Below are 102379 nucleotides of genomic sequence, written 5' to 3'. Positions count from 1 at the left end.
CCGAGCCGACGAAGACGCCCTTGCCGGTGCCGGTCGCGTTGGTGGTCTGCACCTGCTCGTGGGTGGAGAGGACCTCGCCGCTCGCGGCGTCGGTGACCAGCAGCTGGCGGCTCGGGGTGCCGTCGGCGCGCATGCCCTCGACGGTGGTCTGGTAGGCCAGGCGGGGCTTGCCCGCGGCGGCCCAGACGACCAGCTTGCCGCCCGCGGGCGCGGCGACCGAGGTCAGCGCGGCCTCGTCGGCGTCCTTCGCGACACCGACGGTGGCGGCGACGGCGCCGTGCGCCTTCGAGGCGGCCTGGGCGGCGGTGAGCTTCGGGGTGAGGGTGGCCGGGGCGACCGAGCCCTGGACGGCGCGGTCCACGGACTTCACGGAGCCCTTGGCGTCCTGGTGGACGACGAGGTCGCCGCCGAGGACGGGCAGGCCGGCGAAGGTGCGCTCGTAGCGCACGTGACGGGTGCCGTCGGCGTCGACGACCGCGTCCTTGACGACGAGCTGCTCCTGGCCGGAGAGGCCGAGGGTGCGGGCCGCGGAGGGGGCCTCGGCACCGGCCTGCGCGATGAGCGCGGCCCGCTGCTCGGCCGGGGCGGCCGGGGCGGGAGAGGCCTGCGCGATCCCGGCGCTGACCTGGATCGCACTGGCGAGGACCGCCGACGCAGACAGAACAGCTCCGACTGTCAGCTTTCGCTTCACGTACGGGTTCCTTCCGGATCAACCGCGTGTGCGCGGTGGCGCCGCGCTCCGGGGCACCGGGGTTAGTGCCTGCTGGGGCGGAACGGGCGCGGACGTGCTGCTCCGTGCGGTCTGACGACGTCCGCCGGAGGGGTGGGGGCCCGGCGGGTCGAACGAAGCTGGCCAGAAGCATGACAATGCAGTTCGTGAAATGACAGGTCTCGGCCGGGAGTTGGCCACCACTCGCCATCCGGACGCGAGCCCGCAAATGCCCGCGGAACGCCCAATTCGCCCGTCCGATCGGTCGTTTCTGTACGGAGGAAAGCCGTATGATCGCGTTCCGGCCTCAACTCCCGTGTCCGGGAGGAAGATTGCGGGCGTGTTTCGGCTGCTCGAAGCCCTGGTACGGACCAGAAATCGCTTGGCGTGATCCCGCCAGAACCGGCCCTTGTCCACCATCGTGGACACCTGCTACCCCGTTCCCCGTACGCCGGTACGGTGGAGGAGTGCCCAAGCCCCTCGCCCTCGACTTCGACCCGATCGCCCGCGCCGGCGAACTGTGGACCCGCCGCTGGGGCGCCGTCCCGTCCATGGCGGCGATCACCTCGGTGATGCGCGCCCACCAGATCCTGCTGTCCCGGGTGGACGCCGTGGTGAAGCCCTACGGCCTCACCTTCGCCCGCTACGAGGCGCTGGTGCTGCTCACCTTCAGCCGGGCCGGCCAGCTGCCGCTCTCCAAGATCGGCGAGCGCCTCATGGTGCACCCGACGAGCGTCACCAACACCGTCGACCGCCTGGAAAGGGACGGCCTGGTCGCCCGCCGCCCCAACCCCGCCGACGGCCGCGGCGTGCTCGCCGCGATCACCGACCGCGGCCGCGAGGTGGTCGAGCAGGCCACCCGCGAGCTGATGGCGATCGAGTTCGGCCTGGAGGGCTACGACGACGAGCAGTGCGTACAGGTCTTCGAGCTGCTCCGCCCGCTGCGGGTGGCGGCCGGCGACTTCTCCCCGGCCGCGGAGACCGGCGAGCACTGAGCCCCCGCCCGCCCCCGGTCGGCGGGGTCCGGTCCGGCCGGTGCGTCCGGCGGGGGCGCGGCCGGAGCGGCCGCCGCCTGCGGTTACCCTCGTCGGTATGAAGCAGAGCGTGCTGACCCGATACCGGGCGCTGGCGTACATCACCGGCGTCCTGCTGATCCTGCTGACCGCCGGCGTGATCGCCAAGTACGTGCTGGACGTCTCGGGGGCCAGCGGCTTCACCAGCGCCGTCGGCATCGCGCACGGCTGGCTGTACGTGGTCTACCTGGTGCTCGCCTTCGACCTGGGCACCAAGGCGAAGTGGCCGATGGGCCGGCTGGCCTGGGTGCTGCTGGCCGGCACGATCCCGACCGCCGTCTTCTTCGTGGAGCGCAAGGTCTCCCGCGACGTCGCCCCGCTGATCGAGACCCCGGAGCCGGTCTCCGTCTGAGCCCGCGCCCGCCTCTGCGACCGAGCCCCTCCCCGCACCCGGGGAGGGGCTCCGGCGTTCCCGGGGTGCTGTCCGGTTCTTCGTCCGCGGCGCCGCGCGCCCGGGCCGGCCGCGCGCAGGGCCGGTTCGCCCGGGCCGGGCCGGTTCAGGCGTCGAGGCCGACCAGGGCGCTGAGCATCAGGGTGGTGAAGCGGTCGAGCCAGCGGGGGGTGATGGGTTCGCCGGCGACGAGCAGCCGGTGCTCCACCGCGCCCGCGATCATGTCGAAGACGAGGTCGATCTCCTCGCAGGCGGCCGCCTCGTCCTGGTCCGAGCGGAGCTCCCCGCGGGCCTGGGCGTTGGCGCGGCCCGTCCGGACGAGGTGCTTCTGCGGGTCGACGATGCGCTCGCGGATGCGCAGCCGCAGCTGCGGGTCCCGGCTGCCCTCGGCGAAGAGCGCCATCAGGGCGGCCTGCGACTCGGGCCGGGCCAGCAGGTCGGCGAACTGGGCGACGGTGGCGGCGATGTCGGCCCGCAGGCTGCCGAGGTCGGCCATCTCCAGTTCGTCGAAGAGGCTGGCGACGGCGTCGACCACCAGTTCGTTCTTGGACGGCCAGCGCCGGTAGAGGGTGGTCTTGGCGACGCCGGCGCGGGTGGCGACGTCGCCCATGGTGAGGCCGCCCCAGCCGAGTTCGGCGAGGGCTTCACGGGTCGCGTCGAGGATCGCCCGGTCGGCGGCAGCGCTGCGTGGACGGCCCTTGCCGCGGGGGAGGGTGCCGTCCGGGGCAGCCGGCTGCTGGGTGGTGGGGGCCACCGAGCCTCCTAGCTGAAAATTTACCGGTTGGTAACTTGGTCGGTCCGGGTAACCGTAGCGACGGAGCCCCCCGTCGGCAGCCATCGAGGGCCGGAAAGTGGGGCAGGTCACGTCCCGCGGCACCGAGGGGGTCTTGCGGGACGGGCCCGGGGTGGAGATACGCTACGACTCGTAGCGAAAGAGCGGCAACCACGCGTCGTGCCCCATGGGATCGGGCCGGCGCGGGGCGCGGATGGGGATCCGCGCCGGCAGCGGCTACACCGGGAGGCAGCCCCCGCCGCACGGTCGGGTGGTGCAGGCGCGACGGCTCGGCGAGGTTTCCGGCCGGTTGGCGCCCGTCACCCGTGCGGACGGGGGAGGATGGTGCCATGCAGTCACGGAATTCGCGTCTCAACAGCGCCGCCCTTCGCGGAGCGGTCGACCTCGCCGCGGTCAAGGCGGCCGGCGAGGCCGCCCAGAAGGCCGAGCAGGCCCGGGCCGATCGGGCCCGGCAGGCCGCGGCCGGCGGCGACACCGCACCGGCGCCCTACCAGTTGGTCCTCGACGTCACCGAGGACACCTTCGAGGCCGAGGTCGTGCAGCGCTCGGCCGAGGTCCCGGTGGTGGTCGACTTCTGGGCCGAGTGGTGCGGCCCGTGCAAGCAGCTCAGTCCGATCCTGGAGCGCCTGGCCGAGGAGTATGCCGGCCGGATCGTGCTCGCCAAGATCGACGTCGACGCCAACCAGCTGATCGCCCAGCAGTTCGGCATCCAGGGCATCCCGGCCGTGATGGCGGTGGTGGCGGGTCAGCTCGTCCCGCTGTTCCAGGGCGCCGAGAACGAGGCCAACGTCCGCAAGATCCTGGACCAGCTGATCGCGGTCGCCGAGCAGCGCTTCGGCATCACCGGCCTGGCCGCGGGCGGGCCCGGCGGCGAGGACGCGGTGCAGGCACCGCGGGTGCCGTCCGACCCGGCGCTGGAGGCGGCGCACGACGCGCTGGACCGCGGCGATCTCGGCGGTGCCGTCCGGGCGTACCAGAACGTGCTGTCCGACCAGCCCGGCAACACCGAGGCCAAGCTCGGCCTCGCGCAGGCCCAACTGCTGCAGCGGGTCGAGGGCGTGGACCCGCAGCAGGTGCGGGCGGCGGCCGCCGCCGGCCCCGGGGACGTCGAGGCCCAGCTGAGGGCGGCCGACCTGGACCTGGTCGGCGGGCACGTCGAGGACGCCTTCGGCCGGCTGGTCGACACCGTCGGCCGGACGGCCGGCGAGGACCGCGACACCGCGCGGCTGCGGCTGCTGGAGCTGTTCGAGGTGATCGGCCCGGAGGATCCGCGGGTCGTCGCGGCGCGCAGCGCGCTCGCCCGGGTGCTGTTCTGACGGCTCCGGCCCGACGGCGGCGGCGCGGGTGCACCGGCCCGGTCCCGGGCGGGTGGCACGGCGTGTGACCTGCGGTGTCGCTGGGGATTTGGCGACATTCCAGGAGATTTCGTAGAGCTTAATCAAATCTTGACAACCACCCTCGGCCGGTCACGTTCAGTGGCCGGCCGAGGTGTTTCAGCGCCGTTTCCTGCGGATTGCGGAAGTGTCGCCTGCGGAGAATGTCACGCAGAGTGATTGACCCTTCGATTCCATGATCAACGGCCCTCACTGTTGGATTACCCGTCAGTAATCGACCCCTTGTGTTCGGCCCGGGATTCCAGCACGATCGGCCCACGCCCGGTCCCGTTCAGGGAATCCCCATCGGGTAACCGCCGGCCCCGGTCGGCGGTTGGAGGGCAGGGGGGTAGCCGCAGATCCCACACGCGGTTCCTGTCCTTCCTGCGACCGCGCAGCCGTGCGGTCGCCGGTTGTCGCTCGGGGGTGATCGCCATGCCCGTCGGCCCACGACGCGCTGGCGCTCTCCGCTACCGAGGACGTAGCTCTCTCCCATCCCAGGCCCGGGCCGGTGCGGGACGCACCGGACACGGCCGGAGATGTACGTCCTAGAAGGAGGACACACGCATGTCCCAGACTTTCGGCAAGACCAGCTGGAAGCGCTTCGGCATCGCCATGGTGCCGGGCATCGCCGCCACCGCGGCGATCGGTGTGGCGCTGGCCAACAACGCGCTCGCCGCCTCGTTCAACGTCTCCGGCCAGCGTTTCAAGGTCACCGCCGAAGACCTCACGGGTGAGAACTTCGCCCAGTTCGGCTCGTACGACTTCGAGACCAACGGCACCCCGCACGCGGTTGCGATCTCCGCGTTCGACAAGGCCACCATCAAGGGCATGTGCCAGTCCGTGGTCAGCGAGCCCGCGCTGCTCGGCCTGAAGCTGCCGAAGGTGACGCTGCGCCTGGAGGCCGGCAAGAGCGACGACCCGGCGAAGCAGGTGTCCGCCCAGAACCTGCTGATCGACCTGGACCAGCTGTCCGCCGATGCCGAGTTCACCGACATCAACATCGGCCAGGACGCCTCCACCCTCAAGGGTGAGGCCACCGCCAACTGGAAGAGCGCGATGGGCACCCCGAAGCCGTCCGGCGTGCTCGGCTTCTCGCAGGCCGCCCCCAAGGCGCACCTGACCAACGTGAAGCAGACCGCGTGGGCCACCTCGGCCGGCACGTTCAAGCTCAACGGCCTGGACCTCAAGCTGTACGTCGGTGACGACGGCAACGGCAAGGAGTGCTACTGATCCTCGTCTGACGGGGCGCCGACCGGCGCACCGCGATGACGGATCCCGCGGTCGGAGGCAGGCGCCTGCCCGCCTCCGACCGCAGCTCAGGCGTTTCCTCCCCCTCGCAGCGAACCATCGAGGAGTTGCATCGTGTCCAGCGCAACTGCCCAGGCGTGGCCCGAGAACGACGGCGGCATCAACCTGCGGCTGCGGTTCCGCAACTGGCGCCGCTCGCGGCCGTTCTGGGGCGGCCTGCTGGCCATGATCGCCGGCGTGCCCATCCTGTACTTCCCCTACGCCGAGCTGAACCTCGCCGGCATGACCGTGTCGATGGCCACCACCGCCGGTGCCGGTTCACTGATCATCGGCATCCTGATGATGTGCCTCGGCCTGACCGCGTGGTTCCAGCCGCTGGTGCGGATCTTCTGCGGCGTGGCGACCACGCTGCTCTCGCTCATCTCCATCCCGGTCTCCAACCTCGGCGGCTTCGGCTTCGGCCTGGTCCTCGGCCTGATGGCCGGCGGCCTGCTGATGGCCTGGGCACCGCTCAAGCCGGTCGCCCTCGTCGAGGACGCCCCCGCCGCGGCGGCCCCGGCGGAGTTCACCGGCGAAGCCCCGGTGGAGACCACCCAGCCCCTGCTGCCCGCCCAGCAGACGCCCGCCGAGGCCGCCGACAGCGCGGCACCGGCGGCCGACCCGGGGGAGCAGCGGTGACCGACCGGGACGAGTCCGCCGCGGCCTCGGAGCCCGGGCCCCGCCACGCGGCGCCGCGGGTGGGTGTCCGCCGCCGCATCCGCGGCCGGGTCATGGCGATCGCCGCCGTGCCCACCGCGATGCTGGTCGGTGCGGCCTACACCCCGACCACGCTCGCCGTGGCCGACACCCAGAGCGACAAGGCCTGCGCGAGCGCGCCGGACACCGTGCTGGAGGAGACGCCCGTCCCCAAGAGCGAGATCAAGGTGCTGCCGGCGCCGTCGAGCACGGTGAAGGCCGCGACCAAGAAGTCCGGTGCGACCGCCTCGCCGTCCACGGCGAAGGTGCCCGTCCCGACCGCCACGGCCACCGCCGCGCAGCCCGCTCCGTCGGCCGACACCGCGCCGCGGAACGTGATCGGCGACATCCTGACCGGCATCGACGGCATCTTCCACCCGCAGGCCGGCACCGCGTCGACGCCGGCCGCGGCGCCGACCACCGCCGCCAAGGCCGCCGCCGCCCCGGCCGCGAGTACCGCGCCGGCCGCCCCCGCGGCGCCGAAGGCGAGCGCGACGACCGCGCCCGCCGCGAAGCCGGCCGCGCAGTCGGCGAGCCCGTCGGCCTCCCCCTCGCCGTCCGCCACCGGCCCGAACTGCCTGGTGGACACCAGCAAGGAGAAGGCCCTGGCGGCGCCGACCGGCCACGTGGTGCCGGACCAGAACTGGGTGCTGCACTCCAGCAAGCTCGCGCTGCACGGCTCGGTGTTCAACGGCGTGTACGACGTGAAGACGCCGACCGGCTCCAAGCGCGTCCTGAAGTTCACCACCGCCTCGGTGGACATCGGCGATCTCGATATGTCGACGATCGAGGTGAAGGACAAGACCTTCCACGTGAAGGCCGCGCCCGGCACCACCTCCACCATGCGCAACGGCCCGATCACCATGTACGTGGAGAGCCTCTCCGGCCACCTCTCGGCGATCTACGGCCTGCCGATCCCGATCGACCTGGGCGAGATCACCCTCACCCCGGACACCCTGCCGAAGTGGCTGTGGGACCTGATCGGCTCCGTGCCGATCCCGCTCGACATCACCCTGGACAAGGCCAAGGCCGTCCAGGCCGGCCAGTTCGGCGGCACCCTGAAGATCCCGGGCATGCACCTCTTCAACGACGACCAGCCGTACGACGGCTGAGCCCACCCCGTCGCACCCCGCGGCCCGGCCGGACCTCCGGCCGGGCCGTCGGTGTTCCCGCCGCCGTGCGGACCCGGGGAACGCCGCGGGGCGGTCCCCCTCCTCGGAGGGGAACCGCCCCGCGGGCGTGCAGCGCCGGTGTCAGTGGTGGTCGCGGCTGCCCAGGTGGTGGACCTGGACCATGTTGGTGTTGCCGGGGACGCCGGGGGGCGAGCCGGCGGTGACGATCACGGTGTCGCCCCCGGCGAGGCGGTTCAGGCGCAGCAGCTCACGGTCGACCTGCTGCACCATCTCGTCGGTGGTCTCGACCTGCTCGGTCACGTACGCCTCGACGCCCCAGCTCAGCGAGAGCTGGTTGCGGGTGGAGGCGTCCGGGGTGAACGCGATCACCGGGATAGGCGAGCGGTAGCGGGACAGGCGGCGGGCGGTGTCGCCGGACTTCGTGAACGCGACCAGGGCCTGGCCGTTCAGGAAGTCGCCGAGCTCGCACGCGGCGCGGGCGATCGAACCGCCCTGGGTGCGCGGCTTGCGGCCCGGGTTCAGCGGCTGGAGGCCCTGCGAGAGCAGCTCCTCCTCGGCCTTCTCGGCGATCCGGCTCATCGTCCGGACCGTCTCGACCGGGTACTTGCCCACGCTGGACTCGGCGGAGAGCATGACCGCGTCCGTGCCGTCCAGGATGGCGTTGGCGACGTCGGAGACCTCGGCGCGGGTCGGGCGCGAGGCGTGGATCATCGACTCCATCATCTGGGTCGCCACGATCACCGGCTTGGCGTTGCGGCGGGCCAGGGTGATCAGCTGCTTCTGCACCAGCGGCACCCGCTCCAGCGGGTACTCGACGGCGAGGTCGCCGCGGGCCACCATGATCGCGTCGAAGGCGAGGACGATCTCCTCCATCGCCTCGACGGCCTGCGGCTTCTCGATCTTGGCGATCACCGGGACGCGGATGCCGACCTCGTCCATCACCTTGTGGACGTCGTCGATGTCGGCGGCGTTGCGGACGAAGGACAGCGCGACCATGTCGACGCCCAGCTGGAGGGCGAACCGCAGGTCCTCCTTGTCCTTCTCGGAGAGCGCGGGCACGTTGACGGCCGCGCCGGGCAGGTTGATGCCCTTGTTGTTCGAGAGCACGCCGCCCTCGACCACCACGGTCTTCACCCGCGGGCCGTCGACGCTGACGACCTCCAGGGCGATGACGCCGTCGTTGATCAGGATCGGGTCGCCGGGCTTCACGTCGCCGGGCAGGCCCTTGTAGGTGGTGCCGCAGATGTGCTGGTCCCCGGGCACATCCTCGGTGGTGATGGTGAAGGTGTCGCCGTTGTCGACGGTCACCGGTCCGTTGGCGAAGGTGGCCAGACGGATCTTGGGGCCCTGCAGGTCGGCCAGCACGCCGATGGTGCGGCCGGTGTCCTCGGACACCTGGCGGACCTTGCGGTACCGCTCCTCGTGCTCCGTGTGGGAGCCGTGGCTCATGTTGAGTCGGGCGACGTTCATGCCCGCTTCGACGATGGCCTTCAGCTGTTCGTAGGAGTCCGTCGCCGGACCCAGGGTGCAGACAATTTTCGCTCGGCGCATATCCGTCAGTCTATCCGTTCGAGTTATCGGTGCATGACGCCCGAACCGGGAGAAATCGCCAACGAACTATCCCGAAGGGTGGGACGCTGACGGGACGTCATCTCAAATGCCGTCGTGCACCAGCGCGAAGGCCTGGCGGGCGATCTCCAGCTCCTCGTCGGTGGGCACCACCGCGACCGCCACCCGGCCGTGCTCGGGCGAGATCACCCGGGCCGCACCGGAGCGCACCGCGTTCAGCGCCGGGTCCACCTCGATGCCCAGCGCCGACAGCCCCGCGCACGCCGCCTCCCGGACGGCCGCCGCGTTCTCGCCCACACCGGCCGTGAACACCACCGCGTCCACCCGGCCCAGCACCGCGTAGTACGCCCCGACGTACTTGCGCAACCGGTGCACGTACACGTCGAAGGCCAGCTGCGCGTCCTCGTCGCCCTCGCCGGCCCGGCGCAGCACCTCGCGCATGTCGTTGTCGCCGCACAGGCCGATCAGGCCGCTGCGCCGGTTCAACAGGTCGTCGATCTCATCGATCGTCAGCCCGCCCACCCGGTGCAGGTGGAAGACCAGCCCCGGATCGGCGTCCCCGGAACGGGTGCCCATGACCAGGCCCTCCAGCGGGGTCAGGCCCATGGACGTCTCCACGCACACCCCGCCCGACACCGCCGAGGCGGAGGCCCCGTTCCCCAGGTGCAGCACGATCATGTTCAGCTCGGCCGGGTCGCGGCCCAGCAGCCGGGCGGCCGCCCGCGACACGTACTGGTGCGAGGTGCCGTGGAAGCCGTAGCGGCGCACCCGGTGCCGCTCCGCGGTCCGCCGGTCGATCGCGTACGTGGCGGCGGCCGCCGGCACCGTGCTGTGGAAGGCCGTGTCGAAGACCGCGACCTGCGGCAGGTCCGGCCGCAGCGCGCGCGCCACCTCGATCCCGGTGATGTTCGCCGGGTTGTGCAGCGGCGCCACCGGGATCAGCCGGCGGATCTCCTCCACCACCTCGTCGTCGATCAGCGTCGGCGCGGTGAACCGCTGCCCGCCGTGCACCACCCGGTGGCCGATCGCCGCGAGACCGGGCGAGCCCAGCCCCAGGCCGTCCGCGGAGAGCTCCTCCGCGACGGCGGCGAGCGCCTCCGCGTGGTCGGCGAACACCCGCAGCCGCTCGCGCCGCTCGCCGGCCGGCGGGGTGTGCACCAGCCGCCCGTTCACCTCGCCGATCCGCTCGACCAGCCCGGCGGCCGCACGGGAGCCGTCCAGCATGTCGATGAGCTGGTACTTCACCGAGGACGACCCCGCGTTCAGCACGAGGACCAGCGTGGAATCGCTCACTGCTCGGCTCCTTCGGCGGGGCGCTGCGACTGGATGGCGGTGATCGCGACGGTGTTGACGATGTCCTCGACCAGCGCACCGCGGGAGAGGTCGTTCACCGGCTTGCGCAGGCCCTGCAGCACCGGGCCGACCGCCACCGCACCGGCCGAGCGCTGCACCGCCTTGTACGTGTTGTTGCCGGTGTTCAGGTCCGGGAAGACCAGCACCGTCGCCCGGCCGGCCACCGAGGAGCCGGGCAGCTTGGTCGCCGCCACGTACGGGTCCACCGCCGCGTCGTACTGGATCGGCCCCTCGACCAGGATGTCCGGACGCGCCCGGCGGACGAGCTCCGTCGCCTCCCGCACCTTGTCCACGTCCGCGCCCGAGCCGGAGGTGCCCGTCGAGTACGAGAGCATCGCGACCCGCGGCTCCACCCCGAACTGCGCCGCCGTCTCCGCGGACTGCACGGCGATGTCCGCCAGCTGCTGCGCGTCCGGGGCCGGGTTCACCGCGCAGTCGCCGTACACCAGCACCCGGTCGGCCAGGCACATGAAGAACACCGAGGACACGATCGCCGCACCCGGCGCCGTCTTGATCACCTCGAAGGCCGGCCGGATGGTCGCCGCCGTCGAGTGCACCGCACCGGACACCATGCCGTCGGCGATGCCCTCCTGCACCATCAGCGTCCCGAAGTACGAGACGTCGGTGACCACGTCCAGGGCCCGCTCCCGCGTCATGCCCTTGTGCGCCCGTGCCCGGGCGTACAGCTCGGCGAAGCTCTCGCGCAGCGGACTGGTGGCCGGATCGACGATCCGCAGCCGGGCCCGGTCCGCGGCCTCCTCGGGGTGCGGCAGCTCCAGGCCCAGCGACGCCGCCCGCCGCAGCACCGCCTCCCGCTCGCCCAGCAGCGTCAGGTCGCAGATGTTGCGGCGCAGCAGCACCTCCGCCGCCCGCAGCACCCGCTCCTCGACGCCCTCCGGCAGCACGATGTGCCGCCGCTGCGCCCGGGCCCGCTCCAGCAGCGCGTGCTCGAACATCATCGGGGTCACCCGCTCGGACGGCGACAGCTCGATCCGCTTCGTCAACTCCGCCGTGTCCACGTGGAGTTCGAACAGGCCGAGGGCGGTCTCGGCCTTCCGGTGGCTGTCCGGGCCGATCCGGCCCTCCAGGTGGGTCAGCGCGGCCGCGGTCAGCCAGCTGCCCTCCGGCACCACCGCGACCGGCGTCCCCGGTGCGAGCCGCGCCGCCAGCGCCATCACGTTCGGCCCCGGGTGCTGCCCGAGGGTGAGCAGCACACCGGCGATCGGCGGCGCTCCCGCGGCGTGCGCCGCCAGCGAGCCGATCAGCAGGTCGGCCCGGTCACCGGGGGTCACCACCAGCGCGCCCTCGGTCAGCGCGTTGAGGAAGGTCGGCAGCATCGCGCCGCCGAAGACGAACGAGCGCACGTCCCGGGCCAGGCCCGCGGCGTCGCCCAGCAGCACCTCGGCACCGGTCGCCTCGACCAGCTGCGCCACGGTCGGCGCCGACAGCGAGGGCTCCTCCGGGATCACGTACACCGGCACCGGGAGCTTCTCGGTCAGCGTCCGCTGGATCCGCTGCTTCGCGGCGGGGGCGACCCGGTTGGCGATCATCGCCAGGGCGGAGCAGCCGAGGTCGGTGTAGGCCCGGTGGGCGTTGCGGACCTCCGCGACCACCGCCTGCGGGTCCTCGTCCTGGCCGCCGACGACCGGCAGCACCCAGGCGCCGAACTCGTTGGCGAGGCGCGCGTTGAAGGCCAGCTCGTCCGGGATGTTGGTGCCGGCGAAGTCGGTGCCGAGCACCAGCACCGCCTGGCAGCGCCGCTCGACCGCCCGGAACCGGTCCACCAGCACCGACACCAGCTCGTCCTGGCCCTGCGCCGCCTGCAGCGCGGCGGCCTCCTCGTAGGAGAGGCCGTACAGGTCCTCCGCCGGCAGGTCGACCCGGTAGCGGGAGCGCAGCAGCTCGACCACGTGGTCGGTGCCCTTCTCGCCGGGGTCGTCCGCGTGCACCAGCGGCCGGAAGACGCCGACGGCGTCCACCTGGCGGGCCAGCAGCTCCATGACCCCGAGTTCGACGGCCTGTCGGCCGTCCCCCCGGTCGATGCCGGTCACGTACACGCTGCGCGCCACGCGGCTCACTCCGTCCTGCCGTCCGGGAAGCGGTCACTGTTGACCTTACCCGGGCAGGTGTTCCCGTGCGGACGGGGGCGGACGGGCGGAAGCGGCCGGGCCCCGGGGCGGTCGCCCCGGGGCCCGGCGTGGCGGAGCCGGCTGCGTCAGGCCGGCCGGAGCCAGAGCGTGGCGAGCGGCGGGAGGACCAGTTCGGCGCTGTGCTGCTGCCCGTTCCAGGCACCGGCCTCGGCCTTGACGGGGTGCGAGTTGCCGAGGCCGCTGCCGCCGAACTCCTCGGCGTCGGTGTTCAGCGCCTCCTCCCACAGCTGGTCGGCGCCGGGCAGCTCCGGCAGGCCGACCCGGAAGCCGTGCCGGACGACGGGCGAGAAGTTGCAGACCGCGACCAGCGGGGTGCCGTCGGCCGCGTACCGGACGAAGGACAGCACGTTGTCGTCGGCCGCACCGCCGTCCAGCCAGCGGAAGCCGGCCGGCACGGTGTCCTGCTCCCAGAGCGCCGGGGTGTCGAGGTACGCGTGGTTGAGCGCGCCGACCAGCCGGCGCACCCCCCGGTGGTCCTCCGCGGCCGGCCAGTCGTCGGCGAGCACCCACCACTGCGGCCCGTGCTCGTGGTCCCACTCGGCGCCCTGGGCGAACTCCTGCCCCATGAAAAGCAGTTGCTTGCCCGGGTGGGCCCACATGAAGCCCAGGTACGCCCGGTGGTTGGCCCGCTGCTGCCACCAGTCGCCGGGCATCTTGGAGACCAGCGACTGCTTGCCGTGCACCACCTCGTCGTGCGAGATCGGCAGCACGTAGTTCTCCGAGTACGCGTACACCATCGAGAAGGTCATCTCGTTGTGGTGGTACTTGCGGTGCACCGGCTCCTTGGCCATGTAGACCAGCGAGTCGTGCATCCAGCCCATGTTCCACTTCAGGCCGAAGCCGAGGCCGCCGCTGTCGGTGGGCCGGGTGACGCCGTCCCAGGCGGTCGACTCCTCGGCGATGGTGACCACGCCCGGGCAGCGACGGTAGACCGTCGCGTTCATTTCCTGAAGGAACGAGGCGGCGTCGAGGTTCTCCCGGCCGCCGAAGGCGTTCGGCGACCAGGCGCCGCCCTCGCGCGAGTAGTCGAGGTAGAGCATCGAGGCGACGGCGTCCACCCGCAGGCCGTCGACGTGGAACTCCTCGCACCAGTACACCGCGTTGGCGACCAGGAAGTTCCGCACCTCGGTGCGGCCGTAGTCGAACTCCAGGGTGCCCCAGTCCGGGTGCTCGGCCCGCAGCGGGTCGGCCGGCTCGTACAGCGGCTCGCCGTCGAACCGGGCCAGGCCGAAGCCGTCCTTCGGGAAGTGCGCGGGCACCCAGTCGACGATCACGCCGATGCCGGCCCGGTGCAGCGCGTCGACCAGGTACTTGAAGTCGTCGGGGCCGCCGAGCCGGGCGGTCGGTGCGAAGAAGCCGGTGACCTGGTAGCCCCAGGAACCGCCGAACGGGTGCTCCATCACCGGCATGAACTCGACGTGGGTGAACCCCAGGTCCACGAGGTAGCCGGGCAGCACCTCGGCGATCTCGCGGTAGCCCGTCAGGTCCGGCCGCCAGGACGCCAGGTGCAGCTCGTACACCGACATCGGCGACCGGTGGTGCACCGTCCGCGGCCGCCGGGCCATCCAGTCCCCGTCGCCCCAGGCGTACTGCGAGGTGTGCACCACGGAGGCGGTCTCGGGCGGGCACTGGGCGGCCCGGGCCAGCGGGTCGGCCTTCTGCAGCACCCCGCCGTGCCGGGTGCGGATCTCGTACTTGTAGGTGGCGCCCTCGGCGAGGGCCGGGACGAACAGCTCCCAGACGCCGGAGGAACCGAGCGAGCGCATCGGGTGCCCGGTGCCGTCCCAGTGGTTGAAGTCGCCGACCAGCCGGACGCCGACCGCGTTCGGCGCCCACACCGCGAACGACGTGCCCGCCATGCCGTCCACCTCGCGGACGTGGCTGCCGAGCACCTGCCAGAGCTGCTCGTGCCGGCCCTCGGAGATCAGGTGCAGGTCCAGTTCGCCGAGGGTGGGCGCCACCCGGTAGCCGTCCTCCTGCTCCACCGGCCCGCCACCGGGGTAGGTCACCTGCAGCCGGTACGCCGGGAACTCCCGGCCCGCCAGCAGCCCGGTGAACAGGCCCGACTGCTGGTGGGTCAGCTCCGCCGGGCCCTGGTCCGTCACCACCACGACCCGCTCGGCGAACGGGCGCAGCACCCGGATCGCGGTGCCCTCCAGGGTGGCGTGCGCACCGAGCAGGGCGTGCGGGTCGTGGTGCACGCCGGACACCAGCCGGTCCACCTCGGCCGGCGGCAGCGGTGCCTCCGGCAGCCGCAGCGGGGAGGACGCCGACGGGCCGGACCGCGGCGGCGCCACGGGCTCGCGCCGCTTGGCCGCCCGGGCCCGCCGGGCGGGCCCGGGCGCGGACGCGCCGGCGCCCGCCCGGAAGGCGGCGGGCACGGCGGTGGTGGAGCTGTCGTGCGTGGGGCCGGGGGGGTTCACGTCGGGTCCTCCAGGAGGCGGGTTCGGGCGTCAGACGGTCAGGGCCAGACGGTTGATGGCGGCCAGCGGGATCGGCAGCCAGCTCGGACGGTGCCGGGCCTCGTAGACGACCTCGTACACCGCCTTGTCGATCTCCAGGGCCCGCAGCAGCTCCGGCGCGGTGGCCGGGTCCATCCCGCCGCCGGCCGTGTAGCCCGCGCAGTACGCGGCCCGGTTGCGGGCCGCCCAGGCGTTGGCGAGGTGGGCCAGCTCCGGGTCCGGGCCGGGTGCCCCGGCGAGCAGGTGCGCGGCCGCGTAGTCGAAGCTGCGCAGCATCGCCGCCACGTCCCGCAGCGCCGGCTGCGGCAGCCGGCGCTCGGCCAGCGGCTTCGCGGGCTCGCCCTCGAAGTCCAGCAGCACCCAGCCGTGCGGGGTGCGCATCGCCTGGCCGAGGTGCAGGTCGCCGTGGATCCGCTGGACGGGCAGCCCCTCCAGGTGGTCCGCGGTGAGCTGCTGGAAGGCCGCGCGCAGTGCCGAGCGGTAGCGCAGCAGGCCGGGCACCGCGGCGACCGCGCTGTCCAGCCGGTCGGCCATCGCGCCGGCCAGCCGGCCGGTCTCGGCCCGGTCGAGGCGGGCGGTGGGCATCGAGCGGGCCAGCACCCGGTGCACCTCGGCGGTCGCCCGGCCGAGCCGGTGCGCCTCGACGGCGAAGTTGCCCGGCGACGGGTCGCCCTTGAGTCGGGCCACTTGGTCGAGGGCGAGCTCCCAGCCGTCCTCGGCGTCCGGCAGGTAGCGCTGGAGGAGTCCGAGAGTGGCCGGTTCCGATCGCTCCAGCCGGGACTCGAACCAGGCGGCGACCCGTGGGATCCGGGTGGACCCCGCCCGGGAGAGCGCCAGCGTCAGTTCGAGGTCCGGGTTGGTGCCGGGGCTGATCCGCCGGAACAGCTTGAGGATGAAGGAGGTCCCGTAGATCACCGAGCTGTTGGACTGCTCGGCCGTGGAGGCCCGGCCGGGCAGGTTGCTCGGCAGGCCCGGGCCCGGGGTGCGCCGGAAGGAGAGCGCGCCGAACCGGTCGCCGGTGGCCAGGTGCTCCAGCAGCCGGCCGGTCAGTTCCGGGTCGTGCACCGCGTCGTAGAGCACCGCGCCGTCGTGCGGGCCGCCGCCGGCCAGCCGGCCGAGGACGGCGCCGGGCCCCGTCCCGGACGGGTCCTTGGAGCGGATGCCCAGCAGGAGCTGGTAGATGTCTCCCTGCGCCGCCGCGCCGGTGCCGTGCTCCACCCGCAGCAGCAGGTGCAGCAGGGTCGGGTCGCCGACCTGCAGGGGGGTTCCCACCACCGGGGTGAGTCCGCTGATCGCGCGCCCCTTCCCGGCGTACCAGCGCTGGGTGGGGAGCCAGTCGGCGATCAGCGGCAGGGCGGCGCCCACGAGCTCGCTGACACCCGCGGTGGTTCTCCGCCCCGTGGTCCCGCGCGTGCCGACGGGCCCGGGGGCGCCGTCGGGTAGGTCGCGGTGCACGTGGGCTTGAGAACGGGAGGTTTCGGACATGACTCCCTTTCCCCGGAAGCGGGCCGGCTGCCCGAGGTCGTCACCGGGCCTGTCAGTCTTCCGGATTTCGGCGGCGCGGCGGCGGAGGCACGCGAGCGGGGCTCGGGTGTCACGCCATAGTGTGGGTGGCCGTTGGGCTGTTCTCCGTACGCGGTGGTGCGAAGACCCCTGCGGGGCGCGGGGGTCGTGACTCTCGCGCCCCGCAGGGTGGTCGCCTCGGACCTGGCTGGTGGATCGTTACTTCGGGCGCCGGACGGCCGCCGCTACTTGATTCCGGGCTTCCTGAGCTGGAACCAGTAGAAGCCGTGCCCGGCGAGGGTGAGCAGGTAGGGCCACTCACCGATGGAGGGGAAGCGCACGCCGCCGATCAGCTCGACCGGGTACCGCCCCCCGTACCGCCGCAGGTCCAGTTCGGTCGGCTGCGCGAACCGCGAGAAGTTGTTCACGCACATGACCAGGTCTCCCTCGTGCTCGCGCACGAAGGCCAGCACTGCGGGGTTGCTGGAGGGCAGCTCGGTGTAGCTGCCGAGGCCGAACGCAGGATTGAGCTTTCGGATCTCGATCATGCGACGCGTCCAGTGCAGCAGGGAACTCGAACTGCTTTGCTGCGCTTCGACGTTGGTCACCTGAAAGCCGTACACCGGGTCCATGATGGGCGGCAGACTGAGCCTGCCCGGGTCGGCGGAGGAGAAACCCGCGTTGCGGTCCGGCGTCCACTGCATCGGGGTGCGGACGCCGTCCCGGTCGCCGAGCCAGATGTTGTCGCCCATGCCGATCTCGTCGCCGTAGTAGAGCACCGGCGAACCGGGCAGCGAGAGCAGCAGGGCGGTGAAGAGTTCGATCTGGTTGCGGTCGTTCTCCAGCAGCGGCGCGAGCCGCCGGCGGATGCCCACGTTGGCCCGCATCCGCGGGTCCTTCGCGTACTCCGCGTACATGTAGTCGCGCTCCTCGTCGGTGACCATCTCCAGGGTCAGCTCGTCGTGGTTGCGCAGGAAGATGCCCCACTGACAGCCGGAGGGGATCTCCGGCGTCTTGGCGAGGATCTCCGAGACCGGGTAGCGCGACTCCCGGCGGACGGCCATGAAGATCCGCGGCATCACCGGGAAGTGGAACGCCATGTGGCACTCGTCGCCGCCGGAGGCGAAGTCCCCGAAGTAGTCGACGACGTCCTCGGGCCACTGGTTGGCCTCGGCCAGCAGCACCGTGTCCGGGTAGTCCGCGTCGATCTCCTTGCGGAGCCGCTTGAGGAACTCGTGGGTCTCCGGCAGGTTCTCGCAGTTGGTGCCCTCCCGGGCGTACAGGTAGGGGACCGCGTCCAGCCGGAACCCGTCGATGCCGAGGTCCAGCCAGAACCTCAGGGCCGCGATCACCTCCTCCTGCACCCGCGGGTTGTCGTAGTTGAGGTCCGGCTGGTGGGAGAAGAACCGGTGCCAGAAGTACTGCTTGCGCACCGGGTCGTACGTCCAGTTGGAGGTCTCGGTGTCGACGAAGATGATGCGGGCGTCGGGGTACTGCTTGTCGTCGTCCGCCCACATGTAGAAGTCGCCGTACGGCCCGTCCGGGTCGTTGCGGGACGCCTGGAACCACGGGTGCTGGTCGCTGGTGTGGTTGACCACGAAGTCGATGATCACCCGCATGCCCCGGGCGTGGGCGGCGTCGACGAACTCGACGAAGTCGGCGAGGTCGCCGAACTCCGGCAGCACCGACTTGTAGTCGGCCACGTCGTACCCGCCGTCCCGCAGCGGCGAGGCGAAGAAGGGCGGCAGCCAGAGGCAGTCCACCCCCAGCCACTGCAGGTAGTCGAGCTTCGAGGTGAGCCCCTTGAGGTCACCCACGCCGTCGCCGTTGCTGTCCTGGAAGGAACGGACCAGGACCTCGTAGAAGACCGCGCGTTTGAACCACTCCGGGTCGCGGTCCCTGGCCGGCGTTTCGGCGAAGGTGTCGGGAACGGGCTCGTTGACTGTCACTGAGGGTGCCTCCGGACGGTGAGGAGGTGGGCCGGCTCGGTGGATGGGTCGAGCCGGACGTAGTTGCGGCGGCCCCAGTCGTAGGTGGCGCCGGTGAGCTCGTCGTGCACCGTCAGCGGCAGGTCCGAGTCCAGCGTCACGGTGGCCTCCTGGACGTGGTGCGGGTCCAGGTTCACGACGGTGATCACGTGGTCCTCGACGCCGTCCTCGCTGGTCGCCCGCTTGGAGTACGCGATGACCTGGTCGTTGTCCGTGGGGTGGAAGCGCAGGTCGCGCAGCTGCTGCAGGGCGGGGTGCCGCCGGCGGAGCCGGTTGAGGGCGGTGAGGAGCGGGGCGAGGGAGTCCTGACGGCTCCAGTCGCGCGGGCGCAGCTCGTACTTCTCGGAGCGCGCGTACTCCTCCGACCCGGGGTGGACGGGCTCGTTCTCGTAGTGCTCGTAGCCCGCGTAGACGCCGTAGCTGGGGGCGAGGGTCGCGGCCAGGACGGCGCGGACGGCGAACGCGGCCGGGCCGCCCTGCTGCAGGTACTCGTGCAGGATGTCCGGGGTGTTGGCGAAGAAGTTGGGCCGCATGTACGAGGCCGCGTCACCGCTGAGTTCGGTGAGGTAATCGGTGAGTTCCTGCTTGGTGGTGCGCCAGGTGAAGTAGGTGTACGACTGGTGAAATCCGATCTTCCCCAGGGTGTGCATCATCGCCGGGCGGGTGAACGCCTCGGCCAGGAAGATCACGTCGGGGTCGGTCCGGGCGATGTCGCCGAGCACCTTCTCCCAGAACACCACCGGCTTGGTGTGCGGATTGTCGACGCGGAAGATCCGCACCCCGTGGCCCATCCAGAAGCGCAGGACACGAACCGTCTCCTTGACCAGGCCGTCGAAGTCCTGGTCGAAGTTGATCGGATAGATGTCCTGGTACTTCTTCGGCGGGTTCTCGGCGTACGCGATGGTGCCGTCGAGGCGGTGGCTGAACCACTCCGGGTGCTTGTTGACCCAGGGGTGGTCGGGGGAGCACTGCAGGGCGAAGTCGAGCGCGACCTCCAGGCCCAGCGACCCGGCCTCGGCGACGAAGCGGTCGAAGTCCTCGACGGTGCCGAGGTCCGGGTGGACGGCGTCGTGGCCGCCCTCCGGCGAGCCGATCGCCCAGGGCGAGCCGACGTCGTGCGGACCGGCCGTCAGACCGTTGTCCGGGCCCTTGCGGTAGGCGCGGCCGATCGGGTGGATCGGCGGCAGGTAGACCACCTCGAAGCCCATCGCGGCGACCGCGGGCAGCCGCTCGGCGGCGGTGCGCAGCGTCCCGGAGACCGGCGGCTGCACGCCGGAGGGGTCGACCACGGCGCCCTCGGAGCGCGGGAAGAACTCGTACCAGGCGCCGTACAGCGCCCGCTTGCGGTCGACCTGGAGCGGCAGCGGCCGGGTGGCGCTGACCAGTTCGCGCAGTGGGTGACGCTCCAGCAGGGTGAGCACCTCGGGCGCGAGCGCGGCCGCGTAGCGGCTCAGCGGGGGCAGGCCGGGGTCGCGCAGCGCGTCCACCGCGGCCAGCACGTGCGCCCGGCCGTCCTTCTTCGGCACCCCGGCGGCGGCCCGCTCCAGCAGTTGGGCGCCCTCCTCCAGGACGAGCGCGGTGTCGATGCCGGCCGGGAGCTTGACCGCGGCGGTCCTCCGCCAGGTGGCGACCGGGTCGCTCCACGCCTCCACCAGGTAGGACCAGCGCCCGGGCGCGGTCGGCGTGACGTGCGCGCCCCAGCGGTCGGTGCCGGGGGCGAGTTCGCGCATCGGCGTCCACGGGCCGCTGCGGCCGCGCGGGTCGCGGAGCACCACGTTGGCGTTCACCGCGTCGTGGCCCTCGCGGAAGACGGTGGCGGTGACCTGGAAACTCTCGCCCTCGACGGCCTTGGCCGGGCGCCGCCCGGAGTCGACGAGGGGGCTGACGTCCAGGACGGGGATGCGGCCGATCACGGTGTCGCTCTCTGTCTTGCGGGTGGCGCTCTTGCGGGCGGTGGTCTTCTTGGCGGTGGTCTTCTTCGCGGCGGTCTTCTTGGCGGCGGCCTTCTCGGCCGGGGCCTTCCCGGCGGCGGCCCCCTCGGCGGCGGCGGTCGTGGTACGGGTGGTCCTGGTGGTGGAACCGGCCGCCGTCCTGCCGGTGGTGGTCCTGCGGGCCGCCGTCCGCGCGGCCGCGGGGGCGGCCGGTGCGGTGCTGCGGGCGGCGCGCGGGGCCGGCAGCGGCGGCTCCGTGGTCGGCGGTGTGTCGGGGCCCTCCGTCGTTGCGGTGGACTGGTCCCGCGTGTCGCCCTGCATGCCAAACTCCTGCCCGAATCGGCGGTGGCTCCCGACGGCCTGCGTTGCCGGGGGAGTACCGGGAGGACTGTGGGGTGGGGTGGCCGTGCGTTCGGAACGGTGCCGTGCCGGCGGGCCCGGCGACCCGACCGCCGGCCGGCGCGACCCGTCCCCCGGGCGCGAGCGTCCCGGCGCGCGCCCCGAGGGACGCGCCCCGGAGCGACCCGACCCACCCGAAAAACGACCGGGTGAGGTGTGAGGACACGCCGAGAGGCGGCGGCAGCGGCCGAATGGGCGATGGAGGGTGAGGGTTCGTCAGCAGGGCATGTTCCGGACATGGAACAGCAGGGGGCGCCTTTCGGCCTGCACTCCCTGCCGCACCAACGACCTTTCTGCATCCTCGCACCACCGGCAAGACCTACGGGCCGGTAATCGCGCGATTTCGGACGGTATGCAGGGGCATATCGGCCAGTGGAAACGCAGCCGTTGCGGGATATTCACGCGCCAGGGGCGCGCCTTTTCGGCTACGTGCGCCCCGTGCGCCCCCCGTTCGCAGCACTGCGCCGATTGCGATCTCACCAATACGCCGAACGGGTGTGCAAAGCGTCCGCTGACACCCGTTCAGGCGGCTTGGAGGCTCTAGGCTTCACGTTGTGAAGGCAATCCGCAGATTCACCGTCCGCACCGTCCTGCCCGAACAACTCCAGCCGCTGCACGAGCTCGCGCTCAACCTGCGCTGGTCCTGGCACCCGGAGACGAGGGAGTTGTTCCGCTCGGTCGACCCGGAGGTCTGGGCGGCCGTGGGGGAGGACCCGGTCCGGCTGCTCGGCGAGGTGCCGGCCGCCCGGCTCGCCGCGCTCGCGGCCGACCGCCGCTTCCTGCGCCGACTGGGCGACCTCCACGACGACCTGAGGGACTACCTGGCCGGGCCGCGCTGGTACCAGTCGGCGCCGCCGGTCGGCGAGACCGGCAGCCCGCTGCCCGAGGCGATCGCCTACTTCTCCCCGGAGTACGGCATCGCCGCCGCGCTGCCGCAGTACTCCGGCGGCCTCGGCATCCTGGCGGGCGACCACCTCAAGGCCGCCAGCGACCTCGGCGTCCCGATCGTCGGCGTGGGCCTGTTCTACCGGCACGGGTACTTCCGGCAGTCGCTCGACCGGGACGGCTGGCAGCAGGAACGCTACCCGCTGCTCGACCCGGACGAACTCGCCGTCAGCCTGCTGCGCGAGGAGGACGGCAGCCCCTGCCGGGTCGACCTCGCCCTGCCGGCCGGCCGCACCCTCGGCGCGCGGATCTGGAAGGCCCAGGTCGGCCGCGTCCCGCTGCTGCTGCTGGACTCCGACATCGAGTCCAACGCCCCGGCCGACCGGGACGTGACGGACCGCCTGTACGGCGGCGGCAGCGAGCACCGGCTGCTCCAGGAGATGCTGCTCGGCATCGGCGGCGTGCGCGCGGTGCGCACCTACTGCCGGCTCACCGGCCACCGGCCGCCGGAGGTCTTCCACACCAACGAGGGCCACGCCGGCTTCCTCGGGGTGGAGCGGATCCGCGAGCTGGTCGCGCCGGTCGAGCAGGGCGGCCGCGGCCTGGACTTCGCCGCCGCGCTGGAGGCCGTCCGGGCCGGCACGGTGTTCACCACCCACACGCCCGTGCCCGCCGGCATCGACCGGTTCGACCGCGACCTGGTCGCCCGTCACTTCGGCGGCGACGCGGCGCTGGCCGGCGTCCCGGTCGACCGGGTGCTGGCCCTCGGCGCGGAGAGCTGGCACGGCGGCGACCCGAAGCTGTTCAACATGGCGGCCATGGGCCTGCGGCTGGCCCAGCGGGCCAACGGCGTCTCCACGCTGCACGGCGAGGTCAGCCGCTCGATGTTCAACGGGCTCTGGCCGGGCTTCGACTCGGCCGAGGTGCCGATCGGTTCGATCACCAACGGCGTCCACGCGCCGACCTGGATCGACCCGGCGGTCGTCCGGCTCGGTGCCGGGCAGATCGGCGCCGAGCGCGCCGACGAGGCCATCACCACCGGCGAGGCCCGCCGCTGGACGGGCATCGAGCGGATCGGCGACGAGGAGATCTGGGAGGTCCGCCGGATCCTGCGGGCCCAGCTGGTCGACGAGGCCCGCCGCCGGCTGCGCACCTCCTGGCGCCAGCGCGGCGCCGGCGACGCCGAGCTCGGCTGGACGGCCGGGGTGCTCGACCCGGACGTCCTGACCATCGGCTTCGCCCGCCGCGTCCCCTCGTACAAGCGGCTCACGCTGATGCTGCGGGACAAGGCCCGGCTGCGGGCGCTGCTGCTGGACCCGCAGCGGCCGGTGCAGATCGTCGTCGCGGGCAAGGCGCACCCGGCCGACGACGGCGGCAAGCGGCTCATCCAGCAGCTGGTCGCCTTCGCCGACGACCCTGCGGTCCGCCACCGGATCGTCTTCCTGCCCGACTACGACATGGCCATGGCCAAGCACCTCTACCCGGGCTGCGACGTCTGGCTGAACAACCCGCTCCGCCCGCTGGAGGCCTGCGGCACCTCCGGGATGAAGGCCGCCCTCAACGGCTGCCTCAACCTGTCGATCCTGGACGGCTGGTGGGACGAGTGGTTCGACGGCCGCAACGGCTGGGCGATCCCCACCGCGGACGTCTCCGGCCCCGAGCGGGTCGACCCGGACAGCCCCGAGGCCGAGCGGCGCGACGACATCGAGGCGGCGGCGCTCTACGACCTGATCGAGCACCAGGTCGCCGCCCGGTTCTACGACCGCGGCGCCGACGGCCTGCCGCACCGCTGGATCTCGATGGTCCGGCACACCCTGGTCACCCTCGGGCCCAAGGTGCTGGCCGGGCGGATGGTGCGCGACTACGTCGAGAAGCTGTACGCCCCCGCGGCGGCCGCGCAGCGCACGCTCGCCGCCGAGGCCGGCGGCACCGACCACGCCGGTGCCCGTGAGCTCGCCGAGTGGAAGGCCCGGGTTCGCGAGGCCTGGCCCGTCGTCCGGGTCGAGCACGTCGAGGCGGACGGCTGCCGGGAGGCCCAGGAGCTGGGCTCGGCGCTGGAGCTGCGGGTGCAGGTCTCGCTCGGCGCGCTGGAACCGGCCGACGTGGAGGTCCAGGTGGTCTCCGGCCGGGTGGACGAGTCCGACCGGATCTCGGACGCCGCGGTGCTCGCCCTGAAGCCGGCCGGCGGCCCGGACCTGGAGGGCCGCCACCGCTACGAGGGGCCGCTGGCGCTCGACCGCACCGGCCCGTTCGGCTACACCGTCCGGGTGCTGCCCACCCACCGGCTGCTGGCCTCGCCGGCCGAGCCCGGGCTGGTCGCCGCACCGGTCGAGTCGGGCGGGATGGACGCCGGCGTGCTGCGCTGAGCCGGTAGGACGCAGCGGCTGCCGGGCGGGCCGATGCGGCCCGCCCGGCAGCCGCGTGCACGGGGCCGGCCCCGTGGCGGGGTCAGCCCAGCGCGGAGGCGTCCAGGTCGCCCGGGGTGCGGTGCCCGGAGAGCGCCAGCGTCAGCTCGAACTCGGCGAGCAGCGAGCGGATCACGTGCGCCACCCCGGCCTGCCCGTCCAGGGCCAGTCCGTAGGCGTACGGGCGGCCGAGCATCACCGCGCGGGCGCCCAGGGCGAGCGCCTTGAACACATCGTCGCCCGTCCGGACGCCACTGTCGAACAGCACCGGGATCCGCTCGCCGACCGCGGCCGCCACGGCGGGGAGTGCCTCGGCGGCGCCGATCGAGCCGTTGACCTGGCGGCCGCCGTGGTTGGAGACCACGACGCCGTCCATGCCGGCCTCGACCGCGGCCCGGGCGTCGTCCGGGTGCAGGACGCCCTTGAGCACGATCGGGCCGTCCCAGTGCTCCCGCAGCCAGGCCAGGTCGGGCCAGGTCTTGCCCGGGTCGGCGAAGAGCGAGACGAAGTGCAGGACGGCCGCGTTCGGGTCCTCGTGCGGCGGCTTGGCCAGCCCGGCGAGGAAGGCCGGGTCGGTGAAGTAGTTGGCGGTGCCGACGCCGTGCAGGAAGGGCAGGTACGCCCGGTCCAGGTCGCGCGGGCGCCAGGCGAGCAGCGGGGTGTCCAGGGTGACGAACAGTGCGGTGAAGCCGGCCGCCCGCGCCCGGTCCAGGAACGAGCGGGTGACCTCGCGGTCCTTGGACCAGTAGAGCTGGAACCAGCGCTCGCCGTCGCCCATCGCCGCGGCGACCTCCTCCATCGGCGTGCTGGAGGCGGAGGACAGCACGAAGGGCACACCCTCCGCGGCCGCGGCCCGGGCCGCGGCCGGTTCGGCGTCCGGGTGCAGGATCGACAGCACCCCGACCGGTGCCAGCGCCAGCGGCGCCGGCAGCGTCCGGCCGAACAGCTCGGTCCGCAGGTCGCGCGCGGACACGTCGCGCAGCATCCGGGGCACGATCCGGTGCGCGTCGAGGGCGGCCCGGTTGGCCCGCTCGGTCGCGCCGCTGCCGGCGCTGCCCGCGACGTAGCCGAACGGGCCGGGGGCGAGCCGGTGCTCCGCCAGCTGCTCCAGCCGGGTGAGATCGGTCGGCAGCCGTGGCACGCTGCCGCTGATCAGGCCGTTCAGGTAGACCTCGTACTGGAAGGACGCCCAGTCGCGCGGGGGCGGCGCGGTCACACCAGTTCCAGCACGAGCTTGCCGACGTTCTCGCCGCGGAAGAGCATCTGCAGCGTCTCCGGGAAGTCCTCGACGGTGCCGCGCACGATGTGCTCCTTCACCTTCAGCCGGCCCTCGGCGATCCAGCCGGCCATCTCGGTGGCGGCCTCCTTGTAGCGGGCGGCGTGGTCGAAGACCACGAAGCCCTCCATCCGGGCCCGGCGGACCAGCAGCGACAGGTAGTTGGACGGGCCCTCGACCTTGGACTCGGCGTTGTACTGGCTGATCGCGCCGCAGATCACCACCCGGGCGTGCATCGCCAGCCGGGTCAGCGCGGCGTCCAGGATCGGGCCGCCGACGTTGTCGAAGTACACGTCGATGCCGTCCGGGCAGTGCTCGCGCAGCGCCTTGCGGACGTCCTCGGTGCGGTAGTCGATCGCCGCGTCGAAGCCGAGCTCCTCGGTGAGCAGCGCGCACTTCTCGGCGCCGCCGGCGATGCCGACCACCCGGCAGCCCTTCACCTTGGCGATCTGGCCGACGATGCTGCCGACGGCGCCCGCGGCACCGGAGACCACCACGGTCTCGCCGTCCTTGAGGGCGCCGACCTCCAGCAGGCCGAAGTAGGCGGTCATGCCCGGCATGCCGAGGGCGCCCAGGTAGGTGGAGAGCGGGGCGGCGGCCGGGTCGACCTTGAGGGTGCCGCGGCCGTCGGAGACCACGTGCTCCTGGACGCCGAAGGTGCCGACCACGTGGTCGCCCACCGCGTACTTCGGGTGGTTGGAGGCGGTCACCTCGATCACCGAGCCGGCCCGCATGACCTCGCCGATGCCGACCGGCGGCAGGTAGGAGGGGCGGTCGTCGAGCCAGCCGCGCATCGCCGGGTCCAGCGAGAGGAAGCGGGTACGGCCGGCGAACTCGCCCTCGCCGGGCTCGGCGGCCGGGGCGGTGGCGTGCTCCCAGTCGGTGGGCTTGACCGCGCCCTGCGGCCGGGCGGCGAGTCGGATCTGGCGGTTGGCTGCGGTCATGGCAGGCTCCTGTCGCTGGCGGCCGTGCCGCAGCGTCGCGGCACCCGAACCCGATTCTAAGCAAGCGCTTAGTCACCTGGCTAGACGAGGACCCACGGGGAACGAGTGAGGGCCACCACCGAGGGGCACTCGGGCGGATTCGGGGAAACCACTGGGGGAAACCACTGAGGTACCCCACGCGCCCCTCAGTGGCTGCCCCTTCGCGTTCGGGGGTCTGTCAGACCAGGCTGTCGCGCCAGGCTCGGTGGAGGTCGGCGAAGCGGCCGTGGCCGCCGATCAGGTCGGCCGGGCGGCCGTCCTCGACGATCCGGCCCTGGTCCATCACCAGGACCCGGTCGGCGATCTCGACGGTGGAGAGCCGGTGGGCGATGACCACCGCGGTGCGGCCCGCCAGGACCGTCCGCATGGCCCGCTGCACCGCCTGCTCACCCGGCACGTCCAGCGAACTGGTCGCCTCGTCGAGGATCAGCACCGCCGGGTCGGCCAGCAGCGCCCGGGCGAAGGCGACGAGCTGCCGCTGCCCGGCCGAGATCCGGCCGCCCCGCTTGCGGACGTCGGTGTCGAAGCCCTCCGGCAGCGCCGCGACGAACTCGTACGCGCCGATGTCCCGGGCGGCCTGCTCGACCTCCTCGCGGGTCGCGCCGGGCCGGCCGATCGCGATGTTCTCGGCGACCGTGCCGGAGAACAGGAACGACTCCTGGGTGACCATCACGACGTTGCGCCGCAGCTCCTCGCCGGACAGCTCGCGCAGGTCGACGCCGTCGAGCGCGACCCGCCCCTCGGTCGGGTCGTAGAACCGGGCGAGCAGCTTGGCCAGTGTGGACTTGCCGGCGCCGGTCGCGCCGACCACCGCGGTGGTGCGCCCGGCCGGGAGCACCAGGTCGAAGCGGGGCAGCACCTCCTTGCCGGTGCGGTAGGCGAAGCGGACGCCGTCGAAGGAGACGGTGCGGCCCTTCACCGGGTGCTCCGGCAGCGGGGCGGGGGCGGCCGGCTCGGGCACCGAGGGCTCGTGCGCCAGCAGGCCGGCGATCTTCTCCAGCGCCGCGGCCGCCGACTGGTAGCTGTTGAGGAACATCGCCAGCTGGTCGAGCGGCTCGTACAGCCGGCGCAGGTAGAGCACGAAGGCGGTGAGCACGCCGAGTTCGACCGAGCCGTCGGCGACCAGCAGGGCGCCGGCGACCACCACGCCGGTGATCCACACGTTGGCGATCGCCCGGGAGGTGGTGACGTACCGGGCCATCTCCAGCAGGCCGTCCGCGGTGGTGCCGGCGTACTGGTGGTTGACCGTGCCGAAGGCCTCGTCGTTGGCCCGCTCGCGGCGGAAGGCCTGGACCGGGCGGATGCCGTTCATGGTCTCGGTGAACCGGACGATCACCGCGGCGACCGCCGTCCGCGAGCGCCGGTACACCCGCTGGGAGCGCCGCCGGAACGAGCGGACGCTCAGGTACATGGGCAGGAAGGACAGCAGCGAGAGCAGGCCGAGCCGCCAGTCCATCACCATCAGGACCAGCGAGATCCAGAACACCGAGAGGACCACCGAGAGCAGCTCCTGCAGGCCCTCGGCGAGCAGTTCGCGCAGTGCGTCCACGTCGCTGGTGGCGCGGGAGATGATCCGGCCGGAGGTGTAGCGCTCGTGGAAGTCCAGGCTGAGCCGCTGGGCGTGCTGGAAGATCCGGCCGCGCAGCTCCAGCAGCACGTCCTGGTTGATCCGGGCGCTGAAGCGGATGAAGGCGCGCTGCAGCACGGTGCTGAGCACCCCGCACCCGAGGTAGGCGGCGATCACCGCGATCAGCGGGCCGCTGTCGTGCTCCCGCAGGGCCGGGATGCCGCGGTCCATGGCGAAGGCGACCAGCAGCGGCCCGGTCTGCAGGGCGGCCTGCTGGACGAGGATCACCAGCATGGCGGTGGCGATCCGGCCGCGGTGCGGGCCGAGCAGTTCGCCGAGCAGCCGGCGGGCGGCGCCCGGGGGGACGGGGATGTCCTCGTCCTCGGCGGGCGCCGGGAGTTCCTCGGCCAGCTCCTCGGCGGCGTCGACCGCGGTGGTGCTCATCGGGTGCTGATCCCTTCCGGTACGGGGGCGGCTTCGCCCGTCATCAGCTCGCGGTAGACGGCGGAGCTCTGCAGCAGTTCGTGGTGGGTGCCCACGGCGGCGATCCGGCCCTCGTGCAGCACGGCCACCCGGTCGGCCAGCATGACCGTGCTCGGCCGGTGCGCGACGACCAGCGCTGTGGTGCCGTCGAGGACGCGCCGCAGCGCCTGCTCGACGAGTGCCTCGGTGTGCACGTCGAGGGCGGAGAGCGGGTCGTCCAGCACCAGGAAGCGCGGGTCGCCGACGACCGCGCGGGCGAGCGCGAGGCGCTGGCGCTGGCCGCCGGAGAGGCTGAGGCCCTGTTCGCCGACCTGGGTCGCGGTGCCGGCCGGCAGCCGGTCGACGAAGGTCGCCTGTGCGGTGTCGAGGGCGGCGGCCAGCCGGTCGGGGCCAGCGGCCGGTGCGCCCATCAGCACGTTCTCGGCGACCGAGGCGGAGAACAGCGTGGGCTCCTCGAAGGCGACGGCGACCAGCTCGCGCAGCTCGGCCCGCGGAATCGTCCGGACGTCCCGGCCGTCCAGCGCGACGGTGCCGCCGGTGGCCTCGTACAGCCGCGGCAGCAGGGCGGTGAGCGTGGTCTTGCCGCTGCCGGTCGCGCCGACCAGCGCCATCGTCTCGCCGGGCGGGACGTGCAGGTCGATGCCGCACAGCAGGTCGGGGCTGCCCTCGGGCGCGTCCGGGTAGCGGAAGCGCACCCCGGTCAGCCGGATGCCCCGCTCGCCGGCGGTGGCGGGGCCGGACCCGGGCTGCTCGGTGTCGGCCGGCTCGGGCTCGTCCATCACCTCGTAGAAGCGGTCGGTGGCGGTGGCGGCCTCGTTGGCGTACGCGACCAGCCAGCCCAGCGACTCGACCGGCCAGCGCAGGGCCAGCGCGGTGGAGAGGAAGGCCACCAGGGTGCCCGCGGACATCTCGTCGTGGGCGACCCGGACGGCGCCGAGCGCCAGGGCCGCGCCGAGCGCGAGCTCCGGCAGGCCGACGATGACCGCCCAGAGGTTGGCCAGCATGCCGGCCTTGCCGAGCTCGGTCCGGCGCAGCGAGCGGGACTGCTCGGCGAAGCGGTCGGCCATCGTGCGGTGCCGGCCGAAGGCCTTGAGGATGCGGATGCCCAGCACCGACTCCTCGACCACGGTGGCGAGGTCGCCGTTCTGGTCCTGCGCCCGGCGGGCGGCGCCGGAGTAGCGCTGCTCGAAGTGGTGCGTCAGCCAGGTCAGCGGGCCCATCGGGATCAGCGCGATCAGTGCGAGCCGCCAGTCCAGGGTGAACATCAGGCCGGTGCCGATCAGGAAGACCGTGCAGTTGACGATCAGGAAGACCAGCGGGAAGGCCAGGAACAGCCGCATGGTGAACATGTCCGAGGTCGCCCGGCTGAGCAGCTGGCCGGAGGGCCACCGGTCGTGGAAGGAGACCGGCAGCCGCTGCAGCTTGGCGAACAGGTCGCCGCGCATGGCGGCCTCGACCCGGGCCAGCGGGCGCGCGACGACCACCCGGCGCACCCCGAACAGGCCCGCCTCGGCGAGGCCGAGCAGCAGGAGCAGGCCGGCGAGCGGCCAGAGCGCGGCCATGTCGTGGTCGGCGATCGGCCCGTCGACGATCCGGCGGAGCACCACCGGTACGGCGAGCACGCTGACGGAGGCGGTGAGCGCGGCGGCGACCGAGCCGGCGATCCGCCAGCGGGCGACCCGCGCGTACGGCCACAGGCGCAGCAGCGAGCGCACGGTGGAGCGTCGGGGGGCGGCGGGGGCTTGGTTCGTGGACATCGCGGCCGAGGGTAGGCGCTGTCCGGTCATTTCTCATCCGGTTTTTCGCCCCTGACGGCGGGTTCCGGCCGGACCGGCCGGGGTCGTGCGCAGCGCGGGAGGTGTACGGGGGGCTTGCGGCCATTCGAGTGCATCCGTGGCACCCGGGCGCCGCGCGCGCCTCGGCCGTCCGGGTGTCGCCGTGCGATGTGATCCGTGTGCGGAGAAAGGCCGCCGACCTGCCATGGCGGCCTCCCACGACGTTTCGAGAGGTGTCCCATGACGGTCGAGACACAGTCCGCGCCGCAGCCAGCCGGCGGACAGGACCGGATCCAGCTCAGCAGCCTCAGCACGGCGGCGGCGCGCAACCTGGCGACCACCACCAAGTCGCAGCCGCAGATGCAGGAGATCAGTTCGCGGTGGCTGCTCAAGGCGCTGCCGTGGGTCCAGGTGTCCGGCGGCACCTACCGGGTCAACCGGCGGCTCAGCTACGCGGTCGGCGACGGCCGGCTGACCTTCGTGAAGACCGGCTCCCGGGTCCAGGTCGTCCCCGCCGAGCTGGGCGAGCTGCCGCTGCTGCGCGGCTTCGACGAGCCGCTGGCGCTCGGCGCGCTGGCCGGCCGCTTCGTCCAGCAGGAGTTCGAGCCCGGCCAGGTGATCGTCGAGCGCGGCCGCCCGGCCGACCACGTCTACCTGATCGCGCACGGCAAGGTCGAGCAGATCGGCGCCGGCAAGTACGGCGAGGAGACCGTCCTCGGCGTGCTGGCCGACGGCGCCTCCTTCGGCGGCCACGTGCTCGGCGGGCTCGACGGCGACTGGGACTTCACGGCCAAGGCGGCCACCGCGGTCACCGTGCTGGCCCTGCCCCACCAGGCGTACCAGCTGGTCGCCGCCGAGTACCGGCAGCTGCGCGACCACGTCCGGGGCCTGTCCGGCAACGGGCACCGGCCGCAGAACAGCCACGGCGAGGCCGCCATCGAGATGTCCGCGGGCCACACCGGCGAGCACGAGCTGCCGGCAACCTTCGTCGACTACGAACTCGCCCCGCGCGAGTACGAGCTGAGCGTCGCGCAGACCGTGCTTCGGGTGCACACCCGGGTCGCCGACCTCTACAACAAGCCGATGGACCAGACCGAGCAGCAGCTGCGGCTGACGATCGAGGCGCTGCGCGAGCGCCAGGAGCACGAGCTGGTCAACAACCCCGAGTTCGGCCTGCTCGCCAACGCCGACTACGACCAGCGGATCCAGACGCACTCCGGCCCGCCCACCCCGGACGACCTGGACGAACTGCTCAGCCTGCGGCGGCAGACCACCCACCTGTTCGCCCACCCGCGGGCGATCGCCGCGTTCGGCCGCGAGTGCAACCGGCGCGGCCTGTACTTCGGCACCGTCGAGGTCGGCGGCCACCACCTGCCGGCCTGGCGCGGCGTGCCGATCCTGCCCTGCGGCAAGATCCCGGTCACCGAGGGCCACACCACCTCGATCGTCGCGATGCGCGTCGGCGAGGAGAACCAGGGCGTGATCGGCCTCAACCAGATCGGCCTGCCCGACGAGTACGAGCCCGGCCTCAACGTCCGCTTCATGGGCATCGACGACAAGGCCGTCATCTCGTACCTGGTCAGCACCTACTACTCGGCCGCCGTGCTCGTCCCGGACGCGCTCGGCCTGCTGGAGAACGTCGAGGTCAACCGCCCGCTCGGCTGAGTCGCGGTCAGGCCCTGGCGGGCGCCCGCAGCAGTTGCAGCGAGCGCCCGCCCAGCAGCACGCTGCCCGGCGCCGGGTGGTGCGGCCCCGGCCCGTCCGCCGGGGCCGCGGTGTCGACGACCGTCTCGTAGGAGTCGGCCCAGGGGTCGCCGGGCAGCGCGAAGGCGGTCGGCTCGGCCCCGGCGTTCACCAGCAGCAGGAAGCTGTCGTCGGCGAGCGGCCGGCCCTGCTGGTCGCGCTCGGACATCGCGCTGCCGGAGAGCAGCATGCCGAGCACGGCCGTCGGCGCGAACCAGTCCGCCTCGGTCATCTGCTCGCCGCGCGGGGTGAACCAGGCGAGGTCGCGCTGGCCGCCGGGCACCGTCTCCCGGCCGGAGAAGAACGCCCGCTGCCGCAGCACCGGGTGGGCGCGGCGCAGCCGGACGAGCCGGGAGACCAGGTCGGTGAGCGAGGCCCACTCCGGGTCGTCCAGCAGTGACCAGTCCATCCAGCCGGTCTCGTTGTCCTGGCAGTAGGCGTTGTTGTTGCCGTGCTGGGTGCGGCCGAGCTCGTCGCCTGCGGTGAGCATCGGCACGCCGCCGGAGAGCAGCAGGGTGGCGAGCAGGTTGCCCAGCTGGCGGCGGCGCAGGCTGCGCACGGCCGGGTCGTCGGTCTCGCCCTCCGCGCCGTGGTTCCAGGACCGGTTGTCGTCGGTGCCGTCGCGGTTCTGCTCGCCGTTGCCCTCGTTGTGCTTGCGGTTGTAGGAGACCAGGTCGCGCAGGGTGAAGCCGTCGTGCGCGGTGATGAAGTTGACGGAGGCGTACGGGCGGCGGCCGCCGCGCTGGTAGAGGTCGGAGGAGCCGGAGAGCCGGTAGCCGAGTTCCCGGACGTCGGGTCTGGCCCCGCGCCAGAAGTCGCGGACGGTGTCCCGGTACTTGTCGTTCCACTCGGCCCACAGCGGCGGGAACCCGCCGACCTGGTAGCCGCCCGGGCCGACGTCCCACGGTTCGGCGATCAGCTTGACCCGGCTGAGCACCGGGTCCTGGGAGACCGCGGCGAGGAAGGGGTGGTGCATCTCCACCCCGTCGTGCCCGCGGGCCAGCGCCGCGGCCAGGTCGAAGCGGAAGCCGTCGACGCCCATCTCGCCGACCCAGTACCGCAGCGAGTCGGTGATCAGCCGGACGACGTGCGGCTGCCGGGTGTCCAGGGTGTTGCCGCAGCCGGTGTAGTCGGCGTAGCCGCGGCGGCTGCGGTCGAGCCGGTAGTAGCCGCCGTTGTCGATGCCGCGCAGCGACAGCGCCGGGCCCATCACCCCGGCCTCGGCGGTGTGGTTGTAGACGACGTCGAGGATCACCTCGATGCCGGCCGCGTGCAGCGCCCGCACCATCCGCTTGAACTCGCCGACCTGGCCGCCGCGGCTGCCGGAGGCGGAGTAGCCGGCGTGCGGCGCGAAGTAGCCGAGCGTGTTGTAGCCCCAGTAGTTGGTCAGCCCGCGGGCCTGCAGGTGGTCCTCGCTGACGTGGTGGTGGACGGGCAGCAGCTCCACCGCGGTGACCCCGAGCCGGGTCAGGTGGGCGATCGCCGCCGGGTGGGCGAGGCCAGCGTAGGTGCCGCGCAGCTCCGGCGGTACCTCCGGGTGGCGCATGGTGAAGCCGCGCACGTGCACCTCGTACAGCACGGTCTCGGCCCACGGGGTCTTCGGCCGCTGGTCGTCGTACCAGTCGTCGTCGTCGTGGACGACCACCGCCCTGGGCACGTACGGCGCCGAGTCGCGGTTGTCGCGCACGGTGTCGGCGACGTCCGGCTCGGGCCAGCCGCGCACCGCGCTGCAGGTGGCGTCGTGGCTGGTGAAGTCGCCGTCGACCGCCCGGGCGTACGGGTCGAGCAGCAGCTTGGCCGGGTTCCAGCGGGCGCCCGTCCACGGGTCCCAGCGGCCGTGCACCCGGTAGCCGTAGCGCGTCCCGGGCAGCACGCCGGGCAGGTAGCCGTGCCAGGTCTGGAAGGTCTGCTCGGTGAGCCGGTGCCGGGTCTCGGTGCCGTCCTCGGCGAACAGGCACAGGTCGACGGCCTCCGCGCCGGCCGCCCAGAGCGCGAAGTTGGTGCCGCAGCTGCCGTCCGGGGCGGTGCGGAAGCGGGCGCCGAGCGGCTGCCAGCTGCCCGGCCAGGGATCGGCGGGCGGCGCCGGTCGCGCCGCGGCGGCTGGTTCGGGCCCGGACGCGGGTGGGCGGCCGGTCTCCCGGCGCGTGCTCCGTGCCAGCTCCTGCCACGCCGTCATCGCCGCACCCTCCCTGCGCGGGGGTCCCGTACCCGCCCTCCAGTTGTTCCCTGATCCCGTGCAGGTGTCACGTGGCCGATCGTGTTGTGACGCTGGGTGAACGGGACGGCGTCCGCCGGGTGGCGCGCCGGCTCGTGTCCGGCGCCCCGCGGCCTCGTTTGACCGGGTGCCGGGCGCCCGGGCGCGACGGCGCGGAGCGTCCGGCGGGAAGCGGCGGACGCGGAGGGGAACGGCATGCTCGCGGTGGTACGGCGCTGGACGGTGGTCGCGGCCGCGGTGCTCCTCGCACTGCCCGCCGGGTGCACCGGTGGTCCGGCCGCGGGCGGGGACGGCGGACCGGCCGGCCGGCCGCGGATCTCCCGCGCGGCGATCGCCGCCGTGCCCGCGGACGGCGCCCAGGAGGTGCACTCCGACGCCGAGGTGTCCGTCACCGTCACCGAGGGGCGGCTGCTGTCGGTGCGGATGCGGGACGACCGCGGGGTGGCCGTGCCCGGCCGGACGGCCCCCGACGGCACCCGCTGGACCCCGGAGGACCCGCTGGCCCCGGCCACCCCGTACACCGTCGACGCGGTCGCCCAGGACGCGGACGGGCTGCGCGCCGACCACCACTCCGCCTTCGTGACGGCCGGTCCGGCGCACACCGTGGCCGCCTTCGTCACCCCGGAGGACGGCGCCCTGGTCGGGGTGGGGATGCCGGTCTCGCTGCGGTTCACCCGGCCGGTCGCCGACCGTCCGGCGGCTGAGCGGGCCGTCGAGGTGTCCGCCGACCCGCCGGTGCCGCTCGCCGCGCACTGGTTCGGCGACCGCCGCCTGGACGTCAGGCCGCAGGCGTACTGGGCGCCGGGCACCCGGGTGACCGTCACCCTGCGGCTGAAGGACGTGGAGCTGGCCCCCGGCGAGTTCGGCACCCAGGCCAAGGAGGTGGCGTTCACCGTCGGCCGGGCCCGGGTGTCCACCGTCGACCTGGCGAGCAGCACGCTGACGGTGCGCGAGGACGGGGTGCCGGTGCGCACCCTGAAGATCACCGCGGGCGGCCCGCAGCACCCCACCTACCGGGGGGTCATGGTCGTCTCGGAGAAGTTCGAGGAGACCCGGATGAACGCCCGGACGGTCGGCCTCGGCGACGAGTACGACATCAAGGACGTCCCGCACGCGATGCGGCTGACCGACTCCGGCACCTTCGTGCACGGCAACTACTGGGCCGACGAGGAGGTGTTCGGGACGGCCAACACCAGCCACGGCTGCATCGGGATCCCCGATCGGCAGGGCGGCGACGCGGACTCGCCGGCCGGCTGGTTCTTCGAACAGACCCTGGTCGGCGACGTGCTGGAGGTGCGCGGCGACGGCGGCGAGGCCGTCCAGCCGTCCAACGGCCTGAACGGCTGGAACATGCCCTGGACGGCCTGGCTGAAGGGCAGCGCGCTGGGCCCCGCACCGCGCTGACCTGCGCCCGGTGATTCACCGAACCGGCACCCCCCACCTGCGGAAGATTCACTCATCCGGGGCAGTTATCCTGGCGTGCCGCGCGGGCCGGGGACCGTTCCGCGTCGGCGGTGTGGCGAAGAAGTCCGACCCCCGGTGAAACCGACCCGGGCGCGGATGCGTGTATCCAGCGTGGATACCGGGAGGGGAGCAACCGAGTGAAGCCGGTTCAGGCGGCCGAGGCCGCGATAGTCAGAGGTGCGGCCGGGACGGGCCGCACCGGTCGTACCGCGCGCACCGCGGCCGTCGCGCTGGCCATGGGCGGCGTGCTGCTGTTCACCGCCGCGTGCAACGACGGCGGCGGCTCCGGCGGTTCCGGGGGCTCGGGCGGGGCGAGCGCCAACGCGGCCGGATCGGCCGGCAGCGGCGGCTCCACCACGCAGGCCGCCCCCAAGGCGTCCGCCGCGGTGCTCACCGTCAGCGCCAAGGACGGCGCCACCGACGTCCAGCCGGGCGGCTTCGCCGTGACGGTCGCGAGCGGCAAGCTCACCTCCGTCGAGCTGAAGGACAAGAACGACAAGGCGGTCGCCGGCACCATCGCCGCCGACGGCCTCAGCTGGAAGCCGACCTCGCCGCTGGCGGTCGGCATGGCCTACACCGTCAACGCGCAGGCCAAGGACGACGCCGGCCTGCCCGCCGCGCTCTCGTCCGCCTTCACCACGCTGTCCCCGGCGAAGAAGGTCGCGACCAACGACAACATCGCCGACAACGGCACCTACGGTGTCGGCATGATCGTCTCGGTGGCGTTCAGCAAGCCGATCAAGAACAAGGACGCCGTCCTCAAGGGCATCACCGTCGAGGCCGGCGACGGCACCGTCGTGAAGGGCCACTGGTTCGGCTCGCAGCGCCTCGACCTCCGCCCGGCGGAGTACTGGAAGCCCGGCACCAAGGTGACGGTCAAGTACCGGCTGAAGAGCGTCGAGGTCTCGCCGGGCGTCTACGGCGACGTGGACCGCGACGAGCCGTTCACCATCGGCCGCTACCAGGTCAGCACCGTCGATGCCGCCAAGCACGTGATGACGGTGGCGAACGGCGGCGGCGCCACCAAGAGCATCCCGATCACCGCGGGCAACGACCAGAACCCGTCCTGGAACGGCACCATGGTCATCTCCGGCAAGGAGAAGGTGACCCGGATGAACTCGGCCACCGTGGCCAACGTCAAGGGCGACGAGTACGACGTCCCGGACGTGCCGCACGCGATGCGCCTCACCACCACCGGCACCTACGTGCACGGCAACTACTGGGGCAACGCCTTCGGCAAGTCCAACGCCAGCCACGGCTGCATCGGCCTGAAGGACGTCAAGGGCGGCAGCGAGTCCTCCTCGGCCGGCACCTTCTTCAACAGCTCGCTGATCGGCGACGTGGTGAAGATCGTCAACTCCAAGGGCCGCACGGTCTCCCCGGACAACGGCCTCAGCGGCTGGACGCTCCCCTGGAGCAACTGGTAGGCCGCACGCCCCGCCGGCACTTCGTCGACGGCCCGGCCGCTCCCCGCGAGCGGCCGGGCCGTTGCGGGTTCGTGACCGGATCGTCGCGCGGCGGGCCGCAACCCGGGACCTCCTCGGAGCGTGTATTCGGTGGGTGCCGCGACGGGGAGTGCGCGGCGGTACGGAGGGGGGCCGGCATGGGGTCCGTGCGCAGAGGTCTGACGGTGGGTCTGCTCGGGGGAGCGCTGGTGCTGACGGCCGCGGCCTGCGGTCCGTCCGGGTCGCCCGGAGGTACGGCCTCCGGCGCGGGGACGACGGCGGCCCGGCCGCGGCCCACCGCCCCGACGGCCGTGGTGGCCGTCGAGCCGAAGAACGGTGCCACCGACGTCAAGCCGTCCGGGGCGCTCAAGGTCACCGCCACCGGAGGGAAGCTGACGGCCGTCAAGGTGACCGGGCGGGACGGCCGGGAGGTGCCCGGCACGCTCACCGCGGACGGCCTCGGCTGGACGCCCTCCGCGGCCCTCGCCGTCGCCGAGCAGTACCGGGTGACGGCGCAGGCCACCGATCCGAACGGGCTGGTGACCACCGCCGAGAGCGCCTTCAGCACGCTCACCCCGGCGAAGAAGACCGGCTCCTACACCAACCTGGACGACGGGCAGACCTACGGCGTCGGCATGATCGTCTCGCTGCGCTTCCGCAAGGCGGTGCAGAACCGGGCCGAGGTGGAACGCGCGGTGGTCTTCGAGACCTCCGACGGCACCGTGGTGAAGCCGCACTGGTTCGGTGACGACCGGGTCGACTTCCGCCCCGCGGAGTACTGGAAGCCGGGGACCGAGGTGACGGTGAAGTACCGGCTGAAGAGCGCCGAACTCGCCCCCGGCGTCTACGGCGACAAGGACGGCGAGGAGCACTTCACCGTCGGCCGGTCCCGGGTGAGCACGGCGGACGTCGCCACCCACCGGATGGCCGTGGTGGAGAACGGGCAGACCGTGGACACCGTGAAGTTCACCGCCGGCAAGGCCGGGTTCGACAGCTTCAACGGCACCATGGTCATCGAGGAGATGGCCCGCAAGACGCGGATGTCCTCCAACGGCGTCAGCGGCATCCGGGCCGGCGACGAGTACGACCTCGACGACGTGCCGCACGCCATGCGGCTGACCGACACCGGCACCTACGTGCACGGCAACTCCTGGGCGATCGGTTCGATGGGCCGCTCCAACGCCAGCCACGGCTGCATCGGCATCGCCGACACCCGCTACGGCAGCGACGGTACCGACGCCGGCCGCTTCTACAACGCGTCAATGATCGGCGACGTCGTCACCGTGGTGAATTCCAAGGGCCCGCGGGTCTCCGGCGAGAACGGGCTGAGCGGCTGGAACGTGCCCTGGACTGCCTGGTAGGCCGCCAGGCGTGCCGCTGTCATATGTCCGCCCGCCGTGATCGTTTGTTCATTGTCCGTACGCACCCGCATGCGTTCCGCAATGATGGGCGCCATGGCGGGATGGCGTGAGGCGGACCAGGCGTCGAATCGGGTGCTCGGCACGGCCGGTGACGATGCGTCGGCCGACCGCGGCCTCGCGCTGGCGGCCCTGGAGCGGCTGACCGCGGACGAGCTGGAGCAGGCCGCCTTCGAGCTGCTGCGCGACCCGGCCGTCGAGGAGGAGGTGCGGCTGCCCTCCCGTCCCGAGTCGGCCGGGATCGCCCGCCGCCTGGTCGTCGCCGTGCTCCGCGCCTGGGAGCTGGTGCAGCAGCTGGACGCCGGCGAACTGCTGGTCGGCGAGCTGGTCGCGAACGCCGTCCGGCACGCCGGCGGGCGCACCGTCGGGCTGAGGATGGCCCGGCGCCCGGGCTGGGTGCGGATCGAGGTCCGGGACTCCTCCCGGGCGCTGCCCTGCCTGATCGTGGCGGCCGAGCGCGGCGGTGCGGAGAACGGCCACGGGCTGGTGCTGGTCGACGCGGTGTCGGACCGCTGGGGCGCGGACCTGCTGCCGCGCGGCAAGTCCGTCTGGTGCGAGATGCGGGTGCGCGAGCGCGCAGCCTGACCCGGCGGGCGCCCGGGCCCGGACGCGAGCAGGGCCCCCGTGTCCGCTCGGTGTGCGGTGTCGGGGGCCCGTGCGCGTCACCGCGCGGCCAAGGGGGTGCGCGCCGTGCGGTGGGAACGGCCGAACCGGGTCGGTGGAGGCCGTGGAGTGCCTCCACTGTCGCATGACCGGACCGGTCTGGACAAATCGATCCAAAGGTGCAGACCCCTCGCAACCTTCGAAGGCTGGCCAAATCTGGCGGAACGACCTGTGAATGCCTGCCGTCAGGCCGGGCTCCAGCCCGGCCCGGTCAGCACTCGATGACGTTCACGGCGAGGCCGCCGCGCGAGGTCTCCTTGTACTTGATCTTCATGTCGGCGCCGGTCTCCTTCATGGTCTTGATCGCCTTGTCGAGCGACACGTGGTGCCGGCCGTCGCCGCGCAGCGCCATCCGCGCCGCCGTGACGGCCTTCACCGAGGCCATGCCGTTCCGCTCGATGCAGGGGATCTGCACCAGACCGCCGACCGGGTCGCAGGTCAGGCCCAGGTTGTGCTCGATGCCGATCTCCGCGGCGTTCTCGACCTGCTCGGGGCTGCCGCCGAGCACCTCCGCGAGACCGCCGGCCGCCATCGAACAGGCCGAGCCGACCTCGCCCTGGCAGCCGACCTCGGCGCCGGAGATCGAGGCGTTCTCCTTGAAGAGCATGCCGATCGCGCCGGCCGCCAGCAGGAAGCGCACGATGCCCTCGTCGTCGGCACCGGGCACGAAGTTCAGGTAGTAGTGCAGCACGGCCGGGACGATGCCCGCGGCGCCGTTGGTCGGCGCGGTGACCACCCGGCGGCCGGAGGCGTTCTCCTCGTTGACCGCCATCGCGTAGAGGGTCACCCACTCCATCGCGTTGGCCGGGCCGATGCCCTCGGCGCGCAGCGCCCGGGCGGCCGAGGCGGCCCGGCGGCGGACCTTCAGCCCGCCCGGCAGGATGCCCTCGCGGCCGAGGCCGGCCGCGACGCACTCCTGCATGACGTGCCAGATCTCCAGCAGCCCGGCCCGGATCTCGGCCTCGCTGCGCCAGGCCTTCTCGTTCTCCAGCATCAGGCCGGAGATGGACAGGCCGGTCTCGCGGGTGAGCCGCAGCAGCTCCTCGCCGGTGCGGAAGGGGTAGCGCAGCGCGGTGTCGTCCGGCTTGACCCGGTCGGCGCCTATCGCGTCCTCGTCGACGACGAAGCCGCCGCCGACCGAGTAGTAGGTCTTCTCCAGGACGGGCGCGCCGGCCCCGTCGTACGCGGCCAGGGTCATGCCGTTGGCGTGGTACGGCAGCGAGCGGCGGCGGTGCAGGACCAGCTGGGTCGCCGGGTCGAAGGCGATCTCGTGCTGGACGTCCTTGTCCTGGGCGAGCAGCCGCAGCCGCTTGTCGCGCTGGATGCGCTCGACGTCCAGGTCGGCCTGGTCGACGTCGACCGTGCGCGGGGAGTTGCCCTCCAGGCCCAGCAGGACGGCCTTGGGGGTGCCGTGGCCGTGGCCGGTGGCGCCGAGCGAGCCGAACAGCTCGGCCCGGACGGAGGCGGTGCTCTCCAGCAGCCCCTCCGAGTGCAGGCGGCGGGCGAACATCCGGGCCGCACGCATCGGGCCCACGGTGTGGGAACTGGACGGCCCGATGCCGACGGAGAAGAGGTCGAAGACGCTGATGGCCACGGGGGGACGTCCTTGTCTGGTCTCGTGGAAGGACTTGCTGGGTGACACGGAACGGGGCACCGCGCGCACTGTCCAGTGTGCGCGGTGCCCCGGAATTCCTGGTGTCCGGCCGGGGTGAGGCCGGTCACCGCGGGGCGAACCGCCTACCGCGGGGTGCGGCTCACAGCTCGGGGTAGAGCGGGTACTTCGCGGCGAGCGCGGTCACCCGGGCCTTGAGCGCCGTCGCCCGGGCCTCGTCGAAGCCGGGCAGCAGGGTCTCGGCGATGACGTCGGCGACCTCGCGGAAGTCCTCCGCGCCGAAGCCGCGGGTGGCCAGCGCCGGGGTGCCGATGCGCAGGCCGGAGGTGACCATCGGCGGGCGGGGGTCGTTCGGCACCGCGTTGCGGTTCACGGTGATGCCGACCTCGTGCAGGCGGTCCTCGGCGTCCTGGCCGTTGAGCTCGCTGTTGCGCAGGTCGACCAGGACGAGGTGCACGTCGGTACCGCCGGAGAGCACCGAGACGCCGGCGTCCACGGTGTCCTGGCGCAGCAGGCGCTCGGCCAGGATCTTCGCGCCCTCCAGGGTGCGGCGCTGGCGGTCCTTGAACTCCTCCGAGGCGGCGACCTTGAAGGCCACGGCCTTGGCGGCGATCACGTGCTCCAGCGGGCCGCCCTGCTGACCGGGGAAGACCGCGGAGTTGATCTTCTTGGCCCACTGCTCCTTGCACAGGATGACGCCGCCGCGCGGGCCGCCCAGCGTCTTGTGGGTGGTGGTGGTGACCACGTCCGCGTAGGGCACCGGCGAGGGGTGCAGGCCCGCGGCGACCAGGCCGGCGAAGTGCGCCATGTCGACCATGAGCAGGGCGCCGACCTCGTCCGCGATGCGGCGGAACTCGGCGAAGTCCAGCTGGCGAGGGTAGGCGGACCAGCCGGCGATGATCAGCTTGGGCTGGTGCTCCTTGGCGAGGCGCTCGACCTCGGCCATGTCGACCTGGCCGGTCTTCTCGTCGACGTGGTACGCGGCCACGTTGTAGAGCTTGCCGGAGAAGTTGATCTTCATGCCGTGGGTCAGGTGGCCGCCGTGCGCCAGGCTCAGGCCCAGGATGGTGTCGCCCGGCTGGATCAGCGCGAACATCGCCGCGGCGTTCGCCTGCGCACCGGAGTGCGGCTGGACGTTGGCGTGCTCGGCGCCGAACAGCGCCTTCACCCGGTCGATCGCGATCTGCTCGGCGACGTCGACGTGCTCGCAGCCGCCGTAGTAGCGCTTGCCGGGGTAGCCCTCGGCGTACTTGTTGGTCAGGACCGAACCCTGGGCCTCCATGACCGCCACCGGGGCGAAGTTCTCGGAGGCGATCATTTCGAGGGTGGTCTGCTGGCGGTGCAGCTCGGCGTCGACCGCGGCCGCGATCTCCGGGTCGAGCGCGTGCAGGGACTGGTTCAGAACCGTCATGAGGTGGGGTCTCCCCGTGGAGCGAAGGGCTGGAGCGGGGCGGCCGCCGCACTGCGGCCGCCCCGGTGGGCGGGCGGTCAGCCGCCGATGAACGCGGTGTACGCCTCGGCGTCGAGCAGCTCGTCGGTCGCCTCGACGCGGACCTTGAACAGCCAGCCATCCTCGAACGGGGAGCTGTTCACCAGGGCGTTGTCGTCGAGGACGGCCTGGTTGACCTCCGTGACCTCGCCGGTGACGGGCGAGAACAGGTCGCTGACCGACTTGGTGGACTCGAGCTCGCCACAGGTCTCACCGGCGGTGACGCTGTCACCGACCTCCGGGAGCTGGACGTAGACGATGTCGCCGAGGGCGTCGGCCGCGTGCGCGGTGATGCCGATCGTCGACACCCCGTCCACGGCGGCGGTCAGCCACTCGTGCTCCTTGGTGTACTGCAGGTGCGTGGGGTTGCTCATGGCGTCATTCTCCAGGATCGCAAGAGGGAGGGGCGTGGCCGTCCGCTGAGCGGACCGCCCCGGGCAGGACGGTTCAGGACGGTGCTGGGAGCGGCGTGGGCGCTCAGCGGGCGCGCTTGTAGAACGGCAGCGCCACGACCTCGACCGGCTCGGCCTTGCCGCGCACGTCGACCGCGACGGCGGTGCCGGGCGCGGCGTGCGCGGCGTCCACGTAGGCGATGGCGATCGGCTTGCCGAGGGTGGGGGAGGGCGCGCCCGAGGTGATCCGGCCGATCGGGTTGCCGTCGGCGTCGACGACCGCGTACTCGGCGCGCGGCACCCGCTTGCCCTCGGAGACCAGGCCGACCAGCTTGCGCGGCGGCGCGGACTCGGCCTCGGCGGCCGCCTGCTCCAGGGCCTTGCGGCCGACGAAGGAGCCCTCGTTGGTGGTCTTGTCGAAGCGCACCACGCGGCCGAGGCCGGCGTCGAAGGGGGTCAGGTCGGTGGACAGCTCGTGGCCGTACAGCGGCATGCCGGCCTCCAGGCGCAGCGTGTCGCGGCAGGACAGGCCGCACGGCACCAGGCCCTTGTCGGCACCGGCCGCGGTCAGCGCCGACCACAGGTGCTCGGCGTCGGCCGGGGCGCAGAAGACCTCGAAGCCGTCCTCGCCGGTGTAGCCCGTACGGGCGAGCCAGACCTGCCGGTCGGCGACGGTCGCGGGCAGCAGCGCGTAGTACTTCAGGCCGGGCAGGTCGGCGTCGGTCAGCGAGCCGAGGATGCCGTTCGCCTCCGGGCCCTGGACGGCGATCAGCGCGTAGGCGTCGCGGTCGTCGCGGACGACGGCGTCGAAGCCCTCGGCGCGCTCGGTCAGCGCGTCCAGCACCACCTGGGCGTTGGAGGCGTTCGCGACCACCATGTACTCGTCCTCCGCGGTGCGGTAGACGATCAGGTCGTCGAGGATGCCGCCGTCCTCGCGGCAGATCATGGTGTAGCGGGCGCGCAGCACGCCCAGCGCCGAGATGAAGCCGACCAGCGCGTGGTCCAGCATCTCGCCGGCCTGCGGGCCGGAGACGGTGATCTCGCCCATGTGCGAGAGGTCGAACAGGCCGGCCTTCGTGCGGACGGCGAGGTGCTCCTCGCGCTCGCTGCCGTAGCGCAGCGGCATGTCCCAGCCGGCGAAGTCGGTCATGGTGGCACCGAGCGAACGGTGCAGCGCGTCGAGCGCGGTGAGGCGGAGGGACATGACGGCAGGACTCCTTGGCTGCTCTGCGGGCACACGGGCGACCCTCCCGCCCGGAAACGGGCAGGACGGCGGGTGGAGTCTCCCCGTCTGTCGTCAACAACCTGAGAGCTTCACCGCCATCCCAAGGATGGCGGCTTGCACCGTGGGTGGGCGCACGGCGCGGCCGTGTCCACTTTCCAGATGTGCCTCGCCCGTGCGGTATGGGTGCCTGAGAGATTCCGGGGAGGACTTGCTCCTTCGGCGCCGGCCTCGCCCTGCGGGCGTTCCGGACTCTCCCGCGCGGGTTCGAGCGGCCAGTGTGAAGTTGGAGGTCGAGCGCGCTCATCATGGCATGCCGCCGGGCCTGATGGGAGAGGGGGCGGCCCGCTAGGCTCTGTACAGGGGACGAGCGAAGGGGCCGTACATGGGGTATCCGGCGGGCGAGGCACAGGCGTGGGCCGCACCCGGCACGGCGCCGGAGGGCGGCAGCTGGCCGTCCAACGAACTGGAGCAGGTGCTCACCGCCGCGCTCGGCGACCCCGGCGCCACGCCCCGGGTGATCGAGGTGCTCGCCCGCAGCCAGGTGTGGATCCCGCTGCCGGCCGGCGCCGATCCGCAGGGCACCTCGCTGGACCTGCCGACCATCGAACTCGCCGGCACCCCCTACGTGCCGGTGTTCTCCTCGCAGGAGCAGTTCCTGCTGCACGCCCCCGGCATGCCCTTCGCGATCGCACCGGTGTGGGAGTTCGCCCGCGGGCTGCCGCTCGGCATCGGCATCGCCGTCAACCCGGAGGCACCGGTGGGCATCCCCGTGCCGCCGGAGGGAGTGGGCGAACTGCGCCGCGGACCGCAGGACGACCGGACGCCCGGCGCGGCGGCCTCCGAGGGCGCCGCGGTGGCGCTGCGCGAGCCCGAACCGCACCTGGAGCCGTACGCCTTCCTCGCCGCGGCCACCGCCGAACTCTCCTTGCTGCCGGGCGTCCTGACGGCTCGTCGGGCGCTCGCCCGGGTCGAGGCGGACGCCCCGCAGCTGTACGTCGGCGTGCAGTTGGACCCGGCCTGGCCGGCCGACCCGGTGCAGGTCAACGAGGCGCTCGGCCGCGCGCTCGGAACCGCCCCACCGCCGTGGGGCGTCCACCTGGTGCTGCTGGACATGGCCGACGACCCCGTCGTCGAGTGGCTGCTGACCTGCGTGGCACCGTTCTACGTCCGGGCGTGACCGCCCGTCCGGCCGACGGGGCGGGACGGCCGCACCGGCCGGCGGCGTCACGGAGGGGTATGCGGCATGACGCCTGTCGGCCGCGCGCAATAGGGTTCTGCCCGGCAGTGGGCACGAGCGGCGGAAGACGGAACAAGACGGGGCACGGCGACGTGAGCGAGCGGAGCGAGGCGGGCGCATGAGCGCGGCAGCGGCAGGCGGCGGGCCGGGCCCGTGGGGCCAGGCCCCCGTGGCACGGCCCGGCGGTGACCCGGGCGCCATCGAGCGCGCCCTCGGCGCGGTCGTCCCGGAGCGCTACGACGCGTACGAGGACCTGCTGAGGGCCCTCGTCCAGGGGCAGGTCTGGATGCTGCTCTGGCACGGCACGCCCGGCAGCCCCGACGCCCAGTACGGGAACATGGACATCGGCGGGCACGGCTACGCCCCCGCCGTCACCTCCGCCGAACAGCTCGCCGCGAGCGGCTGGGCCCGCGCCCACGAGGTGATCTCCGGCCAGGAGATCGCCGCCGCGCTCTTCCGCACCCGCTGGGGCCTGTGGCTGAACCCGCACGCCCCGGGCGGCGGCGTCGGCGTCCCGTGGGCCGACCTGAGACGCATCGCCGTCGGCCTGGACCGGCTGCCGGCCGGCCCGCTGCAGATCTCCGAGCCGCGGCTGAACGCGCCGCAGTTCTACGGCCTGCTGGAGCAGCAGGCCGTGCAGATCCGTCCGCTGCGCTCGCTCCGCCAGGCGTGGGTGCAGCCCGCGCTGGGCGAGCCGTACCTGGCGGTCGGCCTGGACCTGTACGACAACTCCCCGCCGTCGGTGGAGGCCGCCCGCGCCCTGGTGCAGCGGGCCGCCCAGCTGGCGCCGGAGGGGCTGGCGGTGTCGACGGTCGCGATGGCCGACGAGTTCGACCCGGTGGCGATGTGGATGCGGGCGAACGCCCGCCCGTTCTTCGACCGTGACACCCAGTACGGGCACCCGCAGGGCACGGCCCCCTACCCGGCCTACGGTTACTCTCCGCAGTCGGCGCCGGCGCCGCAGCCGTGGCCGCAGCAGCCCTGGCCCGGCTACCCCGGCCGCTGATCCGCTCTCTTTTCCTCCCCTTTACGCGCCCTTGTGGCGACGGTCCGCCAGTGGCGGGCCATGCCCAGGTGGTGGCGGTTTCCCGCCGTTGGCGGGCTTCCGTCAGTACCCGTCTTGACAGGTTGTTTCGGCCGTGTGAAGACGCGTATTCGACGCTGCAACGGCCTGCATGCCGACAGATCACAGTTAGGCATCCTTCGGTTGCCCCCTCTGGCGGAACCTCTCCCCGATGACAGAGAGTGCTGCCCACGGCCAGTGCGCGAGCCGATCCCCACAAAGGTGATCGCGTCCTGGCGACGCCGAACCGCGCGATGTGCATGCCGCGCACTCCGGCACCTCGCAGGACCCGCAGTACCCCCGCAATGCCGTGATCCGCCGCCCGGGCCCCGTGCCCCGACGGCAGGCTCCGGCACCCCGAAAACGAACTCTGCACCGCCGCACCGGCGTACGGAACCACCGCACCGCTCTGCACCGCACCTGTCGCGAACTCCGGACCGCACCGGGGTCCGGGCCCTGATCGGGCCCGGGTCGCCCCGCCGGACCGGGCCGTGGGCCGGCCACCGTCGGCGAGGGGAACGAACTGACTCATGACCACACCCACCGAGACCACCGGCTCCGCCCGGCCCGAGGCCGCAACTGCCGCCCCGGCCAAGCGCATCCAGGGCCGCTCTCCGGGCCGGATCGCCTGGGACCGCCTGAAGCGTGACAAGGTCGCCCTCGCGGGCGGCGCCGTGGTGCTCCTGCTGATCCTCGCCGCGATCTTCGCGCCGGTGCTGACGGCACTGTTCGGCCACCCGGTCGACGAGCCCCACCCGGACCAGATCAACCCGGACCTCGGCCTCCCCAGGGGCGCGTTCGGCGGAATGAGCGGCGACTTCCTGCTCGGAGTCGACCCGACGTTCGGCCGCGACGTCTTCAGCCGGATCCTCTACGGCGCCCAGATCTCGCTCACCGTGGCCTTCCTGGCGGCCGGCGTCTCCGTCCTGATCGGCGTCGTGCTCGGCGCCGCCGCCGGCTACTTCGGCGGCTGGGTCGACGCGGCGATCAGCCGGGTGATGGACGTCCTGCTGGCCTTCCCGCAGCTGCTGTTCTCCATCGCACTCGTCTCGGTGATGCCGAGCTCGCTGCTCGGCCTCGGCGGCACCGCCCTGCGCATGGGCATCCTGGTGCTGGTCATCGGCTTCTTCGGCTGGCCGTACATCGGCCGCATCGTCCGGGGCCAGGCCCTGTCGCTGCGCGAGCGGGAGTTCGTGGACGCCGCCCGCAGCCTCGGCGCCGGCAGCATCCACATCCTCTTCCGCGAGCTGCTGCCGAACCTGGTCGCCCCGATCCTCGTCTACACGACGCTGATCATCCCCACCAACATCCTCAGCGAGGCTGCGCTCAGCTTCCTCGGCGCCGGCGTGAAGCCGCCGACGCCGTCCTGGGGACAGATGCTCTCCGAGGCGACCCGGATCTACCAGGCCGACCCGACCTACATGGTCGTCCCCGGTCTCGCGATCTTCGTCACGGTGCTCGCGTTCAACCTCTTCGGCGACGGCCTCCGGGACGCGCTCGACCCCAAGGGCAACTAGCCCTCCTCTCCCCCACATGCCAGGCAGGTCCCTCTCAGCCTGCCCACCCCCGGCGGACCGTTCGTGCCCGCACATCACCAGGAGGATTCCGTACCCATGAAGCGCAACAGGACACTTGCCGCAGCTTCCCTCGTGGCTGCGCTCGCCCTGACCACCGCGGCCTGCGGCGGCACCAAGGGCGGTGGCACGAGCGACAGCGCCAGCAAGGGCTCGGCCGGCTTCAACGCCGCGGTGGACAAGGTGCTGAACCCCTCCGACAAGAAGGGCGGCACGCTCAACCTCTGGACGAGCACGGACGTCGACTCGCTCGACCCGGGCCGCGCCTACTACGCCTCGGTGTGGAACTTCGAGCGCTACTACGCCCGCACCCTCCTGGCCTTCGACGCGAAGCCGGGCAAGGACGGCCTCAAGCTCGTCCCGGACCTGGCGGCGAACCAGCCGGCCGTGTCCTCCGACGGCAAGACCTACACCTTCCACCTGAAGCAGGGTCTGAAGTTCGAGGACGGCTCGCCGATCACCTCGAAGGACATCAAGTACGGCATCGAGCGCATCTTCGCGCAGGACGTCGTCTCCGGTGGTCCGACCTACCTGATCCAGTCCCTGGACCAGGGCCAGAACTACAAGGGCCCCTACACCGACACCGACCCCAACAAGCTGGGTCTGAAGTCGGTCGAGACCCCCACCGACACCACCATCGTCTTCAAGCTGGCGAAGGCCGACTCGTCCTTCCCGTTCCTGCTCGCGATGGGCTCCGCCTCGCCCGTCCCGCAGAAGCTGGACACCGGCGCGAAGTACGGCGACAAGCCGGTCTCCTCCGGCCCCTACAAGTTCGCCAAGGTCGAGCCGGGCAAGGGCTACGAGCTCGTCCGCAACGAGAACTGGGACCCGGCCACCGACCCGTTCCGCAAGGCGCTGCCGGACACCGTCAAGCTGACCGTCACCTCGAACGCCGACGACATGGACGCCCGCCTGCTGGCCGGCACCGTCGACATCGACTTCGGCCAGACCGGTCTCTCCCAGGCCGCCCAGGTCAAGGTCCTCCAGGACGAGAAGCTCAAGGCGAACTCGGACGACCCGTACAACGGCTTCATCCGCTTCATCGCGCTGAACCAGAAGGTCGCCCCCTTCGACAACATCCACTGCCGCAAGGCCGTGCTGTACGCGGCCGACCCGACCGCGCTGCAGACCGCCCGCGGTGGTTCGGTCGCCGGTTCCACCTACGGCAACATGCTGCCCCCGAACATCCTCGGCTCGGACGACTACGACCCGTTCGGCCTGACCGACGGCAAGGCCGACCTGGAGAAGGCCAAGGCCGAGCTCAAGGAGTGCGGCAAGGCGGACGGCTTCACCACCACGATCGCCGTCCGCGGCAACAAGGCCAAGGAGGTCAACTCGGCCGTCGCGCTGCAGACCGCCCTCAAGGCCATCAACGTGACGGTGAACGTCGACCAGTACGACGGCAAGCTGCTCGCCTCCGTCGCCGGTGCGCCGGACGTCGTCCACCAGAAGGGCTACGGCCTGATCGTCGCCGGCTGGGGTGCCGACTACCCGAACGGCGCCGGCTACATGCAGCCCCTGATGGACAGCCGCTTCATCACCAAGAACGGCAACAGCAACTACCCGGAGACCTCCGACCCGGCGGTCGACAAGCTCTTCGACGACGCCGCGGCCCAGACGGACCCGGCCAAGGCCGCCGAGCTCTACAAGCAGATCAACCACAAGGTCGTCGACACCGCCGTGTGGCTGCCGATCGTGGCCGACAAGGCGCTCAACTACCGCAACCCGCGCCTGACCAACGTCTTCATCAACGACGCGTTCGGTGAGGTCGACTTCCAGGCACTCGGCGTCTCCGACGGCAAGTGACCTGCCCCGCCCGCACCCGTAGTTCGCACAGCTAGTCCGAAGGGCAGGTGAAGGCTCCGCCCGGGTCGGCCGGCGTCCCCACAGGGACGCGGCCGGCCCGGGGCGGGGCCGACCGCAGTGCTCGTATATCTCATCCGACGGCTCGTCAATGTCGTCGCCATGCTGCTGGTGGTCTCCGCGGTCACCTTCGGCATCTTCTTCATGGTGCCGAAACTGACCGGGACCGACCCCGCGCTGCTCTACGTCGGCAAGATCGCCGACAAGGTGGCCGTCGAGGGTATCCGACACAAGATGGGCCTCGACAAGTCCATCGTCGAGCAGTACTTCCTGTTCCTGAAGGGCCTGTTCGTCGGGCGCGACTACAGCACCGGCGTGGACATCACCCACTGCTCCGCGCCGTGCTTCGGTTACTCCTTCAAGACCGAGCAGGAGGTGTGGCCCGTCCTGCTGGACCGACTGGGCGTCACCGCCTCGCTCGCCGCCGGAGCGGCCACCCTGTGGCTGGTGTTCGGCACCGCGACCGGCGTCGTGTCCGCACTGCGCCGCCGCACCCTGCTGGACCGCGTCACCATGACGACCGCCCTGGCCGGCGTCTCGCTGCCGATCTACTTCACCGGCATGCTCGCCAGCGCGATCTTCGTCTACCAGCTCGGCTGGTTCCCGCACGACTACGTGAACCTGGGCGACGACCCGGTCGCGTGGTTCCAGAACCTGGTGCTGCCGTGGGTCACCCTGGCGTTCCTCTACGCCGCGACCTACGCCCGCCTCACCCGCGCCACCCTGCTCGAGGTGCTCGGCGAGGACTACATCCGCACCGCCCGGGCCAAGGGCCTCGGCGAGCGGACGGTCATCGGCAAGCACGCCATGCGCTCCACCCTCACCCCGATCCTCACCGTCTTCGGCATGGACCTGGGTGCCCTGATCGGCGGCGCGGTGCTCACCGAGTCGACCTTCAACTTCCGGGGCCTGGGCTACGAGGCGGTCTCCGCGGTCAGCTCCAGCGACCTCCCGGTGATCATGGGTGTCACGCTCTTCGCCGGCTTCTTCATCATCATCGCCAACCTGCTGGTTGACGTGCTGTACGCCGTTGTCGATCCTCGGGTGAGGCTGGCATGAGCAAGACCTTGAACACCACCAAGCCCTCCGCCTTCCTCTCGGTGCGCGACCTCCGGGTGCACTTCCCCACCGAGGACGGACTGGTCAAGTCGGTCGACGGCCTCACCTTCGACCTGGAGAAGGGCAAGACCCTCGGCATCGTCGGCGAGTCCGGCTCCGGGAAGTCCGTCACCTCGCTGTCGATCATGGGCCTGCACCGCACCGGCACCAAGCGCGGCGCCCCGCGGATCACCGGCGAGGTCTGGCTGGACGGCGAGGAGCTCGTCGCCGCCGACCCCGAGCGGGTGCGCAAGCTCCGCGGCCAGAAGATGGCGATGATCTTCCAGGACCCGCTGACCGCGATGCACCCGTACTACACGGTCGGCGCGCAGATCGTCGAGGGCTACCGGGCGCACCACCCGGGCGCCAGCAAGAAGCAGGCGCGCACCCGCGCGATCGAGATGCTCGACCGGGTCGGCATCCCGCAGCCGGACAAGCGGGTGGACGCCTACCCGCACGAGTTCTCCGGCGGCATGCGCCAGCGCGCCATGATCGCCATGGCCCTGGTCAACGACCCGTCGCTGCTGATCGCGGACGAGCCCACCACCGCCCTGGACGTCACCGTCCAGGCGCAGATCCTGGACCTCATCCGGGACCTGCAGAAGGAGTTCGGCTCGGCCGTCATCATCATCACGCACGACCTCGGCGTGGTGGCCGAACTGGCCGACGACATCCTGGTGATGTACGGCGGCAAGTCGGTCGAGCGCGGCCCGGCCGCGTCCCTCTTCGAGGCGCCCGAGCACCCCTACACCTGGGGCCTGCTCGGCTCGATGCCCCGGCTCGACCGGGAGCTCCAGGACCGGCTGATCCCGGTCAAGGGCACCCCGCCGAGCCTGATCAACGTGCCGTCCGGCTGCGCCTTCCACCCGCGCTGCCCGTACGCCGAGCTGACCGGCGGTCGGTCCACCTCCGAGGTGCCCGTGCTGGCCGAGGCCGCCCCCCGGCACCTCGCGGCCTGCCACCTGCCGATCGCCGAACGGCACCGGATCTTCGCCGACGAGATCGCGCCCCGGCTGTGACCCGGCCGCCTGCAACACACTCAGGAGACAACCGATGACGGATTCGAAGACGGCGGCGATCCCCGCACCCGCGCCCGCCTCCGACCGTCAGCCCCTGCTCAAGGTGACCGGGCTGACCAAGCACTTCCCGATCACCAAGGGGCTGCTGCGCCGCCAGGCCGGCGCCGTGCGCGCCGTGGACGGCCTCGACTTCGAGGTCCGGCCCGGCGAGACCCTCGGCGTGGTCGGCGAGTCCGGCTGCGGCAAGTCCACCATGGGTCGCCTGGTGACCCGTCTGGACGAGCCCACCGGCGGGAAGATCGAGTTCGAGGGCACGGACATCACGCACCTCGGCGTCTCGGCGATGCGCCCGCTCCGCCGGGACATTCAGATGATCTTCCAGGACCCGTACTCGTCGCTGAACCCGCGGCACACCGTCGGCACCATCGTCGGCGCGCCGTTCCGGCTGCAGAAGGTGGCCACCGAGGGCGGCGTCAAGCGGGCCGTCCAGGAGCTGCTGGAGCTCTGCGGCCTGAGCCCGGAGCACTACAACCGCTACCCGCACGAGTTCTCCGGCGGCCAGCGCCAGCGCATCGGCATCGCCCGCGCGCTGGCCCTCAAGCCGAAGATGATCGTGGCGGACGAGCCGGTCTCCGCGCTCGACGTGTCGATCCAGGCGCAGGTGGTCAACCTCCTCGACGACCTGCAGAACGAGCTGGGCCTGACCTACCTGATCATCGCCCACGACCTCTCGGTCGTCCGGCACGTGTCGGACCGCGTCGCGGTGATGTACCTCGGCAAGATTGTCGAGATCGCCGACCGCGACTCGCTGTACAGCGTGCCGATGCACCCGTACACCAACGCGCTGATGTCGGCGGTGCCGACGCCGGACCCGCGCCGCAAGGAGCGCCGCGAGCGCATCCTGCTCACCGGTGACGTGCCGTCGCCGCTCAACCCGCCGAGCGGCTGCCGCTTCCGCACCCGCTGCTGGAAGGCGCAGGACGTCTGCGCCACCCAGGAGCCGCCGCTCGTCGCGGCGCGGCCGGGCCACCAGGTGGCCTGCCACTTCCCGGAGAACGACGACCTGTCGGTCGGCATGCGCAAGCCGGGCATCCACGCCCAGCGCGGCGCGGACCACCGCTGATCCGCAGCGACCCGCTCCGAGCAGTACCCACCCGGCCCGGGTGCCTGATTCAGGCACCCGGGCCGAGGCGTTCCAGCGCGTCGACCGCCGCGGCCCAGTGCGCCCGCTGCCGTTCGCGCTCCGTTGCGTCGGCCAGCCGCTCCTGGTGGAAGCGGAGCACCGCGCCGTGCGGGGCCGGCGAGACGGTCACCTGCAGCACGGTGTCGGCGGCGCGCCCGGGCGGACGCCAGGTCAGCCGCAGCCGCGAGCCCGGGTGGTGGCTGCGCACCTCGCCGGTGGCGCCGTCCGCCGTCCGGTAGCGGGTGCCGGGGCCGCCCAGCGGGTGGACGCCCGCGCCCAGCCAGAGCGCGAGGCCCTCGGCCGAGGTGACGAGCCGCCAGAGCTCCCCGGGCGGGTGCGGCAGGGTGCGCGAGACGCCGATCTGCCAGCCGGCGTCCCTGGTGAGTCCGGTGGGCATCAGTCGTCTCCTCCGGTCTGCCGGGCGCGCAGCGCCCGGACCTTGTGGCGGTTGCCGCACCGCTCCATCGAGCACCAGCGCCGCCGGCCGGGCCGCGAGGTGTCGACGAAGTGCAGTCGGCAGTCGTCCGCGCCGCAGGCGCGGATCCGGTCGGCGTACGGGCCGGTGAACAGGTCGACGGCGTCCCGGGCGACCGCGGAGAGCACCGCGGCCGCCGTGGTGGGCGCGGGTTCGGCGCGCCGTCCGTCGGGGCCGATCCGGGGGACGGGCGGGGGAGCGGCGGCGGCCCGGTTGACCGCCGCGTAGTCCTCGGGGGTGCCGGGGAGGCCCTCGGCCCTCGCCCCGGTGAGCCGCCAGAGCGCGTCGCGCAGCTCCCGGGCGGCTGCCACCCCGGCCTCGTCGACGGCGACCTCACCGGTGTCCAGCCGGCAGGCGGCGATCCAGTCGGCGAGGTCGGCGGGCCGGTGCAGCACCTCGTAGCGGGCGTACCCGCCGGGCCCGCCGGTGGGCAGCAGCTCCAGGCAGAGCGCGCCGGGGTCGAAGCGGTGGGAGCTGCCGTCGGGGTACTGGAGGAGGAGTCCGGTTGCGGCGTCGTCCATGTAACCACTATAACCGGTAGCATGACTCTCGACTACAAGATCGTCGTGGACTGCGCGGACCCGCACCGCCAGGCCGCGTTCTGGAGCGAGGCCCTCGGCTACCTCGTCGAGGACAACAGCCCGGTCGTGGAGCGGCTGGTCGCCGGCGGAATGCTGCCCGCCGAGGCCTGGACGGTCGTCGACGGCCGCAAGGCCTTCCGCACGATGGCCGCCGTCCGCCACCCCGAGGACCGGTTCGACCCGGCCACCGGCATCGGCCACGGCCGGCGCCTGCTCTTCCAGGCCGTCCCCGAGGCCAAGACCGTCAAGAACCGGCTCCACCTCGACCTGCACGCCGGACCCGACCGCCGCGAGGCCGAGGTGGACCGGCTGGTCGCCCTGGGCGCCACCGTCCTCGCCCGGATCGACGAGCCCGGCACCCGGCACGTCACCCTCGCCGACCCCGAGGGCAACGAGTTCTGCGTCCAGTGAGCGGCGGACGGGCGGCGGACTTCGCCGCATTCGAACAGCGCGGCTGGGCGGCCCGCAGCGCCACCTACGGCGAGGGCTTCGGCGCGATGACCGCCGGGGTGCACCCGGCCCTGCTCGACGCCGTCGGCGCGGGCCCCGGCACCCGGCTGCTGGAGGTCGGCTGCGGCACCGGCCGGCTCGCCGCGCTCGCCCTGCGCCGAGGCGCCGAGGTGACGGCCACCGACGCCGTCCCGGAGATGGTCGCGGCCGCCGCGGCGGCGCTGCCCGCCGCCCGGGTCGAGCACGCCGTCCTGCCCGGACTCCCCTACCCGGACGGCCGGTTCCGGGCGGCGGTCGGCGCCTTCGTGATCAACCACGTCCCGGACCCGTCGGCCGCCGCGGCCGACCTGCACCGGGTGCTCGCCCCCGGCGGCCGGCTCGCCCTCTCCTGCTGGGACACCCTCGCCGCCAACCGGGCGCAGGGCCTGGTTTTCGACGCCGTCCGCGCCGTCGGCGGCCCGCCGCCCGCCGGACTCCCCGGCCCGGCCCCCTTCGCCCGGCACGCCACACCCGACGGCCTCGCCGCCCTGCTCACCGGCGCCGGCTTCACCGGGGTGTCCGTCGACCGGGTCCGCTGGACGCACCGGGTCGACCCGGCCGACTGGTGGGGCCACGTCCTCGGCGGCACCGTGATCACCGCCGCACTCGTCGAGGGCCGCCCGCCCGCGGAGGTCGAGGCGATCCGCACCGAGTACCTCCGCCTGGCCGCCCCGTACGCGGAGGACGGCCTGCCGGTCGCCGCCCTGGTCGCCACCGCCACCCGCGGCTGAGCGGACACCGGCCGGTGCGGGTCCTTCGTCCGGACCAGCGGACGGGGCCTGCTGTTGCGGGTGCCCGGGAGGCTGCGTTCACTGACGGTGTTCGGATCCGATCGACGACGGCGCCTGCCCGGGCAGCCGGGGGAGGTGGGCCAGATGCTCTCCGCACGCAGCCTGTTCCAGGAGATCCACGACAACGACGACTCGTTCCGGCTCTTCTGCAGCATCGCCGCCAAGGGCGAGGACCAGGGCGGCTGGGAGAACGGGCGGATCTCCAAGCTGGTCACCGACCAGGTCCTCGCCCCGAAGGTCGCCCGCCACGGCGCCGACGAGGACAAGCACGGCCGGATCTTCAACGCCCTGCTGCACAAGCGCGGCCTGGAGCCGGTCGACGTCCCCGACGACACCGACTACACGATGATGCTGGAGCGCCAGGGCATCGGCCTCGCCCACACCCGGCTCAAGCGCGACGAGCCGCTCACCGAGCAGGACGTCATCACCTACCTCGCGCACAGCCGGGTCACCGAGCAGCGCGCCGCCGAGCAGATGCAGCTGCTGAAGCGGGTCTTCGGGGACCACCCGGTGGTCGGCCGCGCGGTGCGCATGATCTCCAACGACGAGGACAACCACCTCGCCTTCTGTCACGAGGAGTTGCTGCGCCTCGCCGCCGAGGGCCACGGCCGGGCGATCCTGACCACCCTCCAGGAGACCGCCCGCGCCGAGATCCGCACCTACCGCGACGTCAGCCTCGCGGTCATGGCGCACATGGGTGCGATCCTGCGCTGGCCGCGGGCCAAGTCGGCGGCGCTCGCGGCCGGCATCCACGGCGTCTACCTCTACGAACGGGCCGTCGGCTGGCGGCGGATGACCACCCTGGCGATGCCCGAGCGGCGCAACGCGCTCGGCGGCCCGGCCCCGCAGGAGGCCTTCGCCTGACCCGATCGGGCGAACGGCGGAACCGCCGGACGGCGGGGTGCTACGTTCCGAGCCATGCAGCCGGAGCCGCACCTCGCCGTCGACGCGCTCGCCGCCGACGTGGTCGTCGACCTCTCCAACGTCGTCCGCGAGACCGGACTCCTCGGCGGCCGCGAGGCGGACCTCGGCCGCTTCACCGCGCTGCTGGCCGCCCTCGTCCGCTGGACCGGCGACCCCGCCGTGCACGTCTACCCGGTCTGCGACCGCTCCCTGCTCGACCTGCCCGAACTCACCCGCACCGAACGGCAGATCCTCGCCGACTGGGAGCGCCGCGGCCTGATCGAGGTACTGCCCGTCGCCGACGACCGGGTGCTCGACCTCGCCGACCGCACCCGCCGACCCGTCGTCAGCAGCGACCGGTACGACGAGTACATCCGCCGCTACCCGTGGATCGCCGGCAGCCGGCGGCGCTTCCTGAAGCCCGTCCCGATCGACGCCCCGCCCGGCATCGCCGTCGTCCCCCGCCTGATGGAGATCCCCCCGGACTGGGTGATCTCCCGCAAGGAGGAGGAGAGCGCCCTGCTCGCCGCCGGCCTGTACCGCCGGCGCGGCGACGGGCCCCGCCGGGACCTGCTCTCGCGCCGCTGGCGCTGCCCGGTCCCCGGCTGCCCCACCTTCGGCCCCGCCGCCCCCGCCGCAGGACCGCTGCCCGACTGCCGGGGCCACCGCACCCCGCACTGCCCCACCCACCAGCGCCCGCTCGCCGACCTCGGGGAGGCGCCGCACCGCAGCCAGCTCAAGGTGCGGATCGACGGCATCGAACGCTGCCGACGGGTCGTCTCCGAGGGCCGCCCGATCACCGTCGGCCGGGCACCGCGCGAGCCCGTCCCCGCTCGACCGGCGACGGCCCGACCGGCGACCGCCCTGCCGCTCGCCGCCTGGCTGACCGGCGGCGCCCGGGAGTGGATCAGCCGCGAGCACGTCGCCGTCCGGCAGACCGGACCGCAGATCACCGTCGAGGACCTCAGCAGCAACGGCACCCGGATCCGCCGCCGGGACGGCGAGGAGACGCAGCTGCGCCGCGGCCGACCGAGGACGCTCGCCCGCGGGGACGTCGTCCTGCTCCACGACACCGTCGAACTCCTGCTCAGCGCAAAGGAGTTCGCCTTCGACGAGGAGTCGGGACCGGCCGCCCCGTACGGCGAGGACCTGCGCGCCACCTGGATCCAGCCGCCGCCGCGACGGCCCGGCAGACGGCGGTGATCCGCCCCGGGGACGTCCTGGCCGGCCGCTACCGACTGCTCCGCGAACTCGGGCGCGGCGGCCACGGCACCGTCTTCCGCGGCTGGGACCACGAACTCGGGCGCGAGGTCGCGGTCAAGACACCCTCCCCGCGCGCCGACGGCGGCGAGGGCCCCGAGGCCGTCCGCGGGCGCTTCGACCGTGAGGCCCGCCTGCTCGCCCGGCTGCACCACCCCGGCATCGTCGGCGTGCTCGACCGCGGCACGCACGGCGGCACAGCCTTCATCGTCCTGGAGTACCTGCCCGGCCCCGACCTGCAGACCCTGCTCACCGAACGCGGCCGGCCGCTCGACCCCCGCGACGTGCTGCACCACGGCCACCGCATCGCCGACGCCCTCGACCACGCCCACACCCGGCCCGCCCCCGTGGTGCACCGCGACCTCAAACCGTCCAACCTCATGCTGGACGCCCGCGGCGACGTCCGGATCCTCGACTTCGGCGTCGCCGCCGCACCGGACGCCGGACTCACCCGCTACACCCGGATCGGCACCCGCATCGGCACCCCGCTCTACATGGCCCCGGAGCAGCTGCGCGGAGAGGAGGCCGACACCCCCGCCGACGTCTGGGCCTTCGGCGCCGTCCTCTACACCCTGCTCTGCGGCCGGCCGCCCCACCCGCCCGACGACCTGCTGCGCCGGGAGAGGCCCGAACCGCCACGGGCGCCCGCCGCAACGGCCGCACTCGTCCTGGCGATGCTCGCCGCGCGGCCCGCCGACCGGCCGTCCGCGGGCGCCGTCCGGGACGCCCTCGGGCAGGCCGCCGCCGCGGGCACCGGGGCGACGACCGGGATCGGCGTCACCGAGGCCCGGCTCGCGGTCGAGGCCGAACGGGACGTGCCGACCGGCGGCGGGCGTCCCGGGCCGCCCCCGGACGTTCCCGCACGGGAGGCCGAGGACGCGTGGGAGCAGCTGGAGGCAGCCGAACAGGACCTGGCCGCCGGACGCGCGGCCGCGGCCGAACGCCGCTTCACCGAGCTGGCCGACCTGCTCGCCGGCACCGGACGGGAGGGGCCGGCCGCGGCACTGGCCGCCCGGCTCGGCGCCGTTCGGGCCCTGCGGGTGCTCGGCCGCCGCGAGGAGGCGGCCCACCGCCTGGCCGTCCTGCAGACCGACACCGCCGCAGCCCTCCCCGCCCACCACCCGCTCGCCCGAGCGGTCCACGGCCTGCCGCCGCACTGAGCGGCGGGATCTCAGGGGCGCGGGGGCACTGCAGGGGCGCGGGGGCACTGCGCGCCCCTCACGGCTCGCCCGGGGTGAGGTGGACGCGGACCGGGATGTCGCGGGCGAGGCGGAGGCGGTCGCCGTCGGCGAGGGGGCGGCGCTCGCCGGGTGGGAGCCGACGGCGGTTCAGGGTGGTGCGGTTGGTGGAGCCCAGGTCCTCCACCCAGGCCGGGCCGCCGGGTGCGAGTCCGGCCCGGAGGTGACGGGCCGACACGGTGAGGAGGTCGCGGAAGAGGTACGCGTACGGCGACTGCACCGGGTCCCGTCCGAGCACCGCCTGCTCGCCGGCGGCCAGCTCGACCGCGCCGGTCGGGAAGACCAGCCGCAGCACCGGCCCCGGCCGCAGCAGCGTGTACGGCGTCAGGCAGCCGCGGCAGACCAGCTGCCGGCCGTCCGGCCGGGCGGTGCCGCAGTCGCACCGTTCGACAGCGCCGTACGGCACCCGTGCCCCCCGTCCTTCGGCCCTGCAGCGGAGTCTGCCGGACCGGTGCCGCCCGCCGCGATCCCCCGACCGGGCGTACCCCGCGGCCGGGTGGTGCAAGATCGGACAATCCGACCGGGGAGGATGGGGCGGTGAGCTCGCAAATCTTCTCCCCGGGGCTGCAGCAGGCCCTGGACCTGGTCGGCATCTTCGTCTTCGCCCTGTCCGGCGGCCTGCTGGCCGTCCGCAAGAACATGGACATCTTCGGCATCTGCGTCCTCGCCGAGGCGACCGCCCTCGGCGGGGGCGTCATGCGCGACCTGGTCATCGGGGCCACGCCGGTGGCGGCCTTCAGCAACCTCGGCTACTTCTCCACCCCGCTCGCCGCCGGGCTCGTGGTCTTCTTCCTGCACCCGCAGGTCGAACGGATCAACACCGCCGTGCAGACCCTGGACGCCGCCGGCCTCGGCCTGTTCTGCGTCGCCGGCACCATCAAGGCCCACGACTACGGCCTCGGCTTCGTCCCGTCCGTCGCCCTGGGCATGCTCACCGCGGCCGGCGGCGGCGTCGTCCGCGACCTGCTCGCCCTCGAACCGCCCGCCCTGCTGCGCTGGGACCGCGAGATCTACGCCGTGCCCGCCCTGGTCGGCTCCACCGTCGTCGCGGCGCTCATCGCCGGCAACCGGCTCACCCCGCTGAACGCCGGTGCGGCCGCGCTCAGTGCCTTCGCCATCCGGATGCTCGCCCTCAGGTACGGCTGGCGCGCACCACGTGCTTGGCACCGCAACGATTCTCGCACCAGCGAGGAGTAGGCGAGCCGCCGTACGCCAGGGAGATCGCCTCCACCGTGCAGAGCAGCTCCGGCAGCAGCCGGCTCAGTTCCGCGTCCGGCGCGAGGCGGGCCGGCGCCGAGATGGTGCACACCGCGATCGACCGGCCCTCGGCGCCCACGATCGGCGCCGCCAGGCAGTCCACCGAGTCCCGGTAGCCGCCCTGGCCCGCCGCCCAGCCCTGCCGGCGCACCGCCGCCAGCTCCGCCCGCAGCCCGTCGGCCCGCAGTCCGTCGGCCGGGCGCCCGGCCTTCCGGGGCCCGTCGTCCAGACCGTCCAGAAGGGCCGTCAGCTGCTCCTCCGGCAGATCGGCGAGCAGCACCTTGCCGGCCGCGCTCGCCGCCGCCGGGACACGGGTGCCGATCCGGCCGGCCGCCTCCGGGGCACCGCTCGGCTCCGCCGGGTACCGGCCCTCGACCCGGTCCAGGTACAGCACCGCGCCGTCCTCCAGCACCGCCAGCTGCACCGTGTGCCCGTACCGCTCGCACAGCGAGGCCAGGTACGGCGCGGCGACCTGCCGGATGTCGATGCACTCCAGCGCCTGCTGCGCCAGCCCGAACAGCCGCCCGCCCAGGCGGTAGCGGTGGTCCGGCTGGCGGTGCACGAAGCCGTGCTCCTGCAGGGTGCGCAGCAGCCGCAGCGCCGTCGACTTGTGCACACCGATCCGGGCGGCCGCCTGCTCCAGCGAGGCGGGACCCTCACCGAGCGAGGCGAGGATCGTCAGCGCCCGGTCCACCGTCTGCGACATCCGTCCACCCCTCAACGCACGGCAGTGAGGCAGGAGGCTAACGGCGCGTTGCACAGGCTGCAATGGCCAAATCGTGACCCCGGCGTACCTCCCGCCCGGCGCACCCGGTGACGGCCCCTACACTGGGAGCCGCCATGCCATACCTCGACCACGCGGCCACCACACCGATGCTGCCCGAGGCGGTCGCCGCCATGACCGCCCACCTCGGCGTCGTCGGCAACGCCTCCTCGCTGCACGCGGCCGGACGCCGCGCCCGCCGGGTGGTCGAGGAGTCCCGGGAGTCGCTCGCCGAGTCGCTCGGCGCCCGCCCCAGCGAGATCGTCCTCACCGCCGGCGGCACCGAGTCGGACAATCTCGCCGTCAAGGGCCTCTACTGGGCCCGCCGCGACGCCGACCCGGCCCGCCGCCGCATCCTGTGCAGCCCCGTCGAGCACCACGCCGTCCTCGACGCCGTCCACTGGCTCTCCGAGCACGAGGGCGCCCAGGTCGACTACCTGCCGGTCGACGCCTACGGGCGGGTCCACCCCGACGCCCTGCGCGAGGCCGTCCTCCGCAACCCGGCCGACGTCGCCCTGATCACCGTCATGTGGGCCAACAACGAGGTCGGCACCCTCCAGCCCGTCGTCGAACTCGCCGCCGTCGCCCGTGAGTTCGACATCCCGATGCATGCGGACGCGGTCCAGGCGCTGGGCCAGGTCCCGGTCTCCTTCGCCGACTCCGGACTCACCGCGCTCACCGTCACCGGCCACAAGATCGGCGGCCCGTACGGCATCGGCGCCCTGCTGCTCGCCCGCAACGCCGCCCCCGTCCCGCTGCTGCACGGCGGCGGCCAGGAGCGCGACGTCCGCTCGGGCACCCTCGACGTGCCCGCCGCGGCCGGATTCGCCGCCGCCGCCGCGCTCGCCGTCGAACGGCGCAGCGACTTCGCGACCACGGTCGGCGCACTCCGCGACGGACTGGTCGCCGCCGTCACCGCCGCCGTCCCGGACGCCCTCCTCAACGGCGACCCCGACCCGGCCGGACGGCTCCCCGCCAACGCCCACTTCTCCTTCCCCGGCTGCGAGGGCGACGCCCTGCTCATGCTGCTCGACGCCCAGGGCGTCGAGTGCTCGACCGGCTCCGCCTGCTCGGCCGGCGTGCCGCAGCCCAGCCACGTGCTGCTCGCCATGGGGGCGGACCCGCTGCTCGCCCGCGCCAGTCTCCGCTTCTCCCTCGGCCACACCTCCACCCGCAGGGACGTCGACGCCCTCACCGCCGCCATCACCCCGGCCGTCGAACGCGCCCGCAACGCAGGCCTCGCCACCGCCCGCCGGTAGGAGGAACAGGCCGCGCCGGGGGGGCGGGGACCTGTGCAGGCGCGGGCAAGGCGAAATCAGGTGCCCCCACGCGCCGCCTACGTGCTCCATCGGAATCCGGTCGGCCCGAGCACGTAGGCTTGGGGGCATCATGAGTGACTTCGCCGGTGCCCCGACCGCTCCCCGCCTCCGTGTGCTCGCCGCGATGTCCGGCGGTGTGGACTCCGCCGTCGCCGCGGCCCGTGCGGCCGAGGCCGGCCACGACGTGACGGGCGTGCACCTGGCGCTGTCGTCGAACCCGCAGTCGTTCCGGACGGGTGCCCGCGGCTGCTGCACCATCGAGGACTCCCGCGACGCCCGCCGCGCCGCCGACGTGATCGGCATCCCGTTCTACGTCTGGGACCTCGCCGAGCGCTTCCGCGAGGACGTCATCGACGACTTCGTCGCCGAGTACGCCGCGGGCCGCACCCCCAACCCCTGCCTGCGCTGCAACGAGAAGATCAAGTTCGCGGCGCTGCTCGACAAGGCGATCGCCCTCGGCTTCGACGCGGTGTGCACCGGCCACTACGCCCGGATCGTCGACCGCCCCGGCGGCGGCCGCGAGCTGCACCGCGCGGTGGACGGCGCCAAGGACCAGTCGTACGTCCTCGGTGTGCTGGACGCCGACCAGCTGGCGCACTCGCTGTTCCCGCTCGGCGACACCACCAAGGACGAGATCCGGCTGGAGGCCGAGCGCCGCGGCCTGGCCGTGGCGAAGAAGCCCGACAGCCACGACATCTGCTTCATCGCCGACGGCGACACCCAGGGCTTCCTGGCCAAGCACCTCGGCACCGCCACCGGCGACATCGTGGACGCCGACGGCACCAAGCTGGGCGAGCACGAGGGCGCGTACGGCTTCACCATCGGCCAGCGCAAGGGTCTGCGGATCGGCCGCCCGGCCGCGGACGGCAAGCCCCGCTACGTCCTGGACATCTCGCCGGTGACCAACACCGTCACGGTCGGCCCGGCCGAGGGGCTGGACGTGCTGGGGCTGACCGCGGTCAAGCCGCGCTGGTGCGGCGAGCCCGCCGCGGGGGAGGGCCGGTACACCGCGCAGCTGCGGGCCCACGGCGAGGAGGTGCCCGTCACCGCCGAGCTGGACGGCGAGGTGCTGCGCGTCCGGTTGGACACCGCGGCCCGCGGCATCGCCCCCGGCCAGGCCGTGGTGCTGTACGACGGCACCCGCGTGGTGGGCTCGGCGACCATCGCGACCACCGAACGCCGCACCGTCGCCGTCTGAGCACCGCCGCAGCCCGGGCACGGACCGAGCGCTGCGCGACCGCACACCGACATTGCCCGCCGGGCGGGATGCCGCCCGTGGAGGATCTGGGGTCCCGTGAACATCACCGTCTTCTGCTCCGCGTACTCGCTCGACGAGCGGTACACCGCACCCGCCGCCGAGTTCGCCCGGCTGCTCGGCGAGCGCGGCCACACGCTGGTCTGGGGCGGGTCGCACGCCGGCCTGATGGGCCTGCTCGCCGACGGCGTGAAGGAGGCCGGCGGCCGGCTCGTCGGCATCTCCGTCGAGCTGCTCGCGCACAAGGCCTACGAGGGCGCCGACGAGCTCGTCACCACGGCCGACCTGGCCGCCCGCAAGGCCCGGCTGCTGGAGCGCGCCGACGCCGTGGTCGTGCTGGTCGGCGGGCTCGGCACCCTGGACGAGGTCACCGAGGTGCTGGAGCTCAAGAAGCACGCCCTGCACGACAAGCCGGTGGTGTTCCTGGACACCGAGGGCTTCTACGCGGGCCTGCGCACCCAGCTGGAGCGGATGGACACCGAGGGCTTCCTGCCGCGTCCGCTGGCCGAGCTCGTCGTGTTCGCCACCACCCCGGCCGAGGCCTTCGCGGCCCTCGACCGCCTCTGACGACAGGACCACCCCATGGGAACCCACCTGATCACCGGCGCCGGCTCCGGCATCGGCGCGGTCGTCGCCGAGAGACTGCTCGCCCGCGGCGAGGACGTCCTGCTGCTGGCCCGGGACGCCCGGCGCGCCGCCGAACTGCGCGAGCGCTTCGACGGCGCCGCCACCCTGGTCGGCGACCTCGGCGACCCGGCGAAGCTGTCCTGGGCCTTCGGCCACCAGAGCCTGCCGGTCGAAATCGACTCGCTGCTGCACATCGCCGGGGTCGTCGAGCTCGGCCGGGTCGGCGACCTGCCGGTGAAGGCCTGGCAGGAGCAGCTGAACGTCAACGCCGTCGCCCCCGCCGAGATCACCCGGCTGTTGCTGCCCTCGCTGCGGCAGGCCCGCGGCCACGTGGTCTTCGTCAACTCCGGGGCCGGCCTGCGCGCCGACGCCGACTGGAGCGCCTACGCGGCCAGCAAGTTCGCCGTCCGGGCGCTCGCCGACGCGCTGCGCGCCGAGGAGCACGGCAACGGCGTCCGGGTCACCACCGTGTACCCGGGCCGCACCGCCACCCCGATGCAGGAGAAGGTGCACCGCCAGGAGGGCCGCGCGTACGACCCGGCCCAGTGGATCGCCCCCGAGTCCGTCGCCACCGCGATCCTCACCGCGATCGACCTCCCGCGCGACGCCGAACTGACCGAGATCACCGTCCGCCCGGGCCGGTAGCGCCCGGGACCTCCCGGGCTGGCTAGGCTCGGGAGGTGTGAGCACTGAATTCCCCTTCCCCGAGTTGTTCGGCGCCGCCACGGGTGTCGGGTCGATGCCCGGCACCGACGCCCGTGAGGCGGCCCGGACGGCGGTCGGCGCGCTGGAGCAGCTGCCCCACCTGCCGGAGCTGCCGGCCCGAGGCCCGGGCGCCGACATGATCGGCCGCGGGGCCGGCCTGCTGGTCGAGCTCTTCGCGCAGGTGGAGCCGAGCGGCTGGCGGTTCGCCGACCGGCCCGGCCGCGACACCCGGCGGGCCCACTCCTGGCTCGGCGAGGACCTCGACGCCCTGGAGGAGTTCACCCAGGGCCACGAGGGCCCGCTCAAACTGCAGGCCGTCGGCCCGTGGACGCTCGCCGCCTCGGTGGAGCTCAAGCACGGCGAGAAGGCCCTCGCCGACCCCGGCGCCTGCCGGGACGTCACCGAGTCGCTCACCGAGGGCCTGCGCCGCCACCTCGCCGACGTCCGCCGCCGGGTGCCCGGCGCGCAGCTCGTCCTGCAGCTCGACGAGCCCTCGCTGCCCGCCGTGCTGGCCGGCGCCGTGAAGACCGCCAGCGGCTTCCAGCGGCTGCGCGCCGTCGACCGGCAGGTCGCCGAGGAGGCGCTGCGCTCGGTCGTCCGCGCCCTGGACGTCCCCGTGGTGGTGCACAGCTGCGCCCCCGGCGTGCCGGTCCCACTGCTGCGCCGGGCCGGGGTGGCCGGAGTCTCGCTGGACTTCTCGCTGCTGACGGAGCGTGAGGACGAAGCCCTCGGCGAGGCCGTCGAGGCGGGCACGGTGATCCTCGCCGGTGTCGTGCCCTCCACCGACACGGCTGTGTCCGACCCGGCCGGTAGTGTCCAGGGTGTCAGGACGCTGTGGAAGCGGCTCGGGTTCGGCCCCGAGCTGCTGGCCCGCCGCGTGGTGGTGACACCGACCTGCGGGCTCGCGGGGGCGTCCCCCGCGTACGCCCGCCGGGCGCTGACGTACAGCGCCAGGGCCGCGCAGAGCCTGGCGGACAACCCGGAGTGAGACGGTAGGAGGCGCACGGTGGCGGCGGTCGAGGGCTGGGAGGACGTTCCCGCGGAGGTCCGCAGGCGGCACGCCGAGCTGGCGGCCGAGGTGGAGGACCACCGCGCCCGCTACTACGAGCAGGACGCCCCGGTCGTCACCGACGCCGAGTTCGACGCCCTGATGCGCGAGCTGCAGGCGATGGAGGCCGACCACCCCGCGCTGCGCACGCCCGAGTCGCCCACCCAGAAGGTGGGCGGCACCGTCGCCGAGGGCTTCGCCTCGGTGGAGCACCGCGAGCGCCTGCTCAGCCTCGACAACGCGATGGACGACGAGGAGCTCGCCGCCTGGGCCGAGCGCGTCGCCCGCGAGCTCGACGGCCTCGACTACCACTACCTGTGCGAGCTGAAGGTGGACGGCCTGGCCGTCAACCTCACGTACGAGCGCGGCGAGCTGGTGCTGGCCGCGACCCGCGGCGACGGCCGGGTCGGCGAGGACATCACCGCCAACGTGCGCACCATCAAGGAGATCCCGCACCGGCTGCAGGGCGACGACGTCCCCGAGCTGGTGGAGATCCGCGGCGAGGTGTACTTCCCGACCGAGGCCTTCGAGGCGCTGAACGCGTCCTTCGCCGCCGAGAACGAGCGCCGCCGCCAGGAGAACGAGGAGCGGGCGAAGGAGGGCAGACGGCCGCGCGCGACGGTCCGGCTGTTCATGAACCCGCGCAACGCCGCCGCCGGCTCGCTGCGCATGAAGGACCCGCTGGTCACCGCCTCCCGCCCGCTGCACATGGTGGTGCACGGCATCGGCGCCCGGGTCGGCTTCGACATCGACTGCCAGTCGCACGCCTACGACCTGCTGCGCGCCTGGGGCCTGCCGACCGCCCGTCACAACCGGGTGGTCGGCACGCTGGACGAGGTCCGCGCCTTCATCGAGCAGTACGGCGAGCAGCGGCACTCCGTCGAGCACGAGATCGACGGCGTGGTGGTCAAGGTCGACGAGATCCCGCTGCAGGGCCGGCTGGGCGCCACCTCCTCCTCCCCGCGCTGGGCGATCGCCTGGAAGTACCCGCCGGAGGAGGTCACCGCGAAGCTGGCCAGCATCAAGATCGGCATCGGCCGCACCGGCCGGGCCACCCCGTACGCGGTGATGGCCGAGCCGGTGAAGGTGGCCGGCTCGATGGTCCAGTACGCGACCCTGCACAACCAGCAGGTGGTCAAGGCCAAGGGCGTGCTGCTGGGCGACACCGTGGTGCTGCGCAAGGCCGGCGACGTGATCCCCGAGATCCTCGGCCCGGTCGAGGACCTGCGGGACGGCACCGAGCGGGAGTTCGTGATGCCGACGCACTGCCACGAGTGCGGCACCGAGCTGCGCCCGATGTCCGAGGGCGACATCGACCTGCGCTGCCCCAACGCGCGCCACTGCCCGGCCCAGGTGCGCGAGCGCCTGGCCTACCTGGGCGGCCGCGAGTCGCTGGACGTCGAGGGCCTCGGCTACGTCGCCGCCACCGCGCTGACCCAGCCGCTGGAGCCCGCCGAGCCGCCTGTCAAGAACGAGGGGGACATCTTCGGCCTCACCGAGGAGCAGCTGCTGCCGATCAAGGTGCTGGTGCGCGACCAGAAGACCGGCATGCCCAAGCCGGACGACCGGACCGGCAGGGAGAAGGTGGTGACCTTCTTCGCCACCACCGCCGGCGCCCCCAAGAAGTCGCTGAGCGTCCTGATCGACAACCTCGCCGCGGCGAAGGACCGCCCGCTGTGGCGGTACCTCAACGGCCTGTCGATCCGGCACGTCGGCCCGGTCGCCGCCCAGGCGCTGGCCCGCGAGTTCCGCGACCTGGACCGGATCTTCGCCGCCACCGAGGAGGAGCTGGCCGCCGCCGAGGGCGTCGGCCCGATCATCGCCCGGGCGGTCAAGGAGTGGTACGCCGAGGAGTGGCACCGGGAGATCCTGGAGAAGTGGCGGGCCGCCGGCGTGCGGTTCACCGAGGCCGGCGCGGAGGACGAGGGCGAGCGGCCGCTGGAGGGCCTCACCGTGGTCGTCACCGGCACCCTGGCCGGCCACACCCGGGACGGCGCGAAGGAGGCGCTGACCTCGCGCGGCGCCAAGGTGACCGGCTCGGTCTCCAAGAAGACGCACTTCGTGGTGGTCGGCGACAACCCGGGCTCCAAGTACGACAAGGCGGTGCAGCTGGGGGTGCCCGTCCTGGACGACGCCGGGTTCGCCGTGCTGCTGGAGCAGGGCGCCGCCGCGGCCCGGGCCCACCTGGGCCCGGACACCGGTGAGGAGCCCGCGGAGGGCGCGGACGAGGAGTCCGCGGAACGGTCCGCCGAGGGCTGACCGCCCCGATCCTGTTATCGTCCTGACACCACGTCACGGGGTGTGCGGGCCGGAAACCGGGCATTGTGTCACTGTCCGGCATCGGTCTGCCGGTGGCGCGCCCTCGGTTGTCCGAAAGTCCGCCCTGTCGGCGGACTCCGGCTTACCCTTGGCGCAACAGAGTGTCAGCAGGGGTGAATGGCGGCGACTCCGGTCGCCGCTCGTGGGGCACCCCTGTACCTGACGTCCACCGGCACCGCACGGTGCCTCACCGTAAGGCGGCCTGGCGGGGCGGGCCCGACGGAGGACAGGGCATATGGATCGTACGACCGGCGGCGCGCCCACACGCCCGCCGCAGGGGGTGGCAGGGGCGGTCCTGCTGCTCGGCGTGCTGTTGGCCGGGGCCGCACCGCTCATCCCGCTGGCCGTGCTGGTCTACCGGTACGAACCGGAGCTGCTGCCGCTGTTCGCCGTCCCGCTGGCGGTGCTGGTCGCCGCCTGGCGGATCGCCCGCGACCGGGCCCGGGACCAGCTCACCGACCCGCTCACCGACCTGCCGAACCGTCAGGCCCTGCTCCTCGCCGCCCAGGACGCCATCGCCCGGCACGACGAGGACGAGGACTACAGCGTCGGCATCGTGCTGCTCGACCTGGACAGGTTCCGGTCGCTCAACGACGCCCTCGGCCACACCGCCGGCGACCGGCTGCTGGTGCACATCGCCCGCCGGCTGCACCGGGCGCTGCGGACCGGCCATTCCCGGCCGTCCGTCGCCCCCGCCCGCACCTGCCCCGACGAGGTGGCCGCCGCCCTGCCCTCCCCGCTGCACCGCGGCGGACGGCCGGTGGTCGCCCGGATGGGCGGTGACGAGTTCGCCGTCCTGCTGCCCGGCGTCGGCCGCCCGGAGACCCTGGAGCGGATCGCCAAGGCGCTGATCGCCGAACTGGCCGCCCCGATCCGGCTGGACGGCCTGCTGCTCGTGCTGGAGGCCAGCGCCGGGGTCTGCGTCTACCCGGCCCACGCCCGGGACGCCGAATCGCTGCTGCGCCGCGCCGACGTCGCCATGGGCCACGCCCAGCGGGGCCGCAGCGGCGTCGAGGTCTACCACGAGGCGCAGGACACCGACACCCCGTACCGGATCGGACTGCTCGGCGACCTGCGGCGCGCCCTGGAGACCGGCGAGGTCCAGCTGCACTACCAGCCGAAGGTCGCCTTCGACGGCCGGGTGGTCGGCCTGGAGGCGCTGCTGCGCTGGGAGCGGCCCGGTCAGGGCCGCGTCCCCCCGGACGAGTTCATCGGCCTCGCCGAGTCCAGCGGCCTGATGCCGCGGCTCACCGACTACGTGCTGGAGGCGGCGGTCGGCCAGCTCGCCGCCTGGCGCGACCAGGGCCTGCAGGTGCCGGTCGCGGTCAACGTCTCGCCCCGGGACGTCCTCAACCCGGGCTTCGCCACCCGGGTCGCCGGCCACCTCACCCGGCACCGGGTGCCCGCGCACGCCCTCCAGCTGGAGATCACCGAGCGGCTGCTGCTCGACGACTCCCGGCGGGCCGCGGACACCCTGGCCGAACTGCGCCGCTACGGCGTCGGCATGTCCCTGGACGACTTCGGCACCGGGCACTCCTCGATGGCCCGGCTGCGCAGCCTGCCGGTCGGCGAGCTGAAGATCGACCGTTCCTTCGTCTCCCGGATGGTCGCCGACGACCACGACGCGGCGGTGGTGCGCTGCTCGGTCGAGCTCGCCCACTCGCTCGGGCTGACCGTGGTCGCCGAGGGCGTCGAGGACGACGAGACCTGGGAGCGGCTGCACGGCATGGGCGTGGACGCCGTCCAGGGCTGGCTGGTCTCCGCCGCGCTGCCCGCCGACCAGGCGACCGCGTGGCTGATGGTCCGGCAGACCGGGACGGCCCGGGTCGAGCGGCTCGCCCCGCAGCAGCCGTTGACCCCGCCCGTGCCGCAGCCGCGCTCGCTGCCGACCGTCCAGGCACAGGCGGAGCTGCCCGCGCCCAGCACCCCGCTGCCCGCCCCGACGACCCAGCAGTAGCGGCCGCCGGGCGTCCGCCGCGCCCGGGAGGTCCGGGGGTGTGCGGCCGACGTCCACGGGCAGACGGGTGCCCGGCCCGGGACGGCCGGCGGATCCGCACCGGGACGGCACCGGGTGCGGTCCCCTTCGCACGCTGCCCTTGTTGCGGATGCAGTGGTTCCGGTTGAGTGTGACCCTCTGAGCACACACCGGACCGCCGAAGGAGACAGCCGTGAGCGAGCAGCGGACGGCGCGGACGCCCGCCGTCCTGGCCGGCCTCGTCCTGCTGACCTGCGCCGCCGGTTGCGCCGGCACCGGCACGGGCGGGGCGCCGGGCGCGGCCCCGGGCAGCTCGGGCAGCTCGGGAAGCGGCGCGGCGCGGTCCTCGGCGGCGGCCTCGCCCGCCTCGGCCCAGCCGGAGAACGGCGTCGCGGCACTGCCCGGCACGGAGATCGTGCAGCGGTCGGTGGCCGCGCTCAAGGAGGCCGGCTCGGTCCGGATCACCGGCCGCGGCAGCAGCCAGGGGCAGACCGTCACCTTCGACCTGTCCGCCGACACCGCGGGCAACTGCGCCGGCACCATGGGTCTCAGCGGGCAGGGCACCTTCCGGCTGGTCAAGCTCGGCACCCAGCTGTGGGTCAAGCCCGACGAGGTGTTCTGGCGCACCCACGGCGGCGCCGCCACCGAGGACCTAGTCGGCGACAAGTACCTGAAGACCACCACCGACAACACCGACTTCTCCGAGATCGGCACCGTCTGCGACCTCGACGCGCTCGGCAGCGCCCTGGTCGAGCAGACCCCCGGCGGCCTCGCCGTCGGCAAACCCGTCACCGTCGACGGCACCCCCGCCGTCCCCGTGAGCGGCACCGCCGCCGGCGCGACCAGCACCCTCACGGTGGCCACCCGCGGGCGCCCGTACCCGCTGCGGATGGAGCGCACCGGAGGCGAGGAGACCGGCCGGGTCGAGCTCAAGGAGTTCGGCACGCCGGTGCCGACCGAGACGCCCGCCCCCTCCGACACCATCGACCTCGACCGGCTGAACGGCGACAGCGAGAGCCCCACCGACCCCTCCACCATGTCGCTCTGAGTACTCGCCCGCTCGCCTCCGGGCCCTCCTGACCCGGCGCCGACGCTCTCCCCCGGCCTGACGGCCGGGAGGTGCCCCCACGTTCCGTCGCTCCTACGTCGCTCCCTCTCTCGTCGCTCTCGGCGCCGGCGGGCCCTTCGGCTCGGGGCGGGAGACTCGCCCGCGACTCCCGACAGGCGGTCGGGGGCCACTCCCGGTGGTGCGGCCGGGACCGTGCGGCGCCGGGCGAGGTGGTGCGCGCCATAGGATGTGTCCTTAGACCAAGAGGACGGGCAAGCCCCCGGTCTCACCCGAACCCGAACCTGAGGATCGCTGCATGCCTGGCATCACGCGCGAGGAGGTCGCCCACCTCGCTCGGCTGTCGCGTCTCGAATTGCAGGCCGAAGAGCTGGACCACTTCGCCGAGCAGCTCGACGTGATCATCGGCGCGGTCGCCCGCGTTTCCGAGGTCGCCGGACAGGACGTCCCGCCGACCTCCCACCCGCTGCCGCTGACGAACGTCATGCGCGCGGACGAGGTGCGGCCGTCGCTCACCCCGGAGCAGGCGCTGTCCGGCGCCCCGGCCGGCGAGGAGCAGCGTTTCCGTGTGCCCCAGATCCTCGGGGAGGACTGACCGATGACCGAGCTGATCAAGTACACGGCCGCGCAGACCGCTGCCGCCGTCTCCGCCGGAGAGGTCTCGGCCGTCGAGGTCGCCCAGGCCCACCTGGACCGGATCGAGGCCGTCGACAAGAAGGTCAACGCCTTCCTGCACGTCGACACCGAGGGCGCGCTCAAGGCCGCCCGTGCGGTGGACGACCGGCGCGCCCGCGGCGAGGAGCTCGGCCCGCTGGCCGGCGTCCCGCTCGCGCTCAAGGACGTCTTCACCACCAAGGGCGTCCCCACCACCTGCGGCTCGAAGATCCTCGAAGGCTGGATCCCGCCGTACGACGCCACGCTGACGGCCCGTCTGAAGGACGCGGGCGTGGTCATCCTCGGCAAGACCAACATGGACGAGTTCGCGATGGGCTCCTCCACCGAGAACTCGGCCTACGGCCCGACCGGCAACCCGTGGGACCTCTCCCGGATCCCCGGCGGCTCCGGCGGCGGATCCGCGGCCGCGCTGGCCGCCTACGAGGCGCCGCTGGCCATCGGCACCGACACCGGCGGTTCGATCCGCCAGCCGGGCGCCGTCACCGGCACCGTCGGCGTGAAGCCGACCTACGGCTCGGTGTCCCGCTTCGGCCTCGTCGCCTTCTCCTCCTCGCTGGACCAGGGCGGCCCGTGCGCCCGCACCGTGCTGGACGCGGCGCTGCTGCACGAGGCCATCGCCGGCCACGACCCGCTGGACTCCACCTCCATCGACGCGCCCGTCCCGGCCGTGGTCGAGGCGGCGCGGATGCGCGACGTCCGCGGCATGCGGATCGGCGTCGTCAAGGAGTTCGCCGGCGAGGGCTACCAGGCCGGCGTGATGCAGCGCTTCGACGAGTCGGTCGAGCTGCTGCGCGAGCTCGGTGCCGAGGTCGTCGAGGTGTCCTGCCCGTCGTTCACCCTGGCGCTGCCCGCGTACTACCTGATCGCGCCGAGCGAGGCCTCGTCCAACCTGGCCCGCTTCGACGCCATGCGCTACGGCCTGCGGGTCGGCGACGACGGCTCCCGCAGCGCCGAGGAGGTCACCGCCCTCACCCGCGAGGCCGGCTTCGGCCCCGAGGTCAAGCGCCGCATCATGCTCGGCACCTACGCCCTCTCCTCGGGCTACTACGACGCCTACTACGGCTCGGCGCAGAAGGTCCGCACGCTGATCTCGCGGGACTTCGACGCGGCCTTCGCCGGGGTCGACGTGCTGGTCTCCCCGACCACCCCGACCACCGCCTTCCCGATCGGCGAGCGCGCCGACGACCCGATGGCGATGTACCTGGCGGACCTGTGCACCATCCCGTCGAACCTGGCGGGCAACGCGGCCATGTCGCTGCCCTGCGGCCTGGCCCCGGAGGACAATCTCCCGGTCGGCCTGCAGATCATCGCCCCCGCGATGGCGGACGACCGCCTGTACCGCGTGGGCGGCGCCGTCGAGGCCGCACTCAACGAGAAGTGGGGACACCCCCTGCTGGAGGAGGCACCGGCACTGTGAGCAGGATCGAGAAGGCCAAGGGCTTCAAGCACAGCAAGCCCGGCCTGTGGCTGTCCATCGGCACCAGCGCGTTCGGGGCGATCACCATCGCCAAGGACGTCAAGAAGGCCCGGACCGAGAACGACACGCTCAAGCTGATCAACGCCCTGGTCGGCGCCGCCGCCCTGATCACCGGCACCGCGCTCCTCGTCCGCGAGCTCCGCCAGCTCGGCGACGACGACGTGCTGCTCGGCTGACGGACCTCGAAGAAGAAGTGAAGGAAACGCTGTGAGCGTCATCAGTCTGGTCTCGTACGAGGACGCGCTGGCCTCGTACGACCCGGTGATGGGCCTTGAGGTCCACGTCGAGCTGGGTACCAGGACCAAGATGTTCTGCGGGTGCTCGACCGAGCTCGGCGCCGAGCCGAACACCCAGACCTGCCCCACCTGCCTCGGCCTGCCCGGCTCGCTGCCGGTCGTCAACGCGGTCGGCGTGGAGTCGGCGATCCGCATCGGCCTCGCCCTCAACTGCGAGATCGCCGAGTGGTGCCGGTTCGCCCGGAAGAACTACTTCTACCCGGACATGCCGAAGAACTTCCAGACCTCCCAGTACGACGAGCCGATCGCCTTCAACGGCTACCTCGACGTGCAGCTGGAGGACGGCGAGGTCTTCCGCGTGGAGATCGAGCGCGCCCACATGGAGGAGGACACCGGCAAGTCGACCCACGTCGGCGGTGCCACCGGCCGCATCCACGGCGCCGAGTACTCGCTGCTCGACTACAACCGGGCCGGCATCCCGCTGATCGAGATCGTCACCAAGCCGATCGTCGGCGCCGGCGCCCGCGCCCCCGAGGTCGCCAAGGCGTACGTCACCGAGCTGCGCGAGCTCATCCGCACCCTCGGTGTCTCCGAGGCCCGGATGGACAAGGGCCAGATGCGCTGTGACGTCAACCTGTCGCTGCGCCCGATCGGCCGGGAGAAGTTCGGCACCCGCAGCGAGACCAAGAACGTCAACTCGCTGCGCAGCGTCGAGCGGGCCGCCCGGTTCGAGGTCCAGCGGCACGCCACCGTCCTGGCGGACGGCGGCACCATCGTCCAGGAGACCCGCCACTTCCACGAGGAGGACGGCAGCACCACCTCGGGCCGGATCAAGGAGGAGGCGGAGGACTACCGCTACTTCCCCGAGCCCGACCTGGTGCCGATCGCGCCCTCCCGGGAGTGGGTCGAGGAGCTGCGGGCCGCGCTGCCCGAGCTGCCGCGCGTCCGCCGGGGCCGGCTGCAGGCCGAGTGGGGCCTGTCCGACAAGGACATGCAGGCGGTGCTGAACGCCGGTGCCGTCGAGCCGATCCTGGAGACCGTGGCCGCCGGCGCCCCCGCCGACCAGGCCCGCAAGTGGTGGCTGGGCGAGCTCGCCCGGCGCGCCAACGAGACCGGCACCGAGCTCGCCGACCAGCCGATCACCCCGGCCCAGGTGGCCCGGGTCTGCGCGCTGGTCGCCGAGGGCAAGCTCAACGACAAGCTGGCCCGCCAGGTCATCGAGGGCGTGCTCGCCGGCGAGGGCGAGCCGGACGAGGTCGTCGCCGGGCGCGGCCTCGCCGTCGTCTCGGACGACTCCGCGCTCGGCGCGGCCGTCGACCAGGCGATCGCCGACAACCCGGACGTCGCCGCGAAGATCCGCGACGGCAAGGTGCAGGCCGTCGGCGCCCTGGTCGGCGCCGTCATGAAGGCCACCCGCGGTCAGGCCGACGCCGCCCGCGCCAAGGACCTCATCCTGGAGCGCCTCGGCGCCTGAGGACCTGCCCGGCCCGCTCTGAGGTACCCCTGAGGTGCCCCGGGGCCGGCCCAGGCCCGTGCCCGCCCCGACTAAGGGGTGGGCACGGGCCTCCTCCGTTCCCGGGGCCCGGCGTCTGAGCCCGGCGGCCCCGGAAGATCCGGCAGCCTCCCGATGTGCCCGACCCCCCTCGGGGAGGAGCCTCGGTACCAGGACGACAGAACCGGTACAGAACGAGGTGAACCGCCGTGATGGAGTACGAGCTCTTCCTGCAGCGCCAGCGGGAACTCGAACACCGGGCAGGGATCGAGCGACTGGCACGGGAGGCCGCACGGACCGGCGGCCCGCGGGCCGGCAGAGTGCGCCGGTTCGCCCGGAGCCTGCGGCACGCCGCCCCGGTGGCCGCGCCGCTGCGCACCGCCGGACCGGCAGGATGCTGATGTCGGGCGGTCCCGGGGACCACACGGGGGAGGACGCCCACGGCGCCCTCCCCGTCGGCCGTCCACTCCCTGGGACCGCATCTCAGTTCGTGTCCGAATCCTGTGCCATGCTCGCCAGCATGGAGCAGATTGCGGTCAGCCCGGTCTTCGTCGGCCGCGGTCGTGAGTCCGAGCTCCTCGCCACCGCACTGACCCGGGCCGCAGCGGGCGATCCCCAGGCCGTGCTCGTCGGCGGCGAGGCCGGCATCGGCAAGACCCGGCTGGTGGAGGAGTTCCTGCACGGCGTCGGCGCACCCGCCGCCGTCGCGGCCGTCGGCGGCTGCCTGGAGGTCGGCGCCGAGGGACTGCCCTACGGCCCGCTGGCCACCGCCCTGCGCCGGCTGCACAGCGAACTCGGCCCCGCCTTCGAACAGGCCGCGGCCGGCATGGAGGGACACCTCGCCCGGCTGCTGCCGGAACTCGGCGAGGCCGACGCCGGCTCCAACGACGAGTTCGGCCGCGCCCGGCTCTTCGACCACACCACCCGGCTGATCGAGCGGCTCGCCGAGGACCGCACGCTCGTCCTGGTCGTCGAGGACCTGCACTGGTCCGACCGCTCCACCCGCGACCTGCTCGCCTACCTGGTCCGCACCCTGCACCGGGCCCGGGTGCTCGTCCTCGCCACCTACCGCAGCGACGACCTGCACCGCCGCCACCCGCTCCGCCCCTACCTCGCCGAACTGGAGCGGCTGCGCACCGTCCAGCGGCTCGACCTGGACCGCTTCGGACCGGCCGAGACCGCCGCCCAGCTGGCCGGCATCCTCGGCGTTGCCGCACCCGACCGGGTCCTGGTCGACCGCATCCACCGCCGCGCCGAGGGCAACCCGTTCTTCGTCGAGCAGCTCGCCTCCGCCGCCCGCGAGGGCTGCACCGCCGGCATCCCCGACAGCCTCCGCGACATCCTGCTCGTCCGGGTCGAGACCCTGCCCGACCACACCCAGCAGATCCTGCGGATCGCCGCCGAGGGCGGCACCCGGGTCGAGCACGACCTGCTCGCCGCCGTCCTCGACGACCCCGAGGAGGTGCTGATCGAGGCGCTGCGCACCGCCGTCGGCGCCGGCGTGCTGCGGCCCGACACCGACGGCGACGGCTACTGCTTCCGGCACGCCCTCGTCCGCGAGGCCGTCTCCGACGACCTGCTGCCCGGCGAACGGCACCGCATCAACCGCCGCTTCGCCGCCGTCCTGGAGGCCGACCCCGGGCTCGTCCGCGGCGAGGCCTGCGCGGCCCGGCTGGCCAACTACTGGTACCACGCGCACGAGGCGGACCGGGCGCTGCCCACCGCCCTGGAGGCGGCCCTGCAGGCCCGCCGCCGCAACGCCTTCGCCGAGCAGCTGCGCATGCTGGAACGCGTCCTGGAGCTGTGGGACGAGGTGCCGGACGGCGTCCGCAGCACCCCCGTCCGCCCCTACGACCGGGCCGAGACCTACCCCTCCTGCGGCTGCACCGGCGAGGCGCACGAGCCGGCCTGCGCCGGGCTGCAGCTCGTCGACGTGCTCGCCGAGGCCGTCGTCGCCGCCCGCCGCAGCGGCGACTGGGACCGTGCGGTCGCGCTCGTCCGGCGCGCCCTGGACCTGCTCGACGAGGACGCCGAACCGGCCCGCGCCGCGTGGTTCCGGGTGCAGCTCGCCAAGACCTGCGGCCACCTGGAACGCCCCGACGGCGGCGAGATCCAGTACGCCTACCGGCTGGTCTCCGGACTCGGCCCGTCCGCCGTCCAGGCCGAGGTGCTCGCGATGGAGGCCGCCCAGGGCATGCTCGGCCACCCCGACCGCTCGCACATGGCCGTCGCCGAACAGGCCGCCGGGATCGCCCGCGAGGTCGGCGCCGACGCGGTCGAGCAGCACGCCCGGATCACCCTCGCCGGCCTCTACAGCGAGTTCGGCGAACCGGAACGCGCCATCGCCCTGCTCACCGACGCCATCGGACGGGCCCGCGAACTCGGCGCCGCCGACGTGCTCTGCCGCGGCCTCAACAACCTGTCCTGCCTGATGCAGAGCCTCGGCCGGTCCGCGGAGGCCCTGGAACGCTCCCGCGAGGGCATCCGGGTCGCCGGGCGCACCGGACTGCTCGGCACCGCCGGCGGCTGCCTCACCGGCAACCTGGTGGAGGCGCTCACCGCGCTCGGCCGCTGCGCCGAGGCCGCCTCGACCCTGGACGCCTGGGAGTACGGGCCGCCGCTGGACCCGTACCACGAGTTCCTCGACCGGCTCCGCGGCGAGCTGCGCTTCCTCGCCGGCGACCTGGACTCGGCCGCGGAGCTCAACCGGCGGGCCCGGGCCGCCGACCTCGCCCGCCAGCCGCAGAACGTCCTGCCCTCCGCCACGCTGGCGGTGCGGATCCACGCCCGGCAGGGCAGGCCGCTCGACGCCCGGTCCGAACTGCTCGCCGTGCTCGACGTCGAGTTCACCACCGGCCACGAGGCGCTGATGCTGCCGCTGCTGGTGCACGGCGCCGGCGCGGAGGCCGACTCGCACGGCCTGCCCGCCGCCGACCTCGGCCGGCCGGTGGTGCTGCGGCGGATCGCCGGGGCCGCCGCCCGGCTGGAACCGCAGGTCCCGCTGCACCGGGCCTGGGCCCGGCTGCTGGACGGCGAGATCGCCCGTGCCGAGGGCCGCGACGCCCGCGTCCACTGGGCCGAGGCGATCGGTCTGCTGCGCCCCGTCGGCCTGCCCGGCCCGCTGGCGCTCGCCCTGCTGCGGGCCGCCGAGGGCGCGGCCGCGGCCGGCCACCGGGACGAGGCCCGCGCCCTGCTGGAGGAGGCCGCGGACACCGCCCGGGCGAGCGGGGACCGCTACCTGGAGTCGGAGGTCGCGCACCTGGCGGAGCGCGCCAGGCTCACCGGCGAGCGGGCCGCGGCGGCGGACGGCGCCGGGCGGGCCGACACGACCGCCGACGGGCCCGCGCTCGGCCTCACCCGGCGCGAGCGCGATGTGCTGCGGCTGCTCACCCTCGGCCGGACCAACCGGCAGATCGCCGAGGAGCTGTACATCTCGCCGAAGACCGCGAGCGTGCACGTCTCCAACATCCTCGCCAAGCTCGGCGTGAGCGGCCGCGGCGAGGCGGCGGCGGTGGCCCACCGGCTGCGGCTCTTCGAGACGGAGAAGGTCGTCTGACGGACGGTCCGGCCGCGGGCCGGGCGGGGCCGCGCAGCTGCTCGGCCGAACGGGGGGCGCGAGGGGTGCGAGGGGCGCGCGCCCTTCGACCGTGCGCCGCCGACACCTCCCGGAAGGACTGGACCAGCGCTGCCGTCACGCCTCCGGTCATTACTCTAAGTTGAAGGCACGTTCCGTTGAGTGACGGCAGTGGTGTAGTGTCCCGCGTGGGAACACCGGTACGGCACGGCGGAACGGGCCCCCCGCGACATGATGGTGACGTGGCGTCAGATCGAGCGGCCGCACCGCCGCACAGCCGTGGTCCGGGCACGGACGAGCCCCGGGCCGGAGGGGGAGATGTCGAGTGAGCTCCACCGATGCGGTGCTGCCCGCCGAGGTCCCGGCCCCCGCAACGGCCCCGGCCGAACCGGCCGCGAGCACCCGCCCGCGCCGCCGCACCGGCCCCGACCGCACCGGCCGCACCCGCCGCTCCGCGAGACCCGGCCGCTCCGGCCGGCCCGCTCGACCCGCCCGCCGCATCGGCGCCCCGGCGGCGCTGCTGCTCCTGCTGGGCGCCGGCTACACCACCGGCGCCGCCCTCGGCTGGGGCTCCCACGAAGTCTCCCTGGTCATGGGTGACTTCGGCCTCGCCGCGGCCGCCGCCGCGGCCGCCCTGTCCTGTCTGGTGCACGGCTTCCGGGCCGGCCGCCCGGCCCGCTCGGCCTGGCTGCTCTTCGGCCTCGCCTCCGCCGTGGTGGCCTTCGGCAACGGCGCCTGGGGCTGGTACGAGGTCGTCCTCGGGACCCCGCTGCCGCAGGACTCGCCCGCCGACTACGCCTTCCTGCTGTTCGCCCCGCTCGCGATCACCGGCCTGCTGGTGCTCGCCCAGCGCCCGCGCACCCCGGCCGGCTGGTTCTGCCTGCTGCTGGACGGCTGGCTGGTCGCCGGCTCGCTGTTCACCCTCAGCTGGAGCCTGGCGCTCGGCCGCACCGCCCAGGGCCAGTCCGGCGACCCGATGGAGGTCGCGCTCGCCCTGGCCTACCCGGTGATGGACATCCTGCTGGTCAGCCTGGTCGTCGGGCTGCGCTTCCGGCGCCGGGACGGCAACCGCGCCGCCGTCCACACCGCGATGCTCGCCCTGGCCGTCACCGTCGTCTGCGACGCCCTGTTCACCGCCCCCGAGCTGCGCAGCAGCTACCACTCCGGCGAACTGCTCGACGCCGGCTGGTTCGCCGGCAGCCTGCTGCTGGCCTGGGCCCCCTGGTCGCCGGACGCGCGCCGCTCCTCCCGCGAGCACCCCTCGGCCGGCGGCCTGCCCCGGCGCCGGGTCGCCTCCACCTTCAGCGCGCTCACCCCGTACGCCGCGGCCGCCGTCTGCACCGCCGGCATCCTCTACAACGCCCTCGGCGACGGCCACCCCGTCGACCGGGTGGTGCTCGCCGCCGCCTGCACCGTCGGACTCGCCCTGATCGTCCGGCAGGGCGTGATGCTGCTCGACAACCTCTCCCTCGCCCAGGAGCTCGCCCACAAGGAGGCGCACTTCCGCTCCCTGGTCCAGGGCTCCAGCGACGTCATCATGATCGCCGCCGCCGACGGCGTGCTCTCCTACGTCAGCCCGGCCGCCCTCGGCGTCTACTCCCGCGACCCGGAGGACCTGGTCGGCGGCAACCTGCTGGACCTGGTCCACCCCGAGGACGTCGAACGGGTGCTCCGCGACGTCCGCCGCTTCCTCGCCCGCGGCCACCTGCCGGGCCTCGCCGAGAGCACCGAGCCCTCCGCGCGGGTCGAGTGCCGCATCCGCTCCGGCACCGGCGAGTGGCTGCACGTGGAGTCCACCCTCAACCGGCACCGCGACGGCCTGATCCTCAACAGCCGCGACGTCACCGAGCGGGTCGCCCTGCAGGCCCAGCTCCAGCACAACGCCTTCCACGACCCGCTCACCGACCTGCCCAACCGGGCGCTGTTCGTCCAGCGGCTCCGCGCGGCACTGGGCGCGGACGGCCCCGAGGCCGACGGGGGCACGGCGGGTGGGGGCACCGGGTGCGGCGGCGGCCGGGCCGGCGACCGGGACGGCGTCGCCGTCCTCTTCCTCGACCTCGACGGCTTCAAGGCCGTCAACGACACGGTCGGCCACCAGGCCGGCGACGAACTGCTCGTCCAGGCGGCCGGCCGGCTGCGCCGCGCGGTGCGCTCCGGCGACACCGTCGCCCGCTTCGGCGGCGACGAGTTCGCCGTGCTGGTCTGCGGCCGGCTCGGGCCGGAGCGCGTCCGCGACCTCGCCGAACGGGTCCGTGCCGCGCTCTCCGAGCCGTACTGGATCGGCGGCACCGAGCTCGGCGTCGCTGCCAGCATCGGCATCGCCTTCGCCCCGCCCGCGCACGGCCCCGGCGCCGACCCCAGGGCCGCCGCCGACGAGCTCATGCGCAACGCCGACCTCGCGATGTACCGCGCCAAGTCCCAGGGCAAGGGCCGGGTGGTCGTCTACCGGCCCGGCATGCGGTCCGAGGTCGAGCGCCGCAGTGAGCTGGAGTCCCGGCTGCGCACCGCCGTCCGCGAGGGCGGCTTCACCCTGCTCCACCAGCCGGTGGTGGACCTCGCCACCGGCGTGGTCGTCGGTGTCGACGCCCAGCCGCGCTGGCGCTCCGCGCAGGGCCTGCTGCTCACCCCGGCCGAGTTCCTGCGCACCGCCGAGCACGGCGACGCGGCCGCCCGGTTCGCCCGCTGGCTGCTCCAGGAGGCCGTCGCCGCGGCCGCCGCCCGCCGCCGCGACCGGATCGGCTCGGTGCCCGTCCGGGTCCGGCTCACCGCGGAGCGGATCTGCGCCCCCGGCCTGTACGAGGCGGTCGCCGGCGCGCTGCGCGAGAGCGGCCTGCCCGCCGACCTGCTGGTGGTCGAACTGGCCAGGACGGGCCCGGACCGCACCGCCGACGACGTGGCCCGCCGGCTCTCCGCGCTGCGCCGCCTCGGGGTGTCCACCGCCCTCGGCGGCTTCGGCGCCGGCGGCGGCTCGCTCGGGGCGCTCGCCCGGCTGCCGCTGGACACCCTCGGGCTCGACCGCAGCCTCGTCCAGGAGGTCGCCGACTCGGCCCTCGCCCGGGCGCTGGTCGGCCACGCGCTGCGGCTGGGCCGCGACCTCGGCCTGGTGACCTCCGCCGAGGGCGTGGACCACCCGCGGCAGGCCGCCGTGCTGCAGGAGCTGGGCTGCCGGCAGGCGCAGGGCCCGGCCTTCGCCCCGCCGCTGGACGAGCCGCGGCTGCGCCGGGCGCTGGCCCGCCGTTCGTACCCGGTGCCGCGGCCGGCCGCGGCGGCGTCCGGGCGCCGTCCGCACCTCGCCGCGGACGCCCGGACGGACACCCGTGCGAGTGGCCGCGCCGAGCCGGCCCAGGGGCGGCCGGCGCACCACCACACCCCCTCCGACCTGCCGGAACGCCATGCCGTGGGGGGTCCGTCCGGGGGTCCGCATGGTGAGACCTCCGTCCCACCAGCTTGACACCCGCCGCCGCGGGGGAGGAAGGTCGGTGCCATGCGCACCCGAATTCTCGTACTTGGCGGGCGCGTCGGCTGAGTGGGCCCCTGTGCTCCACGTCAGAGACCGACGCGCCACCCCTCGCATGCCCTGGGCACGAGGGGTTTTTTGTTGCACGCGAACCGTTCAACCCCTGCAAGACCACTGGCCCCAAGCGCCACAAATCGGGACGATTGGGGCAGAGCCGGCTTACCGGCCCGACGCACGGCAGGACCCTCAACTGCCGGGGCCGGCAGAACCCGAGAAGAGACAGGCAGATGACTGAGCACGCCGCATCCCCCCGCCGCGGGGACACCCCGGCAGCCCACGCTCCGGGTCAGCAGACCACCGTCGAGACGATGACCGGAGCGCAGTCGCTCATCCGCTCCCTCGAAGCCGTAGGGGCCGACACGGTCTTCGGCATCCCCGGTGGCGCGATCCTCCCCGCGTACGACCCGCTGATGGACTCCACCAAGGTCCGCCACATCCTCGTCCGCCACGAGCAGGGCGCCGGCCACGCCGCCACCGGCTACGCGCAGGCCACCGGCCGCGTCGGCGTGTGCATGGCCACCTCCGGCCCGGGCGCCACCAACCTGGTCACCCCGCTCGCCGACGCCTACATGGACTCCGTCCCGGTCGTCGCGATCACCGGCCAGGTCGCCTCCAAGGCGATCGGCACGGACGCCTTCCAGGAGGCGGACATCTGCGGCATCACCATGCCGATCACCAAGCACAACTTCCTGGTGACCGACCCGGCCGAGATCCCCCGGGTGATCGCCGAGGCCTTCCACATCGCCGCCACCGGCCGCCCCGGCCCCGTCCTGGTCGACGTCGCCAAGGACGCCCTGCAGGCCACCACCGTCTTCCGCTGGCCGGTCGAGACCTCGCTGCCCGGCTACCGCCCGGTCACCAAGCCGCACGCCAAGCAGATCCGCGAGGCCGCGAAGATGCTGGTGAACGCCAAGCGCCCGGTGCTCTACGTCGGCGGCGGCGTGCTCAAGGCCCAGGCCAGCGCCGAGCTGCGGATCCTCGCCGAGCTGACCGGCGCCCCGGTCGTCACCACCCTGATGGCGATCGGCGTCTTCCCCGACAGCCACCCGCAGCACCTCGGCATGCCCGGCATGCACGGCTCCGTCCCGGCCGTCACCGCCCTGCAGAAGGCCGACCTGCTCTTCACCCTCGGCGCCCGCTTCGACGACCGCGTCACCGGCAAGCTGGACAGCTTCGCCCCCCACGCCAAGGTCGTCCACGCCGACATCGACCCGGCCGAGATCGGCAAGAACCGCCCCGCCGACGTCCCGATCGTCGGCGACGCCCGCGAGGTCATCGCCGACCTGATCGTCGCCGTCCAGGCCGAGTACGACGCCGGCCACAAGGGCGACTACGCGGACTGGTGGGCCAAGCTCGACGAGTGGAAGCGCACCTACCCGCTCGGCTACGAGCCCGCCCCGGCCGGCGAGCTGTCGCCCCAGCAGGTCATCGAGCGGATCGGCCAGCTGGTCGGCCCGGACGCCATCTACGCCGCGGGCGTCGGCCAGCACCAGATGTGGGCCAGCCAGTTCATCCGCTTCGAGAAGCCGGCCACCTGGCTCAACTCCGGCGGCGCGGGCACCATGGGCTACGCCGTCCCGGCCGCCATGGGCGCCAAGGCCGGCAAGCCGGACACCGCGGTCTGGGCGATCGACGGCGACGGCTGCTTCCAGATGACCAATCAGGAACTCGTCACCTGCGCCCTGAACAACATCCCGATCAAGGTCGCGGTCATCAACAACGGCTCGCTCGGCATGGTCCGCCAGTGGCAGACGCTGTTCTACAACCAGCGCTACTCCAACACCGTCCTGCACTCCGGCCCGGAGCACGACGGCAAGGAGCCGCCGGCCAACGGCACCCGGATCCCCGACTTCGTGCTGCTCTCCGAGGCGATGGGCTGCGTCGGCCTGCGCTGCGAGCGCCCGGAGGACCTGGACGCCGTCATCAAGCAGGCGATGGAGATCAACGACCGCCCGGTCGTCATCGACTTCATCGTCCACCAGGACGCCATGGTGTGGCCGATGGTGGCCGCCGGCACCAGCAACGACGAGATCCAGTTCGCCAAGGGCGTCCGGCCCGACTTCGGCGACGACCTCGACTGACGGCCCCGACCAACCGATAGAGAGCCCATGACCGCCATGTCCAAGCACACCCTCTCCGTCCTGGTCGAGAACAAGCCGGGCGTGCTCGCCAGGATCGCCTCGCTGTTCTCCCGCCGGGGCTTCAACATCGACTCCCTCGCCGTCGGCCCGACCGAGCACCCGGACATCTCCCGGATGACGATCGTCGTGAACGTCGAGGACCTGCCGCTGGAGCAGGTGACCAAGCAGCTCAACAAGCTGGTCAACGTGATAAAGATCGTCGAGCTCGACCAGAGCCAGGCCGTCCAGCGCGAGCTGGTCCTGGTCAAGGTCCGCGCGGACGCCGAGTCCCGTTCGCAGATCGTCGAGATCGTCCAGCTCTTCCGCGCCAAGACGGTCGACGTCTCGCCGGACGCCGTGACCATCGAGGCCACCGGCAGCTCCGACAAGCTGGAGGCCATGCTGCGCATGCTGGAGCCGTACGGCGTCAAGGAGCTCGTGCAGTCCGGACTGGTGGCGATCGGGCGGGGCGCCCGTTCGATCACCGACCGCTCGCTGCGCGCCCTCGACCGCAGCGCGTAGCGGCACCGGCGCGCCGCGCGGGCGCGCCGTCTCACCACCTGAAGCACCGCCCCGAACCCCCGCCGGGTCACCTACGGTGGAGACCGCACCACCCGGCATCACCATCACTGCAAGGAGATGTGCCCCCGTGGCCGAGCTGTTCTACGAAGACGACGCCGACCTGTCCATCATCCAGGGCCGCAAGGTCGCGGTCATCGGCTACGGCAGCCAGGGCCACGCCCACGCGCTGTCCCTCCGCGACTCGGGCGTGGACGTCCGCGTCGGCCTGAAGGAGGGCTCGAAGTCCAAGGCCGTCGCCGAGGAGGCCGGCCTGCGCGTGGTGACCCCGGCGGAGGCCGCGGCCGAGGCCGACGTCATCATGATCCTCGTGCCGGACCCGATCCAGGCCGACGTCTACGAGGAGTCCATCGCGCCGAACCTGAAGGCGGGCGACGCCCTGTTCTTCGGCCACGGCCTGAACATCCGCTTCGGCTTCATCAAGCCCCCGGCGGACGTCGACGTCTGCATGGTCGCCCCGAAGGGCCCGGGCCACCTGGTCCGCCGCCAGTACGAGGAGGGCCGCGGCGTCCCGTGCATCGTGGCCGTCGAGCAGGACGCCACCGGCAACGGCTTCGCGCTGGCCCTGTCCTACGCCAAGGGCATCGGCGGCACCAAGGCCGGCGTCATCAAGACCACCTTCACCGAGGAGACCGAGACCGACCTGTTCGGCGAGCAGGCCGTCCTCTGCGGTGGCACCGCCGCCCTGGTCAAGGCCGGTTTCGAGACCCTGGTCGAGGCCGGCTACCAGCCGGAGATCGCCTACTTCGAGTGCCTGCACGAGCTGAAGCTCATCGTCGACCTGATGTACGAGGGCGGCCTGGAGAAGATGCGCTGGTCGGTCTCCGAGACCGCCGAGTGGGGCGACTACGTCACCGGCCCCCGCATCATCACCGCCGACACCAAGGCCGAGATGAAGAAGGTCCTGGAGGAGATCCAGGACGGCACCTTCGCCAACACCTGGATCGCCGAGTACAAGGCCGGTCTGCCGAAGTACAACGAGTACAAGAACGCCGACGCCGACCACCTGCTGGAGACCACCGGCAAGAAGCTGCGCAAGCTGATGAGCTGGGTCGACGAGGAGGCGTAAGCACCTCCGGGGGTCATCCCCCTTGTACAAGTCGGCTGTTCCCGTCCGGGTGATTTCTCCGGACGGGAGCAGCCCGGCCACAAGCCCGCCGATACACTTCCGAGTGCGCGTCAGGCCCACAGCGTCGTGCGTCTAGCTACGCGGCATGCCACCTTCCCCCGCTGGGCACGCCACCTTCGTGCCGGGGCGAACCGGACAGTTAAGGACACACTGTCGTGAGCAAATCCGTAGTACTCATCGCCGAAGAGCTGTCTCCCGCCACCGTCGACGCCCTCGGCCCGGACTTCGAGATCCGCCAGTGCAACGGTGCGGACCGCACCGAGCTGCTGACCGCGATCGCCGACGTCGACGCGATCCTCATCCGCTCCGCCACCAAGGTGGACGCCGAGGCCCTGGCCGCCGCCAAGAAGCTCAAGGTCGTCGCCCGCGCCGGCGTCGGCCTGGACAACGTGGACGTCTCCGCCGCCACCAAGGCCGGCGTGATGGTCGTCAACGCGCCGACGTCCAACATCGTCACCGCCGCGGAGCTCGCCTGCGGCCTGCTGATCTCCGTCGCCCGCAACATCGCGCCGGCCAACGCCGCGCTCAAGCAGGGCGAGTGGAAGCGCAACAAGTACACCGGCGTCGAGCTCTCCGAGAAGGTGCTCGGCGTGGTCGGCCTCGGCCGGATCGGCGTGCTGGTCGCCCAGCGGATGTCCGCCTTCGGCATGAAGATCGTCGCCTACGACCCCTACATCCAGGCCGCCCGCGCGGCACAGATGGGCGTCAAGCTGGTCACCCTGGAGGAGCTGCTGGAGGTCTCGGACTTCATCACCGTCCACCTCCCGAAGACCCCGGAGACCATCGGCCTGATCGGCGACGAGGCGCTGCACAAGGTCAAGCCGACCGTGCGCATCGTCAACGCCGCCCGCGGCGGCATCGTCGACGAGGCCGCGCTCGCCAGCGCCCTGCGCGACGGCCGGGTGGCCGGCGCCGGCCTGGACGTGTACGCCAAGGAGCCGTGCACCGACTCGCCGCTGTTCGGCTTCGACAACGTGGTGGCCACCCCGCACCTGGGCGCCTCCACCGACGAGGCCCAGGAGAAGGCCGGCATCGCCGTCGCCAGGTCGGTGCGCCTCGCGCTCGCCGGCGAGCTGGTGCCGGACGCGGTCAACGTCCAGGGCGGTGTCATCGCCGAGGACGTCCGCCCCGGTCTGCCGCTCGCCGAGAAGCTCGGCCGGATCTTCACCGCGCTGGCCGGCGAGGTGGCCGTCCGCCTCGACGTGGAGGTCCGCGGCGAGATCACCCAGCACGACGTCAAGGTGCTCGAACTCTCCGCGCTGAAGGGCGTGTTCGAGGACGTGGTGGCCGAGACGGTGTCCTACGTCAACGCCCCGCTGTTCGCCCAGGAGCGCGGCGTCGAGGTCCGGCTGACGACCTCCAGCGAGTCGCCCGAGCACCGCAACGTCATCACCGTCCGCGGCACCCTCGCCAACGGCGAGGAGGTGGCGATCTCGGGCACGCTCTCCGGCCCGAAGCAGACCCAGAAGATCGTCGGCGTCGACGGCTTCGACGTGGACGTGGCGCTCACCGACCACATGGCCTTCTTCACCTACGAGGACCGCCCCGGCGTGGTCGGCACCCTCGGCCGCATCCTCGGCGACGCCGGCATCAACATCGCCGGCATGCAGGTCGCCCGGGACGGTTCCGGTGCGCTCGCCTCGATCACCGTCGACAGCGAGATCTCGCAGGACGTGCTGAACGCCATCTCCGCCGAGATCGGCGCCAAGTTCGCCCGCGCGGTGAACCTCGGCTGAGCCCCACTCAGGCCGCTGACCTGGGCCCGGACCGCCACGGCGGTCCGGGCCCGGGCGTTTTCCGGGCACCGGACGGGCCGTCGGGCGGCGCCCCCGTCTCAGATACTAGGAAATCCAACTATTCGTGCAGACATCCACGGTCGGCCGTCGTACCGTGGAAGAGCCGTACGGTGAGCCACCCCTGCAAGCCCAGGGTGAGGCCCGTGCGGCCCGTACGCGCATCGGCGGGCGATCCCTGTCCGGCGTACCCACCCTCCCCGTTCTTCGCGCCCTGCAGCCGGCGCACGCACCAAGGAGTCGGTATGCCCCACACCGCAGACCGCCACGCCCCCACCACCCCCGCCGCCCCCGCTCCGCGCCGTCGCCGGCGCACCGAGCCGACGCCGCGTTCCGCCGCCGACGCCCTGCAGCGCGCCCTGGACCGCCGCGACAACGGCGGGGTGACGGGCCACCACCTGGGCTGACGCCGCACTGGGCCGAAAGACTGACGTAGCGTCACACGGACGAGTGCACAGTGGGCCCCGACGAGCGAAGCGGCTCGCCCTGCCCGGCGCGATGATCCTAATTTGGGCCGTCCGGGAGGGGGATCGACGTCCGCGCGGTGCGGGCGGCCGCACGATCAGGCCACCCCTGCCGGGGAGACCGCTTCCGTGCGTACGCCCGCAGCCCTCGCGCTCGCCCTCGTCACCTTCGCCGCCCCGGCCGCCTGGGCGGCACCCCCGGCCGGACGGGCCTCCGCCCCGCCCGGCAGACCGGTCACCGTGCTGCTGGAACTCGGCACCGAGGCCGCGGCACCCGCCTGGCAGCGGGCCGCCGCCGACGCCCGCCGGCAGCGGCGCTCCCCGGAGGCCGTCCGGGCCGCCGCGGCCGCCGCCGGTGCCGACCAGCGGGCCCGCGCCGTGCGGGCCGTCGACCGGCTGGCCGCGGGCGTCCGGGCCGCCGCCCCGGGTGCCCGGGTGGTGTACCGCACCCAGACCCTGCTCAGCGGCGTCGCCGTCACCGTGCCCGCCGCCGCGGTGCCCCGGCTGGCCGCGCTGCCCGGGGTGCGCGCCGTGCACCGCGTCACCCTGCAGCACCGGGCCAACGCCCACTCCGTCCCGCTGACCGGCGCCCCCGCGGTCTGGTCCGGCCCGGACGGCACCACCGGCGGCGGAGTGCGGATCGGCATCGTCGACTCCGGCATCGACTACACCCACGCCGACTTCGGCGGCCCCGGCACCCCGGAGGCCTTCGCCGCCGTCGACGGCGTCCGCCCGGCACCGGCCGCGCTGTTCCCCAACGCCAAGGTGGCCGGCGGCCAGGACCTCGTCGGCGACGACTACAACCCGGACCCGTCCTCGCCGCACCACCAGCCGGTGCCGCACCCGGACGCCAACCCGATCGACTGCGCCGCCAACGGTCACGGCACCCACGTCGCGGGCACCGCCGCCGGCCTCGGGGTCACCAAGGACGGCAAGCCGTACCGCGGCCCCTACCGGGAGGGCCTCGACCCGGCCGCCTTCTCCGTCGCCCCCGGAGCGGCCCCCGGCGCCACCCTGTACGCGCTGCGGGTCTTCGGCTGCGACGGCTCCACCGACCAGCTCGCGCACGCCCTCGACCTGGCCGCCGACCCGAACGGCGACGGCGACCTCTCCGACCGCCTCGACGTGGTCAACCTCTCGCTCGGCAGCCCCTTCGGCAGCCCGGACGACGCCGACTCGCTCGCCGCCGACCGGCTCTCCGCGCTGGGCACCGTGGTGGTCGCCTCGGCCGGCAACGAGGGCGACCTGTACGGGATCGGCGGCAGCCCCGGCACCGCCGCCCGGGTCGTCACCGTCGCCGCCTCGGTCGACCCGCACGGCGACGCCGACGGCATCCGGGTGCTGGCACCCGAGTCCCTCGCCGGCGTCGTCCCCGGCCACTGGAGCTCGCAGTACACCGGCTGGGCCGACCACGACGTCACCGCCGAGCTCGCGCTGCCCGCCGACCAGCAGGACGGCTGCACCGCCTTCGACGCGGCCGACGCGGCCCGCCTCAAGGGCCGGATCGCCGTGCTCGCCTGGCGCAGCAAGGACGCCGACCGGGCCTGCGGCTCGGCCGCGCGCGCCGACCACGCCGCGGACGCCGGAGCGGTCGGCACGCTGTTCGCCGCCGACGGGGAGTCCCTCGCCGAGATCGCCGGCGACAAGCGGATCCCGGCCGTGCTGCTGGCCCGCACCGACGCCGAGCGGATCCTCGCCGCCGTGGCCGACGGACCCGTGAAGGTCCAGCTCGCCGCCCCGGGCAACGGCCTGCACGGCGCCGTCGCCCAGGACCGGCCCGAGCGCACCGACATGCTCACCCCCTTCACCTCCCGCGGGATCGGGGTGCCCGGCATCGTCAAGCCCGACGTGGCCGCGCCCGGCGAGACGATCTGGTCGGCGAAGGCGGGCAGCGGCAGCGGCGGCATGCGGGAGGACGGCACCTCGATGGCCGCCCCGCACGTCACCGGCCTCGCCGCGCTCGTCCGGGCCGCCCACCCCGACTGGCCGGTCGCCGAGGTCAAGGCCGCGCTGATGAACACCGCCGTCGACACCCGGCACGACGCCGACCCCGGCAGCATCGTGTACGGCCCGGAGCGCACCGGTGCCGGCCGGGCCCGGGTCGACGCCGCGGTCGCCACCCCGGCGGTCGCCTACGCGGCGGGCGAGGGCGCGGTGGACGGCGCGGTCGGCGTCTCCTTCGGCCCGGTCGAGGCCACCGGACCGGTCGAGCTCGACCGCCAGGTGGAGATCCGCAACCACGGCGACGTCCCGCTCACCTACACGACCGGCTACGCGGCGGCGACCGAACTGCCCGGCGCCTCCTTCGGCATCAGCCCGGGGCGGATCACCGTCGAACCCGGCGGCACCGCCCGGGTCACCGTCACCCTGCGGGTCCCCGGCAGCCTCGGCCGCACCCCCGACCCGACCCTCGACCTCGAACAGGCGGGCCGGGCCCGCAGCTACCGCGGCGAGCTCTCCGGCCGGCTGCTGCTGACCCCGGTCGACGCCGGCCCGCCGCAGCTGCGGGTGCCGCTGTTCGCCGCCCCGCGGCCCGCCTCGCAGTTCACCGCCGGGCCGCAGCTCGCCGCCGGACGGGCCGGCGCCACCATGGTCGCGCTGGCCGGCACCGGCGGCCCCGTCCCCGACGGCGCCGGACTGCTCAGCGCCTTCGTGTACGGCGGCGAGGGCGCCCGCTGGCCGGAGTGCGCGGACGCGGGCGACGCCGACGACCTCTGCGTGGAGCGGCCCGGCGAACGCGCCGCCAACCTCCGGTACGCGGGCGCGGCCAGCGACGCCCCGGCCCACGGCGACCCGCTCGGCGAGGGCACCCTCTACCTGGCCGCCGCCCTGTGGGGCCCGGCCGACACCCCGGTCGGCATGTTCGGGGTCCGCGCCTCGCTGGACACCGACGGGGACGGCCGCACCGACGCGATCGTCGCCGCCGACCGGCTGCGCGGCAGCGACGTCCTGGTGGCCCGCACCACGGACGCCCGCACCGGCAAGGAACTGGACGTCCAGCCGCTGAACGCCCGCTGGGGCGACACCGACACCGGGCTGCTCGACGGCGACGCCCTGGTGCTGCCCGTCCGGCTCTCCGCCCTTCCCGGGCTGAAGCCCGGTACGAGCACCGTCCGGTACGCGCTGTGGACGGGCCAGGTGCTGCCCGGCGCACCGAGCGAGCAGGACGCGCTCGGCTCGATCGGTCTCACCGACGGCCGGCCGACCCTCGCCCTCGACGTGCTGCACCCGGCGCTGGACGTCCGCGACGGCACCGACGGCACGGACGGGCCGGCCGCCGTCGCCGTGCCGGAGCGGCCCGGCAGCGTGCTGCGGGTCGCCCGCGCGGACGCCGCCGCCCGGCTGCTACTGCTCCACCACCTCAACCCGGACGGGCGCCGGGCCGAGGTCGTCACCCTGCGCTGAGCCGTCGGCGGGGCCCGTGCCCCGCCCGGTCAGCACCAGCTTCGACAGCACGTAGGTGATCGGGATCGCGACCGCCGCAGCCAGCAGCGGCGCGATCCGGTCGTCCACCCGCACCCACTCCACCAGCACGAACACCCCGCCGCTCTGCACCAGGTAGTTGGTGACGTTCGGCAGCGGGAACAGCAGGAACTTCCGCCAGGTCGGCCGGGTGCGGTACGTGAAGTAGGTGTTCAGGAAGAACGAGCCGACCATGCTCAGGAAGAACGCCGCGCTGAACGCCGCGAAGTACGGCAGGTACGGGTGGAAGGCCAGGTACAGCAGGTAGAACGTGCCGGTGTTGACCACACCGACCAGGCCGAACCTGACGATCTGCCACAGCTGCGGGCTCACACCGGCTCCCCGGTGCGGGCGCGGTGCCCTTCGGCGCGGAACGCGGCCCGCGGCACGTTGGTCTCCTTGACCAGGAAGTGCGGCCGCCGCTTGGTCTCGTAGTAGATCCGGCCGATGTACTCGCCGATCAGACCGAGCATCACCATCTGCAGGCCGCCCAGGCCCACGATCGCCACGATCAGGGTGACGTAGCCGGGGGAGTCCACGCCGTCGACCAGGGCGACGCCGGTGATCCACGCCGCGTACAGCGCCGCCACCCCGACCAGCGCCAGGCCCAGGTAGATGGCGATCCGCAGCGGCCGGTTGTTGAACGAGATCAGGCCGTCCATGCCGTAGTTGAGCAGTGCGCCGAACCGCCACTTCGTCTCGCCGGCCTCGCGGGCGACGTTCTGGTAGTCGAAGGTGACGGTGTCGAAGCCGATCCAGGAGAACAGGCCCTTGGAGAACCGGTTGTACTCCGGCAGGGACAGCAGCGCGTCCACCGCGGCGCGCGACAGCAACCGGAAGTCGCCGACGCCGTCCTGGAGTTCGACGTCCACCCAGCGGTTGACCAGCCGGTAGTAGAGCCGGCTGACCGCCGTGCGGACGGGCCGGTCGCCCTCCCGGGTGCGGCGGGCGATGACCTGGTCGTGGCCCCGGTCGTACAGCTCCAGCATCCGCTCGATCAGCTCCGGCGGGTGCTGCAGGTCGGCGTCCATCAGGACGACCGCGTCGCCCGTCGCCTCGCGCAGACCGGCCAGCATGCCGGCCTCCTTGCCGAAGTTCCGGCTGAAGGAGACGTAACGGGTGGTGTCCGGGTGCTCCGCGGCGATCTTGCGCAGCCGCTCCAGGGTGCCGTCCGCGCTGCCGTCGTCGACGTAGCAGAGCTCGTACTCGACCGGCAGGGCGTCGAGGCTCGCGCGGATCGCGGTGTCGAAGAGCTCGACGACCGCTTCCTCGTTGTAGCAGGGCACCACCACGGACAGCCGCACCAGTCCACCTCCGGCCTCGACGCAGTCGGCGGCCGCACGCACTGACCCCTCACCCTGCCTGTCTGATTTCACACAGATGGTACCGGTCCGCCGTCGGCAGCCCGCCCGTTCCGGCGGCGCAGCGACGTGAGCAGCGCCACGCCCAGCAGCACCGCGGCGGCGGCGCCGCTCGCCGCGAGTCCGGGCAGCAGACCCGGCGGGCGGTAGCCGCAGGACACCTCGGAGGCGCCGGCGCCCAGGTCGACGCCGGTCATGCCGAGCACCGACCGGGGGGCCCGTGCCGGGCCGCCGTCCACCGAGCACCGCCAGCCGTCCACGGCGGGCATCGAGATCAGTGCGGTGCCGGTCGAGCCGGCCGGCAGTTCGGCCCGCAGACCGTGGCCGCCGGCGGTGACCTCCGTCGCACCGCGCAGACCGTGCAGCGCGGACTGCAGCGCCGCCGGGTCCAGGCAGCCGAGCGGCAGCTCCGGGATCTCCGCCTTCGCCGCGGCCCGCAGCTGTACGGTGAGCCGCCCGTCGGCGGGGACGGGGCCGAGCTCGCGGATCGGCATCGCCGTCATCGGCTGCCGGCCCCAGCTGGTGTACTTGCCGCCCGCGCCCGTCACCGTGCCGCCCAGCCAGGGCGCGTACAGGAAGGCGGTGCGCCCGGGGGTGCAGGAGGCGGTGAACGTCGTCCAGGTGCCGCCCTTCGGCGTCGCCGGCACCCGCCAGCCGCCGGGCGAGCGCACCGGCCGCGGGCTGGCCGTCCACTCCGGGGCCGGCGTCTCGTAGACCCGGGAGCCGAGCAGCGACTCCTGGCGGCTCCACACCGAGCGGGTGTCCGGGGCGGCCGTCGGGTGCACGGTGACCAGCGGCGCGGCCGGGGCGTGCTTCACCGCGAAGCCGTCCGGCGCACCGGTGGAGTCCAGGTAGGTGGTGACGCCGAAGAGCGCCCGCCCGACCGGGTCGGCCGGGCTGAGGGTGTGCCGGCCCTGGATGTACCAGCCGGCGCCGAGGTCCTGCAGCATCCCGGCGGTCACCGCGGGCAGGTAGCTGCTGTAGTACGAGCCGCCCTGGCCGCCGAGCAGCAGCGGGTCGTTGTTGGCGAACTCGTGCGGACCGGGGTCGGTGCGGCCCTGCGGCCAGTCGTCGGCCGCGCGCAGCGCCTCGGCCGCGGCCGTCGACTGCGCCGAGACGGTCGTGCGCGGCTGGTAGAAGGGCAGCCGGTCGCGGATCGCGGTGACCGCCCAGGCGGTGTGCACCGCCGAGGCGAAGACGGTGAGCAGCAGCACCGCGCCGGCGGACCGGCGCACGAGCGGGCGCGCACGCCGGCGGGCGAGCACCAGCAGCGCACCGAGGACCAGGGCACCGCCCGCCCCCACCTCGATCCAGGTCGACCAGCGGACCGAGCTCTGCCCGTGTCCGACCAGCGCCAGCAGCGCCACCAGCCCGGCGCCGCCCAGCAGCGCCCGGACGTCCGGACGGTGCGCCAGCGAGATCCAGGCCGCCGTCACCAGCATGCCGCTGAGCACGAACGACGCCCGGTACGGACTGCCGTTCGGGATCGCCAGCCCGTGCCACAGCAGGATCGTCGGCTCCCAGACGAAGCTCGCCCCGACCAGCAGCAGCAACGCGTACCAGCCGATCCGCTCGGCGGGCCGGACCCGCCGGTTGAACGGCAGCGAGGCGACCAGCAGCAGCGCCAGCACGCCGACGAAGACGTTCGGCACCGAGTGGTCCGAACGGCCGCCGGGCAGCAGCTGCGCCAGGTAGTCGGTGAGGCCCGGCGCGCCCTCGTAGGTGGCGGGCGGGGCCGGCTGCGAGGCCTTGCTGGCCTTCAGCGAGACCGTCATCGCCGGCGCGGCCAGCAGCACGCCGACCGTGACCATCCCGGCGGCCCGTCCGGCCGTCCGCAGCCGGGCCGGCCACGGGGTGCCGGCCAGCGCGAGGCGCAGCAGCAGCACCAGGCCGGAGGCGACCGTCGCCATCGCCCCGGTGTAGAAGTTGCCGGCCCAGGCGAGGGCGACCAGCAGGGTGCCGAGCACCCACCGGCGGCCGCGCAGACACCAGTCGCAGGCCAGGCCGACGGCCGGCAGCGAGACCAGCCCCCACATCCACATCGGGTCCGGCGAGCCGTCGTTCAGCACCCAGGCGCAGAGGCCGTAGCCGACCGCGAGCAGGGCGCGCAGCCACGGACTGCCCGGCGCGATCCGCCCGAGCAGCACCGTCGTCGCGGCCGCACCGAGGCCGATGCTCAGCAGGGTGACGAGGAACACGGGGAAGTCGACGGCGTCCCGCGGGAAGAGCCCGACCAGCCAGGAGAACGGGTTCATCAGGTAGGTGACGAAGTCCCCGAGGAACGGCGAGCCGTAGCCGCTGTTCCAGTTGAACAGCAGGTCGCCGCCGCCCCGCCCGTGCATCAGGTCCCACAGGTGCGCGTGGAACGGCACGAACTGGTTGCCGAGGTCGTTCACCGCCCGCGACCGGGCCCCGAACGGGTACGTCCCGCGCAGCGCGCCGGCCAGGCAGAACGCCGCCGTGGACAGCACGGCGGCCAGCGCCGCGGCGCCCGCCTCGCTCCGGCGGGTGCGGCCGGCCGCGGGCGCCGGGGCCGTGTCCCGGGCTGCGGCCCGGGCCGCCGGCTCGCGGCCGGCCGGGCGGGTCGGGGCCGTCTCCTGGCTCACTGCGCGGTGCTCCTGCCTGGCCCCGTGGGGCCGAAGGGGTCGTACGGGACCGGCCGGCGGGCACGCGGCGGCCGGTCGGGGCGCGGGGGATGCCCACCGAGCATATGCAACGGCTCAGCCCGCCTGGCTCCAGGAGCCGAACGGGGCGCCGGGCACCGGCTGGCGCGCGGTGTAGAGGTGTCCGTCGCAGCCGATCGCCGCGGCGACCACCCGGCCGTCCTCGTCGGCGGCCAGCGCGGGGGTGTGCGAGAGCAGCGGGCCGTCGTGCTGCCAGTCCCGGCCGTCGGCGCGCAGCGCCGTCCGGCCGCGGTCGTCACGGACGGCCAGCGCCCCGACGGCGGTGGCGATCCGGCCGAAGCCGCCGGGCGGCGCCGACTCGGCGACCACCCGCCACGCCTCCGAGCCCGGGGCCAGCTCGGCGGTGAGCACCCGGGCGCTCCTCGGCTCCCGGAAGCGCACCCGCAGCGCGCCCTCCTCGCCCAGCTCGGCGGTGACCGCGCCGCCCGGAACCGGCAGTCCGGTCGGCGGGGCGGGCCGCAGCGGGCCGCCGGGCACGTCCGAGGCCCAGTGCACGACGGTGCGCGCACCGGGCGCGAAGACGTGGGTGTTGCCGTAGCCGTCGACCACCGCGCCCAGGCCGTCCTGGACACCGGCGCCGGCCTGCGGCGGCAGGGTCAGCGCCGTCCACGCCGCCGACGGGCCCTCCAGGGTGCGGACGGCGACCGTGCCGCCCCAGGTGCGGGCGGCGACCTGCACGGTGCCGTCCGCCAGGGCGAGGCCGACCGGGTAGCCGAACTCCATCGAGCGCACCGGGTCCTCGCCGTCCGGCGCACCGAGGCTCTCCCACGGCCCGAAGGAGTCCCGGCCGGTCTGCACGGCGGTGACGATCTCGCGGCGGTGCTCGTCGGCGGCGTACCGGAGCATGGTCCGCACGCCGAGCAGCCGTATCAGCCCGTCCTCCTGCCGGAAGGCCTGCAGCTGTCCCTCCAGCCCGGTACCGGCGAGCCGCCGCGGGCCGTCCCAGCCGCGCGGGGACTGCGTCCACTGCACCGCGGCGCCGTTGAGCAGGCCGAAGGCGGCCATCCGCCCGTCGCGCAGCGGCACCAGCCAGGCTCCGCTGCCCGGCGCGCGGTACCGGGTGGACTGCGCCCAGCCGTTGCGCAGCGCGCCGGCCCCGACCTTGCGGTCGCCGCAGCCGGCCGGGTCGCCGCAGCGCCGGTTGTCCGCCCAGCCGTAGCTGTTCAGCGCCAGCACCTTGCGGCCGACCGCGGCCTGGTCGAGGTTGTGCGGCAGCGCGGCGTTCACGTAGCCGAGGTAGTGCTCGACGGTGGCGTTCCGGGCCCGGTCGCCGGCCCAGTGCCGGGCGAGCGCGGCCTGGGCGAAGTACGCGGAGTAGGTGTGGTCCTGGTGGTCCAGGTAGACGTGGCCGCTGCGCGGGTCCTTCGGCGGCTTGGGGGAGTGGTCCGGGTTGGGGTCCAGGGTGCGGACCACGGTCGGGCGGTAGTGGTCGAAGACGGCGTGCAGCGTGGCGATCAGCTGCTCCCGGCTGTAGCCGGCGCCGGGCGACAGCCCGCTGCGGACCGGCGGCAGGATGTCGAGGGCCTCCGTCTCGCCGAGCCACAGGCCGCGCAGGCTCTCGGCGCGCGGCAGGCTGACCGAGCGGGCCTCGACCAGGGCGAGCAGGATCAGCTGCACCTGCGGCGCGGCCCGCAGGGTGTGCTGCTCGACCAGCCGGCCGTCCAGGTAGCTGACCAGCGAGACGTCCCAGGGGCTGGTCTCGTCGCCGGTCGTGAGCAGCGCGAGGGCCGCCGTCAGCCCGTTGATCCGGGCCCGGGTGTAGGCGGGCCGGTCGGCGCGGGTGACCCGGCCGAGTTCGGAGTGCAGCACGTTGCGGCCGTCGGACTCGCCGTCGGTGAGGCAGACCGTGACGCAGGCGGCCCCGGAGGCCAGCGCGTGGTCGAGGTCCGGGTTCATGAAGTAGAGGTTGTCGTCCGGGTGGGCGATGACATGGACGAACGACTGTGTGATGCTGTGATGCGCGACACCCGTCACCCGGGCCGATCCGACCGGCTCCGGTTCGACCGGCCTGTCCTCGCGCACCGCCAGGCCGACGCCGCAGCCGACGGCGGGCAGTGCCAGTGCCCCACCGGTCAGCCAGAGCGCGCGGCGTCTGCTGATCGGACCCCCCATAGTGCTTCCCCCGTGCGTTCCCCGTGTAGATCTGTCGGATTTTAACGGAGGGGTCCGGTACGGCTCCGTACCCCCCTTTGTCGCCGCCCCGTCCCCGAATGTCCGGATAATGGACACGAGGTGTCAGTGGCTGGGACGCGGAGTAGGGTCCCGAGCATGTCTCGCAGCCTTCGTCTCGCAGTGATCCCCGGTGACGGCATCGGCCAGGAAGTGGTGGCCGAGGGCCTCAAGGTGCTGAGCGCCGCCCTGCCCGCCGACGTGAAGCTGGAGACCACCGAGTACGACCTCGGTGCCCGTCTCTACCACCGCACCGGCGAGACCCTGCCGGACGCCGTGCTGGAGGAGCTCAAGGACCGCGACGCGATCCTGCTCGGCGCCATCGGCGACCCCAGCGTCCCGTCCGGCGTGCTGGAGCGCGGCCTGCTCCTCAAGCTCCGCTTCGCCTTCGACCACCACATCAACCTCCGCCCGGGCACGCTCTTCCCCGGCGTGAAGTCCCCGCTGGCCGGCGACCCGCAGATCGACTTCGTGGTCGTCCGCGAGGGCACCGAGGGCCCGTACGTCGGCAACGGCGGCACCCTGCGCGCCGGCACCGAGCAGGAGGTGGCCACCGAGGTCAGCCTCAACACCGCCTTCGGCATCGAGCGGGTCGTCCGCGACGCCTACCGCCGCGCGCAGGCCCGCCCCCGCAAGAAGCTCACCCTCGTCCACAAGAACAACGTGCTGGTCCACGCCGGCCACCTGTGGACGCGGATCTTCCAGGAGGTCGGCCGGGAGTTCCCCGAGGTCACCACCGACTACCTGCACGTCGACGCGGCGACGATCTTCTTCGTCACCCAGCCCGAGCGCTTCGACGTGATCGTCACCGACAACCTGTTCGGCGACATCCTCACCGACCTCGCCGCGGCCGTCACCGGCGGCATCGGCCTGGCCGCCTCCGGCAACATCAACCCCACCGGCGCGTTCCCGTCGATGTTCGAGCCCGTCCACGGCTCCGCCCCCGACATCGCCGGCCAGGGCAAGGCCGACCCGACCGCCACCGTGCTGTCCGTCGCCATGCTGCTGGAGCACCTCGGGTACACCGCCGAGGCCGCGAAGGTCGAGGCCGCCGTCGCCGCCGACCTCGCCGAGCGCACCGGCCCCCGCTCCACCTCCGAGGTCGGCGACGCGCTCGCCGCCCGAGTATCCGGCTGACGGGCCGGGAACAGCACACGTTCCGGCCCGGAGGGCCGGAACCGCACAGCACGACAGCCGACCGGCTGTTCGGCACGGCCCTCTGGATGCGAGTATCGACAGTGGGCCGTGCCGTCGTGCGTTCTACCCCTTCGGCGGAGGCGGCCCGGACCAACCCCACGGTGAAGGACAGACAGTCATGAGTACGCCCACCCAGGCGCCCATCACGTTCGAGCTCAAGCCCTCCGCGCACCCGCTGTCCGACGCGGAGCGCGAGGCCCGGCTGGCCAACCCCGGGTTCGGCCGGATCTTCACCGACCACATGGTCACCATCCGGTGGACGGAGGGCCTGGGCTGGCACGACGCCCAGCTCACCCCGTACGCGCCGCTGGAGATCGACCCGGCCAACATGACGCTGCACTACGGCCAGTCGATCTTCGAGGGCCTCAAGGCCTACCGCCAGGCCGACGGCTCCATCGCCACCTTCCGCCCCGAGGCCAACGCCGCCCGCTTCCAGGCCTCCGCCCGCCGGCTCGCCATGCCCGAGCTGCCGGTCGAGACCTTCGTCGAGGCCGTCGAGCTGCTCGTCCAGCAGGAGCAGGCCTGGGTGCCGAACGAGGCCGAGCAGAGCCTCTACCTGCGGCCGTTCATGTTCGCCACCGAGGTGGGCCTGGGCGTCCGCCCGGCCAACTCCTACATCTTCATGATCATCGCCTCACCGGCCGGCGCCTACTTCCCCGGCGGCATCAAGCCGGTCTCCGTCTGGCTCTCCGAGGAGTACGTCCGGGCCGCGCCCGGCGGCACCGGCTCCGCCAAGTGCGCCGGCAACTACGCCGCCTCGCTGATCGCCCAGGCCCAGGCCGCCGAGAAGGGCTGCGACCAGGTCGTCTGGCTCGACGCCGCCGAGCACCGGTGGATCGAGGAGATGGGCGGCATGAACCTCTACTTCGTCTTCGGCGAGGGCGCGGACGCCAGGATCGTCACCCCCGAGCTGTCCGGCGCGCTGCTGCCCGGCATCACCCGCGACTCGCTGCTGCAGCTCGCCTCCGACCTCGGCTACGCCGTCGAGGAGCGGCGGATCTCCACCGACGAGTGGAAGCAGGGGAACGCCGACGGCACCCTCACCGAGGTGTTCGCCTGCGGCACCGCCGCCGTCATCACGCCGGTCGGCTCCGTGAAGTCCGCCCGCGGCGACTGGACGGTCGGCAAGGGCGAGCCCGGCCCCACCACCATGGAGCTCCGCAAGGCCCTCCTCGCCATCCAGGGCGGCCAGGCCCCGGACACCCACAACTGGCTCCACAAGATCGTCTGACGCCGGGCGGTCCCGCGAGGACACGCCACCAGGGGTGCGTGGGGCACCTCCCGGCCGAAGGCCGGGGGACCCCGCGCCCCTGCGGTCCACCACCTGCTGCCAGCAGGCACATCTCGGTATGCGGACGGTCCGGGCCGGATGGCGGATGCTGTGCAAGACTGCGAGCGTGTCCTCGCTCTCGCTGATTATTAGCAGCAGGCGCGCCGGTCCGCAGTGACCGCTCCGTACCACCCCGTTGCGGAGCGACCACGAGCGTCCAGACCCGCGCGCAGACCTCTCGCACCCGCGAGGGGTCTTTTGTTTTGCCCCCGACCGGCCCCGGCCCCCACAAGGAGCCGGGAGACACCGGGGAGCGCGCGGGATGCTGGACAGTGGAGCCGGATCCACCACCGGCAACAGCAGTACTCCACCGAACGGAGAACCCAGGGCCATGACCGAGGCCAGCGACCACCCCAACGACAGCTTCCACGTCTTCGACACCACGCTGCGCGACGGCGCCCAGCGCGAGGGCATCAACCTCACCGTCGCGGACAAGCTGACCATCGCCCGGCACCTGGACGAGTTCGGCGTCGGCTTCATCGAGGGCGGCTGGCCCGGCGCCAACCCCCGCGACACCGAGTTCTTCGCCCGGGCGGCGACCGAACTCGACCTCAAGCACGCCCGGTTGGTCGCGTTCGGGGCGACCCGCCGGGCCGGCGGCCGGGCCGCGGACGACCCGCAGCTGGCCGCCCTCGTCAACTCCGGTGCCCCGGTGGTCACCCTGGTCGCCAAGTCGCACGACCGGCACGTCGAGCTGGCCCTGCGCACCACCCTGGACGAGAACCTGGAGATGGTCCGCGACAGCGTCGAGTACCTGCGCTCCCAGGGGCGCCGGGTGTTCATCGACTGCGAGCACTTCTTCGACGGCTACAGGGCCAACCCGGAGTACGCCCTCGCGGTGGTCTCCACCGCCCACCGGGCCGGCGCCGACGTGGTGGTGCTCTGCGACACCAACGGCGGCATGCTGCCGCTGGGCGTCCGCGAGATCGTCGCCGAGGTGCTCGCGAAGACCGGGGCCCGGCTCGGCATCCACGCGCAGGACGACACCGGCTGCGCGGTCGCCAACACCCTGGCCGCGGTGGACGCCGGCGCGACCCACGTGCAGTGCACCGCCAACGGCTACGGCGAGCGGGTCGGCAACGCCAACCTCTTCCCGGTGGTCGGCGCACTGGAGATCAAGTACGGCCGCCGGGTGCTGCCCGAGGGCCGGCTCGCCGAGATGACCCGGATCTCGCACGCCGTCGCCGAGGTGGTCAACCTCGCACCGTCCACCCACCAGCCCTACGTCGGCTTCTCGGCCTTCGCGCACAAGGCGGGCCTGCACGCCTCCGCGATCAAGGTGGACCCGGACCTGTACCAGCACATCGACCCGGAGCTGGTCGGCAACACCATGCGGATGCTGGTCTCCGACATGGCCGGCCGGGCCTCCGTCGAGCTCAAGGGCAAGGAGCTCGGCTACGACCTCTCCGAGGACCGGGACCTGGTCGGCCGGGTCGTCGCCAAGGTGAAGGCGCAGGAGAACCAGGGCTACACCTACGAGGCCGCCGACGCCTCCTTCGAGCTGCTGCTCCGCGACGAGGTGCGCGGCCGCCGCGAGCGCTTCTTCGCCCTGGAGTCCTGGCGGACCATCAGCGAGCAGCGGGCGGACGGCACCCCGGGCAACGAGGCCACCGTGAAGCTCTGGGCGAAGGGCGAGCGCCGGATCGCCACCGGCGAGGGCAACGGCCCGGTCGACGCGCTGGACAGGGCGCTCCGAACGGCGCTGGAGCGGATCTACCCGCAGCTGGCCCAGCTGGAGCTGGTGGACTACAAGGTCCGCATCCTGGAGGGCCAGCACGGCACCGGCTCCAAGACCCGGGTGCTCGTGGAGTCCGGGGACGGGGTGTCGTCCTGGTCGACGGTCGGGGTCGCGGACAACGTCATCGCCGCCTCCTGGCGGGCCCTGGAGGACGCCTACACCTACGGTCTGCTGCGGGCCGGCCTGGTGCCGGACGAGGCGGAATGAGGCTTCCGTGCCACCCGGGGCTCTTGGAGCACAGGGGGGCGTGAAAACACCGGAGGGGGCGCGGATTCCGCGCCCCCTCCGGTGTGTCCGGCCTGCCCGTGGACCCGTTCCTCAGCGGAGGCGGGCCAGGAGGGCGTGCTCGACGAGGGTGATGAGTGCGCTCTTGGCGCTGTCCCGGCGTCGGGCGTCGAGGGTGACGATGGGGGTGTCGGGG

73 protein-coding genes, 3 pseudogenes and 1 riboswitch are annotated in these 102379 nt (G+C 73.4%); of the genes and pseudogenes, 49 read left to right on the top strand and 27 right to left on the bottom strand.

What is annotated here, in order from left to right:
* Positions 1-691: pseudogene (locus tag IE98_RS0124895) on the bottom strand (PepSY domain-containing protein); the annotation flags it as partial.
* Positions 692-1176: 485 nt separating this feature from the next.
* On the opposite strand from IE98_RS0124895, the gene IE98_RS0124890 reads away from it, so the two are divergent.
* Entirely contained in the window at positions 1177-1704 is a 528-nt protein-coding gene (locus IE98_RS0124890; RefSeq protein WP_030272522.1) for a MarR family winged helix-turn-helix transcriptional regulator, read from the top strand.
* Positions 1705-1801: 97 nt separating this feature from the next.
* Entirely contained in the window at positions 1802-2134 is a 333-nt protein-coding gene (locus IE98_RS0124885; protein ID WP_030272520.1) for a DUF3817 domain-containing protein, read from the top strand.
* Between the two features lie 145 nt (positions 2135-2279).
* On the opposite strand, the gene IE98_RS0124880 is transcribed toward IE98_RS0124885, so the two are convergent.
* Positions 2280-2927, bottom strand: coding sequence for a TetR/AcrR family transcriptional regulator (locus IE98_RS0124880; RefSeq protein ID WP_030272518.1), 648 nt, complete (start codon positions 2925-2927; stop codon positions 2280-2282).
* Between the two features lie 368 nt (positions 2928-3295).
* Between IE98_RS0124880 and trxA the strand changes: the two genes are divergently transcribed.
* From trxA to IE98_RS0124860, 4 genes are all read left to right on the top strand, one after another.
* The gene (gene trxA / locus IE98_RS0124875; protein ID WP_030272516.1) at positions 3296-4282 is read left to right on the top strand and encodes a thioredoxin; all 987 of its coding nucleotides are present in this window, start codon (positions 3296-3298) and stop codon (positions 4280-4282) included.
* Between the two features lie 624 nt (positions 4283-4906).
* The gene (locus IE98_RS0124870) at positions 4907-5572 is read left to right on the top strand and encodes a DUF6230 family protein (protein WP_030272515.1); all 666 of its coding nucleotides are present in this window, start codon (positions 4907-4909) and stop codon (positions 5570-5572) included.
* 132 nt (positions 5573-5704) lie between these two features.
* On the top strand, positions 5705-6268 hold the full coding sequence (locus IE98_RS0124865; protein WP_063749000.1) for a DUF6114 domain-containing protein: 564 nt from the start codon (positions 5705-5707) through the stop codon (positions 6266-6268).
* Positions 6265-7437, top strand: a complete 1173-nt coding sequence (locus tag IE98_RS0124860) for a hypothetical protein (protein WP_030272511.1) — start codon at positions 6265-6267, stop codon at positions 7435-7437. The genes IE98_RS0124865 and IE98_RS0124860 overlap by 4 nt, the downstream gene beginning before the upstream one ends.
* A gap of 141 nt (positions 7438-7578) precedes the next feature.
* Here IE98_RS0124860 and pyk read toward each other — a convergent pair whose 3' ends face one another.
* The 7 genes from pyk to IE98_RS0124825 form a co-directional block, all read right to left on the bottom strand.
* Positions 7579-9009, bottom strand: coding sequence for a pyruvate kinase (gene pyk, locus IE98_RS0124855; protein ID WP_030272509.1), 1431 nt, complete (start codon positions 9007-9009; stop codon positions 7579-7581).
* 102 nt (positions 9010-9111) lie between these two features.
* Positions 9112-10320 carry an acetate kinase gene (locus IE98_RS0124850; protein ID WP_030272507.1) on the bottom strand — a complete coding sequence of 403 codons (1209 nt, stop codon included), beginning with the start codon at positions 10318-10320 and terminating at the stop codon, positions 9112-9114.
* Positions 10317-12449 (bottom strand): phosphate acetyltransferase, encoded by a 2133-nt coding sequence (gene pta / locus IE98_RS0124845; protein ID WP_030272506.1) that lies wholly within the window; start codon positions 12447-12449, stop codon positions 10317-10319. Before pta ends, IE98_RS0124850 begins: the two co-directional genes overlap by 4 nt.
* Positions 12450-12595: 146 nt before the next feature.
* Complete coding sequence (glgB, locus tag IE98_RS0124840; protein ID WP_030272504.1) at positions 12596-14953, bottom strand: 1,4-alpha-glucan branching protein GlgB; 2358 nt, start codon at positions 14951-14953, stop codon at positions 12596-12598.
* A 30-nt stretch (positions 14954-14983) separates the two neighbouring features.
* Positions 14984-16357 (bottom strand): maltokinase N-terminal cap-like domain-containing protein, encoded by a 1374-nt coding sequence (locus tag IE98_RS0124835; protein ID WP_234443659.1) that lies wholly within the window; start codon positions 16355-16357, stop codon positions 14984-14986.
* Between the two features lie 383 nt (positions 16358-16740).
* Positions 16741-18444, bottom strand: a complete 1704-nt coding sequence (gene treS / locus IE98_RS0124830; RefSeq protein WP_030272501.1) for a maltose alpha-D-glucosyltransferase — start codon at positions 18442-18444, stop codon at positions 16741-16743.
* Positions 18441-20396, bottom strand: a complete 1956-nt coding sequence (locus IE98_RS0124825) for an alpha-1,4-glucan--maltose-1-phosphate maltosyltransferase (protein ID WP_030272499.1) — start codon at positions 20394-20396, stop codon at positions 18441-18443. The genes treS and IE98_RS0124825 overlap by 4 nt, the downstream gene beginning before the upstream one ends.
* Positions 20397-21367: 971 nt before the next feature.
* Between IE98_RS0124825 and glgP the strand changes: the two genes are divergently transcribed.
* Positions 21368-24064: an alpha-glucan family phosphorylase gene (gene glgP, locus IE98_RS0124820; protein ID WP_030272497.1), complete on the top strand. Its 2697-nt coding sequence runs from the start codon at positions 21368-21370 to the stop codon at positions 24062-24064.
* An 82-nt stretch (positions 24065-24146) separates the two neighbouring features.
* On the opposite strand, the gene IE98_RS0124815 is transcribed toward glgP, so the two are convergent.
* The 4 genes from IE98_RS0124815 to IE98_RS0124800 all read right to left on the bottom strand — a co-directional run bounded on the left by IE98_RS0124815 (position 24147) and on the right by IE98_RS0124800 (position 30169).
* A complete protein-coding gene (locus tag IE98_RS0124815; RefSeq protein WP_030272494.1) occupies positions 24147-25319 on the bottom strand; it encodes a lactate 2-monooxygenase in 1173 nt (390 codons plus the stop codon).
* Positions 25316-26323 carry an NADP-dependent oxidoreductase gene (locus IE98_RS0124810; RefSeq protein WP_030272492.1) on the bottom strand — a complete coding sequence of 336 codons (1008 nt, stop codon included), beginning with the start codon at positions 26321-26323 and terminating at the stop codon, positions 25316-25318. The genes IE98_RS0124815 and IE98_RS0124810 overlap by 4 nt, the downstream gene beginning before the upstream one ends.
* Before the next feature lie 217 nt (positions 26324-26540).
* Positions 26541-28373 carry an ABC transporter ATP-binding protein gene (locus IE98_RS0124805; RefSeq protein ID WP_030272490.1) on the bottom strand — a complete coding sequence of 611 codons (1833 nt, stop codon included), beginning with the start codon at positions 28371-28373 and terminating at the stop codon, positions 26541-26543.
* Positions 28370-30169 carry an ABC transporter ATP-binding protein gene (locus IE98_RS0124800; RefSeq protein WP_234443658.1) on the bottom strand — a complete coding sequence of 600 codons (1800 nt, stop codon included), beginning with the start codon at positions 30167-30169 and terminating at the stop codon, positions 28370-28372. The genes IE98_RS0124805 and IE98_RS0124800 overlap by 4 nt, the downstream gene beginning before the upstream one ends.
* Positions 30170-30427: 258 nt before the next feature.
* Between IE98_RS0124800 and IE98_RS0124795 the strand changes: the two genes are divergently transcribed.
* Positions 30428-31852 (top strand): family 2B encapsulin nanocompartment shell protein, encoded by a 1425-nt coding sequence (locus IE98_RS0124795; protein WP_030272487.1) that lies wholly within the window; start codon positions 30428-30430, stop codon positions 31850-31852.
* 7 nt (positions 31853-31859) lie between these two features.
* Here the strand turns inward: IE98_RS0124795 and glgX are convergent, their stop codons facing one another.
* Complete coding sequence (gene glgX / locus IE98_RS0124790; protein WP_030272486.1) at positions 31860-34106, bottom strand: glycogen debranching protein GlgX; 2247 nt, start codon at positions 34104-34106, stop codon at positions 31860-31862.
* A 234-nt stretch (positions 34107-34340) separates the two neighbouring features.
* Between glgX and IE98_RS0124785 the strand changes: the two genes are divergently transcribed.
* The 4 genes from IE98_RS0124785 to IE98_RS0124770 all read left to right on the top strand — a co-directional run bounded on the left by IE98_RS0124785 (position 34341) and on the right by IE98_RS0124770 (position 39057).
* The gene (locus tag IE98_RS0124785) at positions 34341-35549 is read left to right on the top strand and encodes a L,D-transpeptidase (protein ID WP_030272485.1); all 1209 of its coding nucleotides are present in this window, start codon (positions 34341-34343) and stop codon (positions 35547-35549) included.
* A 197-nt stretch (positions 35550-35746) separates the two neighbouring features.
* A complete protein-coding gene (locus tag IE98_RS0124780) occupies positions 35747-37036 on the top strand; it encodes a L,D-transpeptidase (RefSeq protein WP_234443657.1) in 1290 nt (429 codons plus the stop codon).
* 176 nt (positions 37037-37212) lie between these two features.
* Entirely contained in the window at positions 37213-38415 is a 1203-nt protein-coding gene (locus tag IE98_RS0124775) for a L,D-transpeptidase (RefSeq protein WP_052390924.1), read from the top strand.
* Between the two features lie 81 nt (positions 38416-38496).
* Complete coding sequence (locus tag IE98_RS0124770) at positions 38497-39057, top strand: ATP-binding protein (RefSeq protein ID WP_078661269.1); 561 nt, start codon at positions 38497-38499, stop codon at positions 39055-39057.
* Between the two features lie 289 nt (positions 39058-39346).
* On the opposite strand, the gene IE98_RS0124765 is transcribed toward IE98_RS0124770, so the two are convergent.
* The 4 genes from IE98_RS0124765 to gcvT form a co-directional block, all read right to left on the bottom strand.
* Positions 39347-40729, bottom strand: coding sequence for an L-serine ammonia-lyase (locus IE98_RS0124765; RefSeq protein ID WP_030272481.1), 1383 nt, complete (start codon positions 40727-40729; stop codon positions 39347-39349).
* Between the two features lie 160 nt (positions 40730-40889).
* The gene (glyA, locus tag IE98_RS0124760; protein WP_030272480.1) at positions 40890-42158 is read right to left on the bottom strand and encodes a serine hydroxymethyltransferase; all 1269 of its coding nucleotides are present in this window, start codon (positions 42156-42158) and stop codon (positions 40890-40892) included.
* Between the two features lie 77 nt (positions 42159-42235).
* Positions 42236-42610, bottom strand: coding sequence for a glycine cleavage system protein GcvH (gcvH, locus tag IE98_RS0124755; RefSeq protein WP_030272479.1), 375 nt, complete (start codon positions 42608-42610; stop codon positions 42236-42238).
* 103 nt (positions 42611-42713) lie between these two features.
* Complete coding sequence (gene gcvT / locus IE98_RS0124750) at positions 42714-43832, bottom strand: glycine cleavage system aminomethyltransferase GcvT (protein ID WP_030272478.1); 1119 nt, start codon at positions 43830-43832, stop codon at positions 42714-42716.
* A gap of 186 nt (positions 43833-44018) precedes the next feature.
* A riboswitch (glycine riboswitch) is annotated at positions 44019-44120 on the bottom strand.
* Between the two features lie 115 nt (positions 44121-44235).
* Here gcvT and IE98_RS0124745 point away from each other — a divergent pair.
* The 7 genes from IE98_RS0124745 to IE98_RS0124715 all read left to right on the top strand — a co-directional run bounded on the left by IE98_RS0124745 (position 44236) and on the right by IE98_RS0124715 (position 52830).
* Complete coding sequence (locus IE98_RS0124745) at positions 44236-45030, top strand: enhanced serine sensitivity protein SseB C-terminal domain-containing protein (RefSeq protein ID WP_052390923.1); 795 nt, start codon at positions 44236-44238, stop codon at positions 45028-45030.
* Positions 45031-45208: 178 nt separating this feature from the next.
* Positions 45209-46096, top strand: a complete 888-nt coding sequence (locus IE98_RS0124740) for an enhanced serine sensitivity protein SseB C-terminal domain-containing protein (protein WP_078661268.1) — start codon at positions 45209-45211, stop codon at positions 46094-46096.
* A gap of 587 nt (positions 46097-46683) precedes the next feature.
* Entirely contained in the window at positions 46684-47670 is a 987-nt protein-coding gene (locus IE98_RS0124735) for an ABC transporter permease (protein WP_030272474.1), read from the top strand.
* Positions 47671-47766: 96 nt separating this feature from the next.
* A complete protein-coding gene (locus tag IE98_RS0124730; RefSeq protein WP_030272472.1) occupies positions 47767-49533 on the top strand; it encodes an ABC transporter substrate-binding protein in 1767 nt (588 codons plus the stop codon).
* Positions 49534-49650: 117 nt separating this feature from the next.
* On the top strand, positions 49651-50649 hold the full coding sequence (locus tag IE98_RS0124725; RefSeq protein ID WP_030272470.1) for an ABC transporter permease: 999 nt from the start codon (positions 49651-49653) through the stop codon (positions 50647-50649).
* Positions 50646-51707 (top strand): ABC transporter ATP-binding protein, encoded by a 1062-nt coding sequence (locus IE98_RS0124720; protein WP_030272468.1) that lies wholly within the window; start codon positions 50646-50648, stop codon positions 51705-51707. The genes IE98_RS0124725 and IE98_RS0124720 overlap by 4 nt, the downstream gene beginning before the upstream one ends.
* A gap of 34 nt (positions 51708-51741) precedes the next feature.
* Positions 51742-52830: an ABC transporter ATP-binding protein gene (locus IE98_RS0124715; RefSeq protein WP_052390922.1), complete on the top strand. Its 1089-nt coding sequence runs from the start codon at positions 51742-51744 to the stop codon at positions 52828-52830.
* Positions 52831-52879: 49 nt separating this feature from the next.
* On the opposite strand, the gene IE98_RS0124710 is transcribed toward IE98_RS0124715, so the two are convergent.
* On the bottom strand, positions 52880-53287 hold the full coding sequence (locus IE98_RS0124710; RefSeq protein WP_030272464.1) for an SRPBCC family protein: 408 nt from the start codon (positions 53285-53287) through the stop codon (positions 52880-52882).
* Complete coding sequence (locus IE98_RS0124705) at positions 53287-53886, bottom strand: CGNR zinc finger domain-containing protein (protein WP_030272462.1); 600 nt, start codon at positions 53884-53886, stop codon at positions 53287-53289. Before IE98_RS0124705 ends, IE98_RS0124710 begins: the two co-directional genes overlap by 1 nt.
* 21 nt (positions 53887-53907) lie before the next feature.
* Between IE98_RS0124705 and IE98_RS0124700 the strand changes: the two genes are divergently transcribed.
* The 5 genes from IE98_RS0124700 (at position 53908) to IE98_RS44990 (ending at position 58549) form a co-directional block, all read left to right on the top strand.
* The gene (locus tag IE98_RS0124700; protein ID WP_030272460.1) at positions 53908-54357 is read left to right on the top strand and encodes a VOC family protein; all 450 of its coding nucleotides are present in this window, start codon (positions 53908-53910) and stop codon (positions 54355-54357) included.
* The gene (locus IE98_RS0124695; RefSeq protein ID WP_030272458.1) at positions 54354-55166 is read left to right on the top strand and encodes a class I SAM-dependent methyltransferase; all 813 of its coding nucleotides are present in this window, start codon (positions 54354-54356) and stop codon (positions 55164-55166) included. Before IE98_RS0124700 ends, IE98_RS0124695 begins: the two co-directional genes overlap by 4 nt.
* 144 nt (positions 55167-55310) lie before the next feature.
* Positions 55311-56090: a hypothetical protein gene (locus IE98_RS0124690; RefSeq protein WP_030272457.1), complete on the top strand. Its 780-nt coding sequence runs from the start codon at positions 55311-55313 to the stop codon at positions 56088-56090.
* 54 nt (positions 56091-56144) lie between these two features.
* Positions 56145-57332 carry an FHA domain-containing protein gene (locus IE98_RS43015; RefSeq protein WP_043175040.1) on the top strand — a complete coding sequence of 396 codons (1188 nt, stop codon included), beginning with the start codon at positions 56145-56147 and terminating at the stop codon, positions 57330-57332.
* Complete coding sequence (locus IE98_RS44990) at positions 57329-58549, top strand: serine/threonine-protein kinase (RefSeq protein ID WP_052390921.1); 1221 nt, start codon at positions 57329-57331, stop codon at positions 58547-58549. The genes IE98_RS43015 and IE98_RS44990 overlap by 4 nt, the downstream gene beginning before the upstream one ends.
* Positions 58550-58607: 58 nt before the next feature.
* Here the strand turns inward: IE98_RS44990 and IE98_RS0124675 are convergent, their stop codons facing one another.
* The gene (locus IE98_RS0124675) at positions 58608-59033 is read right to left on the bottom strand and encodes an FHA domain-containing protein (protein WP_030272453.1); all 426 of its coding nucleotides are present in this window, start codon (positions 59031-59033) and stop codon (positions 58608-58610) included.
* 131 nt (positions 59034-59164) lie between these two features.
* Between IE98_RS0124675 and IE98_RS0124670 the strand changes: the two genes are divergently transcribed.
* A complete protein-coding gene (locus IE98_RS0124670) occupies positions 59165-59824 on the top strand; it encodes a trimeric intracellular cation channel family protein (protein WP_030272451.1) in 660 nt (219 codons plus the stop codon).
* Here IE98_RS0124670 and IE98_RS0124665 read toward each other — a convergent pair.
* The gene (locus IE98_RS0124665; RefSeq protein WP_030272449.1) at positions 59760-60590 is read right to left on the bottom strand and encodes an IclR family transcriptional regulator; all 831 of its coding nucleotides are present in this window, start codon (positions 60588-60590) and stop codon (positions 59760-59762) included. The genes IE98_RS0124670 and IE98_RS0124665 overlap by 65 nt on opposite strands.
* A 134-nt stretch (positions 60591-60724) precedes the next feature.
* Between IE98_RS0124665 and IE98_RS0124660 the strand changes: the two genes are divergently transcribed.
* The 21 genes and pseudogenes from IE98_RS0124660 (at position 60725) to IE98_RS0124560 (ending at position 91422) form a co-directional block, all read left to right on the top strand.
* A complete protein-coding gene (locus tag IE98_RS0124660; RefSeq protein WP_030272447.1) occupies positions 60725-61906 on the top strand; it encodes a cysteine desulfurase family protein in 1182 nt (393 codons plus the stop codon).
* Positions 61907-62036: 130 nt separating this feature from the next.
* Positions 62037-63164 (top strand): tRNA 2-thiouridine(34) synthase MnmA, encoded by a 1128-nt coding sequence (mnmA, locus tag IE98_RS0124655; RefSeq protein ID WP_030272445.1) that lies wholly within the window; start codon positions 62037-62039, stop codon positions 63162-63164.
* A 96-nt stretch (positions 63165-63260) separates the two neighbouring features.
* A complete protein-coding gene (locus IE98_RS0124650) occupies positions 63261-63788 on the top strand; it encodes a TIGR00730 family Rossman fold protein (protein WP_030272442.1) in 528 nt (175 codons plus the stop codon).
* A 15-nt stretch (positions 63789-63803) separates the two neighbouring features.
* On the top strand, positions 63804-64493 hold the full coding sequence (locus IE98_RS0124645) for an SDR family oxidoreductase (RefSeq protein WP_030272440.1): 690 nt from the start codon (positions 63804-63806) through the stop codon (positions 64491-64493).
* A gap of 37 nt (positions 64494-64530) precedes the next feature.
* The gene (locus IE98_RS0124640) at positions 64531-65541 is read left to right on the top strand and encodes a methionine synthase (RefSeq protein WP_030272438.1); all 1011 of its coding nucleotides are present in this window, start codon (positions 64531-64533) and stop codon (positions 65539-65541) included.
* An 18-nt stretch (positions 65542-65559) separates the two neighbouring features.
* The gene (ligA, locus tag IE98_RS0124635) at positions 65560-67860 is read left to right on the top strand and encodes an NAD-dependent DNA ligase LigA (protein ID WP_030272436.1); all 2301 of its coding nucleotides are present in this window, start codon (positions 65560-65562) and stop codon (positions 67858-67860) included.
* A gap of 358 nt (positions 67861-68218) precedes the next feature.
* Positions 68219-69877, top strand: a pseudogene (locus IE98_RS0124630) (putative bifunctional diguanylate cyclase/phosphodiesterase); the annotation flags it as partial.
* Positions 69878-70088: 211 nt separating this feature from the next.
* Complete coding sequence (locus IE98_RS0124625; RefSeq protein ID WP_030272431.1) at positions 70089-70943, top strand: hypothetical protein; 855 nt, start codon at positions 70089-70091, stop codon at positions 70941-70943.
* Between the two features lie 316 nt (positions 70944-71259).
* Entirely contained in the window at positions 71260-71556 is a 297-nt protein-coding gene (gatC, locus tag IE98_RS0124620; RefSeq protein WP_030272430.1) for an Asp-tRNA(Asn)/Glu-tRNA(Gln) amidotransferase subunit GatC, read from the top strand.
* Between the two features lie 3 nt (positions 71557-71559).
* Entirely contained in the window at positions 71560-73053 is a 1494-nt protein-coding gene (gene gatA / locus IE98_RS0124615) for an Asp-tRNA(Asn)/Glu-tRNA(Gln) amidotransferase subunit GatA (protein ID WP_030272427.1), read from the top strand.
* On the top strand, positions 73050-73289 hold the full coding sequence (locus IE98_RS0124610) for a hypothetical protein (protein ID WP_030272426.1): 240 nt from the start codon (positions 73050-73052) through the stop codon (positions 73287-73289). Before gatA ends, IE98_RS0124610 begins: the two co-directional genes overlap by 4 nt.
* A 31-nt stretch (positions 73290-73320) precedes the next feature.
* On the top strand, positions 73321-74823 hold the full coding sequence (gatB, locus tag IE98_RS0124605; protein ID WP_030272424.1) for an Asp-tRNA(Asn)/Glu-tRNA(Gln) amidotransferase subunit GatB: 1503 nt from the start codon (positions 73321-73323) through the stop codon (positions 74821-74823).
* A 227-nt stretch (positions 74824-75050) separates the two neighbouring features.
* On the top strand, positions 75051-75242 hold the full coding sequence (locus IE98_RS48265) for a hypothetical protein (protein ID WP_159401043.1): 192 nt from the start codon (positions 75051-75053) through the stop codon (positions 75240-75242).
* Between the two features lie 119 nt (positions 75243-75361).
* The gene (locus IE98_RS52020) at positions 75362-78397 is read left to right on the top strand and encodes a helix-turn-helix transcriptional regulator (RefSeq protein ID WP_030272420.1); all 3036 of its coding nucleotides are present in this window, start codon (positions 75362-75364) and stop codon (positions 78395-78397) included.
* Between the two features lie 517 nt (positions 78398-78914).
* Entirely contained in the window at positions 78915-81866 is a 2952-nt protein-coding gene (locus tag IE98_RS0124590; protein ID WP_052390926.1) for a putative bifunctional diguanylate cyclase/phosphodiesterase, read from the top strand.
* 293 nt (positions 81867-82159) lie between these two features.
* Positions 82160-84013, top strand: coding sequence for an acetolactate synthase large subunit (locus IE98_RS0124585; protein ID WP_030272416.1), 1854 nt, complete (start codon positions 82160-82162; stop codon positions 84011-84013).
* A 36-nt stretch (positions 84014-84049) separates the two neighbouring features.
* Positions 84050-84574, top strand: coding sequence for an acetolactate synthase small subunit (gene ilvN, locus IE98_RS0124580; protein WP_030272414.1), 525 nt, complete (start codon positions 84050-84052; stop codon positions 84572-84574).
* 127 nt (positions 84575-84701) lie between these two features.
* Complete coding sequence (ilvC, locus tag IE98_RS0124575) at positions 84702-85700, top strand: ketol-acid reductoisomerase (RefSeq protein ID WP_030272412.1); 999 nt, start codon at positions 84702-84704, stop codon at positions 85698-85700.
* Between the two features lie 215 nt (positions 85701-85915).
* Complete coding sequence (gene serA / locus IE98_RS0124570; protein WP_030272410.1) at positions 85916-87496, top strand: phosphoglycerate dehydrogenase; 1581 nt, start codon at positions 85916-85918, stop codon at positions 87494-87496.
* A 302-nt stretch (positions 87497-87798) separates the two neighbouring features.
* Positions 87799-87960, top strand: a complete 162-nt coding sequence (locus IE98_RS49380) for a hypothetical protein (protein WP_159401042.1) — start codon at positions 87799-87801, stop codon at positions 87958-87960.
* Positions 87961-88146: 186 nt separating this feature from the next.
* Positions 88147-91422: a S8 family peptidase gene (locus IE98_RS0124560; RefSeq protein ID WP_052390919.1), complete on the top strand. Its 3276-nt coding sequence runs from the start codon at positions 88147-88149 to the stop codon at positions 91420-91422.
* Here the strand turns inward: IE98_RS0124560 and IE98_RS0124555 are convergent.
* The 4 genes from IE98_RS0124555 to IE98_RS0124540 form a co-directional block, all read right to left on the bottom strand.
* Positions 91363-91812, bottom strand: coding sequence for a GtrA family protein (locus tag IE98_RS0124555; RefSeq protein WP_052390918.1), 450 nt, complete (start codon positions 91810-91812; stop codon positions 91363-91365). The two genes, IE98_RS0124560 and IE98_RS0124555, sit on opposite strands and share 60 nt — an antisense overlap.
* Entirely contained in the window at positions 91809-92783 is a 975-nt protein-coding gene (locus IE98_RS0124550) for a glycosyltransferase family 2 protein (protein ID WP_052390925.1), read from the bottom strand. Before IE98_RS0124550 ends, IE98_RS0124555 begins: the two co-directional genes overlap by 4 nt.
* A 68-nt stretch (positions 92784-92851) precedes the next feature.
* On the bottom strand, positions 92852-95446 hold the full coding sequence (locus IE98_RS0124545; RefSeq protein ID WP_052390917.1) for a YfhO family protein: 2595 nt from the start codon (positions 95444-95446) through the stop codon (positions 92852-92854).
* Positions 95447-95560: 114 nt separating this feature from the next.
* Positions 95561-97636 carry a PIG-L family deacetylase gene (locus IE98_RS0124540; protein ID WP_030272401.1) on the bottom strand — a complete coding sequence of 692 codons (2076 nt, stop codon included), beginning with the start codon at positions 97634-97636 and terminating at the stop codon, positions 95561-95563.
* A 156-nt stretch (positions 97637-97792) separates the two neighbouring features.
* Here IE98_RS0124540 and IE98_RS0124535 point away from each other — a divergent pair, with 156 nt between their 5' ends.
* From IE98_RS0124535 to cimA, 3 genes are all read left to right on the top strand, one after another.
* On the top strand, positions 97793-98830 hold the full coding sequence (locus tag IE98_RS0124535) for a 3-isopropylmalate dehydrogenase (protein ID WP_043175031.1): 1038 nt from the start codon (positions 97793-97795) through the stop codon (positions 98828-98830).
* A 178-nt stretch (positions 98831-99008) separates the two neighbouring features.
* Positions 99009-100121 carry a branched-chain amino acid aminotransferase gene (locus IE98_RS0124530; protein WP_030272396.1) on the top strand — a complete coding sequence of 371 codons (1113 nt, stop codon included), beginning with the start codon at positions 99009-99011 and terminating at the stop codon, positions 100119-100121.
* Positions 100122-100551: 430 nt separating this feature from the next.
* On the top strand, positions 100552-102165 hold the full coding sequence (gene cimA / locus IE98_RS0124525) for a citramalate synthase (RefSeq protein ID WP_030272394.1): 1614 nt from the start codon (positions 100552-100554) through the stop codon (positions 102163-102165).
* A 111-nt stretch (positions 102166-102276) separates the two neighbouring features.
* Here cimA and IE98_RS0124520 read toward each other — a convergent pair.
* Positions 102277-102379 (bottom strand): annotated as a pseudogene (locus IE98_RS0124520) (ATP-binding protein); the annotation flags it as partial.

This window comes from Streptomyces sp. NRRL B-24484 (assembly GCF_000717715.1).
Taxonomy (GTDB): Bacteria; Actinomycetota; Actinomycetes; order Streptomycetales; family Streptomycetaceae; genus Kitasatospora.
This window is presented reverse-complemented; position numbering and strand designations above follow the sequence as displayed.

Bases quoted from the DNA above. Each gene is read 5' to 3' on its own strand.
- IE98_RS0124740 (WP_078661268.1), top strand. From the start codon at position 45,209: ATGAGCGCGGCAGCGGCAGGCGGCGGGCCGGGCCCGTGGGGCCAGGCC.
- IE98_RS0124660 (WP_030272447.1), top strand. From the start codon at position 60,725: ATGCCATACCTCGACCACGCGGCCACCACACCGATGCTGCCCGAGGCG.
- IE98_RS0124745 (WP_052390923.1), top strand. From the start codon at position 44,236: ATGGGGTATCCGGCGGGCGAGGCACAGGCGTGGGCCGCACCCGGCACG.
- IE98_RS0124645 (WP_030272440.1), top strand. From the start codon at position 63,804: ATGGGAACCCACCTGATCACCGGCGCCGGCTCCGGCATCGGCGCGGTC.
- IE98_RS0124775 (WP_052390924.1), top strand. From the start codon at position 37,213: ATGGGGTCCGTGCGCAGAGGTCTGACGGTGGGTCTGCTCGGGGGAGCG.
- trxA (WP_030272516.1), top strand. From the start codon at position 3,296: ATGCAGTCACGGAATTCGCGTCTCAACAGCGCCGCCCTTCGCGGAGCG.
- IE98_RS0124710 (WP_030272464.1), bottom strand. From the start codon at position 53,287: ATGCCCACCGGACTCACCAGGGACGCCGGCTGGCAGATCGGCGTCTCG.
- IE98_RS0124715 (WP_052390922.1), top strand. From the start codon at position 51,742: ATGACGGATTCGAAGACGGCGGCGATCCCCGCACCCGCGCCCGCCTCC.
- IE98_RS0124870 (WP_030272515.1), top strand. From the start codon at position 4,907: ATGTCCCAGACTTTCGGCAAGACCAGCTGGAAGCGCTTCGGCATCGCC.
- IE98_RS0124800 (WP_234443658.1), bottom strand. From the start codon at position 30,169: ATGTCCACGAACCAAGCCCCCGCCGCCCCCCGACGCTCCACCGTGCGC.
- IE98_RS49380 (WP_159401042.1), top strand. From the start codon at position 87,799: ATGCCCCACACCGCAGACCGCCACGCCCCCACCACCCCCGCCGCCCCC.
- glgX (WP_030272486.1), bottom strand. From the start codon at position 34,106: ATGACGGCGTGGCAGGAGCTGGCACGGAGCACGCGCCGGGAGACCGGC.
- IE98_RS0124665 (WP_030272449.1), bottom strand. From the start codon at position 60,590: ATGTCGCAGACGGTGGACCGGGCGCTGACGATCCTCGCCTCGCTCGGT.
- IE98_RS0124785 (WP_030272485.1), top strand. From the start codon at position 34,341: ATGCTCGCGGTGGTACGGCGCTGGACGGTGGTCGCGGCCGCGGTGCTC.
- IE98_RS0124530 (WP_030272396.1), top strand. From the start codon at position 99,009: ATGAGTACGCCCACCCAGGCGCCCATCACGTTCGAGCTCAAGCCCTCC.
- IE98_RS52020 (WP_030272420.1), top strand. From the start codon at position 75,362: ATGGAGCAGATTGCGGTCAGCCCGGTCTTCGTCGGCCGCGGTCGTGAG.
- gatA (WP_030272427.1), top strand. From the start codon at position 71,560: ATGACCGAGCTGATCAAGTACACGGCCGCGCAGACCGCTGCCGCCGTC.
- IE98_RS0124540 (WP_030272401.1), bottom strand. From the start codon at position 97,636: ATGGGGGGTCCGATCAGCAGACGCCGCGCGCTCTGGCTGACCGGTGGG.
- IE98_RS43015 (WP_043175040.1), top strand. From the start codon at position 56,145: ATGCAGCCGGAGCCGCACCTCGCCGTCGACGCGCTCGCCGCCGACGTG.
- gcvT (WP_030272478.1), bottom strand. From the start codon at position 43,832: ATGTCCCTCCGCCTCACCGCGCTCGACGCGCTGCACCGTTCGCTCGGT.
- ilvN (WP_030272414.1), top strand. From the start codon at position 84,050: ATGTCCAAGCACACCCTCTCCGTCCTGGTCGAGAACAAGCCGGGCGTG.
- cimA (WP_030272394.1), top strand. From the start codon at position 100,552: ATGACCGAGGCCAGCGACCACCCCAACGACAGCTTCCACGTCTTCGAC.
- IE98_RS0124690 (WP_030272457.1), top strand. From the start codon at position 55,311: ATGCTCTCCGCACGCAGCCTGTTCCAGGAGATCCACGACAACGACGAC.
- gcvH (WP_030272479.1), bottom strand. From the start codon at position 42,610: ATGAGCAACCCCACGCACCTGCAGTACACCAAGGAGCACGAGTGGCTG.
- IE98_RS0124735 (WP_030272474.1), top strand. From the start codon at position 46,684: ATGACCACACCCACCGAGACCACCGGCTCCGCCCGGCCCGAGGCCGCA.
- IE98_RS0124810 (WP_030272492.1), bottom strand. From the start codon at position 26,323: ATGACCGCAGCCAACCGCCAGATCCGACTCGCCGCCCGGCCGCAGGGC.
- IE98_RS0124700 (WP_030272460.1), top strand. From the start codon at position 53,908: ATGACTCTCGACTACAAGATCGTCGTGGACTGCGCGGACCCGCACCGC.
- IE98_RS0124885 (WP_030272520.1), top strand. From the start codon at position 1,802: ATGAAGCAGAGCGTGCTGACCCGATACCGGGCGCTGGCGTACATCACC.
- IE98_RS0124535 (WP_043175031.1), top strand. From the start codon at position 97,793: ATGTCTCGCAGCCTTCGTCTCGCAGTGATCCCCGGTGACGGCATCGGC.
- IE98_RS0124805 (WP_030272490.1), bottom strand. From the start codon at position 28,373: ATGAGCACCACCGCGGTCGACGCCGCCGAGGAGCTGGCCGAGGAACTC.
- IE98_RS0124720 (WP_030272468.1), top strand. From the start codon at position 50,646: ATGAGCAAGACCTTGAACACCACCAAGCCCTCCGCCTTCCTCTCGGTG.
- glyA (WP_030272480.1), bottom strand. From the start codon at position 42,158: ATGACGGTTCTGAACCAGTCCCTGCACGCGCTCGACCCGGAGATCGCG.
- IE98_RS0124585 (WP_030272416.1), top strand. From the start codon at position 82,160: ATGACTGAGCACGCCGCATCCCCCCGCCGCGGGGACACCCCGGCAGCC.
- IE98_RS0124770 (WP_078661269.1), top strand. From the start codon at position 38,497: ATGATGGGCGCCATGGCGGGATGGCGTGAGGCGGACCAGGCGTCGAAT.
- IE98_RS0124730 (WP_030272472.1), top strand. From the start codon at position 47,767: ATGAAGCGCAACAGGACACTTGCCGCAGCTTCCCTCGTGGCTGCGCTC.
- gatC (WP_030272430.1), top strand. From the start codon at position 71,260: ATGCCTGGCATCACGCGCGAGGAGGTCGCCCACCTCGCTCGGCTGTCG.
- mnmA (WP_030272445.1), top strand. From the start codon at position 62,037: ATGAGTGACTTCGCCGGTGCCCCGACCGCTCCCCGCCTCCGTGTGCTC.
- IE98_RS0124795 (WP_030272487.1), top strand. From the start codon at position 30,428: ATGACGGTCGAGACACAGTCCGCGCCGCAGCCAGCCGGCGGACAGGAC.
- pyk (WP_030272509.1), bottom strand. From the start codon at position 9,009: ATGCGCCGAGCGAAAATTGTCTGCACCCTGGGTCCGGCGACGGACTCC.
- IE98_RS0124705 (WP_030272462.1), bottom strand. From the start codon at position 53,886: ATGGACGACGCCGCAACCGGACTCCTCCTCCAGTACCCCGACGGCAGC.